This is a genomic window from Microbacterium sp. W1-4-2 (assembly GCF_058349885.2).
Window position 1 is genome coordinate 1 of sequence record NZ_JBYRJC020000002.1, and the last position, 111,105, is coordinate 111,105.

A 111,105-nucleotide genomic window follows, 5' to 3' on the forward strand; every position below is an offset into this window, starting at 1 on the left:
ACCGCCGAGGAGGACCGCGCCGCCGAGCGCGGCACCGCCGCCCGCGGCACCGCCTCCCGCGGCTGCGCCGAGCAGGCCCGATCCCGCGTCGCCACCGGCTCCGGTGCCGCCGCCACCCCACGTGGTGCCGCCCGCGCCCGGGCCGTTCGGCGTCAGCCCCCCACCGTCGTAGCCGCCGCCCGGGTAGGGCGATCCGCCGCCAGGGCCGACCGGATAGCTTCCGGGGCCCCAATCGATGGACGAGCCGCCGGAGCCGATCCCGGCCGAGCTGCCCCCGCTGGAGCCGCCGGCGTCGGGGTAGTACGAGAAGCTCCTCGGCTGCGACGAGCCGGAGGGCGAAGGGTACCCGCTGCCGGGGATGCTGCCGCCGCCGCCCGGCCGCTTGCCGTCGTGCGTGGCGATCTCGGGCGGAAAGCTGATCGCGTCGAGGTCGTCGCTGGCCTTCTCGACGGCCGCCTTCGCGGCGCTCTCCCGGTTCGCCGCGAGCGCCGCTTTGACGTTCGTCAGCGTGTTCGCGTTCTTGATCATGCACATGCCGACTTCTTCGACGGTGACCGCATCGCCGTCGGCGGTGCCGTTGATGCGGTTCGTGGTGGCCGCGCTCAATTCCGCGTCGGGCAGGTCGAGGTACGCCGTCTGCGCGGCATACTGCACTTCTGCCGCCTGTTCGACCTTGGCCTTGACGATCTTCGTGGTCTCTGCGATGGCCTGGGCGCGCGTGGCCGCCGCCTTCAGGTTGTCGGCGGCGGCGTCGCCGGTCCGCCCGGTCGCACCGGGCTCGCGCGCGGCCTTGACCAGCACGTCCCTCAGATCGTCCATCTTCGCGATGAGCCGATCGGCGTTCGGCATGCCGAACGTCAGCCCGTACGCGATGTTGTTGAGTCGGTCCTCCCAGATGCCGGTCACACTGCACCTCCCACGCTCTTGCTCTTCTTCCGATTCGCCATGACCACGACGATCACGATCGCCGCGGCCACGATGAGCACCAGCAGGACGCCGCCGCCCACCAGCAGGGGCGCGAGCGACCCCCCGTCGCTGGACGGCAGCGCACCGGGCGTCGCCGCCCGCGTCGTCTTCGTCGGCGTCGGGGTGGGGGATGCCGCGGCCGCGGTCACCTGCGCCGCCGTCGGACGGCCCGACGACTTGTCCATCAACGGATTCACATCGGGATAGACGGCCGGATCCACGTCCAGCATGTGCCGCAGCGACACCGCACCGTAGCCGGCCGCGCCGTCACGCGACAGCTTGTGATCCTTCACCCCGGTGTTGTGGATCAGCGACTGGATCAACTGGTCGCCGGTTGCCTTCGGGTACTTCTGCGCGGTCACCGCGACGATCCCCGCCGCGAGCGGCGCGGCCAGGCTCGACCCGGAGATCACCCACGACCCGCTCCGCCAGTCGACCGACGGGAAGTCCACGCCCGGCGCGATGACCGTCGTCTCCTTCCAGCCGATCCGCTTGCCCGGAATCTGCTGATCCTCCTGGATCCGCCCGCTCTGATCGAACGCGTTCACCGAGACCACGCCGTTGTACGACCACGCCCACTTCTGATCCGCCTCGTTCGCGGAGTTCGGCGTGGCCACGATGATCACCACGCCGGCCGCGAGGGCCTCGGCAACCGCCTCGTCATCCGCCGGTGTCGCGTAGTCCCATCCCAGAGACGTCGAGATGATCCGCGCCCCACCGGCCACGGCCCGGTGGATCGCCTCGCCCACGGGAGTGCGCCCGTCGAACTCGCCGGCCGGATTGCAGATGCCGCCCGAGATCCCCTCGCCGTAGAAGGTGACGTCCGCGCCCGGAGCGATGCCCCGCACCTGCCCCTTGCCCTTGCCGTTGCCGATCAGCAGCGCGGTGACATCCGATCCGTGGCTGGCGGCATCCGATACGTCCGCGCCCTTGACCTGGACCTTGCCGCCCTTGCAGAGAGCGTCATCGCTCACCGTCAGGTGCGTCCCTTCGAACACGGGAAGATCCGGGTTGATCTGGTTGTCGAGCACCGCGACCTTCACTCCTGCGCCCGTCCAGCCCTGGGCCTGCACCTGCGCGACATGGAAGCCGTCGTACCACCAGTTCGACCCGTCATCCGCCGCCTGCGCCGACAGCGCGGGCACCAGGGCCAACGCCGCCGCTGCAGCGCATGCCGCGGCGATGCGACCGGCGCGGCGCCGCCGTGGCGCCATCACATGTCTCCGGTGTTCGGCTTCACGGCCGTCGTCGTCGACGTGGTCGCCGCCGTGGAGGCCGGCGTGCCCTGCGTCCCCGGCGTCCCCGTGTTCTCGGACTCCACGGTCTTCTCCGCGTCCGTGACGTCCTTCTTCGAGGTGGACGAGGCGACATCTTTGAACATCGTGTCCTGGTTCTTGACCCAGTCGGCGTTGTGGTCGTCGTTGTCCTGCATGGAGCTCGCCGCCTTCTTCATGATCTCGACGTGATCGGCGACGGTGACGCGCACGACGTTCGTGTGGTCGCCGAGCTGGTCCGCGATCTTGGTCAGACGGTTCATGAACGCCGCCGTCGCGTGCTCCTGGGTGGTACCCACGACATCGCTCGCCTCGTCGCGCGTCGGCAAGCCGTCGTGCTCCTTCATCAGCAGCGCGTTGACGTTGATCAGGGTCTCGCCGTCGATGCCGATCATGCCCGGGATCATCGTGATCCGCTCTCCTTCACATGCAGTCGTCGTGGCCCGGGTGTTCCGGGCCACGACATCCGATCACTCGCGTCAGCTGGTGAAACGGCCCGCCGAGGAGTTGTCCTGCGACACGTAGCCCTGCGAGATCTGGTCCGTCTTCACCGAGATCTGCTGCAGCAGCTCGTTCAGCGCCTGCAGCGACTGCGTCCACTTGCGCTGCGCGTCGTCGTACGCCGCCTGCGCGGCACCATCCCACGACGCCCGCAGCTTGCCCACCTCGGACTCCAGCGTGTCCAACTGCGACTTGATGCCCTGGGCACCCGTACGAATCTGACCCGACAGCGCCGTGACCTGCTCCGGCTTCACCGACATCGACTGCATCTCAATACCTCTCTCTCACCCGTGAGCGCTCAAGCGCCCATCATCGAGCCGAGGCCCGAAATCGTCTGCTGGTGCGACTCCTCCGTCGCAGCCTGGTCACGCTCGGTCCCCCGCAGCGCATCCTCCAACGTGACCAGCACGTTGTTCAGCTTGCGGGTCTCCTCGTCCCACCGAGCCATCAGCTGCGCGAACGAACCGGCAGCGGCGCCGGTCCAGAAACCCGAGACCTGCTCGATCTCGCCACGCACGAACTTCACCTGCTGGTCAATACCGGACTTCGCCTCGTTCACCGCCTGAGCGCCCCGCGCAAGCGCACCCTCTTCAGCCGAAATCAGATCAGCCATCACACCCTCCACATCACCGAGATCCGTCGAAGCACTCCCGCAACGACCGCAACCAGGTAACCACATCCTCGTCCGCGGCCCCATGGGGACAATTCCCCATGGGGCCGCCCGAACCCCCCTCGTTAGACTGGCCCGATGAGTCAGACGGTGAGCGCCACGCGCGCGCTGGTGCGCATCTCGGTGCTCGGCGAAGGACGACGGCTGGATGTCGGCATCCCGGCGCAGCTGCCCCTGATCGAACTCATGCCGGGCTTCGCCCGCAATCTCGGCCTGCTCGACGCCACCATGACCCACACCGGCTACGAGCTGCGGCGCGCCGACGGGCAGGTGCTCGATGCGAGCGGCACTGCCGCCGCACAGGGGGTGCAGGACGGTGAGGTGCTGACCCTCGCCCGCGGAGGACTGGTCGCCCAGCCGCGGGTCTACGACGACATCGTCGAAGCCGTCATCGACGCCACCGAAGGACAGCACCGGCCGTGGACGCCGCAGGACGGCGTGCGCACGGCGATCGGCGCGAGCCTGACGCTGCTGGGCGTGTGCGCCGTGGTGCTGCTGGCCGCCGGTCCCGCACTGCGAATCGGCGCCCTCATCGCCGCCCTCGGATCGGTGCTGCTGATCGTCGTGGGCACGGTGATCGCCCGTCTCGGCCAGGCCACGGCGGGTCACGCGATGGGCATCGCGGCCGGCGTGTTCGCCGCCGTCGCCGGCTACCTCGCGATCGGCGGCCCGGCGCCCTGGGGCGCCGGGCTGGCCACGGCGGGCGTCGCCGCGTTCGTGGCGGGCCTGGCGGTCCTGGCCCTCATGCCCGAGCGCCGCGAGATCGCCCTCGGCGTCGTGATCGCCGGCGGCGTGATCGGGGCGACCGGCGGCATCACCGCCCTCGCGCCCGCCCATGCCGTGACCGTGTACGCGCTGATGACCGCTGTCGCGGCCACCGCGTCGAACGCGCTGCCGTGGCTCGTGCTCAGCTCCACCCGGCTGCGGGTGTTCTCGCCGCACAGCGATGCCGAGATGTTCGCCGACCCCGTGCCGATCGACGGCGAGGACGTGAAGCGCCGCACCGCGGCCGCCGCACGGGCCCTGCTCGTCTCGCGCCTCGGGCTGGGCGCCTGCCTGCTGATCGCCACCCCGCTGCTGGCCGCCTCGGGCCCCGCCGGCAGCGCGCTGTGCGCGCTGGCGTTCATCGGCACGATGTTCCCCGCCCGCCAGGTCTACGCCCGCAGCCACGTGTTGGCCATCATGGCGCTCGCGACCGTGGGCCTCGGCCTGACCGGGATCGTGACCGCGATCGCGCAGCCGGGACTGCAGACCCTGCTGCTGACGGTGGCGACTGTGGCCACCGTCGTCACCGTGACCGTGACCGTGACCCTCATCGCACCCGTGGTGCGCATGCGCCTGAGCCGGCTGGCCGACGTCGCCGAGCTGGTCATCCTCGCCACGCTCCTGCCCGTCGGTGTCATCGCGGCGGGGCTGGTCTGACGGCATGGCCACCAAAGGCGACCTGATCCAGGCGCAGAGCTTCTCGCAGCGCCGACTGCTCACCGCGTTCGTCAGCGGAGCACCGGGCGGCAAAGAGCTCGAGCCGGCCAAGCCCATGCGCGCGGTGATCGCCGCGATCGCGCTGTCGGTCGCGCTGATCGGCGTGGGCGTGTTCTGGGGCCTGTTCCAGCCCGGTCTGCCCAACGGGTGGCAGAACGGGCGTCTGGTGCTCGCGAAAGACAGCGGCGCCCGGTACGTCACCGTCGACGGCACGCTGCATCCGGTCGTGAACACCACCAGCGCACGGCTGCTGATCCCCGCCGCCTCGTTCGAGGTGATCGCGACCGGCCAGAGCGAGCTCGACGGCCTGCCGCTCGGGTCGACGCTGGGCATCGTGGGCGCACCGGACGCGCTGCCGGCCCCGTCCGCCCTGATCGACGACGGCTGGACGACGTGCCTCATCGGCGACCAGCAGCTGTCCACGCGCATCGCCGCGACCCCGGACGCCCGGGCCACCGACGCCGCCGAGGTCGTCTCGACCGGCGGCGGCCTGTTCGTCATCGCCGGCGACACGCGCTTTCCGGTCGCTCGCTCCAACAGCGACGCGGTCCTGCGTGCCGCGGGCATCACCTCATCAGCGCCGAATCCCGCACCGGCGTCGTGGACGAACCTGTTCGCGCTGGGGACGACGCTCGCCCCGCTCGACGTGCCGCAGAGCACGCCCGTGGCGGGGTCGAAGCTCGTCACCGGCGAGGTCGTGCACATCGCGCAGACCGCCGAGGACGAGCGCTTCCTCATCACGCCGGACGGCGAGCTGGCGACGCTCAGTCCCCTGGCCTGGCAGCTCTACCAGCTCGGCAACGGCCCGAGCGTGCACGCGCCGACCGAGGTCTCGGCGGCGCAGGTCAGCGGCCTGCCGACCGCGAGCACGCCCGCCGGTGGCGCGGACTGGCCGCGCGAGGGCTTCACGGCACTGCCCGGCGACCAGCGCGCCTGCGCGCTGCTCACCCACACGGGTTCGCAGCCGCGCACCGTGCTGGCCGCGCAGCCGATGTCGACCGAGGCGACCGCCGGCGTGCACATCGCACCCGGGACCGGCGCGCTGGTGCGGGCCGAGGCAGGCAAGGACAGCAGCCGGATGCTGACGCTCATCGACGGCACCGGCACCGCGTTCGCGCTGCCCGGCGCCACGAGCGAGACCGTCGCGCGCCTCGGCTACTCGCCGTCCGACGATGTCGGCGCCGTCGGCGCCGGGTGGACCGCGCTGATCCCCTCGGGCCCCGCGCTGTCGAGCGCAGCCGCCGGAAAGTCTCCGACCGGATGAGATCCCGAGGCCGACGCGCGCTCCCCGCTCGCCTGCTGACCGGTGCGGCAGCGGTGGCGGCGGCGGCGATGATCGCCGCGGCTCCGGCATCCGCCGCCGTCACGATGCCCGCCTCCGCGCATCCGCCCATGCTCGCCCCGATGGCCGATTCGGGCCGGTGCACCGCCGACACGCGGTTCACCGAGACGCCGCCCGCCTTCCAGACGCTGCAGGCGCAGCAGGCATGGGCGCTGTCGCAGGGATCGGGCATCGTCGTGGCCGTCGTGGATTCGGGGGTGGATGCCTCGAACCCGCATCTGCGGGACGCCGTGCTCAAGGGCGTGAATCTCGTGAAGGACAAGGCGGACGCCACCGGCCGCACCGACCTGTACGGCCACGGCACCGCCATCGCGGGCCAGATCGCCGCGCGCCGGATCGACGGTTCCGGGGTCGTGGGGCTCGCGCCGAAGGCGAAGATCCTGCCGGTGCGCGTCTACCGCAGCGTCGACGACCAGGACGTCAAGGCCGGCTTCGGCCCGAACCTCGCGCTGCTGGTGCGCGGCATCCGCTACGCCGTCGACCACGGCGCGCAGATCATCAACGTTTCGATGAGCACCACCACGCCCGATCGCTCCCTGGCCGACGCCGTCGCGTATGCCGCCGGGCGCGGCAGCCTCGTCGTGGCCAGCGCCGGCAACCGCGATCAGACCGTCTCGATCTCTTCCAGCGACCGTGACGGGCCGCGTTACCCCGCCGCCGACACGGGCGCGATCGGCGTCGCAGCCACCGGGGCCGAGGGCACCGTGACGAACGACAGCATCCACGGTCCGCACGTGATGCTCAGCGCTCCCGGGCAGAACGTGCTGTCGGTCAGTCCCGCCGGCGGCGACTGCATCTTCGGGGCCGACAAGCCCTACAGCAGCTACGCCGCGCCGTATGTGTCGGCCGCGGCCGCCCTTCTCGCCGCCGCCCATCGCGGCGAGACCCCGGTGCAGTGGGTGTACCGGCTCGAGGCGACCGCGCGCCGGGCCGACCCCGACGCGCGCGACGACGTGTCGGGATGGGGCGTCGTCCAGCCGTACAGCGCCCTGACCCTGGCGCCCGGGTCGGGCATCCGCGGACCGAAGAGCCCGTTCCCCGGCGCGGGCGACGACCCACCCGCCGAGCAGGCCTCTGCGGCACCGGTGCACGTCGACGACAAGCCGCCGATGAACGCCGAGGCCTGGGCCATCACCTCGGTCGTGGCAGTGATCGCCCTGGCCGCACTCGGCGCGGTCGGCACGGCGAGCATGCTGCGACGGCGGCGCATGCAGGCCGCCGAGGGCCGAGACCTCGTCGGGCGCGGACTCTACGGCGACGATCGGGCTCCCGTGGAGTGACGCGGGGCCCCGGGCTCAGGTTTCACGATCAGGGGATCAGCACGATCTTGCCGTGCACATGACCGGATGCCTGCAGCCGGTACGCATCGCGCACCTCGTCGAGCGGGAAGCGCGCGGCGATCGGCACCTCGAGCCGGCCATCCGCGATCGCATCCGCGAGCTCGGTGAGGACGGCGCCGTTCGCGGCGACCGAGTGCGACACGACCCGGGCTCCCACCCGGCCCGCCCCGAAGTCCGCGATCGTCGAGATCCGTCCGGCGGGCACGCCGAGCTCGAGCCCGAGCTGCACGTAGCCGCCGCCGTGCGTGTCGAGCAGAGCGGTGACGGCTCGGGAGCCCGCCGCCGCGCGCACCCGGTCGGCCAGGCCGTCGCCGGCGTAGTCCACCGGGACGACGTCGTGCCCGCGCAGCCAATCGTGATTGGCCGGCGAAGCCAGCCCGATCACCGTCGCCCCCGCCCGGCGCGCCCACTGCACCGTCAGCGATCCGACCCCTCCGGCCGCCGACGAGACCACGACCACGTCGCGGGAGCCGATGCCGCCCGTCTCGACCAGGGCGTATGCGGTCGTGCCGGCGACGAACAGCGCGCCCCCGGCATCCCACGACACGGCCGCCGGCTTCGGCACGACCTGACTCACCGGCACCCGCACATACTCGGCATGGCTCGCGCGGCCGTTCGTGAAGCCGATCACGTCGGCGCCGGTCGCGAACGCGGTCACGCCGATGCCTGCGGCATCCACCACGCCGGCGAAGTCGCTGCCCTCGCCCTCGGGAAAGGTCGCGGGCCACCGCTCGTGCATCCTGCCCTCGCGGATGCCGATCTCACCGGGGTTGATCCCTGCGGCCCGGACCGCCACCACGACCTCTCCGGCCCGGGGAGCGGGCTTGCCGACCTCCACGACGTCGAGGACGTCCTCGGAGCCGTACGTCTCGAATCGCACTGCGCGCATCATCGGCCTCCACGGCCCATTCTGCGCTCGTGCGGCCGTGCATGCGACCGGATCAATCCCAGACGCTCGGCGCGGGCCTCCTGGTGGACGGCAGACGGGATGCCTCGGCCCAGTCGTGCACCCACGGCTCGACGTCGGGCACCCCGTCGGGGCGCCCCGTCGCCGCGAACAGCTCGTCGTGCGGCAGCAGGTCGCCGGTGCGGCGCAGCACGCGCGCGCGCACGATGGCGCGCGCGTAGATCTCGCCGTCGACCACGGCACGGTGCTCCATGTACAGGGAACGGTCGTCGTGGCCCATGAACCGCGACTCGACGTCGAAGCGCTGCCAGAGCCGCAGCGACTTGCGGAACGTGACGGTCTCGCTGGCCACGACCGCGTACCAGCCGTTCGTCCGCATCGCATCCCACAGTCCGGTGCGCACCAGCAGGTCCCACCGGCCGAGGTCGAACAGCGACAGGTAGCGGCCGTTGTTCATATGCATGAGGATGTCGATGTCGGTCGGCAGTGTCGTGAGCCGGATCGTGCTGACGCCCGTCGCCGGCAGCCCGTTCCCACGTCGTGCGCGCCGCCGCGCTTGCAGGTGCACCAGGAGCGTCCGCCAGATCACGTTCACGACGGGCGATGTTACCCGCTCGCCCGGTCGACTCGGGCCACGGCTCACGGCCCACGGCGCTCCTACGCCGAGGCGCGCAGCGCCCGCAGCAGCCGGGTCTTCGATTTCGTCACGCGTCGCCACCGCCGTTCGCGGTCGAACCACGCGGGCCCTCGGATCTCGGGCACGCCGTCGCGCATCCGGATCTCCCATGGACCGGTATCGACGAATCGATGATGGCCCCAGCACAGAAGCACTCCGTTGTCGATGTTCGTCGGCCCGCCACGCGCATGATCGATCACATGATGGACCTCGCACCATGCGGCCGGGACGCCGCACCCCGGGATGATGCATCCGCCGTCTCTGAGCGTGATCGCCTTGCGCTGGTGCGCGGTGAACGTCCGCTCAGGGCTGCCGAGTTCGACGATCTGGCCGTCGCCGCCGAGGATCACCCGCTGCAGCACACCGGCACACGCGGTGTGCGCCGCCGTGTTGATCGAGACGGGCTGCTCGATGCCTTCGAGGAATGCCCAGCCGGCACCACGTGCGAGGTCTTCGGCGTTCACCGTCACGAGCAGCGTCGGCGCAGCCCCGCCCAGTGTCGGAAGCTCGCCCGATCGGGCGGCGGCGAACAGCGCCGCCGCCAACGCGTCGTACTGCTTCTGTGCGCGTGTGCGCTGATCGATCCAGGCGAGGTCGGCATCGGCATCCTCCGTCCCCGCATCGCCGGCCGCACCCGCGCCGCTCTCGTCCGGTGTTTCAGTGAATCGCACGCCGCTGTTCACGTAGGGCGAGTTGACCGAGTCGAAGATCCGCTGCAGTTGGGCGGCGAGCTCCGGCTCGGCCAGTCCCCGGAACGGCCGCAGATTGTCGGGGCGCGCTCTGCCCATCACGAAGGATCGGCCCTCAGCCGTGTCGCGATCGCGAGGCTCGTCGCCGTCCTGATCGAGGGCGCACGCCCAGACCGTGGCCTGCACCTTCAGCAGTTCGGCGCACGCCGGCGGCGCGTCGTCCGCCCCGCCGCCTCGCGCGAACGCCGCGATCGCCTCGTCTGCCGCCAGCACCTGCGAGCGCTCGGCGCGATCGCCCATGCCCAGCAGCGGCGTGGCCACGGCGACGACACCATCGAGTCCGACCTCGCCGTCACGGAAAGCGTCACGCATGGCAGGCAGCTTCGCCGGCTGCGCCTCGCCGGTCAACGGGTTCCAGTCCACAGCGGTCGCTCGGCCGGCCCTCTCGAGCCGCGACGCTGTCTGCGACGCACACCGGGTGAGCCGCTGCACGAGTTCGTTCACGTTGTGGCAGCCCATCCTCGTCGACAGCCGCTCGCCGCGGTCCATCTGCCGCGACCGCCCGGCGATCTCGGCGACCCCGTCGACCAGGAGCGCCTCGACCAGCCGGTGCAGGTCGCCGACTGCACGCACCGCGTCCAGCAGGTCTGCGTCGCTCGCAACGTGCAGCCCGGTGTTCGTGAACGCGTCGGACGCCAGGGCGGCGAGCTGGTCTCGCACGCTCTCAATGACATGCGACATGACATGCGACGTCTCGTTCATAGTTTCTATTGTCGCACCCACCTCCGACATCGATGTGGGCCATCTGGCTGCGTGACGTTCTGTGGATGACGCGCTGATTGACGGATCCATGAAGGGGCGCATGGTCTATCCGCGTATCTATCTTCTATGCTGAGAGCGAATCACCCAACCCCGCCTCGACGGCTTCTTCGCCGAGACGCACGGGCCGAGGCGGACCGAACGATGCTCAGTACTCGCGAAGCGTCCCTCTGGCTTCAACCGAAACGAACCCGTGCGGAGGATGCGCGGTCCCCCGTTCACCCGCCGATTTCCTCCCAGCGCACCGGCCGCGTAGAGTCTGGCCCATGAATGCCCAACTGCAGACTGACATCGTCGTCCGTCCGGTCCGTGACGTGGATGCCGAAGCCCTCGGCAGAGTGCACGCGGCCTGCTGGCACGAGACCTACGACCACCTGATCAGCAAGGCGGCGCTCGAGAGCGTCTCGCCCAAGCGCCTCGCCGAGCTGTGGACGCACTGGGCCGTGCAGGGCCCCGAGTTCAAGATGAGCGCCGCGCTGGTCGACGGCGAGATCGTCGGCTTCGTCGGCTCCGGCCCCGCCCGCGACAAGGACGCCCCGCGCAACCGCGAGCTGTACTTCATCTATCTGCTGGCCAAGTACCACGGCACCGGCATCGGCAAGCAGCTGTTCGATGCCGCCGTCGACGAAGGCGAACCGCTCTACCTGTGGGTGGCCAGCGTCAATCCCCGCGCGCACCGCTTCTACGAGCGCAACGGATTCGCGCTCGACGGCGCCAGCCACACCGAGCCGTTCCTGGGCGAACAGCTCACCGAGGTCCGATTCGTGCGCTGACCGTGCTGCAGATCTGGCCCTTGGAGGGCATCCCCGAGATCACAGCCGGCGCGGACATCGTCGCGATCGTCGCCGACGCCGCCGCAGGGTCGCTGCGCGACGGCGACATCGTCGTGGTCACGTCCAAGATCGTCTCGAAGGCCGAGGGCCGGGCGGTCGCGGCGGACGACCGCGAAGACGCCATCACCGCCGAGACGGTGCGGGTCGTGGCATCCCGCACCTCCGACACGGGACACACGACCCGCATCGTCGAGAACCGGCTGGGCATCGTGGCGGCCGCCGCCGGGGTCGACGCGTCGAACACGGCCCCGGGCACCGTGCTGCTGCTGCCGAGGGATCCGGATGCCTCGGCTCGCGCGATCGCGGCGGGGCTGCGCGAGCGGCTCGGCGTCGAGGTCGGCGTCATCGTCTCGGACACCCTGGGCCGTGCCTGGCGCGAAGGGCAGACGGACGCGGCGATCGGCGCGGCGGGCCTGCTGGTGTTCGACGACCTGCGAGGGAAGACGGATGCCGTCGGCCGACAGCTCACGGTCACCCAGCCGTGCGTGGCCGATGAGCTGGCTTCGGCCGCAGAGCTCGTCAAGGGAAAGGCCGCGGGTCTGCCCGTCGCGATCGTGCGCGGCCGTGCCGACCTGGTCGGTGAGCTCGACCTGCCCGGAGCCGCCTCGATCATCCGGCCGCCGGAGCGCGACATGTTCCGGCTCGGCACCGACGAGGCGTACGACCAGGGCTACGCCGCCGGCGTCGAGGACGTGTGGGAAGAGCGCGGCCCTAACGGCTGACGAGCTCGCTGCGCAGCTGCTCCAGCCCTTCAGGCGCCACGTCGAACCCCAGCGGCGTGCCGGGGTTGACGACCAGGCCGTCCGAGGCGGGCATCGTCGACAGCAGCTCCTCGCCCGAGAAGGTCACCAGGAAGGGTGCGATCTCGGCGACGGCTTCGGCAGCGGCCGCCGACGTGTACACCGCCAGCATCCGGTTCCCCGCGTTGTCGAAGTAGACCGGGCGCAGCCCCGACCGGTCGGCACCGGGATCGGCGCCGCTGGGCACGTACACGGTGGACGCCGCGAACACCCACAGCACACTCTGCATCGTGAGCGCTCCTGTCCCGGCGCGCCGGACCGCGCGCTCGACCAGTGGCATGTCATTCACCATCGAAAAGACTCCCTAGCTGCTCCTGTGCCTCTTGCCGACTGATCGGACGCATCGTCCGCGCATCCGAACCCCACCACGTCCCGCACACCGCGCACCGGTAGAACAGCGCGTTGCCCGCCGTCGCCGCGACGAAGTGCGGCTCCGGACCGGCGGTGTAGACCCCGGCCCGGCAGACGTCACATCCGGCCTCGGTCACGGATACCTCCGAACGACCACCCACGACCCGTCGACGAGTCTGGTCAGCACCGACCCGGGCGGCATGGCGTTCCCGCCGGGCACCAGGGTCTCCCGCGTCGGATTGACCAGGTACGCCCCCGTCCCGGTGTTCACGGCGGTGTGGCCGTAGACCGGGTCCGCGCTCGTCGGATCGGGGTAGAAGTGCTCCCAGCCGCCGGAGTCCGCCACCGTCGGCCGGCGCAGCTGGCTCGGATCGACGGGGAAGTGCACGGAGTACAGGTCCCCGCCGTGGAGGTACGCGTCCTGGGCCATCGGCGCCATGCCCGTCTGCCGCGCGGCGTCGGCGGGCGTGTGGATCCGGGCGGCGTCCTCGGTCGGCATCGCCCACACGTTGGAGTTCGGCGCCCCCAGGTGAGCGTCGGGGGTGTCGTAGAACGAGATGACCTTGTCGTTGAAGATCGTGCTGTGATAGCCCGCGTCGTGCATGGCGCCGAAGTCGTCCGGCGACAGCGGGTGCCCGGGAGTCGCCGAGACCGGCGAGGGGGAGTGTGTCGCGGCCGCGCCGCCACGCGCGCCGTGCAGCAGCCGGTCGAACAGCGCGGTGGCCTTGTCGATCAGGGGCTTGAGCTGGTCGAGCAGGCCGCGCAGGGACTTGACGGATTCGAGCAGGCGGGTGACGAATCTGCCGACCCGGCCGACCAGCGACGCGACCCGGGTGCTGACCTGCTCGATGATCCACGGGGTGGCAAGGCCCAGGGTGAACACGGCTTCGGCGGCCCACGAGATCGCCGACCCGACCAGTTGCGAGAGCACGTCGCGGACGATGTCGTGCACGGCCTGCACGATGACGGATGCCACGTGCAGACCGGTTGCGAAGCCCCCGGCCCAGTCCCCGGCCGCGCGCAGATGCGCGGCCGTGTCGGACTGGAACCGCCGGTACGCGTCCATCGCCTCGCCGGCCAGGTCCTCGACGTCGCCGAGCACCCGGATCAGCTCATCGCCGGCGCCGCGCAGCTGCGTCTGGATGTTGGTCCAGGTCTGCGCGAACGCCTCGACCTCGGCGGCGTCGCCGGTCAGGTCGTTGAACCAGCCCTTGAGCGGTTCGACGTGGTCGATCAGCCAGCCCAGCCCCGCCGCGATCAGTGTGCCCAGCGGGTCCGAGACGGCGGCTACGGTGTCCACGGCCCCGGAGAACGCCGCCATCCCGCCCGACACCCAGTCGCCGGATCTGATCGCCTGCACCAGCTGGTCGCCGTCATCCAGAAGCAGCGTTCCGGCGAACGGCGACGTGTGATCGACCGCGGTCGCCACCAGCGGGTTGCCGGTCATCCCCGCCCCACCCGTCCTTCCAGGCCGCGCAGATCCTCGACGACGGTCTGCTCGAATGCGGCCATGTCGTCGGCCACGCCCCGGATCTCGGTCGCGCTGCGCTCCACGAGCCGCTCCGCCGCGGCGATCGCCGCCCCGGTGACCTGCGCGACCAGCGACGCGGGCGGCACCAGGAACCCGCACAGCACCCCGAACGCGCCGCCCGACATGTTCGTCGCGGACGCGGCATCCCGCGCCACCGCGACATCCGACGCCACCTGCCTCACGCGCGCCGCGTGCGCCACGATCAGATCCCGGTCGACGGCGATCCGCTCAGCCATGGCCCCCCCGTCGCGCTCCGAATCAGGACGGGTACCACCCTACGCGATGCCCCGGCGACAGGGCAGGGCTCACTGCGCCGGCTGCAGCACGACCTGACCTGCCGACACGTTCACCCGCACGGTGCTCGACGCGCCGGGCTGCGAGCCGATCCGGTTGTCGAACGACCCGGCCGAGGTGTGCGCCGACACGTCGTACGCACCCGCGGGGACCGTGACATCCATCGCCCCGGCGCTGGCCTGCAGGTCCATCCGCGACGGCTGCGCGCCGGTGAAGGTCGCGTTCAGATCCCCCGCGTTCACGCGCAGGTCGGCGGTGTCGACGTCGGCGAGCGACAGGTCGGCGCGTCCGGCGTTCATCTCGGTCGACACGCTGTGCGCCGATCCGGTGGCACGCACGCGTCCGGCCCCGGCGGTGAGCGTCAGCTCGCCGAAGTCGCCGGTCGCCGTCAGGTCGCCGGCCGACAGGTCGAGCGAGGCGTCCAGGCCCTCGAGGGACCGCGGCAGCCGCAGGACGGCGTCGCCGTTCCCGCTGCGGAACCAGGGGGTGCCCCACCACGGGAACAGGCCCGACGGCGACCGCACCTCGAGCTCTGCGCCGTCGCGATCGAAGGTCCACCGGTCGGCGCCGGCGCCCGAGGTCACGGTGAGCTCGGCCTCGGCCACGTCGGCGAACTCGACGCGCAGCGAACCGGCATCCAGCTGCGTCGTCAGCTCGTCGACCCCGGCGACGTCGACCGTGCGCGAGGTGGTGTGCACGGATGCCGAGCCGATCGTCGCGGCGGCGCCCGACACGAGCGTGCCGAGCACGATGAGCGAGCCGAACACGATCGCGAGGACCGCGATCACGCGGGCGTTGCCCGACGACGACGGCGCCGGGGGCGGCGTGGGCGGGACGCCGGCGGTGGTGGGCGTGCTCATCGGAGGTCTCCTGTCTGCGGCGCGTCGCCGCTGTGCGCGATGTGGGCGAGGGCTGCGAGCACCCGCCGGTTGCCCGATTCGTCGGGCTCGAGGTCGAGCTTCGAGAACAGCGAGGTGATGTGCTTCTCGACACTGCCCTCGGTGATGTACAGGGTCTGGGCGATCGCCTGGTTCGACTTGCCCTCGGCGATCAGGGCGAGCACCGTCGACTCGCGATCGGTGAGCCGCTGCATCCGCGCGTCCTGGGTGCGCCGGCTCAGCAGCTGGGCGACGACCTCGGGGTCGAACACGGTGCCTCCGGCCGCGATCTGCTCGACGTCCGCCACGAATTCGGCGACGTCGGCGACGCGGTCCTTCAGCAGATACCCGAGCCCGCCGCCGCGACCGGCGATGAGGTCGGACGCGTAGCGCTCCTCGACGTACTGCGACAGCACCAGGATCGGCAGCGTCGGCCGCTGTGCGCGGATGCGCACAGCGGCACGGATGCCCTCGTCGGTGCGGGTGGGCGGCAGGCGCACGTCGAGCACGCACAGGTCGGGCTCGGACTCGGCGACCGCCTCGTCGACGCCGTCGGCGTCGGGCAGGGCCGCGACGACCTGGTGTCCGGCATCCTCGAGCAGACGGATGAGTCCCTCGCGCAGCAGCACGGAGTCCTCGCAGATCAGAATGCGCACGGCACGCTCACCTCCACACTGGTCGGTCCCCCGCCGGGGCTGTCGAGGCGGAACGTGCCGCCCACCCCCAGCACCCGGTTCGACAGGCCGTCCAGGCCCCCGCCCGGGACGATGGATGCCCCGCCCACGCCGTTGTCCTCGACACGGGCCCACAGCAGCCCGCCGTCGCGCTGGCGCACCACGACCCGGCACTCCGAGGCGCGCGAGTGCTTCGCGGCGTTGGTCAGGGTCTCGGCGATGACGAAGTACACGGCCGCCTCGGCCTGCGGGCTGCACCGCTGCGCGAGCCGCACGTCGAGCACGACGGGCACCGGCGAGCGCGCGGCCAAGGCCGACAGGGCGGCGTCGAGTCCGCGGTCGTCGAGCACGGAGGTGTGGATGCCGCGGGCCAACTGGCGCAGTTCGGTGATCGCCGCCTTGGTCGAGGTGTGGGCCTCGGCGATCAGCGCCTTGGCCGCGTCGGGGTCGGAGTCGATCTTCTGCTGTGCGAGGCCGAGCGTCATCCCGACCGAGACGAGCCGGGGCTGGACGCCGTCGTGCAGATCGCGCTCGATGCGCGTGCGCTCGACGTCGGCGGCGCGGACCGCGCCGACCCGCTGCGCCTGCGACGTGCGGGCCTGCTCGGCCAGCTGCGCTTCGCGCGACGGGACGAGGATCGCCCGCACCAGCACGCCGTGCAGGGCGGCCAGGGCGACCAGTCCCGCGAGGGCGAGGAGTGCGGCGATGATGCCGGCGGCGAGGGCCCACGACGCGGGGACGTCGAGCCCCGTGCCCTGCAGCCGGATGAAGGCACTGTCGCCGCCGAACAGCGGCGTGAACGCCATCGCGGCCCCCGATGCGACAGCCGAGACCAGCGACAGCACCGCCCATCCGAGGATCGTCGAGACCGCGGCGCTGGCGATCGCACGCCACATCGAGCCGTCGATCAGCTGCAGCCACAGCGAGTGCAGCCAGCCGGCGAAGCCGGGCCGCGGGCTCCTGCGCAGCCGGCGCGGCGCGAGGCCGAACCCGTACAGGCCCTCCACGCGGGCCGACTCGGCCCACCCGAAGGCGAACATCGCGTACACCCAGGCGACCAGGATCACCAGTCCCACGCCGACGGCGAAGATCAGTCCGATCCCGGTGAAGAGCATCGCGATGAGCCCACCGATGATCCCGGCCCAGACGACGCCCACGAAGGCGAGCTGGACGATCGCGCCGAGCAGGCGCGACGGGGTGAACAGGCGGACGGCCCGCGGGTCGCGGGGAGCGGGGGCTTGCGTCGAAGGGGATGCCGCAGCCGGCGGGGCTGCGGCGCCTTCGGGCGGAGTCGTGGTCATGCCTCAACGCTAGGGCGAAGCATCCTTCACCACAGCGTGGGGATCCGTCCGGTTCGGGTGGGGATATCCCCCGGTCCGTCGCGGTGCCCGGCCGGGATCAGCGCTCGCTGACCCGGCCGAACAGCCGAGCGATGGGCGCCAGGACCAGCGGGCGCGCGGCGACCCAGCCGATCGCGACGACGACCATGGCTGCGACGAAGAACCAGAAGCCGATCCAGGTGCCGCCGCCGTTCGCGGCGAACATGCTGTTCAGGTTGTGCAGGGCCCCCGTGGTCAGCACCAGGAAGACGTGCCCGATGATGAACAGCACGAAGAAGATCATCGTCGGGAAGTGCACGGCCCGCGCCCACTCGATCGGGTACGCCTTGTTCAGCGCGGCGGCGTTCTTGGGCCACACCCCGCTCATCCGCACGCCGGTGATCGCCGCCAGCGGGGCCGCCAGGAACACGACCGCGAAGTAGGCGAGCTGCTGCAGGCTGTTGTAGTTGACCCAGCCGTCCTCGATCGGCCAGTCCAGCGACACGTACTGCAGCCCCGCCGACAGCGCGTTCGGGAAGACCGACCAGCTCGTCGGCACGAGCCGCATCCACTGCCCCGTCGAGAACAGCAGCACGACGAACACGACGCCGTTGACCAGCCACAGGATGTCGAGCGACTGGTGGAACCAGAGGTTGATGCTGATCTTGCGCTGCGGGTTGCCGCGGGGACTCCAGTACGCGGGCGGACGCTTCTGGTTGCGCACCTGCAGGCCCGTCCGGATGATCAGCACCATGAAGAAGATGTTGAGGAAGTGCTGCCAGTTCAGCCACGCCGGGAACCCGACCGGAGCTGCGGCCGGCAGGTCGTAGACGCCGGGGAACGCGTGCAGGAAGTCCTGCATGAACGCGAGGCTCAGGAACCAGCGCATGAGCAGCACGACCATGCCGGCCGCGAACAGCAGACCGGCGCCGGCGACGATGACCGCCCCGGCCCACTGGACCTTCGTGAACGGTCCGACGCGCGCGGGCTCGACCGGTTCGATGGGCGTGCCGGCCGGGATCGTGCGGGCGCGGTCGGCCTCCCACTGCGCGGCGGCCGCTCGCGTGAACACCTCCTGGTGGAACGGCAGCGGTGCCAGCGGCCGTGCCGGGGCGGATGCCGCGACCTCGGCGGGTGCGGCGGGCGCGGGCGCCGCTGCGCCCGGACGGGGCAGGCCGGTGCGGCGGGCCGTTCCACCGGCCGCCGCGCGAGGAGCGGACCGACCGGTCGAAACGTCCGCCGATACGGGAGTCGTCTCGACTCGCTGCGCTCGCGGGGCGACCGGGGGCTCTGCCTGCTCGGGGACCGGGGGCTGCGCCGGCGGGGCGACCTCGGACGCGACGGAAGCGACGGTGCCGGCGGGCGGCCAGGGCTCTCCGCCGGGAGTGCGAGGCAGGCCGCGGCGCAGGGCGACACCGCCGGTCGCCTCGCGAGGAGCGGAGCGACGAGTCGAGACGACCTGAGCGGCGGGCATCGTTTCGACTCGCTGCGCTCGCGGGGCGACCGGGGGCGGTGCTTGCTCAACGACCGGGGCTTCGGCGGCCGCGGCATCCATCACCGGGTCGTCGTCGATCGCGACCTCGGTTACGACGGCGGGCGGCCAGGCCTCGCCGCCGGCGGTGCGAGGCAGACCTCGGCGGATGGCGCGGAGATACGTCGCCACGGCTACTGCTTCCGCGCCTTGAGCGCGTCGATCAGCTGCGGCACGACCGTGAACAGGTCGCCGACCACGCCGTAGTCGGCGATGTCGAAGATCGGGGCGTCGCCGTCCTTGTTGATCGCGACGATCGTCTTGGCCGTCTGCATGCCCGCCTTGTGCTGGATCGCGCCCGAGATGCCCAGCGCGATGTACAGCTGGGGTGAGACCGACACGCCGGTCTGGCCGACCTGGTACGACTGCGGCACATATCCCGCATCGACCGCGGCGCGCGAGGCGCCCACGGCGGCGCCCAGCACGTCGGCCAGGTCGTCCACGAGCGAGAACTTGTCGCCCGATCCCAGGCCCCGGCCGCCCGAGACGACCTTCGCCGCCCCCCGCAGCTCGGGCCGCGATGAGGTCTCGGTCGCCTCGGTCACCGATTCGACCACCGCGGCCTTGCGGCCCGACGGCGTCACGGCCAGGTCGTCCACGGCCGGCTGCTGCGCCTCGGCGCGCGCGTCGATCGCGCCCTGGCGCACCGTGATGACCGGGGCGCCGAACGTCGCGGCCGAGTCGACGGTGAACATGCCGCCGTACACCGAATGCTGGGCGACCACGCCCTCTTCGTCGCGCGCGACGCCGACCGCGTCGATCGCCAAGGCCGACCGCGACCGCGCGGCGTAGCGGCCCGCGACGTCCCGGCCGTCGACCGAGTGCGAGATGAGGATCGCGTCGGGCTGCACGGCCTCGACCGCGGCGGCCAGCGCGTCGACGATCGGAACGGTCAGCCCCTCGCCGCCGCTCGCCACGAGCACGCGTGACGCACCCGCCGCCGCCGCGGCATCCGCCAGCTTCGCGTCGCCGACCACCAGCGCGACCGGTGTGCCGATCTGCGCGGCGGCCCCCAGCAGGCCCGCCGACGAGCGCGCCAGCTCGCCCGAGGGCGTCACGTCCAGCAGGACCAGGATCGAATCTGCAGCGTATTCAGCCATGTCTCTCCCCCTCAGGCCAGACGGTTCTGGATCAGGAACTCGGCGAGCTTCGTGCCCGCGTCGCCCTCGTCGACGACCTTCACGCCGGCCGTGCGCGGAGGCTTCTCGGCGACCGAGATCATGATCGAACGGGAAGCCGCGGCATCCGCTGCATCGACGCCCAGATCGGCGAGCGTCTTGGTCTCGAACGGCTTCTTCTTGGCCGCCATGATCCCCTTGAAGTTCGGGAAGCGCGCATCGGGCAGGCGCTCGGTGATCGAGATCACGGCGGGCAGGTCGGCGCGCACCTGCGCCGTGCCGCCGTCGATCGCGCGCTCGCCGGCGACCTGCGTGTCGGTCAGCTCGACGGTGTTCAGACTCGTCGCCTGCGGGACGTCGAGCAGCTCCGCGAGCATCGCCGGCATCACGCCGCCGTTGCCGTCGGTGGACTGGTTGCCGGTGATGACCAGGTCGAACCCGATCTCTCGGATCGCCGCGGCGAGCGCCTCGGCGGTCAGGCCCAGGTCGGCGCCCAGCAGCTGCTCGTCGACGATCTGCACGGCGCTGGCGGCGCCCATGGCCAGTCCCTTGCGGATCGTCGCCTGCGCCGACTCGGGCGCCATCGACAGCACGACCACCTCGGTGCCCGCGTTCTTGTCGGCATGGGCGAGCGCGACCTCGAGGGCGCGGCCGCCGATCTCGTCGAGCGCGGGCTCGCTGGCGGCACGATCGGCCAGCCCCGTTTCGAGGTTCAGCTTGCGGTCCCCATAGGTATCCGGGACTTCCTTGACCAGGACGACGATCTTCATGGCTCTCCTCCGTCGTGTTCGAGTCTATTCAGCGTGCCGCGTCGGCACAGTCCGCAGTGGGGAACCGACTACCGTGGAACCCGAGGACCGGAGGTCATTGTGGCTCGCGTGAAACGACTGCCGGTCGACCCGATCGCCGAGGCCAAGCGGCAGTGGCTCGCGCACGGGTGGACCGATGCCGCTCCCGGCATGACGCTGGTGACCTCCATCATGCGCGCCCAGCAGCTGCTGCTGGCCCGCGTCGAGGCGACCCTGAAGCCCTTCCGGCTGACGTTCGCGCGGTACGAGCTGCTGACGCTGCTGCGCTTCACACGCGAGGGACGGATGCCGATGACCTCGGCATCCGCGCGCCTGCAGGTGCACCCGACCAGCGTGACGAACACCGTCGACCGGCTCGAGGCATCCCGTCTCGTGCGGCGCGAGCCGCACCCCGAGGACGGGCGCGCCACGCTCATCGTGCTCACCGACGCGGGGCGCGAGCTCAGCGAGCGGGCCACGGCTGCGCTGAACGCCGAGGTGTTCGAGCAGCCGGGGCTGAGCCGCGACGACACCGAGGCCCTGGTCGGACTCATCGCGCGGATGCGCCACGCCGCCGGCGACTTCGAGGAACCGCGGCCCGCGCCCGACCCGCTCTGAGGCCTGCGGCACATCCTCGCCTGCTCCCCGACGCTCGCCTCCCTCGCCCGAAGCGAGGGGATCTCGCCAAACGAGGGCGAGATGGGCGATTTCGATCCTCGCCCGGTGAGATCTCCTCGCTCCAGGCGAGGAGTGGCCCGCCATCACGGTGAACTCGCAGTATTCAGTGTTGCTATCTACCGGTACTCAGTGTTACTTTATACCGGTAGTCAGCAACACTGAATAGCAGGAAGGGAGGACGCGATGGGCAAGCAGCAGACGGAGATGCTCAAGGGGATCCTCGAGGGCATCGTCCTCGCGATCCTCGCGATGCGCCCCGCCTACGGATACGAGATCACGGCATGGCTGCGCGACCGCGGCTTCGCCGACATCGCCGAGGGCACGGTCTACGCCGTGCTCGTGCGGGTCGAGCAGAAGGGCCTGGTCGACGTCGAGAAGGTGCCGTCCGAGAAGGGTCCGCCGCGCAAGGTGTACACGCTGAACGCCGCGGGCACCGCGTCGCTCGACGAGTTCTGGCAGGGCTGGACGTTTCTGGCCGACCGCGTCGCGCAGCTGCGCGACGACCACGCCGATCACACCACAGACACGAAGGAGAACTGACATGGCCGCGAAGTGGATCGAAGCCCTCACCGGGTCTCTCGAGCAGAAGAAGCAGTACCGGCAGACCAAGGCGCGCATCGAGGCGCTGGATGAGCCGTATCGCACCGGCGCCAACGCGTGCATGCGCTACCTCATGTACTACGGCGGGGTGACCGAGGGCGACACGATGGTCCAGATGTTCTCGGACCTCGCCGACCTCTGGGAGCAGGCCGCCGCAGATGGCAGGCCCGTCCGCGACATCGTGGGCGAGGACCCGGTGGAGTTCGCCGAGTCGTTCGCGCAGGCGTATGGCGGCAAGCACTGGATCGACAAGGAGCGCGCCCGCCTGAACCAGTCGATCGACCGGGCGATCGAAGAGACGGAACGGGGCGAGAGGCAATGACCGACACGGCGATCTCGGTTCGCGGCATCCAGAAGTCCTTCAAGGACCTGCACGTGCTGCAGGGGGTGGACTTCGACGTCGCGCGCGGCAGCATCTTCGCGCTGCTCGGCTCGAACGGCGCCGGCAAGACGACGCTGATCCGCATCCTGTCGACGCTGTCGACGATGGATGCCGGAACCGCCCGCGTGCACGACCTCGATGTCGCGACCGACCCGGGCCGGGTGCGCGAGGCGATCAGCCTGACGGGGCAGTTCGCGGCGGTGGGCGAGATCCTGACCGGGCGCGAGAACCTCGTGCTGGTGGCGCGGCTGCGTCACCTGAAGGACCCCGGCCGCATCGCGGACGACCTGCTCGCGCGCTTCGCACTCACCGAGGCGGGCGGCCGCAAGGCGTCGACGTACTCGGGCGGCATGCGCCGCCGGCTCGACATCGCGATGAGCCTCATCGGCGACCCGCCGGTGGTGTTCCTCGACGAGCCGACCACCGGGCTCGACCCGCAGGCGCGGCTCGAGGTATGGCGGTCGGTGCGCGGGCTCGCCGCCGGCGGCACCACGGTGCTGCTCACCACGCAGTACCTCGACGAGGCCGAGCAGCTGGCCGATCGCATCGCGATCCTGCACCAGGGTCGCATCATCCAGAACGGCACGCTCGAGGAGCTGAAGAAGCTGCTGCCGCCAGTGGAGGTCGAGTACGTCGAGAAGCAGCCGTCGCTCGAGGACGTGTTCCTGGCCTTGGTCGGCGGCACCGGCCGGGACGAGGCATCCACCAGCGCATCCGCCGGCGAAGCGATCACGAGGGAGCAACGATCATGACCACCGCATTCTTCGGCGACACCGCCGTGCTGACGGGGCGGAGCCTGAAGCACATCACGCGCAGCCTGGACACGATCATCACCACCGCGATCATGCCGATCGCGATGATGCTGCTGTTCGTGTACGTGCTGGGCGGCGCGATCCAGACCGGATCGACCTCGGGTTCGTACATCGACTACCTGCTGCCGGGGATCCTGCTGATCACGATCGCGTCGGGCATCGCCTACACGGCGCTGCGGCTGTTCACCGATCTGCAGTCCGGGATCTTCGAGCGGTTCCAGTCCATGCCGATCTCGCGGTCTGCGTCGCTGTGGGCGCACGTGCTCACGTCGCTGGTCGCCAACGCGATCGCGCTGGCGGTCGTCGTCGCCGTCGCGCTGATCATGGGCTTCCGCACGCCCGCGAGCGTGGGTGCGTGGCTGGCTGTGGCCGGGATCCTGCTGCTGGTGACCCTGGCCCTGACCTGGGTCGCGGTCATCGCGGGACTGGCCGCCAAGACGCCGGACGGGGCGGGGGCGTTCTCGTACCCGCTGATCTTCCTGCCGTTCATCAGCTCGGCGTTCGTGCCGACCGCCTCGATGCCGGGGCCCGTGCGCTGGTTCGCCGAGTACCAGCCGATGACCTCGATCGTGAACACGATCCGCGACCTGTTCGCCGGCACCCCCGTGTCGGGCGAGATCTGGATCGCGCTGGCATGGTGCGTCGGCATCCTCGTCGCCGCGTACGTCGTGTCGATGTCGGTGTACCGCCGCCGGCTGGGCTGACGCCGGCGCTAGGCGGTGCGGCGCGTGGGTGGGTCGTCGCTGCGTTCGAGAGTGGATGCCGGGGCCCCGGCATCCACTCTGTCCGCCGTATCGACGCGCACGCCGTGGATCAGGAAGAAGTCCATCTCGGGCGCGTCGACGTCCTCGTTCTCGTCGTACTCGTCGATGATCGCCTGCAGACGGGCGATCATCTCCTTGCGCCGCTCTTTCGACAGACGCATGCGCGTCTGCGAATAGCCCGCCGGCCATGGTCGCTCGGCGGGATCCTTGGGCGGGGGCGCGGCGACGACCTTCGTCAGCGCCGTCATGAGGTGACGCATCATCACCCCGCCGACGAATTCGTCGGGCTGCGCCGTCATGTGCAGCCCGGTGCCGCGCGCCAGCCACGGCCGCTCCCGGCCGTCGTCGGTCTTCGGCGCGCGCTCGACGAGGCCCATCTTGGCGAGCTGCTTCAAGTGGTAGCTCATGGCCGACGGCGTGAGCCCGGTCAGCTCGGCGGCCTGGGTCGCGGTGAGCGGATCGCCGTCGTACAGCGCCATCAGCACCGTCCAGCGCGCCGGGTGCACCAGCGCACGCATCTGCGCGAGGTCGTCCACCTCGATCGGCTCGCGCTCGTCCCCCGCCATGGCCACAGTCTAGTTGCGCGCGCCAGATCTGAAACATATCCTTCATAATTATGAAGCGTTCCTTTCAGAGTTCGGTGTGGGCCGTCCGAGACGCACGGATCGCCCTCGTCGCCCGCACTCTGAGCACCGCGGGCACGTCGGTCACCTCGATCGCGGCGATGCTGCTGCTGTACGACGGCGGCGTCAGGGCGCTCGGCATCGCAGCGTTCCTGGCCGCGCTGGCGATCCCGTCGATCGCGACGATGGGCATCGCCGGGCGCGTGGCCGACACCATGGACTCGCGGCTCGTGCTCGTCGTGACGGCGCTGGTGCAGGCGGCGGCCGTGACGGCGCTCGGACTGTCGCCCACGCCGGCGATGATCTTCGTGACCGGCTTCGCGATCGCCCTCGCACAGGCGTTCGCGCAGCCGACGTGGAGCGCTCTGGTCCCCCGCATCGTCGGCGAGGACCGGATCGGGCCCGCCATCTCGTGGCAGCAGGGCCTGGCAGCGGTGGCCTCGCCGATCGGCGCGGGCCTGGGCGGACTGCTCGTGACCCTCGACGACGTCGCGTGGGGGTTCTGGACGGATGCCGCGACCTACGTGCTGCTCGCCGTCGCGGCGCTGCTCATCCGCACGCGGCGCCACGGCGCCGCCGAGAGCGCGGTCGGCGCCGCCGCGAGCGCGGGGGCGGCCGCGACATCCACCACCGGCGGACGGTGGGCGTGGGCCGACGGATTGCGGGTCGTCGCGCGCGATCGCATCCTGATGCCGCTGTTCGTGGCGATCCTGCTGTTCGTCGTGCTGGTCGAGGGCGTGAATCCGGTCGAGGTGTTCCTCGTGCGCGGGCCCCTGGGCGCGACGGACTGGCAGTACGGGCTGACCGAGTTCTTCGCGGGCGCGGGCGGCATCATCGGCGCCGCGGTCGCCGGGCGGGTCGCGAGCAACCGCCTGCGGGCACGGGTGGCGACGATCGGATTCGGCAGCGCCGCGGCGGTGATGATCGCCGTCGGCGCGGCCCCGGGCTTCTGGGTCTACGCCGTGCTGATCACGGCGCTGATCGCCGCGTTCGGCGCGGGCAACGCCACCTTCGGAGCGCTTCTGACATCCCGCACCCCCGACGCGATGCGCGGGCGGGTCTATGCACCGCTGAACGGGCTCGCGCGCACCGCGTCGTTCATCGCGCTCGGGCTCGGCGGCGTCGCGAACGCCCTCGTGGGGCCGCGCCCGACGTTCATCGTAGCCGGCATCGCGGGCGCGGTCGTGATGGTGTTCGCGGGTCTGGCGGTCATCCGCGCACAGCGGGCCGAGGCATCCATCAGCGGCTGCGAGGCGACGCTCCCGTCTGCACCGCTGCGGCGGCGAGCCGGGTGACATCCTCGATCGGCAGTGCGACGTCGATCACCGTACCCCGCTCGTCGACGCCCAGCGGCTCGAGGTCCGCGAGCTGCGAATCCAGCAGACTGACCGGCATGAAGTGGCCGCTCCGTCCCCGCAGATGGTCCAGCAGGACCTCGCGCGAGCCGTCCAGGTGCAGGAAGAGCGTGTCGGGCGCCGTGTCGCGGATCGCGTCACGGTACGAGCGCTTGAGCGCCGAGCAGGCCACCACGATCCCGGTGCCCTCCGCGTCGCGCAGGGTGCGTCCGACCTCGGCCAGCCACGGCCAGCGATCCTCGTCGGTCAGGGGGATGCCCGCCGACATCTTCTGCACGTTCGCGGCGGGATGCAGGGCGTCGCCGTCGATGAACGGCACGCCGAGGTCGGCCGCCAGCCGTGTGCCGATCGTGCTCTTGCCCGAACCCGACACACCCATGACGACCACCGGCGGCGCCGCGTGACCGGAACCTTCTGCATCCATGCCCTTCTTCTCCCCTTCGATCACCAGTCGTGCATCGACCCGTCGAGGAGCCGATTCACGGGCAGGTAGGCCGGCTCGTAGGGGTGCGCATCGGCCACCGCGTCGTCGTAGTCGACGCCGAGTCCGGGCTGCTCCCCGGGAGCCAACAGCCCGTCCTCGAACGTGTACGACGTGCGGAAGACCTCGAGCGTGCGTGCGCTGTGCTGCATGTACTCCTGGATGCCGAAGTTGGGGATCGCGATGCCCAGATGCACCGCCGCGGCCAGGCCCACCGGCGACACGTCGGTCGGACCGTGCACGCCGGACTTGATCTGATACACCGCCGCATAGTCGAAGATGCGGCGCAGCGCCGAGATGCCGCCCGCGTGGGTGACCGGCGAGCGCACGTAGTCGATGAGCTGCTCCTCGAACAGCACCCGGTAGTCCCAGATCGTGTTGAACACCTCGCCGATCGCCAGCGGGGTGGTCGTGTGCTCGCGCACGCGGCGCAGCGCCGCCTGGTTCTCGGCGGGGGTGACGTCCTCGAGCCAGAACAGATCGTAGGGCTCGAGCTCCTTGCCCAGCCGCGCGGCCTGGATCGGGGTCAGCCGGTGGTGCGCGTCGTGCAGCAGCGGCAGCTCCGGGCCGAACTCGTTGCGAACCGCCTCGAACACGGCCGGGACATGGCGCAGGTACGCCCGGGTGTCCCACGTCTCCTCGACGGGGACGGCGTTGCGGCGGGCCGGCTCGTAGTCGTAGCGCTCGTCGGTGCCGGCCTCGGCGCCGGCGGCGGCGTTCGAGCTGGACGCCACCCCGTACACCGACGGCAGCCCGGGGATCCCCGTCTGCACCCGGATGGCGCGGTACCCCTCGTCGAGGTGCTCACGGATCGAGTCGAACAGTTCGGGGATGCTCGCCCCCGACGCGTGCCCGTACGCGAGCAGGCCCGTGCGGCTGCGGCCGCCGAGCAGCTGATAGAGCGGCAGCCCCGCGACCTTCGCCTTGATGTCCCACAGCGCCGTGTCGACGGCGGCGATCGCCGCCATCGTCACCGGGCCGCGGCGCCAGTACGCCCCGCGGTAGAGGTACTGCCAGGTGTCTTCGATCGCGTGCGCATCGCGCCCGATCAGCAGGGGGACGACGTGCTGCGACAGATAGGCTGCGACGGCCAGTTCGCGACCGTTCAGCGTGGCGTCGCCGAGTCCGGTCACTCCGTCGGCGGTCGTCACGCGCAGGGTGACGAAGTTGCGGCCGGGACTCGTGACCAGGACCTCGGCCTTCTCGATCCTCATGCGTCGTTCCTCCTTGTTCCCGGCGTCCCTGTCTGCGGCATCCCTCAGCCCTTCGTCGCGCCCGCGGTCAGGCCCGACACGATGTACTTCTGCGCGAACAGGGCGATCACGATGATCGGCAGCGTCATGATCGTCGAGGCCGCCATGATCGATCCCCAGTCGATGCTCGCGTACGAGACGAAGTCGAACACGGCCACCGGCAGCGTCTTGGTGTGTGCGCCGGTGAGCACGAGGGCGAACATGAAGTTGTTCCAGGAGAAGATGAACGACAGGATCGCGGCCGTCGCGATGCCGGGCACCGACAACGGGAGCAGGATCCGCCAGAACGCCCCGATGTGCGTCAGTCCGTCGACCAGCGCCGCCTCTTCGAGCTCGGTGGGCATCGAGTCGAAGAACGACATCATGATGTACACGCTGACCGGGATCAGGATGAACATGTGCGACAGGATCATCACCCCGTAGCCGCCGATCCATCCGAGGTTGGCGAACACGTAGTACCACGGGACGAGCAGGCTGATGCCGGGGATGATCCGCGCCAGCAGCACGACCAGTGCCGACTTGCGCATGTTGAAACGGCTCATCGCATACGCGGCGGGCACGCCGAGCGCGAGCGAGATCAGCACCGCCCAGAACGCGATCCAGAAGCTGTTGAACACGAACTGCAGGTAGGTGTCGTTGCCGAAGACGTTCGCATAGTTGTCGAGGATCGGCGCGAACCGGAAGGGATGGCTCGTGTCCTGGATGTCGACATTGCTCTTGAACGATGCCAGCACCATCCACAGCAGCGGCACCAGGAACGTGATGACGATCAGGGCGATCATCACGGCGCGGAACGAGCGGTACCCGTTGCCGCGGCGGCGTCGGGTCGGAGCCGATCCGGCGAGAGCGGAGGCGGTCATGACTTCTCCTTTCGGCGAAGGGTGAGCAGCCACATCGAGATCAGCACCATCAGGAAGAACAGGACGAGCACCGCCGAGGCCAGCCCGAAGCTGTTGTACTGGAAGCTCAGGGTGTACGCGTAGATGTTCAGCGTCTCGGCCTCGTGGAACGATCCACCGCCCTGCCCCTTCACGGCGTAGAGCAGGTCGAACGTCTTCAGAGCATCGATCGCGCGGAGCATGATCGCGACGAGGACCACCGGGCGAAGCAGCGGCAGCGTGACGAACCAGAACCGCTGCCACGCATTCGCCCCGTCGATGCGCGCGGCCTCGTCGGGCTCGTCGGACAGCGACGTGAGTCCTGCCAGCAGCACGATCGCGATCATCGGCGTGAACTCCCACACGTCGACGAAGATCAGCGTCGGCAGCGTGGTCTCGGGACTCGAGAACCAGGGTTGCGGGGGGATGCCGATCCACCCGAGCACTTGATTGGCGAATCCGATGTTGGGGTCGAAGATGAGCCGCCACATCATCGCGATGGCCACGGGCGTCGCCACGAACGGCAGCAGCACGATGACGCGCACGATGGACTGCGCCTTGAAGGGGCGCCAGAGCAGGAGCGCGATGATCATGCCGACGACCAGCTCCAGCGCCAGCGCCCCGACGGTGAACACCACGGTGCGCAGGACGGCCGGCCAGAAGCGGTCGGTGTCGGTCAGGGCCTTCGCGTAGTTCTCGAGCCCGACGAAGTCGAACGGCGCGCGCACCGAGCCGAACGAGTTCGTGAAGCTGAGGTAGACGGTCCAGCCGATCGGGAAGGCGATCAGCAGGACGGTGAAGATGATGGCGGGCGAGGAGAAGAGCCACTTGCGGTGGTCGTTCATCCAGCGCGAGATCCGCTCCCTGGGAGGGAGCGTGCCGGGTGCGGTGACGGTCATGTTGCCCTTCGCAATCGAGCGGCACGACGGCGGGTCTCGTCCGGCGGTGTCGGGGCACCGCCGGACGAGGGTCGCGTATCGGCCTACTTCTCCGAGTCGAGCAGTGACTGGAACTGCTGGTTCGCCTTGTCGGCGGCGGCGTTCGAGTCGCCGCCGGTGATCGCGGCCACGAACGGTGCGCCGACGATCTCGCGAGCCTGTGCGACGGCCACGACCAGCGGACGGTCATAGCCCACGCCGTTCTCGGCGTTGGCGGCGATCGCCTTGGCCAGGTCGGCGGGGAAGCTCGCCGTCGCCTCGGAGTTCGCCCACACGGACGTGCGCGCACTCGGGGTGCCGTCCTTCTGCATCTCGAGGGTCATCTGCGGGCTGGTGGCCCACTTGATGAACTTCCAGGCGTTCGCCTGGTTCTTCGAGTTGGCGTTGATGCCCAGGGCCCACGACGCCACGTTGTACGGCTTGGAACCGGCCGGTCCCGCCGGGAACGCGGCATAGCCCACCTGGTCGGCGACCTTGGACTTGGCCGGGTCGCTGAGGTTCTCGTAGAGGCTCGACGCGTCCGTCTCGAACGCCGCCTTGCCCTGCTGGAAGATCGCCATCGCCTCGGGCCAGCTCATGTCGGTGTTCACCTGTGCGGGACCGTAGTCACGCAGCAGCCCGCCGTAGTAGGCGTAGGCCTGCTTGGCGGCATCGGTAGCGATCGCGGACTTGCCGTCGGCATCCATCCAATCGCCGCCGAAGCTGTACAGGAAGCCGGAGAACTGCGTCACGCCCGCAGAGGCCTGCGTGCGCGAGACGAAGCCGGCCACGCCCGGGTTCTGCTCCGAGATCTTCTTGGCCGCGGCCTTCAGCTCGTCCATGGTCTTGGGCACCTCGAGGCCGGCCTTCTGCAGCAGGTCCTTGCGGTAGTAGAGGATCTCGTTCTCGGTGATCAAGGGCACCCCGACGACCTTCTTCTCGTACGTGGTGACGCTCACCGGTCCGGGCTGGAAGTCGCTCCAGTTCCACTGGGCGTCTTCTTTCACGCGGCTCGTCAGGTCGAGCAGGTAGTGGCTCTTGGCGAAGAGCTTGCCGACCTGCAGCGGCCGGTACATCATGACGTCGACGTCGCTGGAACCGGCGTTCAGCTTCACCTTGTAGCTGTCGGCGAGCTGGTCTTCGCTGAGTTGGGTCAGCGTGACCTTCAGGCCGCTCTGCTTCTCGAACTCGGGGATCTTCTTCTTGATCGCCTCGGTCCAGACGTGGTTTGCCAGCGTGACGTTCAGCGTCTTGGATTCGCTGCCGTTGTCGCCGCCGCCGTTGCTGCTGCACGCGGTGACGGTGCCGGCTGTCAGCAGTGCCGCACTGGCGACCGCCGCGAATCGGATCAGGGTATGGCGCTTCATTGCATGCCTCCTTGGAGTGGCGCGCCGGGCAGCGCACCTGAGAGATGACTCTCGAGTAGAGTATAAGTATTACGTATCAGCGCAGATAACCAAACGGTAACGATCGGAGAAGGCATGCTCATCGATCTGCACGAGAAGGTGGCCGTGGTCACCGGAGCCGGCCGCGGAATCGGCAGGGACATCAGCATCGGCCTCGCCCGCGAGGGGATGATCGTCGTCGCCCTGGACGTCACCGACGCCGCCGTGGCATCCGTCGGCGCCGACCTGCGCGCGATCGATCCCCGGTGCCGCACCTCTGCGTGCGACGTGCGCGACGCGGCCCGCGTCACGCAGGTGATCGAGGACGCCGCAGCCGGCCTCGGCCGGATCGACCTGCTCGTGAACAACGCCGGCGTCGTCGACGACGCCCCGATCGACCAGGTCGACGAGGCGAAGTGGGATCTCGTGAGCGACGTCAACGTCAAGGGGACGTTCCTCATGTGCCGTGCGGTCATCCCGGTGATGAAGGCGCAGCGGTCGGGTCGCATCGTGAACGCCGCCTCGTTCGCGGCGATCGTCCCACGCGTGGGCGGCGTCGCCTATGCGGCATCCAAAGCGGCCGTCGCGCACCTGACCCGCGGACTTGCCGGCGAGCTCGGTCCCTGGGGGATCACCGTCAACTCCTACGCCCCCGGGATGATCCCGACCGACATGAACCACTTCACCGAGCGCCCGCCCGCCGAGCAGGACGCGCTGCTGGACACGCTGACGCTGCGCCGCTGGGGCAGCACGGACGACATCCTGAACCTGATCTGCTTCCTCGCCTCCGATCAGGCCGCGTACATCACGGGTACGCTCATCGATATCAGCGGCGGCAAGCTGGCGACGCAGCTGCCCCACGAAGCCTACGAACTCGCCCGCGACCGGAAGTGACCCGCCACCTGCCCATGACTGACGATCCCCGCTCGCGCGCCCGGAACCGGCCGGCGGCACGAACACACGCGCACGCGGCGGCCCGCGCCGGCATGAGCGGTGGCGTCGACCTGCATTCGCGCGTCGTGGAGGACGTCGGGCAGCGAATCATCAACGGCGAGCTCGCCGAAGGCGAGATCATCTTCGCCGAGCATCTGTGCACGCGGCTGAACATCTCCCGCTCGGTGGTGCGCGAGGGGCTGCGGACGCTGGGCTCGCTGGGGCTGATCCAGTCCCGCCCGCAGCGCGGGACCCGCGTGCTGCCGCGCGACAACTGGGACCTGCTCAGCCCCTACGTCATCCGGTGGCGGGGGCAGGGGCCCGACTATCTGCAGCAGATGCACGAGATGCTCGAGCTGCGCCTCGGGATCGAGCGTGCGGCCGCGTTCCTGGCCGCCGCGCACATGGCGGACGAGGAGGCGGCGGCCATGGCCCGTGCGGCGGCCGCGATGAAGTCGTCGTTCGAGTCCCGCGACACGTACGGCTACTTCCGCGCCGACGCCGAGCTGCACCGGCTGCTCCTGGAGGGGTCCGGCAACGCCGTCCTGGCGCAGTTCGCCGACACCGTCGCGGCCATGCTGCGCCTGCGCGGAGCCACGAGCCCCCTGGTCTACTCGCCGGACGGCATCGAGGCGCCCACCCTCGGTCTGCACATCGCGCTGGCCGACGCGCTCGTGCGACGCGACCGGGGCGCGGCGGCAGACCTGGCGGAGCGGATCATCCTCGACACCCTCCGAGAGGTCGACACGGTCTCGGACGCCCCGCGGGGCGAGGCGGATCAGCGTCCGTAGGAGTGGCTCTCGATCGGCGAGATCACCAGCTCGTTGATCGACACATGGCGGGGCAGTCCGAACACGAACTGCACGGCCCGGGCAACGTCTTCGGGCTGCAGCATCCGGTCGCGCTGTTCGCGCGTGGGCACCGTCGGGCGGTTGTCGATCAGCGGTGTGTCGATGTCGCCCGGGCACAGCAGGCACGCGCTGATCCCGTGCGGCCCCTCCTGGTCGTTCAGCGCCTCGGTCAACGCCTTCAGCGCGGTCTTGCTGGCCGAATAGGCGACGCCGGCACCGCGGCCGTGCGTCCATCCCGCCCATGACGAGATGACGACGATCCGGCCGGCTCCGCGCGCGCGCATGTCCGGCAGCACGCGGGCGATGCCGCGGGCGACGGCCGTGAGGTTCGTGTCGACGACCGCGGCGAACTCCCCCATCTCCAGGTCCGCCCATGACCGGTTCCGCACGTTCAGTCCGGCGGAGTACAGCAGCTCCGACACGGGGCCGTGCTCGGCGGCGATCGACTCGGCCGCAGCGTCGACGGCTGCGGCATCCGTCGCGTCCAGCGCCCGCACGCTCGCCGAGCCGCCGCGCGCGGCCACCTCGTCGGCCAGCGTGCGCAGCAGGCCCTCGCGGCGACCGCTGAGCACGAGATGCCGTTCGGGCCCCGCCAGGGCCAGCGCACTCGCACGGCCGACGCCCGAGGTGGCGCCGATGATCCAGGTGACGGTCGCGTGATCTGTCATCGGATTGCTCACCGGTTCTCGAACTCGGGGGCGCGCTTCTCGCGGAAGGCGGCCATGCCCTCTTTCTGATCGTGCGTGTCGAACAGGCTCGCGAACACGTGGCGCTCCAGGCGCAGGCCTTCGGCGAGCGTGGTCTCCATCGCCGCGTCCAGCGCGGCCTTGGCCGCGAAGACGGCGGGCAGGGACTTCGAGGCGATGGTCTCGGCGGTCTTGGATGCCTCGTCCAGCAGATCCGCGGCCGGAACCACGCGCGACACGAGGCCGGCCCGCTCTGCCTCGGCCGCGTCCATCAGGCGGCCGGTGAGCACGAGCTCGGCGGCCTTGTAGTACCCGACCGCGCGGATGAGCCGCTGCGTGCCGCCCATGCCGGGGATGACGCCGAGGTTGACCTCGGGCTGGCCGAACTTCGCGGTGTCGGCGGCGAGGATGATGTCGCACATCATCGCCAGCTCGCATCCCCCGCCCAGCGCGTACCCCGACACGGCGGCGATCACCGGCGTGCGGACGGCGGCGAAGGCCGCCCAGCCGCCGAAGTGGTCGCCCATGACCATCTCGAGCCCCGTCTTGGACTCCATCTCCTTGATGTCGGCGCCGGCGGCGAACGCGCGCTCCGAGCCCGTGAGGACGATCGCGCCGATGCCGGGGTCGGCGTCGAATCCGGTCGCGGCGTCCACGACGTCGCGCATCACCTGCGAGTTCAGCGCGTTGAGTGCTTCGGGGCGGTTCAGGGTGATCCACCCGACGCGTCCTCGCGTCTCGGTCAGGATCGTGGCGTAGTCGGTCATGCTCCCCATCGTGGCACGGCGAGCCGCGGCATCCGCCCCCGGCGCGTGCCCGTGCATCGCGGCGCGGCGACGTGACAGGATCGACGGGACGACCTTCCCACCGTTCCCGAGGCCCGATGAGTCCGCTCACTCCCCACACGCCCGACGCACCGGCCCACACCCGCGGCGTCCTCGATCTCGCGATCCGACTCGCGACCGTGCAGCTCGGCTCGGGCGCGGGCGCGCAGGATGCCACACTCACGATGTCGGGTGTCGCCCGGGCCTATGGGCTGACCGGGGTCGACCCCGACGTGACGCACACCGAGCTCACCCTGAGCTGGACCAACCCCAGCACCGACGAGTCGCTGTCGCGACGGCACTTCATCAAGCAGCGCGACCTCGACTACCACCGGCTGTCGCAGGCCGCCGCGCTGTACGCACAGATCGACGAGCGCGGCATCGACCTGCCGGACGCGCGTCGCGAGCTGCTGCACATCGTCCGCGGCCGTCCGCTCGTGCCGACCGTGGTGCGGCGGCTCGGATGGGGCATCGTGGGCGCGGGCGCGGCCGTCCTGCTCGGCGGCGGCGCGCTCGTGGCCGCTGTCGCGTTCATCGCCGCCGTGCTGCTGGACGTCGTCACCGGCGCCCTCGGCCGCCGCGGCGTGCCGCTGCTGTTCCAGACCTTCGTGGGCGGAGCCATCGGACCGATCGCCGCCGTGCTCGTGCATCTGGTCAGCCCCGAGGCATCCGCGACCCTCATCGTCGTCGCGACGATCGTCGTGCTGCTGGCCGGAGTGACGACGTTCGGCGGCGTGCAGGACGTGCTGACCGGGTTCTATGTGACCGGGATGGCGCGGCTCGCCGAGGCATTCGTCGCAACGGTCGGCCTTGCCGGCGGCGTGATCGCCACGTCGGTGCTGCTGAACCGCGTGAGCGCCCCGATCGCGATCCGGGTGAGCGAGGCGCAGCTCGAGCGCGACCCGCTGATCGCGGGCATCGCCGCGGTCGTGATGGCCGCCGGCTTCGCCCTGGCCGCGCAGCTGCCCTGGCGGGCGCTGTGGGCGGCATGCGCGCTGGGCGTCATCGCCACGCTGCTGTATCTGGTGTGCACGCAGGGGCTGATCGACCCCGTCTGGTCGTCGGGGCTGGCGGCGATCGGCGTCGGGGTGGCGGGGTCGCTGTGCAGCCGCATCACCCGCACGCCCGTGCTGCCGCTGATCGTGACCGCCGTCGTGCCGCTGCTGCCGGGGCTCCTGCTGTTCAACGGCATGATGCAGGTCGCCTCGAGTCAGGTCGACGGCCTGTTCGACGTGTTCCGGGCGGCCTCGGTGGCCGGAGCGCTGGCGGCCGGCTCGATCTTCGGCCACTACATCGTGCGCTACGTCACCGGCCACACCCGCACGCTGCGGCTCGGCAAGCTCTGAGGCGCTGTGCGTGGCGGCCGCATGCGAGTCGCCGCGCGACCGGTGCCGTGCGGCGTGCGCGGTTGTTCTCAGGAGGGCATTCAACTTCCGGTTCACACCGAGCGCCGTCCGATGCACCGTTCAGAACGCCGTCGGGTAGGCCGTCCAGAACAACGCCGTCCCGAACGCCGTCCGGAAGTGCCGCTTGGCGGCGTTCATGCGACCAGACGGGCCGGCATATGGTCGGCCCTCTGACGAACGCCGTCCCGAACAGCCGCATCACGTCGCCGAGGCGGCAGTTCCGGACGGCGTTCCAGCGCGAGACCGCGTGGCGCGGCACGGCGCCGGCCCCACACGCATCGGGCGACGGTCCGGCAGTCGAGATCGCGCAAACGGCGCACCACGGGCGGTCCGCCGCGCAGTTTGCGCAATGTCGACGCCATGGCGGATGGATGCCGCGGGTCGCGCGAACTGCGCAGCCCCGGCCACGAGCGGCACCCGGCCATGACGTGACCGCGGGCGCCGGCCTCAGAGCCCGAGCGGCACGCCGCAGGCGCCGGCGAGCGCTGCGAGGTCGTCGCGGGTCTTGGCAGGCAGATGGATGCCGCGACCCGCGGCCAGATTGCGATTCTCGAGTTCGCCCGGGTAGAGGATGTCGCCGCTCCCGGGGGCCGGGCGCACCGCCTTCACCTGGTCGATCAGACGACGCATGCGCTCGTCGAACGTCGCACGCGGGCCGAACGCCTCGATGTCGATCGCGATCGCCAGGTGTCCGGCCCCGCTGTGCGCGTCGGGCTGCCAGGGGCCGCCGACGTCGAGGCCGAACGACGAGCCGGTGAGCACGCCCGAGAAGACGTCCATCATGAACGAGATCGCATAACCCTTGTGGCCCGCCATCGGCAGGACCACCCCGCCGCCCAGCGCCGCATGTGGATCGGTCGTCGGGTGGCCCGCGGCATCCAGCGCCCAGCCTTCGGGAATGGGCACGTCCTTCTCGGCGGCGGCGTAGATCTTGCCGCGTGCCACACCGGTGTTGGCGATGTCGAGCACGGCGACGCCTCCGTGGCCGTCGGGGGCGGCGAACGACCACGGGTTGGCGCCGACGGCCTTGTCGATGCCGCCCCACGGCGCCATCGCCGGCGATCCGTTGGTGGTCAGGATCGCCGCGCACCCCGCGGCCGCCGCACGGCGGGTGAAGTAGGCCGCCGTGCCGAAGTGGTTCGAGTTGCGCACGCCGACGGCCCCGATCCCGTGCCGTCGGGCGCGTTCGACGGCGAGGTCCATCGCCCGCGCGGTGACGACCTGGCCCACTCCCGCGTTGCCGTCGATGCTGACGAGGGCCCCGAGGTCGTTCAGCACGGTCAGGCGCGTGACCGGCGTGATCCGCCCGGTGCGCAGGCGCTCGACGTACCAGGGCAGGCGCAGCATGCCGTGCGAGGGATGTCCCCACTGCTCGGCGACCACGAGTGAGTCGGCGACCAGTTCGGCGTCCTCATCCGGCACGCCCAGGCTCGCGAGCACGCGCGCGCCGAACGCCCGCAGGTCGTCGGGGGTGACCGTCGTGTCCATGATCGTCTCCTCAGAGTCCCTTGAGCACCGGTCGGTCGTGCACGACCGTGGGCGGTTCGGCGAAGTACTCCCCCACGAGCGCGCGCCACTGCGCGTAGTCAGCGCTGGAACGGAACCCGTCGACGTGATCGGCGAGACTGTCCCACTCGATGCACAGCACATAGGTCGCGGGTTCTTCGAGGATGCCGCGCAGCTCGAGGCTGCGGCATCCCACCGCCCGCTGGAACACCGGCACGGCCCGGGCGACGGCCGCTTCGAAGTCCTGCTCGGCGCCGGGCCGCACCCGGATGCGCGCGGTCTCGCGGCACGGTGCGGCTTCGGGCGCGGCGACGCCGGCTTCGTCGTCGACTCGGCGCACCTCGCCGGTCGCGGCGAGCCGGCGGGTGGCGTCGACGGAGGCGTAGGTCCACAGGATCGCCATCGGCTCGGTCTCGGACGCGTTCTCGAAGTGGTGCGGGATGTTCGCGGGCACGAACGTCGTGTCGAGCCGCTCCAGCCGCGTGCGCACGCCGTCGATGTCGACGATCGCGGTGCCCTCGACGATCACGACACTCTCGACGCAGTTGTGACTGTGGTGCGCGATCGCCGCCGCCGGCTCGAACCTGGTGATGCCGTTCAGGAACCCGGTGGCGCCGATCTCGCGGGTGACCAGCGGCGTCGTGCGGGCGCCGTTCCCGCGATCGATCGTGGGCAGCTCGCCCGGCCGCAGAATGCGCGGCTGCCAGGTCGGGTCTGTGTTGATCGGGTCTGTGTTCATCGGGTTTGTGTTCATGGGGTCTGCTCCGGTGTGGTGGTTCCTTCGCGCGGGTCACCGGGCACGCCCGTGCCCGCCCATGCGGCGATCAGCAGCATCGCTCCGCTGGCGCCCAGCACGCCGGCCGCCCCCGCCGCGGCGGCGAGGATGCCGAGCCCGGCCGGCAGCAGAGTCTGGCCGAGCCGGTTGGCGGCCAGGCGCATCGACATCGCGAGTCCCCGCGTGCCGGGCGGGGCGATCAGCGAGATCCACGACATCGTGATCGGCTGGCAGATGCCCACGACGAAGCCGTAGCCGCACGCGAATGCGATGAGCACCGGCGCGGGCAGGTCGAACACGAAGCCGGCGAGCATGAGCCCTGACAGCAGGATGCTGCTCACGAGCAGCCATCGGCGCCCCAGCAGACTCGAGAGCACCCCGAGGAACAGCCGCGAGAACATCGAGAACGCTGACCGGGCCACCAGCATCACGCTGATCACGACGGCGGATAGGCCGCGGTCGTGGCCGACCAGCGGCGCGTAGGCGATGAAGATGTCGACCGAGGCCAGCACGAGGCTGCCCGCCACGAGCGCGTTGGGCAGTCCCTTGGTCGACATGACGCCGCGGGCGGCGCTGAGCATCGGCACCCGCGTGGTGATCGCGGCCCGCGGCGGGGTGCGGATCAGGAGCGACACGACCAGCATCAGCAGCGCGCAGCCCAGACTCACTGCGAAGATCAGGGCGACCGGCGGCTGGGCGGCGGTGCCGCCGGGCAGCGCCAGCATCAGGGGCCCGACGGTCTGGCCGAGCGAGGCGGCGAACCCGTACAGCCCGAACGTCGCGTCCGACCGCTGCGCGGTCGAGACCGCCCCGACGTACGACTGCTGACCGAGCACCGTGAACATCTGCCCGCAGCCCAGCAGCACCGCGGCGACCAGGAGGACCGGCAGCGAGCTTGCGCCGATGACGGCGACCGCTGCGGCCACCGAGACCGTGACCGCGCCGATCACCATGCCCCGCCGCTCGCCGATCACGTCGACGATGCGGCCGGCCGGCAGGGCCAGCAGCAGCGCGGGCAGGGCGTAGAACGCCGAGAGGAAGCCGAGGAACGCGGGCGAGCTGCCGAGCCCCAGCGCGGCGTACGACAGCGCCGGGCGCATGCCGAAGACGACGATCTGGATCAGCACCGCGTGTGCCAGCAGCAGCACGAGTCCCCGGCGCCGAGCGTCCATCAGCGTTCGGCGGCGGACCGCCTGCCCTTCTGCGCGGCCCGCAGCCGATGGCGCAGCACGTGCATCATGATGCCGCCGTGGTGGTGCAGCTCGCGCTCGCGGGGCGTGTCCAATCGCACGATCGCCTCGAACTCCACGTCGTCGGCATGCACCGTCACCCGGTCGGCACCGGGGTCGGCGAGCCCCGTGACGTCGATGCGCTCGGTGCCGGTGAGCCCGAGCCGGTCGGCGCTGTCGCCGGGCAGGAACTGCAGCGGCAGGATGCCCATGCCGACGAGGTTCGCGCGGTGGATGCGCTCGAACGACTCGGCGAGCACCGCGCGCACCCCCAGCAGCGCCGGGGCCTTGGCGGCCCAGTCGCGCGACGACCCGGTGCCGTATTCCTTGCCGCCGATGACGACGAGGGGGACACCGGCGGCACGGTAGGCCTGCGCCGCGTCGAAGACGGTCTGCTGCTCACCTCCGGCGAGGAGGTTGCGGGTGTACCCGCCCTCGACGCCGGGGACGAGGCGGTTGCGCAGTCGCACGTTCGCGAAGCAGCCGCGCATCATGACCTCGTGGTTGCCGCGGCGCGAGGCGTACGTGTTGAGGGATGCCGCAGCCACCCCCTGTTCGGCGAGGTAGCGGCCTGCGACCGAGGCGGCGGGGATGGCCCCGGCGGGCGAGATGTGGTCGGTCGTGATCGAGTCGCCCAGCAGCGCCAGCACGCGGGCGCCGACGAGGTCGGCCGCGGGCGTCGCCTCGGCGCTCATCCCCTCGAAGAACGGCGGTCGGCGGATGTAGGTGCTGCCGGGGTCCCAGTCGAAGACGGCCCCGTCCGGCGCGGCCAGCGCCCGCCATCGCTCGTCGCCGGCGAACACGTCGCGGTAGGCCTCGGCGAACATCTCGGGCCGCACCGTCCGGTCGATCACCTCGGCGACCTCGGCCTCGCTCGGCCACAGGTCGGCCAGCCGCACCGGCCGGCCCGCCGCATCCACCCCCAGCGGATCGTTCACGAGGTCGACGTCCATCGTGCCGGCCAGGGCGTAGGCGATCACGAGCGGGGGCGAGGCGAGGTAGTTCATCCGCACGTCGGGGTTGATGCGCCCGTCGAAGTTGCGGTTGCCGCTGAGCACGGCGGCCACGGCCATCCCCTGCTCGCGCACGGCCTCCTGCACGGCGGGGATGAGCGGACCGGACGCTCCGATGCATGTCATGCAGCCGTAGCCGGCGGTCGTGAAGCCGAGCGCGTCCAGCGGGCCGGTGAGCCCGGCCTTCTCGAGGTACTCGGTGACCACGAGCGACCCGGGCGACAGGGTCGTCTTCACCCACGGCTTGCTGCGCAGGCCCGCGGCGACCGCGTTGCGCGCGAACAGCCCGGCGGCGACCATGACGGCGGGGTTGGACGTGTTCGTGCACGAGGTGATCGCGGCGATCGCGACCGTGCCGTGCCCGAGCTCGACAGCGGCGGAGGGCAGGTCGACGGCGAACCGGTCGGCCGGGCCGGCACGGCCCCCGGGCACCGCCGGCAGCAGGTCGGGCAGTGTCCGCCGGTGCGATTCGCGCGCCTGCGTGAGCGGCACGCGGTCCTGTGGGCGGCGGGGGCCGGCGAGCGACGCGGTGACCGTGCCCAGGTCGAGCTCGACGATCTCGGTGTAGTCGGCGACGTGGTCGGGCCGGTGCCACAGGCCCTGCCGCTTGGCGTACGCCTCGACCAGGGCGACGCGCTCGGGCGAGCGCCCCGTGAAACGCAGGTACCGGATCGTCTCGTCGTCGATCGGAAAGTAGATGCAGGTCGCGCCCGACTCGGGGCTCATGTTCGCGATCGTGGCCCGGTCGGCCAGCGACAGGCGCGTCACGCCCTCGCCGAAGAACTCCACGAACGAGCCGACGACGCCGTGCGCGCGCAGCAGCTGGGTGACCGTGAGCACCAGGTCGGTCGCGGTCGTGCCGGCCGGCAGCGCGCCGGTCAGGCGGAACCCGACCACGCGGGGCACCAGCATCCCGAACGTCTCGCCCAGCATGATCGCCTCGGCGTCGATGCCGCCGATGCCCCAGCCGAGCACGCCCAGGCCGTTGACCATCGTCGTGTGCGAGTCGGTGCCCAGGCACACGTCGGGGTATGCCACGCCGTCGTCGTCGATCACCACGCGCGCGAGCCGCTCGAGGTTGACCTGGTGCATGATGCCTGCGCCCGGCGGCACGACCTCGAAGCCGTCCAGGGCCGCCTGCCCCCACTTCAAGAAGCGGTACCGCTCGGCGTTGCGGGCGTACTCGCGCTCGACGTTGCGCTCGCGCGCGTCGGGGGTGCCGAAGAAGTCGGCGATCACGGAGTGGTCGACGACGAGCTCGGCCGGGATCTGCGGCCCGATCTCGGCGGGGTCTCCCCCGAGCTCGGCCATCGCGTCGCGCATCGTCGCGAGGTCGACGAGCGCGGGCACGCCGTTCGTGTCGTGCAGGAACGCCCGCGACGGGGTCAGCTCGATCGGGGTGCGCAGCGAGGCCGGAGACCCCCAGTCCACGAGCGCGTCGACGTGGTCTCGGGTGACCCGGGCGCCGTCCTGGCAGCGCAGCACGTTCTCGAGCAGGATGCGGATCGAGTACGGCAGCCGGTCGGGTGCCGTGCCCTGCAGCGGCGTGATCCGGTACTCGCCGAACGCCGTGGTGAGCATGCCCGGGTCGGGGATGCCCTGGTCAGGCATGCTCGGCCATCTCGTCGGGGTACTCGGGGACGGCGTACGTGTTGCGCCGCCCGCCCGGCGGCACGCACCGCTCGCACAGCGCGACCCAGGCCGGGTAGTGCCGGGCCTCGCGGTGCCCGGTGAAGAACGCGTCCTCGTCGACGTAGAGCTCGTACAGCACGAACCGGTGCGGGTCGTCCTGCACGCGCAGGATGTCGAAGCGCAGGCACCCCGGCTCCGCCCGCGTCGCGATCGCATTGGCGTGCAGGCCCTCGACGAACTCGTCGATCGTCTCGGGCCGCGCGTCGATCGTCACCAGGACCGCGAACACCTCCGTCACTCCCGCACGGTGAGCGTGCGGGCGCCCGCCGCGTCGATGGTGGATGCCACGGCCGCGGCGAACCCGCTGGTCGACGCCGATCCGCCCAGGTCGCCGGTGGCGGTGCCGGCGGCGACGGTCTGGTCGACGGCTGCGCGGATGAGCCCCGCGGCGTGGACGAGGCGGTCGTCGTCGTGTCGGGCGCCGAGCCACTCCAGCAGCATGGCCGCCGAGAGGATCATCGCGATCGGGTTCGCGATGTCGCGTCCGGCGATGTCGGGGGCCGACCCGTGCGCCGCCTGGGCCATCGCCTGGCTGAGCGAGCTGTTCACGCTCGGTGCGATGCCGAGCGATCCGGCGAGCTCCCCGGACAGGTCCGACAGGATGTCGCCGAACATGTTCTCGGTGACGATGACGTCGAACTCGTTCGCGCGACGCACCAGGTGCACGGTCATCGCGTCGATGTGGAAGTCGTCGATCCTCACCTCGGGGTGGCGCGCGCCGACCTCGCGGCAGACGTCGCGGAACAGCCCGGTCGTCAGCTGCAGCACGTTGGCCTTGTGCACGATCGTGACGTGTTTGCGCCGCTGCATCGCCAGTTCGAACGCGGCCTCGGCGATCTTCTCGGTCGCCGCCCTCGTGATGATGCCGTGCGCGATCGCGACGTCGGGGGTGGGCATGAACTCGCCCGTGCCGGCATACGTGTTGCGGTCGGCGTAGAACCCCTCGGTGTTCTCGCGCACGATCACGAGGTCGGTACCGGGCACCACGGCACGCGACCCGGCGAACGACTTCGCCGGCCGGATGTTGGCGAACAGACCGGCGTGCTTGCGGATCGTGCCGCTCGGATTCAGCTGCGAGCGGTGCGGCTCGGGGTACGAGACGCTGTCGTGCGGGCCGAGCAGCCACGCCTCGAGCCCGTCGAGGGCGGCGAGGGTCGAGTCCGGCACGGCGGCGCCGTGCGTGTCGATCGCCGCGCGGCCGAGTGGCAGCTCGACCCACTCGATCGGCGGCAGACCCACCGCGCGGGCCGCGGCATCCACGCACTGCACCGCGGCGGGCACGATCTCGGGTCCGATGCCGTCGCCGGCCAGCAGGCCGATCCTGTGGCTTTCCGTCATCACGCTGCAACCTTCATGAGATCGAGGACCTCGGTGGAGGGCCCGGACGCGCCGGGGAAGACGTGCGCCTCGTCGGGCGCGAACAGCAGACGCACGGCGCCGTCGAGCGAACCGTCGGCGGCGACGACCTGTACGGCGACATCCCCCAGGCGCAGCATGTACTCGTATCGGGAGCCGACATAGGCCTTTGTGACGACCTCGGTGTCGAGGACGTTCACATCACGGCTGCCGGGCTGCTCGGTGACGATCTTCAGCTTCTCGGGCCGCACCGCCACCGTGACCGGGGCGCCGGGCAGCCACTCCTCGTCGCTGGTCACCGATACCACGGCCCCGGTGGCCTGCAGCCGCACGTCGACGTGGTCGCCGCGCACCTGATCGACGGTGCCGAGCAGGAAGTTGCAGCTGCCGACGAACGCGGCCACGGCCGCGGTCGCCGGGTGCTCGTAGATCTCGTGCGGGGTGCCGACCTGGGTCATGACGCCGTCGAACATGACCGCGATCCGATCGCTGAGGGTCAGTGCCTCGTCCTGATCGTGCGTGACATACAGCGTCGTGATGCCGAGGTCGGCCTGCAGCCGCTTCAGCCACGCACGGGCCTGCTCGCGCAGCTTCGCATCGAGGTTCGACAGCGGTTCGTCCAGCAGCAGCACGCTCGGCGAGTAGACCAGGGCGCGAGCGAGCGCGACACGCTGCTGCTGGCCGCCCGACAGCTGGTGCGGATAGCGGTCGCCGAGGTGGGCGAGCCCGACCTTGTCGAGCGCGTCGTGGATCCTCGTGTCACGGTCGGAGCGGCCCGCCTTGCGGATGTTCAGCGGGAACGCGAGGTTCTTCGTGATCGTCATGTGCGGCCACAGCGCGTACGACTGGAAGACCATGCCGAGGTTGCGCTCCTCGGTGGGCACATAGATGCGCTTGGCGCGGTCGACGAGCGCGCGGTCGCCGATCGAGATCGACCCCTCGGTGGGGTCTTCGAGCCCGGCGATGCAGTTCAGCGTGGTCGACTTGCCGCAGCCGCTGGGACCGAGGAGTGTGAAGAACTCCCCGTCCTGCACCTCGAAGTCGATGTCGTTCAAGACCTTGACGTCTCCGAACGTCTTGGCCATGTGGGAGACGCGGATTTCAGGCATCCTTCTTCTCTTTCATCAGGAGATTCGCAAGACCGACGACGACGGCGGTGATGGCGATCTGGATGGTCGCGAGGGCCGCGACCGAGCCGGTGTTGCCCTGGACCCAGAGCTCGAGCATGGTCGTGCCGATCACGTTGGAGTTCGCGGACGACAGGAACAGCGCGGCCGAATACTCCTTGAGCATCGTGACGAACACGAGCAGCATCGCGCCGGCGAAGGCGGGCACCAGGAGTCTGCGCAGGATGCGCAGGAACACGCCGACCCAGTCCGCGCCGACCACCCGGCCGGCGTTGTCGAGCTCGCCGGCGATCTGCATGAGCGCCGGCGAGATCGATCCGAACGCGGTCGGCAGCGCGCGCAGGCCGAACGCGATGATCACGGCGGCGAGCGTGCCCTGGATGACGCTGCCGCCGGGCATGATCGCGAAGGCCCAGAAGAACCCGATGCCGACGATGATCCCGGGGATCGCCTGCGGCGCCAGCGAGAGGTACTCGACAGCCCGCGCGAACCGGAAGGTGGACCGCTTCGCGACCACCACCGCGATCATCGCGAGTGCGCTGACCAGGACGGCGCCGACGACGGCGATGATGACGCTGTTCCAGATCGACTGGATGTACGCCTGGTAGGTGAACACGGTCTGGTAGTTCTGCATCGTCAGGGTCTTCAGCGGGCTCTGCAGCGGCGTGAAGATCAGCGTGAACGAGCGCAGGACCAGGCCCAGGATGGGCAGCGCCGCGCCGAACACGACATAGATCACGATGAGGACCGTGGCGACCCACTTGAGCCAACCGAGGTCGAGACGGCGCGGACGGGTCGCCTTGCCGCGCACCGACACGAACCGCTGCGCATTCTTCAGGACCTTCGCCTGGATGGCCACGGTGGTGATGGTCACCGCGAGGATGATCGTCGAGGCGGCCGCCAGGATGCCGTAGTCGGGCCGGATCGACTGCAGTCCGTGCGTGTACAGGAAGGTGGAGAACACCTCGATCCGCACCGGCGTGCCGTACAGCAGCGGCACGCTCAGCGTCTCGATCGACATGCTGAAGATCAGAATCGACGCGTATACGATCGGCGGCCGCAGCAGCGGCACGATGACCTGGAAGATGATGCGCAGAGGGCCTGAGCCGCAGACCTGCGCTGCGCTTTCGAGCGACGCGTCGGACTTGCGCAGTGCGTTCGCACAGAACACGTAGGCGATCGGGGCGAGGCCCACGGCCTCGGTCAGTGCCATGCCGGGGATCGAGTACAGGTTCCATGGGACGAAGCCGATCCACCGCTGCACCTCGACGCTGATGAAGCCGGCCGGACCGTACAGCGCGATCCAGCCGAAGCCGAGCAGCAGTGACGAGATGAAGAACGGCCACTGCATGGACCCCGCCAGCAGCCGCCCGAAGGGGAGCCTGGTGCGCACGACGAGGATCGCCATGGGGATGGCGAACACGAGCGTGAGGAAGGTCGTGAGGATGGCGAAGATCGCCGTGTTCAGGATCACCTGGCCGAACCCGGCCTCGGTGAACAGCTTGACGTAGGAGTCGACGGTGAAGGCGCCCGTGGAGTCGTACAGCGGCTTGCTGCGGATCGACTGGTACAGGATCGGCACGATCGGTGCGATGACGAACAGCGCGACGACGACGAGCACCGCGTACTGCACGATGCGGTCCCGCCCGACGCCGAAGACCCGCAGGTACTTCGGCGCCGGGAGGGTCTGCGATCGATCCGACGCGGCCTTTTCGGGGGCGCGGGTCAGGATGGTCATAGGTTCATTCCACTCTCGGGTGTCGCAGGCGACCCTTGCGTTTGCGCAAGGTCACTTGCCGAGCAGACCGTTCCACTTGTCGGTGAACGCCTTCACGTCGGAGTCCGACGTGATCTTGTAGGGCACGCGGATGATCGCGTCTTCACCGGCCTGGCTGACGATCTCGCCATACGTGTGCAGTCCGGGAGCCTGCTTCACGCTGTCACGGTAGGCGGTCAGGCCGCCTTCGGCGACGGCGTTCTGGCCCTCTTCCGACAGCACGAAGTCGAGGAACAGCTTCGCGGTGTTGGCCTCGGGGGCCTTCGGCGCGATACCCATGCCGCGGCCGAGCACCACCGTGCCGTCCTTCGGGAAGACGAACTTGTAGATGCCGCTGGCCTTGTCCTGCTGGGGGAAGCCCACTGCGCTGGAGATGAAGAAGCCGGCGAGGTACTCGCCCGACGTGATCTTGTCGTTCTGGGTACCCGACGAGGTCTCGGGGCGTGCGGACGGAAGGATCTTCTCCAGCGAGGTCCACGCGTCCGGATTTCCGTCCACGAAGCCCTTCGACACCGTGAACCCGAACGACCCGCTGACGTCGCGCGTCGTGATCTTCCCCTTGAACTTGCCGGGATCCGCCGACACCGTCTTGGCGAGGTCGGCGATGCTCGTCGGACTACTGCCCAGCAGCTGCTCGTTGTAGGCAAGGCCCACCGGATCCATCGACATCGCGTAGACGTTCGGCATGACCTGCGCATAGTCGGGCAGCTTCGGCAGCTCGGGCGACTGGTACGCCAGCACGCGATCGGGCGCGTCGGCGTACTTCGCCCACGCCTGCACGGCGTTGGTGACGAGGATATCGGCGGGGGCGTTGCCGGTCGCCGTCTCGCTGAGCTGCTTCTGGAAGACCTCGTCGCTGTCGAGGTTGTTGGCCTGGATGTTGGTGACGAACGGGTACTTCTTCTGGAAGTCGCGGAAGATCGGCGCCCAGTTCTCCTGATCGGTGTTCGAGTAGATCGTGAGCTTGCCGCCCTCCTTCTTGGCGGCGTCGACGATCTTGCTGTAGTCGGACGGGTAGTAGCTGGGCCACTGCCCCTGCGCGATCTTGTTCTCCGGCGCCTTCGGCGTCGAGCTGGTCGAGCAGCCGCTGAGGCCGACGACGAGCCCGGCGACCGCCACCGTCGCGACGCCGACGGCGGCCAGGCGCCGTGCGGTCGGACGCGAGGAACGCGATGCACGATTCATAGTTCACTCCCTTGTGATTGCGGGGTCGGGGCGCCTGGGTCGGGCCCCGGATCGCGGATCAGATTACGGTTATAACCGTGACACGTCAATCGGCCGCGACCGTTTCGTTCGTATTCCGCGGGTTTTGTGCGTTTTGCTCACGACCTGCGTCCTCTTCAGGCTCATACGATGGGCTTCGTTATAACGAACGGATCTCCATGTTATAACGGAGAAGCCGTATGTCCCCGACACGATGGACCGCCGATGAGCGCACCGACCCGCACCTATCCCGTCAAGAGCGACCTCGCCTACACGGTCGTGCGCGACCGGATCCTGACCGGCGAGTACCCGCCCGGGTCGTCGTTCAACCAGGCGACGCTGGCCGTCGAGCTCGGCATCAGCACCACACCCCTGCGCGAGGCGCTGCGCAAGCTCGAGTCCGAGGGGCTGGTGCAGCTGGGCGCCCATCGCGACGCCCTCGTGACGGATCTGAGCGCCGAAGAGGCCCGCGACCTGCTCGAGATGCGCCTCGCCCTGGACCCCCTCGCGGCGGGCCTGGCCGCCGAGCGCCGCACACGCGACGACATCGCCGCGATCCGAGCGGCATCCGCGATCCACGCCCTGCCCGAGCATCCCACCCTCGACCAGCTGGTGCGTCACCGCCGCTTCCACCAGGCCGTCTACCGCGCATCGCACAACGAGGTGCTCGTGACGACCCTCGACGCCCTCTGGGACAAGGGCGACCGGTACCGTCTGGCGGGGCTGCGCCGCGACCGGCCCGATGCCGAGCTGGCGCAGAAGGACGCCGAGCACCAGGAGCTCATGGCCTGCGTGATCGCCGGCGATGCGGCCGGCGCCAGTGCCGTCATGCGCCGGCACATCCAGTCGAGCCTGGGCGCGACGGCGACGGCGCTGCTCAGCGACGGGGCCGCCTGACCGACGCGTGGCCGACGCCTGACCGACCCGACCGACGCATGACCGAGAGGAACATCGACATGACCACCGCGACCGCAGACCTGTGGGACGAGATCGGCGACCGGCTGAGCTCGCTGAGCACCCAGTTCCGCGACTTCGGCGCCGAGACGCGCTTCGCCGGCCCGGCACGCACGGTGCGCTGCCTCGAAGACAACGTCGTGCTGGCGGGCCTGCTCGAGACTCCCGGAGAGGGCGCCGTGCTCGTCGTCGACGGCGCCGGTTCGCTCGACTGCGCCCTGATGGGCGACCGCATTGCGGGGCTCGCATCGGCGAACGGGTGGGCCGGGGTCATCATCAACGGCGCCGTGCGCGACAGCGCGGCCCTCGCCGCCTTGCCGATCGGCATCAAGGCGCTGGGCACGAACCCGCGCAAGAGCGGCAAGGGCGGTGCGGGCGAGGTCGACGTCGACGTCGAGATCGGCGGCGCCGTGATCCGGCCCGGCGCGATGGTCCACGCCGACGAGGACGGCGTGGTCGTCGAGCGATGACCGCGCCGCGCATCGCACTGGTGGGGGCGGTGGCCGCGGCCGCTCCCCCGGCGCAGCGCGCGTTCGCCGAGGTGTTCGGCGAGGCCGAGCTGTGGAACCTGCTCGACGACCGGCTGATCGCCGACGCCCTCGCGGCGGGCGAAGTGACCCCGGACCTGGCCGAGAGGATGACCGCGCTGATCGACTACGCGATCGCACACGGGGCCGCGGGCGTCCTGCTGACGTGCTCGATGTACGGCCCGGTGGCGCACGCCGTGGCGGGCCGCGCTCCCGTGCCGGTGCTCGCGTCGGACGACGCCGCGTTCGCCGACGCCGCCGGCGGCGGGTTCGGGCGCATCGCGCTGGTCGCGTCGCTGCCGGTCCCTCTGGCCGACGCCCGGGCGCGGTTCGACGCGTTCCTCGCCGTCCACGACGCCCGCGTCGAGGTCGTCGACGTGCTCGCCGCGCGGGCGGCCGGGGTGACGGGGGATGCCGCGGCCCTGGCCGACGCCCTCGCCGAGGCCCTCACCGACCCGGCCGAGGTCGACGCCGTGCTGCTGGCCCAGTACTCGATCTCTCCCGCGGCCGCAGCGCTCGAACAGCGCCTCGGCATCCCGGTGCTGGCCGGCCCCGCGCGCGCGGCCGCGCGCATGCGCGCCCTGCTGACCTGATCGCGGCCGGCCTGACGCGCTTCGGCCCGTGTCAGCCGTGCAGCAGTCCGCGCCCGATGATCACCCGCATGATCTCGTTCGTGCCCTCGAGGATCTGGTGCACGCGCAGGTCGCGCACGACCTTCTCGATGCCGTAGTCCTGCAGGTACCCGTAGCCGCCGTGCAGCTGCAGCGCCTCATTGGCGACCTCGAAGCCCGCATCGGTGGCGAAGCGCTTGGCCATCGCGCACTGCATCGCGGCGTCGGGGGCATGCTCGTCGAGGGCGGCCGCGGCATCCCGCACCAACGCCCGCCCCGCCTGCAGCTTGGTCGCCATGTCGGCGAGGGCGAACACCACGGCCTGGCGCTCCGACAGCGGCTCGCCGAACGTGAACCGCTCGTGCACATAGCGGATCGCCTTGTCCATCGCCCACTGCGCACCGCCCAGCGAGCACGCGGCGATGTTCAGCCGCCCGCCGTCGAGCGCCTGCATCGCGATCTTGAAGCCCTTGCCGACCTCGCCGAGCACTGCGCTCGCGGGCACCCGCACCTCGTCGAAGATCACCTGACGGGTCGGCTGCGCGTTCCAGCCCATCTTCTTCTCGGGCGCGCCGAACGACAGTCCGGGCAGCCCGTCGGGCACGATGAACGCGGTGACGCCACGGGCTCCGGGCTCGCCGGTGCGGGCCATGACGACATAGACGGCCGCTTCGCCGCCGCCCGAGATGAACTGCTTGACGCCGGTCAGCACGTACTCGTCGCCCGACCGGATCGCACTCGTGGTCAGGGCCGCGGCATCCGACCCCACCCCCGGCTCGGTCAGGCAGTAGGCGCCCAGCTCGTGCATGCCCACCAGGCGCGGCAGCCACTCGGAGCGCTGCGCGTCGTCGCCGAACGTGTCGATCATCCACGCGACCATGTTGTGGATGCTGATGTAGGCCGAGACGGCAGGGTCGCCCTTGGCGAGCTCTTCGAAGATCGCGACGGCCTCGGTGCGGCCCAGGCCCGCCCCGCCGGACTCCTCGCGGACGTAGATGCCGCCCAGGCCCAGCTCGCCGGCGCGCTCCACGACGTCGCGCGGGAAGTGCTTGTGCTGATCCCACTCCAGCGCATGCGGGGCCAGTTCGGCTTCGGCGAAGTCGCGCACCGCCTCGAGGATCGCCTGCCGCTCTTCGGTCGTCGTCATGCTCATGGTGGAACCGCCCATCGATCGTCTCCGCCTTGTGCCATTGTGTGGCCGCGAAGCGATGCCCGCGTTGGCATCACCGATCATTTTACATGGACGTCCGACTAATTGCTCGGGCGTCCATGCGCCTTGACAGCGGGGGCCGCGCCGCGCTACAAGCGCTCGATGATCGTCGCGTTCGCCATGCCGCCGCCCTCGCACATCGTCTGCAGCCCGAAGCGGCCGCCGGTGTCTTCGAGGTGGGCGAGCAGCGTGCCCAGCAGCCGCGTGCCCGACGAGCCGAGGGCGTGGCCGAGCGCGATCGCGCCGCCCCACGGGTTGAGCTTGGCCGGGTCTGCGTGCAGGTCGTGCGCCCAGGCGAGCGGCACCGAGGCGAACGCCTCGTTGACCTCGTACGCGTCGAGGTCGTTGATCGACAGCCCGCTGCGCTCGAGGATCCGCCGGGTGGCGGGGATCGGCCCGGTGAGCATCATCATCGGGTCGTCGCCGACGACGGCGAACGAGTGGAAGCGCGCCCGCGGGGTCAGCCCCAGCGCGCTCGCACGCTCTTCGCTCATGATGAGCACGGCCGATGCGCCGTCGGTCAGCGGCGACGAGTTGCCGGGCGTGATCTTCCAGTCCAGCTCGGGAAAGCGGGCGGCCAGCGCGTCGGTGCGGAATGCGGGATTCAGCCCGGCGAGTCCCTCGGTCGTCGTGGCGGGACGCACGGTCTCGTCGGGGATGTCGCCGGCCGCCGCACGCCCGGGCACGTCGACGATCTGGCTGTCGAACCGGCCGTGGGTCCAGGCATCCGTCGCCCGGTGATGGGACTCGGCGGCGAAGGTGTCCAATTCCGCCCGGGTGAAGCCCCAGCGCTGCGCGATGAGCTCGGCCGACACGCCCTGGTTCACGAGCCCGTCGGGGTAGCGTGCGCGCAGATCCTCGCTGGGCGCACCGCCCGACGACGATGAGCACTGCGCCGACGAGCCGAGCGGCACGCGGCTCATCGACTCGACCCCGCCGGCGATCACGACGTCGTAGGCGCCGGCGATGACGCCCTGCGCGGCGAAGTGCGCGGCCTGCTGGCTCGAGCCGCACTGCCGGTCGATCGTGGTCGCAGGCACCGTCTCGGCGAAGCCGGCGGCGAGCACGGACTGGCGGGCGATGTTCAGGCTCTGGTCGCCGACCTGGCTGACGCATCCCCAGATCACGTCGTCGATCTGCGTGGATTCCATGCCGTTGCGCTCGAGCAGGGCGCGCAGCATCACGGTGGACAGGTCGACGGGGTGCACTCCGCTGAGAGATCCGCCGGGCTTGCCGCGCCCGACGGGAGTGCGGATGACATCGACGATGACGGCGTGTGACATGGAAGACCTCCTGCTTCCGAGCCTACGGCGCAGTGGGATGCCGCGGCCCGCCGGCCTGCGCCGTACAGTCTCAGTCTGCGCCGGTCTGCGCCGTTTTCTGCGACCGGCTCAGCCGGCGGCCTCTTCGGGGCGGGACGAGACATCGATCGCCGCGGTGTCGGGCGTGTAGCCGGCGACGTGTCGCTCGTCGGCGCCGTTGTAGGCCGACAACGGACGGATCAGCGCGTTGGATGCCTGCTGCTCCATGATGTGCGCGGTCCAGCCGGTGACCCGGGCCGCCACGAACAGCGGGGTGAAGGTCAGCGTGTCGAAGCCGATCAGGTTGTAGGCGGGACCCGACGGGTAGTCGAGATTCGGGTAGATGCCCTTGCGCTCGACGAACTCGTTCTCGAGGGTGGTGTACAGATCCAGCACCTCGGGACGGTCGAAGTGGCCGGCCAGGGTGTCGAGCGCCGCCTTCATGGTCGGCACCCGCGAGTCGCCGCGCTTGTAGACCCGGTGCCCGAAGCCCATGATCTTGCGCTTGGCGGCGAGCGCCTCGTCGAGCCAGGCCGAGACGTTGTCGGCCGAGCCGATCTCGTCGAAGATGTGCAGCACGGCCTCGTTGGCCCCGCCGTGCAGCGGGCCCTTGAGTGCGCCGATCGCACCCACCACCGCCGAGTACAGGTCGCTGAGGGTCGACGCGATCACCCGCGCGGTGAAGGTCGACGCGTTGAACGAGTGCTCGGCGTACAGGATCATCGAGCGGTTGAACGCGTCCACGACGACGTCGTCCGCCTCTTCGCCGAACGTCATCCAGAGGAAGTTCGCCGCGTAGTCGAGATCGTCGCGCGGGGCCACGGCGTCCTGCCCCCGGCGCCGCCGCTGGCCGTACGCCACGATCGCCGGCAGCGCCGCGAACAGGCGCACGCTGCGCTCGAGGTTCTGCTCGGGGGTGCCCACCGCGTCCATGACGTTGGCGATGCCGGCGAGATCGGCCGCGCCGATGACCGACGCGGCGGTGCGGATCTCGTCCATCGGGTGCGCGTCGACCGGGGTCAGGTCGATCGCCTGCCGCACCTCGTCCGTCAGCGCGCGGTGCGCCCGCTCGGTGGCGCGCAGCTCGGCCAGCTGCTCGTCGGTGGGCAGCTCGCCGTGCCACAGCAGGTAGGCGACGGCCTCGAACGGCTGGGTCGCCGCGAGTTCCTGCACGGGGTACCCGCGATACAGCAGCGAGTTCGTGTCGGGGTTGACCTTGCTGATCGCGGTCGCGTCGACGACGACGCCGGCGAGGCCCTTCTTGATGTCCGTGTCGGCCATGGGATCTCCTATCGGGCGATCTGGAAGTTGAAGACGCCGGTGTCGAAGTGGTTGTACGCCTCGTAGTCGACGAGGTCGTACAGGTCGGCGCGATGCTGCATCTCGCCGAGCCTAGTGGTGAGGGCACCCTCGTCGATCAGGGTGTCCAGGGCGCGGCCGGCCGCGCCCATCGCGATGCGCAGCAGCGAGACCGGCCAGATCACGATGTTCACCCCGACGTCCCGCAGCTGGTCGACGGTGAACAGGTCGGACTTGCCGAACTCGGTCATGTTGGCCAGGATCGGCACGTCCACGGCGGCCCGGACGGCGGCGAACTCGTCGAGGGTGCGCATGGCCTCGGGGAAGATCGCGTCGGCTCCGGCATCCACCAGCGCCTTCGCGCGGTCGGTCGCCGACTGCAGGCCCTCGACGGCACGGATGTCGGTGCGCGCCATGATCAGGAAGTTCGGGTCTCTGCGGGCGTCGGCGGCGGCGCGGATCCGCTTGACCGCCGTGTCTTCGTCGACGACGGCCTTGCCGTCGAGGTGGCCGCAGCGTTTGGGGTTGACCTGGTCCTCGATGTGCGTGCCGGCCAGGCCCGCGTCTTCGAGCGTCTGGATCGTGCGCGCCACGTTCATCGGCTCGCCGAACCCGGTGTCGGCGTCGATGATCGCGGGCAGGTCGGTCATCCGGGCGATCTGCTGCCCGCGCCCGGCGACCTCGGTCAGCGTGGTCAGGCCGATGTCGGGCAGGCCCAGGTCGGCACTGAGCACCGCCCCCGAGACGTAGACGCCCTCGAAGCCCTTCTGCTCGATGAGCCGCGCGCTGAGCGGATTGAACGCGCCGGGGAACCGCAGCAGCTCCCCCGACGCGAGCCGCTCCCGGAGCAGCCGCCGCTTCTGGGCGGGCGCGATCTTGCTGTACAGCATCAGAACAGCCCCTTCGGGGCGGGGGCAGCGGCCAGCACGCCGACCTTCGCGACGATCGACAGCTGCTTGACCTCGTCCGCCGACAGCTCCGTCAGGCGCTGCACGAGCTCGAGGAAGCGCTCGATCTCTTCGGGTTCGAGCACGGGCTCGGCCAGCATCCGGAACTTGCGGATGTAGTCCGAGCGGGCGAACGGCCGGGCGCCGAGCGGGTGGGCGTCGGCGACGGCGATCTCTTCGACGATCGTGCCGCCGTCGGCGAACGTGATCTCGACACGGCCGCCGAACGCCTTCTCGTTCGGGTCCTCGGAGTGATAGCGGCGCGTCCACTCCTCGTCCTCGGCGGTCGTGACCTTCTGCCACAGCGCGACGGTGTCGGGGCGCTGCGCGCGCTCGGGCAGGTACGAGTCGACGTGATGCCACGCGCCGTCCTGCAGTGCCACCGTGAAGATGTACGGGATCGAGTGGTCCAGCGTCTCGCGCGACGCGTGCGGGTCGTACTTCTGCGGGTCGTTCGCGCCCGAGCCGATGACGTAATGCGTGTGGTGGCTCGTGTGCAGCACGATCGAGGCGACGTTGTCGGGCGCGAACGCGTCGGGGTGCTCGTTGTGGAGCTTGCGGGCCAGGTCGATCCACGCCTGCGCCTGGTACTCGGCCGAGTGCTCCTTCGTGAACGAGTCGAGGATCGCGCGCTTGGACTCGCCCGCGTCCGGCAGCGGCACGTCGTACGAGGCGTCGGGGCCGTCGAGCATCCAGGCGATCACGCCGTCCTCACCCTCGTAGATGGGGCTCGGGCTGGTCTCGCCGCGCATCGCGCGGTCGACGGCCTCGATCGCCATCTTGCCGGCGAACGCGGGCGCGTGCGCCTTCCAGGTCGAGATCTCGCCTTTGCGCGACTGCCGGGTCGCGGTGGTGGTGTGCAGCGCCTGGCCGACGGCCTGGTAGATCGTCTCGACCGGCAGGTCGAGCAGGGTGCCGATGCCGGCGGCCGCCGACGGGCCGAGGTGGGCGACGTGGTCGATCTTGTGCTTGTGCAGACTGATCGCGCGTACGAGGTCGATCTGGATCTCATAACCGGTCGCGATCGCGCGGGCCACGGCCGCGCCGTCCTTGCCCGCATGCTGGGCGACGGCCAGGATCGGCGGGATGTTGTCGCCGGGGTGCGAGTACTCGGCGGCGAGGAACGTGTCGTGGTAGTCGAGTTCGCGCACCGCGACCCCGTTGGCCCAGGCGGCCCACTCCGGGCTCGTGCGCCGCTCGAGCGGGCAGCCGAAGACCGTGGAGCCGTCGCCCGAGATCGACACGGCGTGGTCGAGGGCCTGCTGGCGCGCAGCGCTCACGGGCGCGCGGGTGAGGGATGCCGCGGCCACGGCCGCGTTGTCGATGATCCGGTTGACGATCATCTCGACGACGTCATCGTCGACGGGGATCGGATCGGCCGCGACCTCGGCGATCTTCCACGCGAGCTGGTCCTCGCGGGGCAGGTCCTCGTCGCTGCGGTGGACGCGGACGTGATGTGTGACGGTCATGCTGCTCCTTGGTGGGAATCGACGGAGTCGAGGATGCTCTCGAGGGCGTTGTACAGATGCAGATGTGTGGCGTGGGCGGCGCGCTCGGCGTCCCGGTCGGCGATCGCACGCGCGATGGCGCGATGCTCGGCGACCGCGGCGGCGAGGCGTTCGGGGTTCTCACGTGCCAGGCGCCGCACCCGCACGAGGTGCGCGCGGACGGTCCGCAGGGCCGAGGTGAGGTAGTCGTTGGATGCCGAGGCGTCGAGTTCGGCGTCGAACCGAGCGAACAGGTCATCGTGCGTGGGGATCGCGTCGACCTCGTCGAGCCGCAGACGGTCGAAGCCGTCCGCCAGGGCCGCGAAGGCCGCGGCATCCCCCCGCTGCGCGGCCAGGCGCGCGGCGGTCTCTTCCAGCGCGCGGCGCACTTCGAACAGCTCGCGGATGTCGTCGGCGTCGATCTCGCTGACCGTGGTCACGCGCGGGGACTGCTGCACGACCAGGCCGTCGGCGGCGAGGCGGCCGAGGGCCTCGCGCAGCGGCGTGCGGCTCACGCCCAGCCGGGACGCCTGCTCGACCTCGCCGAGCACGGCGCCCGGAGCCAGCGCCCCCGACTGGATCTCGTCGAGCAGCGTCCGGTAGGCCCGATCGCTCGCGCGCATGGGCACCTCCGTTCCGCGGGTCCGTGCTCAGTGTATACATACCGGGCACGGCTCGTGCAAAACGGGTCGGCAAGAGGATGCGTCGGTATACATTCCCCCGAGGGCGCGACATCCCGTAGACGCAGGAATCGGCATCCTGCCCCACAGGAGGTGAGGCAGGATGCCGATTCCCGGCGGATCGGGTCAGGCCGGCGTGGGCTGACGCTCCGCGTCGGACGCGAGCGCTTCGGGCGCCTCGTCCTCGTCGCTGTCGTCGTGGAAGGGCAGGCCCTCGCGCGGCGCGTTGTAGAGGTCGAGGTCCAGGATGCCCTCGCGCTTGGCGACCAGCGTCGGCACGAGCGCCTGGCCGGCGACGTTGATCGCCGTGCGGCCCATGTCGAGGATCGGGTCGATCGCCAGCAGCAGTCCGACGCCCTCGAGCGGCAGGCCCAGCGTCGACAGGGTGAGCGTGAGCATCACGGTCGCGCCGGTGGTGCCGGCCGTCGCGGCCGATCCGAACACGGCGACCACGACGATCAGGATGTACTGGATCGGCGAGAGCGCGATGCCGAAGAACTGCGCGACGAAGATCGCCGCGATGGCGGGGTAGATGGCCGCGCAGCCGTCCATCTTCGTGGTGGCCCCGAACGGCACGGCGAACGAGGCGTACGACCGCGGCACGCCGAGGTTGCGCTCGGCGACGCGCTCGGTGACCGGCAGCGTGCCGATCGACGAGCGGCTCACGAAGCCCAGCTGCACGGCGGGCCACACGCCCGAGTAGTACTGCTTGACCGACAGGCCGTGCGCCTTGACCAGGATCGGGTACACGACGAACAGCACGAGCAGCAGGCCCGCGTACACCGCGACGACGAACCAGATGAGCGAGGCGAGCTTGTCGGTGCCGTACTGGATCACGGCGTTCGCGATCAGGCCCAGGGTGCCGATCGGCGCGATGCGGATGATCCACCACAGCACGCGCTGGATCACCTTCAGGAACGACTCCACGAACGCCAGGAACGGCTCGGCCTTGCGCCCGGCCTTGAGCGCGGCGATGCCGATGACGGCCGAGACGACGATGACCTGCAGGATGTTGAATCCGACCGCCGAGCTCACGCTGTCGCCGGCGACCTGGCTCGAGACCTGCAGCCCGAGCACGTTCTGCGGGATGAGCCCGATGAGGAAGTTCCACCACGTGCCCACGGTGTGCGGGGCGCTGGTCTGCAATCCGTCGCCGGCGCGGGCGCCGGGCTGGATCACGAGGCCCAGCACGATGCCGATCGAGACGGCGATGAATGCGGTGATGGCGAACCACAGCAGGGTCTGGCCCGCCAGCCGCGCGGCATTGCGCACACGGCGCAGGTTCGAGATGCTCGCGACGATCGCCGCGAAGATCAGGGGTACGACGGCCGCCTTCAGCAGCGTGACGTACGACGAGCCGATCACGCCGACCGTGGCGGCGAGCCCGTTCGGGTTGCCCGCGCTGTCGGGGCCGATCGACAGCGCCCACAGGCCGAGCGCGATGCCGAGGACGAGGGCGACGAGGATCTGGAAGCCGAAGTTCGTCAGCAGCCGGCGTACGGGGCCGCGCTGCGCGCGCTCGGCGTCGCGCGATGCTGTCTGGGTGGTCATGGGGTTCCGTTTCTGGGAGTCCGCTGGGATGACACGATGCTAGGGATGATCGGATGCCTCGTGCCCGGCTGTGACGATTCGTGTCGTCATCGGGGGTAACAGTGGAGTCCGCAAATTCATGGTTTTCTTTGTTCACAAGTTTGTGAAACCGGCGTATTCTCGCGTCTCATGAGCACAGTGATCGACACCCGCGACCTGCACAAGCACTACGGTCGCGTCCATGCGCTCGACGGCCTCGACCTGCGCGTCGAGTCCGGCCAGGTGCACGGCTTCCTCGGCCCGAACGGCGCGGGCAAGACCACGACGATCCGCACCCTGCTGGGCCTTGCACGCAAGACCGCCGGCGAGGCATCCGTGTTCGGCATGGACCCGTGGAAGCGCACCGTCGCCATCCACCGTCGCACCGCCTATGTGCCCGGCGACGTGAGCGTCTGGCCGAACCTCTCCGGTGGTGAGGCGATCGATCTGCTCGCGCGCCTGCGCGGGGCGGCGCGGACCGATCGCGGCTACCGCGCCGAACGCGACCGGCTCACCGAGGCGTTCCAGTTCGACCCGCGCAAGAAGGGCCGCAGCTATTCGAAGGGCAACCGGCAGAAGGTCGCGCTCATCGCGGCGTTCGCCGTGCCCGCCGACCTCTACATCCTCGACGAGCCGACCAGCGGCCTGGACCCTCTGATGTCGGTGATCTTCCACCGCGAAGTGGAACGGCTGAAGGATGCCGGGGCCACCGTCCTGCTGTCGAGCCACATCCTCTCGGAGGTCGAGCAGCTGTGCGACCGCATCTCGATCATCCGCGCGGGCAAGGTCGTCGAGTCCGGGACCCTGTCCGAACTGCGCCACCTCACCCGCACCGAGGTGTCGTTCGTCGCCGACGGTCTCACTCCCGAGCGACTCGCCGCCATCCCCGGTGCCCACGATGCGGCCGTGCAGGCAGGGCGCGCCCGGTTCACGGTCGACAGCGATCAGATCGCGCTGGCCCTTCCCGCGGTCGCCGCGATCGGCGCCGAGGGGCTGCGCGTGGCGCCGCCCTCGCTCGAAGAGCTGTTCCTGCGGCACTACGGCGACGACCTCGCCGAGCTCGAGACGGCAGAGGCGGGGCAGAGCCGATGAGGAGGTTCGCCGCGCTCCTGCGCCAGCGCGTGCGGCGCGACTGGTTCCAGCTGCTGCTGTGGATCGTCGGCACCGCCCTGATGGCATACGCCGGGTATGCCGGGGTGACCCAGTCGTACAGCACGCCGACGGACCGGCACAACATCCTGGTGGCCGCACTGGCGAACCCGGTCATCCTGATGTTCCGGGGACTGCCGTCGGGCACGAGCGAGGGCGCTTTCCTCGCGTTCGAGGTGCTGCCGTGGCTCGCGATCCTCGCCGCACTCATGACGACGTTCCTCGCCGTGCGGCACACGCGCACCGACGAAGAGTCGGGCCGCGCCGAGCTGCTGTCGGCGACGCCGGCGGGCCGCACGATGCCGACGGTGGCGACGATCGCGCACGGCGTGCTGGCCAATGTCGTGCTGGCCGTGCTGTCGGCGCTCGCGCTCGTGTCGACCGGCCTGGATCCGGTGGGGTGCTGGGTGGCGGGGGCTGCGGCCGGGGCGACCGGCATCGCCTTCTTGGGCATCGGCCTGGTCGCCGCGCAGCTCATGCGCACGTCGCGGGCCGCGAACTCGCTCACGATCTGGGTGCTGGTGGCCACGTTCCTGGTGCGCGGCATCGGGAACGCGGCCGGCACGCCCAGCGACGACCTGACCAGCATGGACAGCATGGGCCTGGCTTGGGTCTCGCCGTTCGCCTGGGCCGAGCAGTCCCGTCCCTTCGACACGAACGACTGGTGGCCGATCGTGCTGAGCCTGGCCGTCGGGCTCGTGCTGGCGATCGGGGCGACCTGGCTGCAGTCGGTGCGCGACATGGGCGCGGGATTCTTCGCCGGGCGGGCGGGACGCGCGCACGCGCGACCCGCGCTCTCGTCGTCGCACGCGCTCGTGTGGCGCCTGGCCTCGGGCTCGATCGTCGGCTGGGCCGTGGGCGGGGCGATCGTGGGGATCCTCGCGACGACGCTCGGCAGCCTCGTCGACCAGATCTCCGGCGACAACCCGGCGGTGGCGCAGATCCTCGAAAAACTCGCCCAGGGCGGGTCGCTCGAGGAGTCAGTGGTCACGATCTTCTTCACGATGCTCGGCATCGTCGCCGCCTGCTGTGCGGTGCAGACAGTGGCCCGTGCCCGCCAGGAAGAGGCGCACGGTACGGCCGAGCCGGTGCTGGCCGCCGCCGTGGGCAGGGTGCGCTGGCTCGTGGACTACATCCTGGTGGCGACGTTCGCGGTGCTCATCGTCGTGGTCGCCGCGGTGCTGGCCGCGTTCGTGGGCATCGCCTCGCAGAACGGCGCGGCGCAGCTGTACCGGGCATCGCTGGTCACCGGCGCCGGCGAGTTCGTCGCAGCATCCGTGTTCACCGTCATCACCGCGCTCGTGTTCGTGCTGCTGCCCCGTGCGACGATCGGCATCGGCTGGGCCTTGCTGCTGGTGGCGACCATGCTCGGCATGTTCGGACCGCTGTTCGGCATGCCCGAGTGGACCACCCGGCTCTCACCGTTCGGCGTGACGCCGATCATCTCGGGCGGCGACGTCGACGCGCGCGGGCTGTGGTGGCTCGTCGCGATCGTCGTCGTCGGGGCCGCGGCATCCCTCGTCCTGCAGCGGCGCCGCCAGCTCGCGGCCGACGGATAGCCCGGCCGGATAGATTCAGAGCGATGACCGAGCACCGCGCGATCGAAGCCGCCGAGCAGGCCGCTGCCGTCATGAGCATGGCGGGCATGCCCCGCATGCCCGCGCGCGTGCTGATGGCGCTGCTCGCCGCGCCCGCCGAAGGGTACACGGCCGCCGACCTGCGCGAACGTCTCGGGGTCAGTGCTGCGGCCGTGTCGGGCGCGGTGCGGTACCTGCAGACGCTGCATTTCATCCGCCGGCGCTCGCTGCCGGGGCACCGGCGGGAACGGTTCGAGATGGTCTCGGACTCGTGGTTCGGGGTGATGACGGCGAACGCGCCGGTCTACCTGCGGCTCGCGGAGCTGATCGACACGATCCGCACGGAGCAGGAGGAGCGGGATGCCGGGGTGCACGCGGCCGAGATGTCGGCGTTCCTGCGCTTCATGGCGCGGCGGATGCCGGAGCTCGTGCAGGAGTGGGAGTCCGAGCGCGCCGCGCTCGAGGAGTGAGCGTTCTGGAACGGCCGCGGCCGCTGGACTTCAACCTGTAACAACAGGTACACTCACCTGTAATTACAGGCCGTGCGTTGACGCGCTCGACGACAGGACACCGATGCCCGAGTTCCACACTCCGCCGATCTCGCCCATGGCGATCGCATTCGACGCCGACGCGCTCACCCTCTCGCCCGAGGGCCCCACGCTGACCCGCCGCATGTCGGACCTCGAAGGCCTGTTCCGCGACGGCGACGCGTGGGCCGCGGCAGCCGCCGGCGACGACCCGGTGGTCTACACGGTCACCAGCTCTCCGGTGCCCGAGATCGACCGCGAGCTGCCCCAGTCGATCACGACGATCATGCCCGGCGACACCTCGGGCGAGCTGTGGATGACCAAGGGGCACCAGCACCCGAACCACCAGGGCGAGATCTACCTCGCACTGAGCGGTCGGGGTGGGCTGCTGATGTTCGACGGCGAGCGCACCGAGTGGCTCGACATGCTCCCCGGCACGATCGGCTACATCCCGCCGGGGTGGGCCCACCGCTCGGTGAACACCGGCGATGAGCCGTACGCGTTCCTCGCCGTCTACCCGGGCGGCGCCGGCCACGACTACGGCTGGGTCCTCGAGCACGGCATGGGCTCGAGGGCGCTGCGCACCGCCGACGGCGGCTTCGAGCTGCGCCCGTACTCCGACTGAATCGACGCCGGCCATGATCATCGCGCACGACCTCGGCACGACCGGCAACAAGGCGTCGCTGCATCACGACGACGGCCGGATCGTGGCATCCGTCACCGTGCCGTACCCGGCGCGCTTCGCCGCCGGCGGCGTCGCCGAGCAGGACCCGCACGACTGGTGGGCCGCGGTCGTCACGGCGACCCGTGACCTGATGGCGCGCACAGCCACGACGCCCGGCGAGGTCGCGGGCCTGGTCGTCAGCGGCCAGATGATGGGTGCCGTGCTCCTCGACGCCGATGGCCAGCCGGCACGGCCCGCCATCATCTGGGCCGACACGCGCTCGGGCGCCCAGCAGCGCGAGCTCGAGCAGGCGCTCGGCGCCGAACACGCCTACCGCGTGCTCGGCCATCGGCTGAACCCCACGTACTCGGTCGAGAAGATCATGTGGGTGCGCGACAATGAGCCCGGCGTGTGGGAGCGCGTGCGGCGGATCTGCGTCGCCAAGGACTACATCGTGCTGCGCCTGACCGGTCGGCTCGCGACCGACCCCTCCGACGCCTCGGGAACGAACGCCTATGACCAGCGGACGGGAGACTGGTCGGACGAGGTGCTCGCCGCGGCACGACTGGACCGGTCGCTGTTCCCCGAGATCCTCGCGTCCACCGCGATCGCGGGCACCTTGACGGATGCCGCCGCCACCGCACTCGGATTGCACAAGGGCGTGCGGGTCGTGATGGGGGGCGGCGACGGACCGCTCGCCGCCGTCGGCTCCGGGATCGTGGCGCCCGAGGACGGCGCCTACGTGTCGCTCGGCACGAGCTCGTGGATCTCGTTCGCGAGCCTCGCGCCGCTGCACGACCCGGCGATGCGCACGTTCACGTTCGACAACGTCGTCCCCGACGCGTTCGTGCCGACCGCGACGATGCAGGCCGGCGGCGCGTCGTTGCAGTGGATCGCCGAGGCGCTCGCCTCGGATCCCGCGCATCCCGAGACGGCGCGGCTGACCGCCGAGGCCGCAAGCGCGCTCGACACCGAGGACCTGTACTTCCTGCCGTATCTGCTCGGCGAACGCTCGCCGATGTGGGATCCCGACGCGCGGGGCGCCTTCGTCGGCATCGGCCGGCACCACACCCGGGCCCATCTCGTGCGGGCGGTGCTCGAGGGCGTCGCATTCAACCTGCTCACCTGCATCCACGCGTTCCGCGAGTCAGGCGCAGTCATCGACCGCATCGACGCCGTCGGCGGCGGCGCGCAGAGCGACGCGCTATTGGACATCCTCGCCGACGTCTGGGGGGTGCCGGTGCGTCGCCGGACGATCGTCGAGGAGGCGAACAGTCTGGGCGCGGCGGTCACCGGCGCCGTCGGCCTCGGGCTCGCCGACTTCTCGGCCGCGCGCGCACTCAGCGAGGTGACGGCGGAGTTCGCCCCCGACGCCGCGCGCCACGCCGTCTACGCGCAGCGGCACGCCCGGTTCAGCGAGGCGTACACGGCACTCGCGCCGTGGTTCGCGGGGAGGCCGCGCTGATGGGCACGATCCTCGTCACGAGCCGCTCCTTCTCGGGCGGCGACCTCGATCTCGTCGACCGTGCCGAGCGGGCCGGGCATCGCATCCTCCGCGGTCCCGCGCACCACGACCTGCACGAGCTGAGCGCACTGCTGCCCGACGCCGACGCGTGGATCGCGGGGACCGGGCCGATCACCGACGAGCACCTCGGCGCCGCGCCGAACCTCAAGGTCATCGCACGCTACGGCGTCGGCGTCGAAGCGGTCGACCTCGATGCCGCGCAGCGCCGCGGCATCCCCGTCACCAACACCCCGGGGGCGAACGCCCACGCGGTCGCCGACCACGCGGTCGGGCTCATGCTCGCCGCACTCCGGTACATCCCCGACGGCGATCGCCGCGTGCGGGAGGGCGACTGGACCGTGCGCCGGGGGCGGGAACTGGGCGCCGCGACCGTCGGCATCGTGGGGTTCGGTCGCATCGGCCAGGGTGTCGCGAAGCGACTGAGCGGCTTCGGGGCGCGCATCCTCGCCGCCGACCCCTTCCTGCCGCGTGACGCGGTCATCGCGGCCGGCGCCGAGCCGGTCGGGCTGGACGACCTCTTCCGGTCGACCGACGTGATCACGCTGCACGCCCCGGGCGGGCAGCTGCTCGTCGACGAGGAGCGCCTGGCGGCCGTCCGCCCCGGCACCGTCCTGGTGAACACCGCACGCCCCGACCTGATCGACGAGTTCGCCGTCGCACGCGCCCTGCGCGACCACGTGCTCGCCGCCTACGCCGCCGACACGCTCGACGGCGACACCGCCGCAGGCAGCAGCCCCCTGCTGGCCCGCCAGCTCGCCGACCGGGTGACGGTCACGCCGCACCTGGGCGCGCAGACCACCCAGGCCGTCGACAACATGGGACGTCAGTCGCTCGACGACGTCATCGCCGTGCTCAGGGGCGACGCGCCCGCCCACCCCGTCATCCGCGAGGAGAGATCATGACCGCGACCCCGTCCGCCGACTACATGGGCTTCGTGGGCGTGACCACCGGATCGTCGTCGATCATGAAGGTGTTCCCGCTGTGGGCCGACATCCTGAACCTGCCGACCCGCACCCTCGTCGGCCACGACCTGCCGATGGACGCCGATCCGGCCCGGTACCGGGCGATGGTGGAGCAGATCCGCGACGACCCGCACCACCGTGGCGCGCTGGTCACGACGCACAAGATGAACGTCTATGCCGCGGCATCCGACCTCTTCGACGAGCTCGACCCGTTCGCGGTGTCGTGCTCGGAGATCTCGAGCATCTCGCAGCGCGGCGCACGCATGATCGGGCGCGCGAAGGACCCGATCACGGTCGATCTCGCCCTGAACGACTTCCTGCCCGCCGATCACTTCGCGCGCACCGGCGCGCAGGTCGTGATCCTCGGCGCCGGCGGCTCGGGCACGGCGCTCAGCTGGGCTCTGGCCGAGCGCGACGACGTGCCGTCGAAGGTGGTCGTGACCGCGCGCAGCGAGGCGAAGCTCGAGCACCTGCGGCGGGTCCACCGCGAGCACGGCACGCCCGAAGGGCTCATCGACTACGTGCGCACGCCGACGCCGGCCGACGCCGACGCGCTCGTGGCCGCCGCTGCGCCCGGCTCGGTCGTCGCCAACGCGACGGGCCTGGGCAAGGACCGCCCGGGCTCGCCCCTCACCGACGCCGTCGTCTTTCCCGAGGGCGGGTACGCCTGGGAGTTCAACTACCGCGGTTCGCTCGAGTTCCTGCACCAGGCCCGCGCGCAGCAGGCGTCGCGGTCGCTGCACGTCGTCGACGGCTGGCGGTATTTCATCCACGGGTGGTCGCAGGTGGTCGCCGACGTCTTCGAACTGGACCTGACGCCCGACGTCGTCGAGCGCCTCGCCGAAGCCGCGGAATCGGTGCGCTGATGCCCGTCGTCCGCACGGTCCTCGGCGACGTCGACCCGGCGACGCTGGGCCGAGTGGACTACCACGAACACCTCTTCCAGGTCACACCGCTGCTGCCCGGCGACGAGCTCGACGACGAGCACGCATCCGGCCGCGAGGCCGCGCTGCTGCAGCAGAGCGGCTTCGAGGCGATGGTGGATGCCACGCCCTTCGGCCTCGGGCGCGACCCGGCCGCGACCGCCCGGATCAGCCGGACGAGCCGTCTGCACGTCGTGGCCACCACGGGCCGCCATCGGGAGGCGCACTACGACGCGTCGCACCCGACGCGGTCGCACGACGCCGATGCGCTCGCGGCGATGTTCACCCGCGACATCGGTGAAGGGATGCCGCGACACGACGACGATCCGACCGGACCCCGCGCGGCTGCACCCGATGGCGCACCTGTACGTGCCGGCATGCTCAAGGGCGGCGTCGACTACTGGCGCATCGGCGCTTTCGAGCGGACGACCCTGCGCGCACTGGCTGTCGCCCACCGCAGCACGGGCGCCCCGATCATGGTGCACCTCGAGTTCTGCACGGCCGCGCACGAGGTTCTGGACCTGCTCGCAGCAGAGGGCGTGGCATCCGACCGCGTCGTCCTGGCGCACGCGGACCGCGATCCCGACCCGGGGCTGCACGCCTCGCTCGCGCAGCGCGGAGCGTACCTCGGGTACGACGGGTTCGCCCGTCCGCGCACGCGATCGGATGCCGAGCTGCTCGCCCTGACCGCGGCCGTGCTGGATCAGGGCGCCGGCCAGAGGATCGTTCTCGGCGGGGACGTCGCCCGGCGCACGAGGTACATCGCCTACGGGGGGATGCCCGGCCTCGCCTATCTCGGCCAGCGGTACATCCCGCGCCTTCGCCGGCTCGTCGGCGACGACGCCGTCGACCGGATGCTGGTCGACAACCCCGCGCGGCTGCTCACGCTCTCGGCCTGACGGCAGAAGGGGCTCTGCGCCACCGGCGCAGAGCCCCCTTCTGTCAGCGGGTCACTGGTAGAGGACCGCGGCGATCTTCGGGTCGTCGATGTTGGTCTTGTCGTACCAGTACGAGCCGGTGTCGTAGAACTTGTCGATCTTCTCGCCCTTGGCGGCGGCCACGGCCGACTGCACCGTGCGCTTGCCGATGCCGATCGGGTCCTGCGTGATGGCGCCGGCCATCGTGCCGTCCTTGATCGCGTTGATCTGCGCCTCACCGGAGTCGAAGCCGACGATCGTGATCTTGCCCTTGGGCAGGTTCAGCTCCTTGACCGCGTCGACGACGCCGATGGCCGAGCCCTCGTTGGTGCCGTAGATCCCCTTGAGGTTCGGGTGGGCGGCGATCATGGCCTTGGCGATGTCGGCCGACTTCAGGTGGTCGCCGTCGCCGTACTGGATGTCGACGATCTTGATGTCGGGGAAGTCCGCCTTGATCTTGTCGACGAAGCCGTCACGGCGCTCGACACCCGTCGAGTTGATCTGCGAGTGGCCGACGATCGCGACCTCGCCCTTGCCGCCGATGAGGTCGGCCATGTGCTCGGCGGCGAGCCCGCCGGCGACCTTGCTGTCGGTCGCGGCCAGGCTCAGCCCCACGTCGCCGTTGCAGGGCGCGTCGAAGTACACCACGGGGATGTTCTTCGCCTTGGCCTGACCCAGCGGTGCCACACAGGCCTCGGGGTCGAGGGCCGCGTAGCCGATCGCGGCCGGGCTCTTGTCGATGGCGGTGGTGAGCATCTCGAGCTGCTGGGCGACCTGCGTCTCGTCGGCCGGGCCGTCGAACGACACCGTCACGCCGAGCTCTTTGGCCTCCTGCTCAGCACCCTTCTTGACGGCCTGCCAGAACTGGTGCTGGAAGCCCTTCGAGACGAGGGCGATGTACATCCCGTCGCCGCCGCCGTTGCCTGCGTCGTTGCCGGTGCCGCTCGCGCACCCGGCCATGGCCAGCGCCGCCGCGGCGACAACGGCCGCGAATGCGGTCTTCTTGCCGAATCTCATGGAAACTCCGTTGTTCTGTGTGTGCAGGTCAACAGCCTGCGATGTGGACATTCCGGTGTGGTGTGCCGATGCGGATCGCTCCGCGGGTTCGGCGCGCTCAGCGCGCGTCGATCGGGCGGCGGCAGGCACGGGTTCGGCCGCCGCCCGAGAACTCAGGACCGCTGGCGGTTGCGCAGCGAGTCGAAGAACACGGCGACCAGCACGACGATGCCGACGACGATGTTCTGCCATTCGGTCTGGATCGACATGATCCGCAGGCCGTTGACGAGCACGCTCATGATGAGCGCGCCGATCACGGTGCCGAGGATCGTGCCCCGGCCGCCGAGCAGCGACGTGCCGCCGATGATCACCGCGGCGATCGCCTGCAGCTCGTATCCCATGCCGATCTGGGGCTGGGCCGAGCCCAGCCGGGACGCGATGACGACACCGGCGACGCCGGTGAAGGCTCCGGCGAACATGTAGACGAAGATCGTCCAGCGCTTCGTGTTGACACCCGACAGGCGCGTCGCCTCCTCGTTCGAGCCGATCGCGAACGTGTAGCGGCCGAGCAGGGTCTTCGACAGCACGAGGGCTGCGATGACGGCCAGCACGCCGGTGATCAGCACGGCGTTGGGCAGACCCGGGATCAGCGTCCCGAGGGCGATCTGCTGGAAGCCGGTGTCGGCGGAGAAGTAGATCGGGGCCACGCCTGAGATCACGAGGGCGAGGCCGCCCGCGATCATCATCATCGCGAGCGTCGCGATGAACGGCGGCAGCCGGAGGATCGTGATGTTCAGGCCGTTGATCAGCCCCATCGCCACACCGGTGGCGATGCCCCCGATCACGCCCATCCACGTCGGCATCCCGAGTTTCGTCACGAACACCGCCGTCATGACCGCGCACAGCGCCATCCCGGTGCCGATCGACAGATCGATGCCCGCGGTGATGATCACGAAGGTCGTGCCGAGGGCCAGGATGCCGATGACCGCCGTCGCCAGCAGCACGGTCGAGATGTTGCTCCAGGTGAAGAAGCTGCGGCTGGCGATCGAGAAGAACACGACCAGCACCAGCAGCGTGCCGAACGCGAGCGACTGCTGGAACTGTCGCCTCAGGAACGCGCCGATGTCGCGCTTGTCGGTGTTCTCGGCGATCGCCTGCTGGACGACCGTCGTGGTCGATCCGGACTGCTTCGTCGTGCTCATTCGTCTTCCTCCCCGTGGGCTGCGAGGTGCATGATCTTCTCCTGGCTGGCTTCCTCGTTGCGGAGCACCCCGGCGATCCGTCCGTTCGCGAACACGGCGATGCGGTTCGCGACACGCAGGATCTCGGGCAGCTCCGACGAGATGACGATGATGGACTTGCCCGCGTCCGCGAGCTGCTGCATCAGGCGGTAGATCTCTTCTTTCGCGCCGATGTCGATGCCGCGGGTCGGCTCGTCGAAGATGAGGACGTCGCAGTCGCGCATCAGCCAGCGCGCGATCACGACCTTCTGCTGGTTGCCGCCGGACAGGAGCTTGACGACCTGGTTGACCGAGGGGGTCTTCACGCGCAGCTGCTGCACGTAATCCTTGGTGCGGTTCTTCGCCTTGCCGTCGCCCATCCAGCCCAACGCGTTGGCGTACGAACCGAGCGAGGCGAGAACGGTGTTGAAGGTCACGTCCTGCTCGAGCATCAGCCCGAGCAGCTTGCGGTCTTCGGAGAGGTAGCCGATGCCGCGCTTGACCGCGTCCTCGGGCTGGCGGATGCGCACTTCGCGCCCCGCGACCGAGATCCTGCCGCCGTCGCGCGGGTCGGCGCCGATCACCGCACGGGCCGTCTCGGTCCGCCCCGCGCCCATCAGGCCGGCGAATCCGAGGATCTCACCCTTGTACAGCTGGAACGACACGTCCTTCAGAAGGGTCTTGGTCGACAGGCCGTCCACCTCGAGCACGACCGGCACATCGACGTATTCGCGCGCCGTGGGGCGGGCGCCCTCTTCGATCTGGCGGCCGACCATCATCTCGATGATCTGCGAGACGTTGATCTCGCTCTTCTCGAGCGATCCGATGTATGTGCCGTCGCGCAGCACGGTCACCCGGTCGGCCAGTCGGCGCAGCTCGTCCATCCGGTGCGAGATGTAGACGATCCCGGTGCCCCGCGCGCGCAGCTGCTCGATGAGCGTGAACAGCGTCTCGACCTCGCTGTCGGTGAGCGCCGAGGTGGGCTCGTCCATGATCAGGACCTTGGCGTCGAACGACAGAGCCTTGGCGATCTCGACCATCTGCTGCTTGGCGACGGTGAGCTCTCCGACCTTCTGGCGCGGGTCGAGTCCGATCTCGAGCCGCTCGAGCAGCTCGGCGGTCTGCTTGTTCAGCCGGCGCTCGGACAGAAGACCGCCGGACAGAGGCTCGCGTCCGATGAAGATGTTCTGCGCGACCGTGAGGTCGGGCATGAGATTCATCTCCTGGTGGATGATCGTGATCCCCAGCTGCTGCGCCTGCAGCGGCCCGGTCAGCTCGACCTCTTCGCCAGCGAAGACGATGCGGCCCTCGTCCTTCGTGTAGATGCCCGAAAGGATCTTCATGAGCGTCGACTTGCCGGCGCCGTTCTCGCCGACGAGCACCAGCACCTCGCCGGAGCGCACCTCGAGATGCACGTCCTTGAGTGCCTGCACGCCGGGAAAGCCCTTGCTGATGCCCTCCACTGTGAGGATCGGGTCGCTCACTCTCTCACCTGCTTCCTTGGAGGTCGGGATGATTCCACTTTTTGGAATCCATTTCAAACATCGGACCAATTGTGCCGTCACATCGACCGCGACGCAAGTTGTATCTAAATGTATCTAATGACCCGAAGGATCGCGATGCCTGTAATAACATCTTGATCACGAATGCGCGCGAACCTCGCGCGCGGGAAGGCGGATCATGCTCGTCGGCGCACACGCCCTGGTGTTCAGCGGGACCTTCGACGAGGCGGGCCTGCTCCGCTCGATCGCCGGCGTCAAGAACGCGGGGTTCGACCTCATCGAGATCCCCCTGATGGACGTGGACGGTTTCGACTCCGCCATGGCGGCCCGGATGCTGCGCGACCACGACCTCGCCGTGACGTCGTCGCTGGGCCTGACCGCCGACACCGATCTGACCAGCGAGGATCCGGCCGTGGTGGCAGCCGGAGAGGCGATGCTGGAGCGCTGCCTCGACCATGTCGCGACCATGGGAGGCGAGGTCCTGTGCGGCGTCATCCACTCGGCGATGCGCAAGTACGCGGCGCCCACGACGACGCGTGGCATCGCCAACAGTCAGGCTGCCATCGCACGGCTCGCCGAGAAGGCGGCGGCCCGCGGCATCCGGCTCTCGCTCGAAGTCGTCAACCGCTATGAGTCCAATGTCTTCAACACGGGCCGCGGTGCGCTGGACTTCGTCTCGGGCATCGGTCGCGACGACGTCTCGGTGCACCTGGACACGTACCACATGAACATCGAGGAGTCGGACATGTTCCAGCCCGTCCACGACGTGGCCGGGGCGGGCCGACTCGGCTACGTGCACATCGGCGAGAGCCATCGCGGCTATCTCGGCACCGGCAGTGTCGACTTCGGCTCGTTCTTCCGCGCGCTGCACGACGTGGCCTACGACGGCCCCGTCGTCTTCGAGTCGTTCTCTTCGGCGGTGGTCAGCGCGGAACTGAGCAACACCCTCGGAATCTGGCGCAACCTCTGGCAGGACTCCGACGACCTCGCCGCGCACGCCAACCGCTTCATCCGGGACGGGCTGCACGCCGTGAAGACGATCGACCTCCACTGAGGATCGAACGGGCTGCGCCGTGCACATCCTCGTCTTCACCATGGCGCGGTGGGTCAGGAGGGGGTGAGTCCCGCGTCGGCGAGCTCGCGCCAGAGCTCGTCGGGGATGGGCAGGGCGGCATACTCCGAGTTCTGCCGCAGCTGGTCCGGTCGGCTGCCGCCGACGACCACGGAGTGCACCGCGTGTGCCTGCAGCGGGTACTGGATCGCCGCGGCCGGCAGCGGGACGTCGTGGGCGCGGCAGACCTCGGCGATGCGCACGAGACGCTCCCACAACTCGTCGGGAAGGTGACCGTATTCGTACCGGCCGTCTCGGCGCGGCTCGCTCTGGGCGAGCAGGCCGGAGTTGAACACGGATGCCGCGACCACGCCGGTGCCGCGCTCGTCGCACGCCGGCAGCACGTCCACGGCCGCGGGCTGCTCGAGCAGCGTGTAGCGCCCGGCCACCATGACGAGGTCCAGGTCGGCCTGCCGTACCGAGACGGCGAGCGCATCCGACACCATCGACCCGATGCCCACCGCACGCACCTCCCCGGCGGCGCGCAGCGCCTCGAGCGCGGGAAAGGCCTCGGCGAGCGCAAGCTGAAGGTCGTGGCGCTCCGGATCGTGCAGGTAGAGGATGTCGATCCGCTCGATGCCGAGCCGCTCGCGCGATTCGTCCAGACTCGCCCGAATGCCGGCATCCGAGAAGTCCCACACGCGCTGCAGCTCGTCGGGGACGTGGAAGTCATTGGCCGTGTCCAGGCCGCCCGCAAAGTCCGGATTCGGGCGCAGCAGCCGCCCGACCTTGGTCGAGAGCACGTAGTCGTCGCGCGGCTTGGTCCGCAGGAATGCGCCCAGCCGTCGCTCCGACAGGCCCAGTCCGTAGTGCGGCGCCGTGTCGTAGTACCTCACGCCCGAGTCCCACGCGGCCTCCAGCACCGCCCACGCCGCGTCGTCGTCGAGCGGACGGAACAGATTGCCGACGTTGGCCGCGCCGTATCCGAGGGCCGGCAGCTCAGGCGACGGCATGCGCGCCCGTCCAGGTGTAGTCCGCGATGCTCTCGGCCTTCATCTCCATGCCCGTCCCGGGTGCGATCGGCGGCATGTACGATCCGCTGCGGATGACGGTGGGGACGACGAAGTGCTCGTGCAGGTGGTCGACGTACTCGATCATTCGCCCCTCGACGGATCCGCTGACCGCGACGAAGTCGAACATCGACAGGTGCTGCACCGCTTCGCACAGCCCGACACCGCCGGCGTGCGGGCAGACGGGCACGCCGAACTTGGCTGCCAGCAGGAGATTGGCGATGTTCTCGTTCACGCCCGCAACGCGCGAGGCGTCGATCTGCATCACCTGGATCGCACCGGCCTGCAGCAGCTGCTTGAAGATCACCCGGTTCTGGGCGTGCTCGCCCGTGGCGACCCGGACGGGGGCGACGCCGCGGGCGATCTCGGCGTGGCCGAGCACATCGTCGGGGCTCGTCGGCTCTTCGATCCAGGCCGGCCGGAACTCGGCGAGCGCGTTGACCCAGTCGATCGCCTGGTCGACCTCCCAGCGCTGGTTCGCGTCGATCGCGATGGGGAAGTCGGGTCCGCACACCTCCCGCGCCTTGCGGAAACGTCGGATGTCGTCCTGCAGATCGGCGCCGACCTTGAGCTTGATCTGCGTGAAGCCGTCGGCCATCGCCTCGCGGGCCAGGCGCTCCAGCTTCGCGTCCGAGTAGCCGAGCCAGCCGGGGCTCGTCGTGTACGCCGGGTACCCGGCATCCAGCAGCAGGCGCTCGCGGTCCGCGCGGGAGTCGGCGGCGGCGCGCAGGATCTGAAGCGCGTCGTCGGGCGTGAGCGCATTGGTCAGGTAGCGGAAGTCGACGAGATCGACGATCTGCTCTGGCGTCATCCGCGACAGCAGCCGCCACAGCGGCAGGCCCGCGCGCTTGGCCTTGATGTCCCAGAGGGCGTTGATCACGGCACCGATCGCCATGTGCATCACCCCCTTCTCGGGGCCGAGCCAGCGCAGCTGCGAATCGCCGATGAGCTCGCGGAACGTGGCGCCCATGTCGTCCAGCAGCGGCTCGAGCTCACGGTTGACCAGGTGCCCGGCCAGAGCCTCGATGCCCGCGACCTGCACGTCGTTGCCACGCCCGATGGTGAACACGAACGCGTGCCCGTCGATGCCGTCCGCGGCATCCGTGCGCACGATGACATACGCGGCCGAGTAATCGGGGTCCGGGTTCATGGCATCCGAGCCGTCGAGGCTCAGCGACGTGGGAAATCGGATGTCGCTGGTCTCCAGCGCAACGATACGGCTCACGGCGTTCCTTCCTCATCGCCCCCAAGCCGGCGACACACTTGGAGTGTAAACATCGGATGTCTATACTGTCAAAAGGTGCGGGCCCCCTTGTGAGAGGCCTCGCCATCCCGTCGAGGAGGAAGCAGGAGAAGCATGAAGTTCGCGCGTCTCGGAGAGCAGGGAAGCGAGATCCCCGTCGTCGTCGACGGGGGTCGCATCTACGACCTGCGCACGCTCACACCGGATGTCGACGGCGCTTTCGTCGCGGACGACCCGGTCGGGCGCACTCGCTCCGCGATCGAGGCCGGCGCACTCCCCGAGCTCGAAGACGCGGCCTCCCTGCGGATCGGCTCGCCGATCGCTCGCCCGAGCGCGGTCGTGTGCATCGGCCAGAACTACGCCGCGCACGCGCGCGAGTCCGGAGCAGAGCCGCCCACCGTGCCCATCATGTTCCTGAAGACGCCCAACACCGTGGTCGGTCCCGACGACGCCGTCACGATCCCCCGCGGCAGCCACAAGACCGATTGGGAGGTCGAGCTCGGCGTCGTGATCGGCGCGCGCGCCTCGTACCTCGACTCCCCCGAACAGGCTGCCGCCCATATCGCGGGCTACGTCGTCGCCAACGACGTCTCGGAGCGGGCCTTCCAGATGGAGGTCTCGGGCGGACAGTGGTCGAAGGGCAAGATCGCGTTCGGCTTCAACCCGACCGGACCGTGGCTGGTCACGGCCGACGAGGTCGACCCACGGAACCTGCGCCTGCGCAGCTGGGTCAACGGAGAGCCCCGGCAGGACTCCACGACCGACGACATGATCTTCGATGTCCCCACGATCGTGCATCACCTGTCGCAGTACATGACGTTGGAGCCCGGGGACCTAATCCTCACCGGCACGCCGCAGGGCGTGGCGTTCGGCGGAAGGTTCCCCTATCTGAAGGCGGGTGACATCGTCGAGATCGAGATCGACGGGCTCGGGCGCCAGCGCCAGGAGTTCGTGGCATGGGAGGCGGGGCGGTGAGCGGACAGATCGAAGGACTCGTGGCGATCGTGACCGGCGGAGCGTCGGGCATCGGGGCGTCCATCGCCGCGGTGCTGCACGAGGCCGGCGCGCACGTGGCCGTGCTCGACCGTGATCCGTCGGGGGCGGATGATCGTCTCGCCGCGTTCACCGCGGACGTCTCCGACCGGGCGAGCGTGGACGCCGCGGTCGCCGCCGTGGCCGAGCGCTTCGGGCGCATCGACATCGTCGTCAACAATGCCGGCATCGGCGCGGCCGGCGACGTCACGGCGAATGACGACGACGAGTGGGCCCGCGTGCTCTCCATCAACGTGACCGGGATCGCCCGGGTGACCAGCGCCGCACTCCCCTGGCTGCGCCGATCCCCATCCGCCGCGGTGTGCAACACCGCCTCGATCGCATCCACCACCGGGCTGCCGCAGCGCGCCCTGTACTCCGCCTCCAAGGGAGCCGTGTCGGCGCTGACCCGTGCGATGGCGGCCGATCACCTGCGCGAGGGCATCCGCGTCAACGCGGTCAACCCCGGCACCGCCGACACGCCGTGGGTGGGACGGCTGCTGGACGCGGCCGCCGATCCCGCAGCCGAGCGCGCGGCGCTCGAGGCGCGTCAGCCGCACGGACGCCTGGTCACGCCCGACGAAGTCGCCGGCGCCGTGCTGTACCTGGTGAGCCCGGCGTCCGGCTCGACGACGGGCACGTTCATCGAGGTCGACGGCGGCATGGCGCAGCTGCGCCTGCGCGCGGAGTGACCGGCGCCGCATCGGCTGCGCGGCGCGCAGGTCGCCGAGAGCGGGTTCAGCCGCCCAGGCGCACCATCGCGGCATCGAACTCGGCGGCGGACGAGTCGCTGATCGGATGCCGCAGCAGCTCGTCGACCACATCGGGGCCGGCGGTGAAGTAGGCGATCCCGGTCTCGCGCAGCCCGACGATGTCGTCGGCGGATCGCAGGCTCGCAGCGAGCACGTTCGTGACGCTGCCCTCGCAGACCTGCTGCATGCGCGCGAGCAGCCGGTCGCCGTCCAGCCCGGCATCACGGGACCGCCCGAGGTAGCCCGCGATGTACTGCACGCCGATGCTCGCGCAGGCCAGGGCCTGGGCGACGGAGTACACCGCCGTCACGAGCACGTTCGCGCCCGCTCGCACGAGTTCAGCCGCGGCGGCGAAGCCGTCGGGGGTCGCCGGCACCTTGACGGCCACGCGATCGCCGAGGCCGAGGATGCCTTCGGCGTTGCGCACGTACGAGGCGGCGTCGCCTCCCCAGGTCTGGAAGAAGACCTCATGCGCCCCCTCCGACACCCACCGCGCATAGAGGTCCGGGATCTGGGCGGCGGTGCACCCGCCGCGTTCGAGGATCGTCGGGTTGGTCGTCACGCCGTGGACGACGCCGGCCGCCAGCAGTGCGCCGACGCGCTCGACGTCGGCACTGTCCACGTACAGGCGGGGCGCGATCATGCGGAGATCTCCTCTCGCAAACCTGTCGTTACAGGTTTGAATGCCGCTAATGTAATGACAGCAGACCGCCGGTGTCAAAGACGATCGAGGAGTTCCATGCCCACCACACAGAGCGACCGGTCCGGCGTCGTCATCGTCGGCAGCGTCACGGCTGATGTGACGACCTTCTCACAGCGGCTCCCGGCACGCGGCGAGACGATCCTCGGGGATCAGTTCACCCTCCTGCTCGGCGGCAAGGGTGCGAACCAGGCTGTGGCGGCGGGCCTGGCCGGCGCCCGGACAAGCTTCGTCGGCTGTGTCGGCGACGACCTCTTCCACGATCTCATCATCGAAGGGCTCGAGGCCGCGGGTGTCGATCTGGCCCATCTGCGCACGGTGCCCGGGCCGACCGGCATCGCGCACATCCGCGTCGATGCCTCCGCCCAGAACGACATCGTGGTGGTCCCCCTGGCGAACGCGGCACTGAGCACCGAGCAGATCGATGCGGCACTCGACGCTCTGGCGCCGACCAGCGGCGTCCTGCTCACCCAGCTCGAGACGCCGTCCGCCCTCACCCGTCACATCACCGCGCGCGGTCGCCAGCACGGCATGACCGTCATCCTCGATCCGGCTCCCGCCGCCCCCCTGGACGCGGACGTGTGGCGCAACATCGACATCGTGACGCCGAACGAGACCGAGGCCGCCATCCTCAGCGGCATCGAGGTCACCGACGCCGCATCCGCCGAGCAGGCCGGTCGGTGGTTCCTCGCCCAGGGGGTGGGCGCCGCGGTGATCACCCTCGCCGAGCGCGGATCGTGCGTCGTGACGCCCGAGGGCACCACCATCATCGAGCCGATCCCCGTCGAGCCCGTGGATACGACCGCCGCCGGGGACGCATACGCGGGATACCTCGGCGCCGCCCTCGCGGACGGGTGGAGCCTGGCCGATGCGACGCGACTCGCGAGCGCCGCCGGCGCCGTGACGGTCACCCGCCGAGGCGCCTCGCCGAGCCTTCCCCACCGCGACGAGATCGACGCCCTGCTGGCGTCCCGGGTCTGACAGGAGCATCCCGATGCGAAAGACATCCACGACGATCAACCCGGCGCTCTCCCGCGTGATCAGCGAGACCGGCCACACCGATCTCATCGTCGTCACCGATGCGGGCCTGCCTATTCCGCCCGGTTCGGAGCGGATCGATCTGGCCTACCGTCCCGGCGCCCCGGCCTTCTTCGACGTGCTCGACACCGTGCTGGCCGAACTGGTCGTGGAGGGCGCGACCGTCTCGGCCGAGGTCGCCGAGGCGAGTCCGGAGGTGCTCGCGCAACTGCGGCGCCGTCTGCCCGGCATCGACATCGAGCTCATCCCGCACACGGAGTTCAAGAAGCTCACCCATGGCGCCCGCGCCTTCGTGCGCTCGGGCGAGTTCACCCCGTATGCGAACGTCATCCTCCATGCTGGGGTGGCGTATTGAGATGACCGGATTCATCGACGCGATCGACCGCCGTTCCGCGGCGCCGATGTACGACCAGCTGCGCCAGCTGATCATCGACGCCATTGCGCGCGACGGCCTGCAGCCCGGCGACGCGCTGCCGGGCGAGCTGCGGATGTGCGAACAGTACGGCATCTCGCGCACGGTCGTGCGGCAGGCCCTCGCCCAGCTCGAACACGAGGGACTGGTCGAGCGGGTGAAGGGCAAGGGCACGTTCGTCGCACGCCCGCGCACGAGCGAGTCGCTCGTGCACACGCTCGTCGGTCTGTACGACGAGGTCGACCGCCGCGGCGGGCATGTGCACAGCGATGTGATGCGACACGAGCGCGACGAGGCCGACGAGATCGTCGCGGAGGCGCTGGAGCTGCCGATCGGCGCGCCCGTTGTCGCTTTGGAGCGGCTGCGGTACGTGGACGGCGACGCCTGGTCGCTGTCGACGACCTGGATGCCGGACTGGGTCGGCGCCATCACCTTCGGGGCGGACCTGAGCGAGGGATCGCTGTACCGGCTGCTCGCCGAACACGGCATCCGCGCCACCCACGGCATCCGATCGGCCGAGGCCACGGTCGCGACCCACGAGCAGGCGCGACAGCTCGGCGTGACCGCCGGGGCCGCGCTCCTGCGGCTGCGCAGCGTGAGCCGCGATGCGAGCGGCCGCCCGATCGAGTTCTTCATCGCATACCACCGAGGCGATCGATCGAGGTTCGAGTTCCAGCTGCACGAAGAGCATTCCCGGGCGTCCTTGCTCCTGATCGACGCAGCCGGTGCCCCCTCGCCGGCGGGCAGCGTGCGACTCTGAGCCCCGAACGGCGCCCGGCCGCGGTGTCCGGCGACGACATCCTGTAGTTACAGGTTGCCGGAATGCGCCACAATGGAGGGGCCGTCGCCCGAGAAGGAGTACTCATGTCCGATCGCCTCGCCCGTACCCGCGCCGCTGGAGTGCTCGCCGTCCTGCGAGCACCGTCCCCCGACCTCGCCCTCGACGCGTCGGAGGCGATCATCCGCGGCGGCGTGACCGGCATCGAGGTGACCTATTCGACCCCCGATGCGCCGGCAGTGATCCGCGAGCTGGTCTCCCGACACGGCGACGCCGTGTGCATCGGCGCGGGGACCGTCACAACCGTGAGCGAGGCGCTGGAGGCGTCGGATGCCGGTGCCGAGTTCTTGGTGAGCCCCGGGACGCTCCCCGACCTGACCCGCGCGATGATCGGCACGGGCCGCGTCGTGATGACCGGTGCGCTGACCCCCACCGAGGTCATGGCCGCACTGAGCCTGGGCGTCGACGTGGTGAAGGTGTTCCCGGCGTCGCTGGGCGGGCCTTCGTACCTCGGCGCACTGCGGGGCCCGTTCCCCGATGCCCCGCTCATGCCGACCGGCGGCGTCAGCCCCGACAACCTGGCCGCCTGGTTCGCCGCGGGCGCAGTCGCGGTCGGCGCGGGCAGCGACCTGGCGAACACGGCGTCCATCAAGGCCGGAGCCTGGGCCGACCTCGAGAAGCGCGCGGGACGGTTCGCGGCCGCGCTGGCGGCCGTGCGCGGCTGAGTCGCGGGCCGACCGACGACTCGAGGAGTGAGTCGGGCCGTGTCCAGCACCACCAGCACCGCCGGAAGGCGCGATGCGGTGTGAACCGGACGTTGAATGCCGTCTTCGAGGCAACCGCTGCCGAGAAGAAGGGGCTGGTCAGGCCGTGGCGTCCTCCTCGGCGGCGACCGGCACGGTCGCGGTGGCGGTCGTGACCGTCTCTTCGAGATCGAGGTCGGCGGCGGCCTGCTCGAACTGCGACTGGTACAGCCGCCAGTAGGCACCCTCGGCCGCGATCAGCTCGTCGTGCGTGCCCTTCTCGACGATGTCGCCGTGCTCCATCACGAGGATGAGGTCGGCGTCGCGGATCGTCGACAGACGGTGCGCGATCACGAACGACGTGCGGCCCTGCCGCAGCGCGGCCATCGCGTGCTGCAGCAGCAGCTCGGTACGGGTGTCGACCGAGCTGGTCGCCTCGTCGAGGATCAGCACCTGCGGCTGCGCCACGAATGCCCGGGCGATCGTGATCAGCTGCTTCTCGCCGGCCGACACGTTCGATGCGTCCTCGTCGAGCACGGTGTCGTACCCGTCGGGCAGCGAATGGACGAAGCGGTCCACGCGCGTGGCGGTCGCGGCATCCACGATCTCGTCGTCGGTGGCGGACTGCCGCCCGTACCGGATGTTCTCGCGGATCGTGCCGGCGAACAGCCACGGGTCCTGCAGCACCATCCCCGTGCGCGCACGCACGTCGTCGCGGGTGAGCTGCGCGGTGTCCTGCCCGTCGAGCAGGATACGGCCGTCGTCCAGCTCGTAGAACCGCATGAGCAGGTTCACGAGCGTCGTCTTGCCGGCACCCGTCGGACCCACGATCGCGACCGTCTGCCCCGGATCCACCCGGAACGACAGATCGCGGATCAGCGGCTGCTCCGGGTCGTACGAGAACCTGACGTTCTGGAACTCGATGACCCCGCGCCCGGGCGTGAGCTCCGGCGCGTCGTGGGCGTCGGGCTGCTGCTCGTCGGCGTCGAGCAGGTCGAACACCCGCTCGGCCGACGCGGTGCCCGACTGCACGACCGCGGCCATGCCGCCGAGCTCGGACAGGGGCTGCGTGAACTGCTGCGAGTACTGGATGAACGCCTGCACATCGCCGAGCCGCAGGTTGCCCGAGGCGACCATGAGCCCGCCGAGCACCGCGATGCCGACGTAGGTCAGGCTGCCGATGAACATCATGCCGGGCATGATGATGCCCGACAGGAACTGCGCTTTGAAGGATGCCTCGAACAGGTCGTCGTTGTCTTTGGCGAACTGTGCGCGCGAGTCCTGCTCACGGCCGAAGACCTGCACGAGCGCGTGACCCGAGAACGACTCCTCGACCCGGGCGTTCAGGCGCCCGACCTTGCGCCACTGGATGCTGAACGCCTTCTGCGACTTCGGGCCGATGATGCCGAAGATCACGGCCATCAGCGGCAGCGACACGAGGGCGACCAGCGCCAGCTGCCACGAGATCGAGAACATCATCACGAGCACACCGATCACGGTGAGCACCGAGGTGAGCGCCCCCGACAGCGACTGCTGCATCGTCTGGGTGATGTTGTCGATGTCGTTCGTGACCCGCGAGATCAGCTCGCCGCGCTGCACCTTGTCGAAGTACGACAGCGGCAGCCGGTTCAGCTTCGCCTCGACGTCTTCGCGCAGGCGCCACATCGTGCGGACCATGATCACGTTGATCACATAGCCCTGCACCCAGCTCAGCAGCGCCGAGATCACGTAGATCACCAGCACGCCGACGATGACCCAGCGCAGGCGGTCGAAGTCGACGCCCGCGCCCACGCGGAAGTCCTCCATCGCCGAGACCATGTTGGCGATGTCGCCCTTGCCGCCCTGACGCAGCCCCGCGACGACCTGCGCCTGGGTGGCGCCGGCCGGGAAGAACGGCGCCAGCGACAGCGAGAGGACGCCCCCGAAGATGATGTTCGTGGCCTGGCCGAGCACCTTCGGTGCGATCACCGCCAGCACGACGCCGATCGCGCCGGCCAGCGACACCAGCGAGAAGCCGACCCAATGGGGCTTCAGCAGCCCCACCATCCGGCCGAAGCTCTTGCCGAAGTTCGCGGCCTTGCCCGGCGCGACGCCGCCGCTCCAGTCGTCGGCGTTCAGGCGGGCCTGTTCGGCGAGCTCCTGTTCGAGGCGCTCTTCCTCGGTCAGCATGTCGGGCGCGCTCATGCCTGCACCCCCAGTTGCGAGTCGACGATCTCCCGATAGGTGTCGCACGTGACCAGCAGGTCGTCGTGCGTGCCGACGCCGACCACCCGCCCGTCGTCGAGCACCACGATGCGGTCGGCATCGGTGATGGTCGACACCCGCTGGGCGACGACGATCTTGGTCACTCCCGGCATCCTCTTCCACAGCGCCTGTCTCAGCCGCGCGTCGGTGGACAGGTCCAACGCCGAGAACGAGTCGTCGAAGACGAGGACCTCCGGCTGGTGCACGATCGCCCGCGCGATCGCGAGCCGCTGGCGCTGCCCGCCCGACACGTTCGTGCCGCCCTGCGCGATGCGCGAGGCCAGGCCGCCCTCTTTCTCGGCGACGAAGTCGCGGGCCTGGGCGATCTCGAGAGCCTCCCACAGCTCGGCGTCGGTGGCCTCTTCGCGCCCGAACCGCAGGTTCGAGGCGATCGTGCCGGTGAACAGGAACGGCCGCTGCGGCACCAGGCCGATGCCCTTCCACATCACGTCGAGATCGGCCTCGCGCACGTCGACCCCGGCCACGCGCACAGCGCCCTCGGTCACGTCGAACAGGCGCGGGATGAGCGAGACGAGCGTCGTCTTGCCCGCGCCCGTCGAGCCGACGATCGCAACCGTCTCACCGGGCTCGGCACGGAACGACACGTTCTGCAGCACCGGCGCCTCGGCCCCGGGGTATGCGAACGTGACGTCGTCGAACTCGATCGCGCCGGGGCGGGCGAACTCGCGCACCGGATTCGCGGGACGGGCCAGCGACGTGTCGGCGTCGAGCACCTCGCCGATGCGCTCGGCCGAGACGGCCGCCCGCGGGATCATCATCGTCATGAAGCTGGCCATCAGCACGCCCATGAGGATCTGGCCGACGTACTGCATGAACGCGAACAGCGTGCCGATCTGCACCGACCCGTCGTTGACGGCGATGCCGCCGAACCAGATCACGCCGACCACCGTCACGTTCAGCACGAGCATCGCCAGCGGGAACAGCAGCACGAACAGCGAACCGACGTTGCGTCCGACGATCATGATGTCGGTGTTCGCCCCGCGGAACCGCTCTTCTTCGATACGCTCGCGCACGAACGCGCGCACGACGCGCACGCCGGTCAGCTGCTCGCGCATGATGCGGTTGACCGCGTCGAGCTTGGACTGATAGCGGCGGAACAGCGGCACCATGCGGCTGATGACGATGATCGCCAGGATCAGCAGCGCGGGCACCGAGACGGCGATCAGCCAGCTCAGGCCGACGTTCTGCTGCAGCGCCATGATGATGCCGCCGATCGCCAGCAGCGGGGCCGTGACGAGCATCGTCGCGCCCATCATCGCGAGCATCTGCACCTGCTGCACGTCGTTCGTGTTGCGGGTGATCAGCGACCCCGGCCCGAAGGCCGAGATCTCGCGCTCCGAGAAGTCGCTGACGCGCTCGTACACGTCGCGGCGGATGTCGCGGCCGACGGCCATCGCCGCGCGCGCGGCGAAGAAGGTCGCGATGATGGACGCCACGATCTGGCCGAGCGAGATCACCAGCATGAAGGCGCCGTGCGACCAGATGTAGCCGGTGTCGCCCTTGGCGACGCCGAGGTCGATGATGTCGGCGTTCAGCCGGGGAAGGTACAGCTGCGCCATCGCCGACGCGAACTGAAACACGAGGACGCCCAGCAGCAGCCAGCGGTAGGTTTTGAGATAGCGGGACAGGATCTTCGCAAGCACAAGCGACTCCAAGAGGGGATCGCGCCGAGGCGCGGACCTTTTAGCTTGCCATGTACCGCCGACATCGTGCTACACGCGGTTCGCCAGCGCGTCGAGTGCGGGACGCTGGCCCTTCACGAGACGCGGGCGCGCGGCATCCACCGCCATCCATTCGGCGCGGTCGACCTCGGGGAACGCCGCCCTCCGGCCCGAGCGCGGCGGCCACTCCATCTCGAACGTGCCGTACGAGAAGACGGATGCCGCGAACCCGGCGCCGTCGGCGGTGAACACCGTGACCCGCTTGCCCGACGAGTACGCCCACGTCCCCAGCTCCGTGTAGGGGCCGGCGGGCGGGTCGACGCCGAGCTCTTCGCGGAACTCGCGGGCTGCGGCATCCACCGCGTGCTCGGTCATGGGATCGAACTCGCCCTTGGGGATCGACCAGGCCGCCTCGTCCTTGCGCGTCCAGAACGGGCCGCCCATGTGCGCGATCAGCACCTCGAGTCCGCCGTCCACGGCGCGGCGGTGCAGCAGCAGGCCCGCGCTCGTGATCATCGTGGGTCAGGCCGGACGCGAGGCCGGCGAGACCTCGTACGTCTTCGCCGGGTCGCGCTCGACGACGTCGCCCAGGGCCGCGTCGATCGCGGCCATCACGTCGTCGCCGAGCTTCACGCCGGAGGCCGCGACGTTCGACGCGATCTGCTCGGGGCGCGAGGCGCCGACCAGGGCCGCCGCCACGTTCGGGTTCTGCAGCACCCACGCGATGGCCAGCTGCGGCATCGTCAGGCCGAGGTCCGCAGCGATCGGCCTCAGGTTCTGCACGGCGGCGAGCACGTCGTCGCGCAGGAAGCGCTTGATGAACTGGGCGCCGCTCTTCTCGTCGGTCGCACGGGAGCCGGCCGGCACCGCCTGCCCGGGCAGGTACTTTCCGCTGAGCACGCCCTGCGCCATCGGCGACCAGACGATCTGCGACAGCCCGAGCTCAACGCTTGTGGGCACGACGTTGTCTTCGATCACGCGCCACAGCATCGAGTACTGCGGCTGGTTCGACACGAACGGCACGTGCAGCTCCTTGGCCAGTGCGGCGGCGTCGCGCAGCTGCTCGGCGGTCCACTCGCTCACCCCGATGTAGAGGGCCTTGCCCTGCCGGACGACGTCGGCGAAGGCCTGCATCGTCTCCTCCAGCGGCGTCTCGTAGTCGTAGCGGTGCGCCTGGTACAGGTCGACGTAGTCCACGCCGAGCCGGCGCAGCGACCCGTTGATGCCCTCGAGGATGTGCTTGCGGCTCAGACCCGTGTCGTTCGGCCCCTTCGGCCCGACCGGCCAGTAGACCTTCGTGAAGATCTCGAGGCTCTCGCGGCGCCGGCCGGCCAGCGCCTTGCCGAGCACGACCTCTGCGGCGGTGTTCGCATAGGTGTCGGCGGTGTCGAACGTGGAGATGCCGGCATCCAGCGCCGCGTGCACGGTGGCGATCGCGGCGGAATCGCCCACCTGCGACGCGTGCGTCACCCAGTTGCCGTACGTGATCTCCGAGACCTTGAGTCCGCTGTTGCCGAGGTAGCGATATTCGACCATGCCTTCACGCTACTCGCGCCGAGAGGCCTCCGATGACGGCGATGACCTAGATGCCGCCCCCGCCGGCGATCGCGGCCCGCTCGTGCCACGTGGTGCTGGTGACCCGGTCGAGGGCGACCTGGCGGCGCATCGCATCGGCCTGCTCGTACAGCGACGGGTCGCCGTAACTGGTCATCACCTTCACGAGCACCGGCAGCAGCTCGATCATGAAGAACAGCGCCGCGATGAGCCAGTGCGCCCAGGCGAGGGTCGGCTCCTTCTGTGAGAGCCGGTCGAGGCCGCTGATCTGGCTGAGCAGGCCGACCGCGTCGGCGTTGCCGCTCGCGACCGACGAGGCCCGGGCATCGTAGGCGGCCAGCGCCGTCTGGTACGTCTGGCGCGCGGCGGGCAGCTGGTCCTGCGCCTGCTTCTTGTTCTGCGCCTCGGATGCCGTGACCGCGGCGGTGCCGGACGCGTCGGCCGCCGCGAGCGAGGCGTTCGCGTCGCGCAGCTTCGCGGCCAGCGCGTCGTAGGAGCTCTGCGCGGCGGCGAGCTGGTCCTTCGCCGCTCCCGAGCTCGCGCCCTTGCCGGCGACGCCGGTGCAGCCGGGCACGCTGCCCTGGCCCTTGCCGGTCAGTTCGCACTGGTAGAGCGCGCGGGCCCGGTCGATCACCTTCTGCTGCGCGTCGAGCTTCTTGTTGAGGTCGTCGACGGTCTGCTGCGCGGCGACCGACGCCGCGGACTTGTCGGACGTGCCGGCGACGATGCCGGTGGCCGCCTGGTTCTCGAGTTCGCCGACGCGCTTGGTCGCGGCATCCAGCGCCTTCTTCTCCGGACCGTCGGTCACGCCCTTCTGGTCCGCCAGCGCGTGCGAGATGTTCGTCGAGGTGACCTCGCGGGCGATGTCGTTGTGGAACACCTGCAGCACGAGCGGCTCGGCGACCACGATGCCGATGATCGCCGCCATGACCACCCGCGGCAGCGCGAGTCCCAGCAGTTTGAACACGTTGCGCGTCGAGTGCATCGTCGAGGTGAGGAACCGGTCGAGGTTGAAGATGATGAGCGCCCACACCAGCGCCAGCGGCACCGCGATCCAGGCGGCGATCCGCACGCCGGTGACGAGGGCGAAGAACATCGACAGCGCCGAGACGAGCGCGGTGCCGGCGAGCACGAAGAACATCTGCACGAACCGCGGCGTCTCGATCGGCACCTCGGCGAGCACGTCGGCCTGGGCGCCGCCGAGCACCGCGAGCTTGCGGCTCCACGGCATACGCGGGCGTTCGCGGCGCGATCGCCGAGCCGGTCGGGGGTGGGATGCCGCGGCTGCGGCGTCTTCGACCGGGGGCAGCGGCGCGGTCAGCGCTTCGGGGGTGGCCGCGGCATCCTTCTGCGTCGTGGCGGTGGCCGAGGGGTCGGCCGGAACGATCACGGTCGGCTGGGTCGGCGGCGGCGAGAAGAACTCGTCGAGGTCGGCGAAGGGGTCGTCGACGGGCTCGGCCTCGCCGGCCTGCGCGGCGCGGACGTCACTCAGGTAGAGGGGTTCGGTCTCGTCCTGCTCGTCGGTCCCGTCGAGTTCGATGCGGCCGTCGGAGCCGAAACGGCCAGGCCGATGGGCGGAATACGACATCGTGCCAGGCTAGACGGACACGCCTGGGCGCCAGGTGGGCGCAGCCGGTGAGCGCGGTGAGCGGCGTACGGCCGGCGTGCGGCTCAGACCTCGACCGGGGTCGCCGCGGCCGCCTCCTGGTCGGCCTCGGTCGCCACGAGCTGGCCGCAGGCGCCGTCGATGTCCTTGCCGCGGGTGTCGCGGATCGTCGTCGGGATGCCGGCGGCCTCGAGCCGGCGCACGAACTCGTCCTGCACGGGCTTCTCGGACGCGGTCCACACCGAGCCGGGTGTCGGGTTCAGCGGGATCGGGTTGACGTGCACCCAGCCGCGGCCGCGGGCGTTGAGCTTCTGCGCGAGCAGGTCGGCGCGCCAGCCGTGGTCGTTCATGTCCTTGATCAAGGCGTACTCGATCGAGACACGGCGGCCGGTCTTCTCGAAGTACTCGCGGGCGGCGTCAAGGGCCTCGTCGACCTTCCACCGCGAGTTGATCGGGATCATCTCGTCGCGCAGGTCGTCATCGGGCGCGTGCAGCGACAGGGCGAACGTGACCGGGATGTCTTCGTTCGACAGCTTGCGGATCGCCGGCACCAGGCCCACCGTCGACACCGTGATGCCGCGGGCGCTCATGCCGATGCCGTGCTTCTTGTCGGTCATCACGCGCACCGCGTGCATGACGCGGGCGTAGTTGGCCAGCGGCTCGCCCATGCCCATGAACACGATGTTCGACACGCGCTCGCCCTCGTGTCCGACACGCTTGGGGTCGCCGAGACCGCCGTCGGCGATGAGCCGATTGGCGCGCACGACCTGCGCGACGATCTCGGCCGCCGACATGTTGCGGGTCAGGCCCGCCTGGCCGGTGGCGCAGAACGGGCAGTTCATGCCGCAGCCGGCCTGGCTCGACACGCACAGGGTGATGCGGCCGGGGTAGCGCATGAGCACGGACTCGACGAGGGCGCCGTCGTGCAGCTTCCACAGGAACTTGATCGTGTCGCCGCCGTCGGTCTGCAGGCGCCGCACCTCGGTCAGAAGCGGCGGCAGCAGGCCGTGGACGAGCTGCTCGCGCCCCTCGGCGGGCAGGTCGGTCATGGCGGCGGGGTCGTGCGTGAAGTGCGTGAAGAAGTGCTTCTCGAGCTGCGCGGCGCGGAAGGCCGGCAGCCCGAGTTCCTTCACCTTCTCGATGCGCTGCTCGTGCGTGAGGTCGGCGAGGTGCACCGGAGGCTTGCCGCGCTTGGGGCTGGCGAACTGCAGGAGCGGCCGGCCCTCGGCATCCTTCTTCTGCGTCCAGCCCTCGGTGCGGGGGCGCACCTGCGGCGCGCGCGTGCGCGAGGTCTCGGAAGTCATGTCTCCCAGCGTATTCCGTGCGCCTGCACAGAAGCCGAGGCATCCCTCGATCCCGCGAGGCATCCCGCCTGCTGGAACAATGGTCCGGTGAGACTTCTCGTCGCGGCACTCGATGCCGAACTCGTCGCGTTCCCCGACGACCTGCCCGGCTTCGACCGGCTCGTGACCGGACCCGGCAAGCTGCAGGCCGCCCACGCGCTGACCCGCGCGCTCGACGCGAAGGCGTACGACGAGATCCTCGTCGTCGGGACGGCCGGCGCGATCGACACGCTCCTGGACCCGGCCGTGTACGACGTCGATGCGGCGATCCAGCACGACGTCACCGACATCGACGGCGTGGTCGGCCAGCACGTGTCACTGCCGTCCCGCGTGGTCGTGCCCGGCGACGCGCGCCCCGGCGCGGTCACGATCGCGACCGGCGACCACTTCGTCGACGACGCCGAGGCGGTGCAGGCGATCCTGCCGCTGGGCGCCCGCCTGGTCGACATGGAGACGTACGCGTACATCTGGGTCGCCGAGCGGTTCGGCGTGCCGATCCGGGTGCTGAAGGCGGTCTCGGACCGCGCGCAGGACGGCGCGATCACCGATTGGCGGGCCACCGTGGCCGCCTGCAGCGCGCAGCTGCGCGAGGTCGTCCGCGCCGAGTACGGGGTCTGATCCCGGGCGCGGAAGACGAGAGCAGGCGGCAGTGGGATGCCGCGTCGGCGGCGCGCCGTAGACTCCGGCCATGAGCTCGCCGCGCATCGTGTTCCTCGACATCGACGGAACACTGGTCGACCACGCGCAGCACCTGCCCGATTCGGCGGTGGCCGCGGTGCGCGGGGCGCGGGCGGCGGGGCACCGCGTGTACGTGTGCACGGGACGCGCGCGGGCCGGCATCCTCCCCCACGTGCTGGAGGTCGGCTTCGACGGCGTGATCTCGGCCGGCGGCGGATTCGTCGAGTCCGACGGCACGCTGCTGCTCGCCCGCACGATGGCACCCGCCGACGTCGCCGAGCTCGTCGCGTTCTTCACCGCGAACGACCTGGAGTACACGCTGCAGGCGTACGACGACGCCTACCCGAGCGCGGGCCTGCTCGAACGCATGGGCCCCACCTTCGCGCGCATGCGATCCGATCCGCGGGCGGCCACGGCGCCCGACGACCGCGTCGCCCGGCTGACGAAGGCCTTCGCGTACCGCGGCGCCGCGCCCGTGGAGAACATCGCCAAGGCGACGTTCCTCGGGATGGATGCCGACGCCTACCGCATCGCGCGCGACGGGCTGGGCGAGCGGTTCCACGTGATCACCGGATCGATCCCGTACCTCGATTCCTCCGGCGGCGAGGTGAGCCTGCGCGGGATGAACAAGGGCACCTCGATCGCGATGCTGCTCGAACATCTCGGCCTGCCGGTGTCGTCGTCGATCGCGATCGGCGACAGCATGAACGACATCGAGATGCTGCAGACGGTGGGGGTCGGCATCGCGATGGGGGATGCCACGGCCGACGTGCGCGCCGTCGCCGACGAGATCACCGGCACGGTCGCCGAAGACGGCCTGTGGGCGGCGTTCGCCCGGCACGGCCTGGTGTGACGGACCTGTGGCCGGACATCCCTCGCATCAGACCAGCAGGTACAGCGACCCGACGATCGTCAGCGCGATGATGATGCGGTCGAACAGCTTCTGACTGATGCGGCCCGCCAGCCTCCGCCCACCGAAAGCGGCTGCGACCACGACCGGGATCAGGATGAGATCGAGCATCAGGCTCATCGGCGTGATCAGGCCGAGTCCGACCGAGAACGGCAGCTTCGACACGTTCACGATCGCGAAGAACCAGGCCGAGGTGCCCAGGAAGGCCTGCACCGGAAACCGCGACGCCAGGAAGTACATCGACATCACGGGTCCTGCGGCGTTGGCGACCATGGTCGTGAAGCCGCCCAACGATCCGTAGACCGCCGCCGCCACCCGGTGCGAACGAGCCGACTGCGCGGCGCGGTCCTGTCCCGACGACTCCGCGACGCGGGCGCGGTGCGTGCTGCGCCGGCGGCGCCACAGCGTGACGCCCACCACCACGAGCAGGATGACCGCGATCATACGGCGCACCCCGGCATCCGACGCGAATGCCAAGAAGACCGCGCCGCCCACCAACCCCGCCACGACGGCCGGCGCGAGCCGGATGAGGGTGCGCACGTCGGCGTGACGCCGATAGGCCCACAGCGCGAAGGCATCCCCGACGATCAGCAGAATGAGGATGGCGCCCGTCGACTGCTTCGCGGGCATCACGGCGGCGAACAGCGCGACCGCGAGCGTGGCGGCACCCGGCAGCGCGGCCTTCGACAGTCCGATGATCGCCGCCCCGGCGACCAGGGCCACCCATGCGAGCGCGGTCAGGTCGGGGAGGATCACCCGCCTACGCTACCCGGCCCCAGGACCCGCCCACGCCACCCGCCTGCGCGCACTCAGCCTCCGGGTGCGACGGCTCAGTCCAGGAAGATGTCGGGGAACAGCGCCTCGTCGGGGGTGCCCGGCACGGCGGCGTAGCCGGAGAAGTCCGTCACCCCGGCCGCGGCCAGCACGTCCTCGACGATGAGCATCTGCCCGGTGTACTCGCGGGCCGGGCGGGTGATGACCTCGTACGCCGCGTCGGCGTAGATCTCGGGGGTGCGGCTCACCCTCATCATCCGGTCGCCGCCGAGCGCGTACTGCACGGCCGCCGTGGCGATCGTGGTGCGCGGCCACAGCGTGTTGGCGGCGATGCCGTCGGGGGCGAATTCGGTGGCAAGGCCCAGGGTGGCCATCGTCATGCCGTACTTCGCGAGCGTGTACCCGGTATGCGCGCCCAGCCAGCGCGGCGTGATGTTCAGCGGCGGCGACAGCGACAGGATGTGCGGGTTCGCGGCATCCTTCAACACCGGCACGGCCGCGCGCGAGAGCATGAACGTTCCCCGCACGTTGACGTCCTGCATCAGGTCGTACTTCTTGGCGGTGAGCTCGAGCGAGCCCGAAAGGTCGATGACGCTCGCGTTGTTGATCACGATGTCGATGCCGCCGAACTCGCCCCGGGTCTTCAGCACCGCGCCCGACACGTCGTCGTCGCTGCGCACGTCGCCGACGATCGGCAGGGCATTGCCGCCGGCGGCCCGGATCTGCTCAGCCGCGGTGTGCACTGTGCCCTCGAGCTTGGGGTGCGGCGTGTCGGTCTTGGCCAGCAGCGCGATGTTCGCGCCGTCGCGCGCGGCGCGCAGGGCGATCGCCAGGCCGATTCCGCGGCTGCCGCCGGACATCAGGATGGTCTTGCCGGCGAGGGCTCTGTCGGTCATGGTCATTCCTCCGGGGTGGGGGCGGTGCGCCGCTCAGCGCTTCTGGGTGAACGCCCGGATGCGCGCCTGCGCCTCGGGGGTGTCGAACGCGGCCCCGATCGAACGGGCCTCTTCGCTCAGCTGCTCGGCGAACGTGCGGCTGCGCTGCGAGCGCACCAGCCGCTTGGCCTGCCCGTATGCGCGGTGCGCTCCGGCGAGCCAGAAGCGCGCGATCTCCTCCGCGCGCAGGCCGACGGCGTCGGGGGCGGTGACCTCGGCGACCAGGCCCCACTCCAGGGCCTCGCCGGCCGAGAGCATGCGATCCTGCAGCACGAGCTGCAGCGCACGCCGTTCACCGACCGCGCGCGCGAGCTGGGCGGTCACCGACAGGTCGGGCGTCAGGCCGACGTTCGCATACAGGCTGCCGATCTGCGAGTCCTCGCCGACGACGGCGTAGTCGCTGGCCATCAGGATGCCGAGACCTCCGCCCGCGGTCGTGCCGTGGGCCGCGGCGACCACCGGGATCGGCGACTCGACGAGTGCCCGGATGCCGGTGTTGATCACCTCGGCCAGCGAGGCGATGTCGGCGCCCGAGCCCATCTTCTCGGCCATGTCGCGCACATCGCCGCCCGCGCAGAACGCGCGGCCCGCGGCATCCAGCACGATCGCCCCCACGTCGTCACGGCTCGTCGCCTCGCGCGCGATCTCGGCCCAGGCCCGCGCGCCTTCGGCGTTGAACGCGTTGAGGCGCTCCGGACGGTTGAGCGTGATGCGGGCGAGGCCCCCGTCGACGCGGAAGAGGATGGGATCGCTCACTTCGGGGCCATCCGGATCGCGCCGTCGAGGCGGATCGTCTCGCCGTTGAGGTAGCCGTTGTCGATGATCGCGCGCACCAGCCGCGCGTACTCGTCGGGCCGGCCCAGCCGCTGCGGATAGGGCACCTGCTCGCCGAGCGAGGCCTGCGCCGCCTCGGGGAGCCCGGCCAGCATCGGCGTCTCCATGATGCCCGGCGCGATCGTGCACACCCGGATGCCGTACCGCGCGAGCTCTCGCGCGATCGGCAGCGTCATGGAGTGGATGCCACCCTTGCTCGCCGAGTACGCCGGCTGGCCGATCTGCCCGTCGAACGCGGCGACGCTGGCGGTGTTGACGATGACTCCGCGGTCGCCGGAGTCGGTGGCGGAGGTCTTGGCGATGGATGCCGCGGCCTGCGCGATCACGTTGTACGTGCCGATCAGGTTGACCTGGATGATCTTGGCGAACCCGGCCAGCGGCGACGGATTGCCCTCGCGGTCGAGCACCTTGGCCGGCGGCGCGATGCCCGCGCAGTTGACCACGACGCGGAGAGGACCGGCGGCCGCGGCGAACTCGACGGCGGCGGCGACCTGCTCGGCGTCGGTGACGTCGGCGGCGGCGAACGTGCCGCCCAGCTCGGCGGCGATCTCGGCGCCCGCCGAGGTCGGCAGGTCGACGATCGTGACCTTCGCGCCGTCGGCGGCGAGGCTGCGGGCGGTGGCCAGACCCAGACCGCTCGCTCCCCCCGTGACGAGGGCGGATGCTCCGGTGATGTCCATCTGTTCTCCTTCGAACGGCTCTCGGTCGGCATTGCGTGCCAGCTTACGCGAGACTGCGTCTCACGCTCGCCGCGTCAGTCCCAGGGTAGTGCCCGCGGGTGTTGACTGTGCATATGCAGATCCTCACCAAGCGCGTCTACGACGAGCCCGCGGCATCCGACGGCTTCCGGGTGCTGGTGGACCGGCTCTGGCCGCGCGGACTCTCGAAGGAGAAGGCGGACGTCGACCTCTGGGACAAGGACGTCGCCCCCAGCGCCGAGCTGCGAAAGGCGTTCCACCACGACGGCATGCCGTACGACGACTTCGTCCGGGCGTACAAGGCGGAGCTCGCCGCCAACCGGGCCGCCGTCGACGCGCTGCGCGAGAAGATCGCCGGGCACGACGTGGTCACGCTGCTGTACGCGATGCACGACACCGAGCACAACCACGCCCCGCTCGTGCGCGACGCGCTGCTGACCTGACCGCCGCCCGCCGGCGCGACGCCGCCCGCGCACTCACAGAGTTCGGAGGATCGCGCGAAGTTCGGACGATTCCGCCAGATCCGTCCGAACTTCATCCCATTCTCCGAAGACTGTGAACCCGCACGGCCAGGTCGGGCCCGGCCAATCGCTGTCCTCGGCGCACGAGAGAGCAGCGTCAGGCGCTGCGCCAGCGCGCGCGGGTATCGCCGGACTTCAGGGTGCATCTCATCGGCGTGCCCTTGACGGTCACCCCGGTCGCGCCCACCGGTGCGCAGAACGACCCCGGGTGCACGACCTTCGGCTGAGCCGGCGCCGTGGACGCGGTCGGGGCCGGAGCGACACTGCGCGGCGCCGTGGTGGACACGGCGTTCGGCATCAGGGCGATGGTGCCGGCGGTGGCGACCTTCTGCTGCGGGCACGTGTTCAGGATGCGCGCCATGGCGTCGCGCTCGGCCGCGGTCACCCAGAGCCGGTACTTCGCCTTGACCGTGATCTGGCGTGCGACATAGGCGCAGCGATAGCCCTTGACGGGCGGCAGCCAGGTCGCGGCATCCCCCGCGCCCTTGCGCTCGTTGGTCGGCCCGTCGACCGCGAGCAGGTTCAGCGGGTCGTTGGCCAGCGCCTCGCGCTGGGCCTGACTCAGCTGCTGCGCGCCCTTCTGCCAGGCGTCCATGAGGGCGACGACGTGATCGATCTGCACCGCGTTCGAGGTGCCCTGCCCGCGCCGGAACGCGATCGTCGTGCCCGTGTACGGGTCGCGCAGCGTGCCGGTCAGGACGAGGCATCCATGCGTGCCGGCCTTGATCGTGACGTGCGTGAGGTCCCGGCGCAGGATGTCGTTGCGGGTGTCGCACCCGTTGCGGTCGACGTCCTTCCACGCCGGCCCGAACACGACCGGGCGGTCATAGCCGGTCTTGGGCGCACGCCCCTTCACCGGCAGAGTCCGCAGCAGCGCGAGCGCGGTACCCTTGGCCGCCGGCGCGTTCGACGCGGTGGGCGACGGCTGCGCCGCGGTGGCCGTGGGTGTGGGTGTCGGCGTGGGCGAGGGGGTGGATGCCACCGGTGCGGCCGTGGCGGTCGGACTCACCGTCTGCGCACTCGAACTCGAATCCGCCGGCGTCATCGTCGTCGCCGTCAGCCCCGACCCCGCTTCGCCGGCGGCGATCGCCAGCGTCACGGCGAACACACCGATACCCACCCAGACGACCGGACGCCGCCAGAACCGCTTCTTCACGCTCACCCCGAGGCGCCGAGACGCCGACTGATCCCTTGGGCCCGGATCCCAGTACCCGAGCCGCCTGCCACATTCTCGCACGCCGGCCCGCCGACAGGCAGGATGGAGCCGTGTCGATCCCCCTCGATCCCGCGCCGGTACCCGACGCCGTGCGCGCTCTCGCGCACGGCACGGGGCTTGAGGCGGTGTGGCGCAACGACCTCGGCGGCGTAACGTTCCGCACCGACGACGGCCGCTACATCAAATGGGCGCCGCGGCACCCCGAGCTCGATGTCGCCGCAGAGGCGGAGCGGCTCGCCTGGGCGGGACGCTTCACCCCGGTGCCGCGCGTGCTCGAGACCGGCGGCGACGACGAACACACGTGGCTCGTGACCGCGGCCATCGACGGCCGGTCGGCGGTCGACCCGCGCTGGATCGCCGATCCCGCAACCGCCGTGCGCGCGGTCGGGCGGGGACTTCGGGCTCTGCACGATGCGCTGCCGGTCGACGGATGCCCGTTCGGGTGGGGCGTCGACCAGCGGATTCAGGATGCCGCGAGCCGCGGCATCCGTGTTCCCGATGCCCTGCGCACTCCCGCACCGGCCGACCTGCTCGTCGTCTGTCACGGCGACGCGTGCTGCCCAAACACCCTGCTCGACGACGCCGGCCGCCCGATCGCGCATGTCGACCTGGGGTCACTGGGCGTCGCCGACCGCTGGGCCGACATCGCGGTGGCGTCCATGAGCACCGAGTGGAACTACGGGCCGGGATGGGAGGACGCGCTCATCGAGGCCTATGGCGTCGCCCCCGACCGGAAGCGGATCACGTACTACCGCGAACTGTGGAACGCGACCTGATTCGCCCCGGTCTGCTCAGGCCTGCATCGAGGGCTGAGACGGCTGCGACGGATCCTTTCGGTTGACCGGACCCTCGAACAGGCGCACGATCTCTTCGACCGAGTGCCCCTTCGTCTCGGGCAGGAAGAAGTAGACGAAGAAGACGCCGATCACGCACAGCGCGGCGAAGATGATCATCACCCAGCCGAGGCCGAGACCCACCTGCATGATCGGGAAGGCAAGCACGAGCCCGTAGTTGGCCAGCCAGTCCACCGCCGCACCGATGCCCGATGCGCGGCCGCGCACCGACGTCGGGAACACCTCGCCCTGCAGCAGCCAGCCGGTGCCGCCGATGCCGATCGCGAAGCACGCGATGAACAGCGCGAACCCGACCATGACGACGATCAGCTGCGGCACGCCCGACATGAACGACGCGCCGTACGACCCGACCAGCAGGAACACCGCCATGCCGATGTACGCGCCGATCGCCAGCCGCCGCCGGCCCACGCTGTCGATGAAGCGGAACGCGAAGTACGTGGCGATGACGTTGACGACCGCGAGGATGCCCGCGGCGATGACGCCGAAGATCTCGGCCTGCACCGCCGGGGTGCCCGGGTGCACGAAGTACGGCTCGAGCAGATGCGGTCCGTAGTAGAACGCCACGTTGATGCCGGTGATCTGCTGCAGGATGAAGAAGACGCACACGATCACCAGGGCGCGTTTGACCGGCTTGGTCCAGTTCGTGCGCGCGTCCACGCGCTCCTTCTCACTGACCACGACCTTCGACTCGGCATGCACCTGCTCGGGCGTCGCATCGATCCCGAGCGTGTGGAAGGCCTTGAGCGCCTTCTCCTCCTTGCCGCGTTCGAGCAGCCAGCGCGGGGATTCCGGCATCCGCGCCCGCATCGCCAGCGACACGATCGCCGGGATGAAGCCGATCCCCAGCATGATCCGCCAGTCGACGGTGGATGCCGCGCCCGGCGCGATGGCCAGCACGATCACCGCGATCACATAGGCCGCGAGGATGCCGATCGTGATCATCCACTGCTGGATGATGGCCAGTGACCCGCGCCGTCGCTTGGGCGCGAACTCGGAGATGTAAGCGGTCGCGATCGCGGAGTCCGCGCCGATTGCGATGCCGATGATCAGGCGCCCGACGGTCAGCGTGACCGGTTCGAAAGCGAACGCCGAGATGAGCGAGCCGATCGCGAACAGGGCCGAGTCCGCCAGCAGCAGCGACTTGCGGCCGAATCTGTCGGTGAGCGGCCCCGCCGCGAGTGCCCCGACGAACGAGCCCAGCGACGCGCCGGCGACGATGAGACCGATCGCCACGGGTCCGAGCTTGAACGGGAGGAAGACCAGGGCCGAGCCGATGTTCGAGGAGTCGAACCCGAACAGGAACCCGCCGATGGTCGCCAGGATGGCCAGATAGATGTAGAACCGGCCGATGTCGCGTGTGTCGAGCGTCTGCAGGAGCCCGGCCTTCGTGTTCTCCATGGTCCGGACGGTACGCCGCAGTCGCCTCGCCCGACAAGGGGGTTGCGGACGAGGCGACCCCGTGCCAGCAGGGGCATGCCGGACGGGCGGCGCAATCGTGCGGTCAGAGGGCCCAGACGAAGGTCCAGGTGCCGGCGGCGACGGCGGCGATGACGGATGCCGCGGCCACCGCGAACGCGATCGCCAGCAGCACCCCGTCCCGGGGGCGCAGCGCCGACGGCCGCGCCCACGTGCGTGCGCCGGGGGCGCCGAACCCGCGGGCCTCCATCGCGGTCGCGAGCTTCGTGCCGCGCCGGATCGCGAGCACGAACAGGGCGAAGGCCTGCCCGAAGAACCGGCGCATGCGTCCCGCGTCGGCCACTCCCCGGGCTCGGCGGGCCAGCGACAGCTCGCGCCAATCCTCGATGAGCAGCCCGACCAGCCGCAGCCCCGCCAGCGCCCCGACCACGAACCGCGCGGGCAGGTGCACGAGCTGCGACAGCCCGTCGGCGAGGTCGGTGGGGTCGGTGGTCGACAGCAGCACGATCGCCGGCAGCGAGATCGCCAGCACCCGCAGCAGGATCGCCAGGGCCAGCTGCAGCGACCCGTCGCTGACGTGCACGAGCCCCCACTGCAGGTACGTGTCGCCGGCCGCACGGCCGTACAGCACGGTCGCCGCACCCGCGAGCACGGCGGCCATCAGCAGGGGCCAGGCGCGCAGCCACAGCATCCGGGCCGACAGCCCCGACGACGGGATCAGCACGAGCACCAGCGCCAGAGTCACGCCGGCCGAGACGGGGTCGATCGACAGCAGCAGCGTGACGGTCGGCACCAGGGTGGCTGCGAGCTTGGCGACCGCGTTGAACGACGCGACGCGGGCCCGCGGGTCCACGGCGAAGACGCTCATCGGGCCGCTCCCGGCACCGCGACGCCGCCCAGACGCAGCTCGTCGTCGGCGAGCGCGTCGACGAGGTCCCGGTCGTGCGTGACGAACACCACCGAGGTGCCGGCATCCCGCACCTCGTCGATGAGATCGGCGAGCTCGCGCCAGGTGCGGGCGTCCTGCCCATAGGTCGGCTCGTCCAGCACGAGCACGCGCGGCCGGGTGGCGAGGGATGCCGCGACCGTCAGTCGCCGCTTCTCGCCGCCCGAGAGCGTGAACGGGTTCACGGCGGCCAGGCGTGTGAGGCGCAGCCGCTCGAGCAGCGGGTCGACCCGCGCGGTGACCTCGGCGTCGCCCATTCCGAGCGCGCGCGGGCCGACGGCGAGCTCGTCGCGCACGCGCCCGGTCAGCAGCTGATGCTCGGGCTCCTGGAAGACCATGCCGATGCGGGTCAGCAGCTGCCGCGACTTCCAGCGCACGGGCTCGGGCACGAGCCCTCCCCGCAGGTCGTCCGTCGCGGCGAGGATTCCGCCGGCCGGGTCCAGGAGTCCTGCGAGCGTCATCGCGAGGGTGGACTTGCCGGCGCCGTTCGGGCCGGTCACCGCGAGCGCGCGGCCGGATGCGACCGACAGCGAGATGCCGGATGCCGCGACCTGCGGCATCCGGTTCCCGAACGCACGGCGGCCCACCGCGAGGTCCGTCGCGTCGAGCAGGGCGAGTCCGGGGCCGCCGGGCCGCTCGCGCGACGAGCGCCACGGCTCGGCGCCCGGGACCCATACCCCGGCCGCGGAGAGGTCGCGGCCGTACCGGTCGAACACGTCGGCGGGTGCGCCGTCGGCCAGCAGCCCCGCCTCGCCGAGCACGATGACCCGGTCGACGTGGTCGACCCACAGGCCCACCCGGTGCTCGACGACCACGAGCGTCGCCCCGCTGGTCGCGCGCAGCACGGCGTCGCGCACCTCGATGGCCCCCGCGGGGTCGAGGTTCGCGGTGGGCTCGTCGAGCAGCACGAGTCCTGGCCGCATCGCGAGGACTCCGGCCAGGGCGAGGCGCTGCTTCTGTCCGCCCGACAGCTTCGCGGTCGGATGGTCGCGCCCGAGGCCGAGGCCCACCGCGGCGAGGGCCGCGTCCACTCGGCGCCAGATCTCGTCGCGGGGCACGGCGAGGTTCTCGCACGCGAACGCCACGTCGTCGCCGACGCGGGCGAGCACCACCTGCGCATCGGGGTCCTGCAGCACCAGGCCGCTTCTGCCGCGCGCAGCCTGCGGCGGCACGCCGTCGATGAGCAGCTCTCCGGTGCGTTCGCCGTCCTCTTCGTCGCCGAGCACGCCGGCAAGGCCCTGCATGAGCGTGGACTTGCCGGCGCCGCTCGCGCCCAGCAGCAGCACGCGCTGCCCCGCCGGGATGTCGAGGTCGAGCCCGGCCACCGCCCAGCGGCGGCGGCCGGCGTGGCGCCAGCCCCAGCCGCGGGCCGCGACCGCGGCGGGGCGAAGGGTCTCGGTCACGCCGCGCCTCAGGCGGCGTCGGGGTCGTCCGCCTCGTGCGCGCGGGCCTCGCGGCCGGCGCCGAAGCGGTCGAGCGCACCGGTGGCGGCGAGGGCCCGCACGATGAGCCACGACACGAGCCCGGCCACCACGACGCCCGACACGATCGCGGCGACGAAGTAGATGGACCGGTACTCGAACGACTGCGCGGCGATCGACGAGAAGTTGGTGTCGAGGATCGCGGTCGACAGCCCGGCGATCGCGCCCGAGACCAGCGCTCCCACGAGACGCCAGTTCGTGTAGAGCAGGATCGCGAAGCCGATCTCGGCGCCCAGGCCCTCGAACACGCCCCAGATGAACGTCTCGGGGCCCCACTGGGTGCCGACGGCCATCGAGACCACGGCGGCGACGACCTCGGTGTAGAACGCGGCGCCGGGCTTGCGGATGATGAGGCCGCCGAGCACGCCGGCGAACAGCCAGCCGCCGGCGAGCAGTCCGTCCAGGCCCGGCAGGAACGACAGCGCGGTCGACAGCGGGGTCCAGGCCTGCCCCCACAGCCAGAAGACGACGCCTGCGGCGACGCCGACGACGCTCGCCACGACGATGTCGACGACGCGCCACTGGAAGCGGCGGGCGGATGTCCTCGAGGCGGACACGGATGCGTGCATGATCTCTCCTTCCTGCGCTGGCATGACCCAGATCAGGTTCGACGGTCGAAGCGTGTTCGCTCCCTCTCAGCCCGGCACACCGGACTCCCGTGGTTGTACGGCTCATTATAAGCGCGGTCCGGTACCGTGGCGTGGTGACCTCCGCCGATACGACGCCCGGCCCTGCGGCCGATCCCGGCGTCGTCGACGGCACCGTCCTGACCGGCGACGGATCGCGCACGGTCGGCGCTCTGAACTGGTGGGACGGCTCGAGCCCGACCGCCACTGCGGCCGTGGCCGTGGCATCCAGCGACGTCACCTCGACCGCGACGCCGCTGCTGTCCGAGCGGCCGCGCCGGTCGGCGCTGCGCCCGGGCGTGCTGGTACCGCTCGGCATGGTCGTGCTGCTGTTCGTCGCGTACGGCGTGACCATGGGGGTCTGGCCGCTGACGGCCCTGCCTCCGACGGTCACGGCGACGTCGGTGACCGCACCCGCGGCAGCCGCGGCATCCCTCACCTGGCCCAGGGCCGGATCGGCGGCGGTCGCCGTCGACGGGGTCGGCACGACGATGGCCTCGGCCGGCGACCAGGTCACGATGGCGAGCATCACCAAGGTCGTCACGGCCTTGGTCGTGCTGGACCGGATGCCGCTGCAGGTCGGCCAGAGCGGGCCGGAGTTCCGGTTCACGTACGGCGACCGGGCCGAATACTGGCAGTTCCTGCGACGCAACGAGTCAGCGCTCGACGTGCCGGCCGGCGGCACGCTCACGCAGTACCAGCTGCTCGAGGGCATGCTGCTGGGCTCGGCGGGCAACTACGCCACCCGGCTCGCCTACAACCTGTGGCCGAGCCCGCGTGCATTCTCGGCGGCCGCCGAGGACTGGCTGAGCGCGCACGGGATCTCGGGGATCTCGATCACGGATCCGACCGGCATCGACCCCGGCAACACCGCGACACCCGCCGCTCTGGTGCGTCTGGCCGGGCTCGCCATGGACGATCCGGTGATCGCCGAGATCGTCGCGAAGAAGTCGGTGAAGCTGCCCGGCGCGGGGCTCGTGAAGAACACCAACAGCCTGATCGGCGACAAGGGCGTCGTGGGGCTGAAGACCGGCACCCTCGACGGCTACAACCTGCTGGTGAGCAAGGACGTCACGGTCGGCGGCACGACCGTGCGCATCGACGCCGTGACCCTCCACCAGCCCGACGAGAAGACCCGGACGGCGGCCACGCGGGCGCTGCTCGCGCAGGTCGAGAAGCAACTGGCGGCCACCCCGGGCCTTGCCGCCGGGACGAGGGTCGGCACCGTGCACACGTCGTGGGGCGAGTGGGTGCCGGTGGTGACCGCGGGCGACGCGACGGTCGCACTGTGGAACGGGGCGACCGCCACCGCGAAGGCGACGCTGAAGCTCGGCGACCATCGCGCGAAGGGCGACGTCGTCGGGTCGCTGACGGCGAAAGGGCCGGTGGATGCCGCGACCGTCGATGTGACCCTCACCCGCGACATCGACGGACCCGGCCTGTGGTGGCGGCTGACCCACCCGGTCGAGCTGCTCGGCATCGGCTGAGGCGCGCGGCCGCTCATGCGGCTCAGGCGAAGCGCAGCGTCTGGTTCAGGCGGGTGCGCACGTCGAAGATCTCGTTGCCGCCGATCTCGGGGGCGCCGGCGACGCCGCGGCGCAGCACGTTGGCGAGGGCGCCGCGAGCGGCCAGCACCGTGCGCACGCCGCGGACCTTGCCGAGCTCGTCGATCGCCTGCACGACGTCGTCGTCGGGCAGCACCACGATCGCGCCGCCGAACCGCACGTGCGCGCCGCGCGAGATCGAGCGGATGCCGGCGATCAGGTCCGCGATCGGCGCGCCGGCCACGGCATCCCCCACCAGCTCCCCACGCCGGACGCGCACGGGTCCTCCGAGGTCTTCGGAGAGGATGCCGTACAGCCCGCTCGGTGCGAGCACGACGTGGTCGACCTTCTGGTCGACGTGGCGGCCGGCGGCCACGTCGTGCCACACCGTGTAGCCCATGCCCAGCTCGCCGACGATGCGGGCGGTCGCCTCTTCGGCCAGTGCGTCCGCCAGCAGCCGCCGGATCTCGACGGGCGCCCGGCGCACGAGGGCGGGGTCGTACGGGTCGGCCAGGTCGACGCCCCGGCCGGCCCACTCGCGGATCAGTGCCAGGAACTGCTCGCGCCGTCGTCCGCCGGGCTGGCCGTAGGAGCGGGCACGCGGCCGGGTATCGGCGCGGGACGTGGGAGCGCGCCATCCGCTCCATTCGGGCGGCTGCGTCTCTCCGAATCCGTGCCCGCGGTCGTATGCGGCGCGGGCGTCGGCGGTGCCGACCAGGGTCCATGCCTGCTGCACCTGGATGAACACGGCCGCGTCTCCCCCGGTGTCGGGGTGCGTCTGGCGCAGCCGCAGGCGGTACGCCCTGCGGAGCGCCTCGTCGTCGGCCGCCGGGTCGACCCCGAGCACTTCGTACGCCGACGCCGACAGGGGACTGTCGAACACCGCGCCTCCTCCCGCACCGGACCGGAACCAGGGTAGCCGGTCCGGTGCGCAGGAGCTCTCAGCGGGTCACTGGATGTGGACGGGCTCGCCCCCTGCCGTGACGGTGATGTCGTTGTACGACAGGATCGGTGCGTCCGGCCCCTGTGCCCAGATGCCGTAGAACTCGTTCGAGATCGTGTTGCGGGTCACGACCGTGTTCACGTTCATCTGACCGAGGTTCTCGGGGATCAGCCGCGAGTCGACGACGATGCCCATGGTCGCCGGCGCGGTCAGCCAGCCGTCGCCCGAGAGCACATTGCGCTCGACGGTGACGTTCTTCGTCATCGAGCCGGGCGCCGCGGCGTGCACGATGACGCCGCCCTCACCCGAGTCCGTGACGGAGTTGCGGCTGATCATGATGTTGCTGACGACGCTGCCCGCGCCGTTGCTCTGCGCCACGATGCCGCCCACGTCCGGACCGGTGGGTCCGAACGGGCTCGCACCCTCCCGGATCGTGTTCTGCGTGACCGTGACGTGGTCGACCGTGTTGCCGGTGTTGAACGCCGAGACGACGATCGCGCAGCCCGCGAAGTTCGACCACAGCGTGTTCTGCTTCACCGTGACGTCGGTGACCGGGATGTTCTCCGGGTACGTCGGCAGCCCGACGACGCGACCCGGGTCGAACGGCCCGTTGTCCATGATGCCGATGCCGCCGCGCCCGTTGTTCCACACGGTGTTCTGGCTGACGGTGGAGTGCGAGACCCCGAACAGGCTGATCGCGAACGCCTGATCCAGTTGCCCGGCCGACGGAGGCGTCCCCGGAGGGTTGGGTGCGGCGGGGGCGTGGAAGCCGTTGTCGGTGACCTTCGACCGGCTGACCGTGACGTTCCACGTGTTCTCGGCGAGGATGCCGGCGGCGTTCGCGCCGGTCACCGTGACCCGGTCGATCGTGACGTCCGGCACGTCCACATAGATGCCGACGTCGCATCCGGCCGCGTCGACGGTCCGTTGCGTGATGGTCTGCCCTGCGGTGGCGACGATCGCGGCGGTGAAGCCGGAGTCGCCCGCCGTCTGACAGTCGCCGGTGCCGTCGGCGACCGCCGCCCCGGCACCCATGATGCCCAGGGCGCCGACGGTCGCCGCGGCGGCGACCCCGCAGATCGCCCGCATGCCCCAGCTGGATGACATCTTCATCAGTCCCTCTTTCGTTGTTTCCCCAATGAGTCGACACCGGCTCGGCCGTGCGACGTAGGCGATCAACGTGGGCGTCGGAGGGCGACCGTGCGCCAAGCGCAGTCGTCGATGTCCTGCTGCGCGTGAACGACGCGAAGTTCCAGGAACGGATCCCCCAGAGCGCGCACCCCAGAGCGCAGATACCTGGAGTGTAGACCCGGCTCCGGACCGGACGATAGTGAAAGATTCCCGCGCTCAGCCCCAGAGCGGCACGGGCGGCGTGTGGTCGAACGCGGCGGCGACCGTCTCGGGCGCCACCTGGTCGATCGCGGCGGGTGACCATTGCGGGTTGCGGTCCTTGTCGACCAGCTGCGCGCGGATGCCCTCGACCAGGTCGGGCTGGGTCTGCCCGAACCACATCACCAGGCGGTACTCCTGCTCGAGCGCGGCCCGCAGGTCGGGCAGCGTGCGCGCGCGGCGCACGGCCTCGAGCGTCACGGCCATGCCGGTCGGCGACAGCTCGCCCATCAGATCGGCGGTGGTGGATGCCTCGGGCTCGGGTCGTGCGCGCAGCCGGCGCACGACCTCGTCGATCGTGTCGGCGCTGAACGCGTCGTCGATCCACGGGCGGGCGGCCTCGAGCCTGGAGGTCACGGGCGTCTCGTCGAACAGCAGCACGATGTCGGTGGGTCCGGGCGGGTCGGCGCGCGTCTCGAGCGCGTCGCGCAGTCCGTCGAGGCGGTCGCTGGGGACGAAGTGGTCGGCGAAGCCGGCATAGATCGCGTCCGAGGCATCCATCACCGTCCCGGTGACCCCGAGGTACTCGCCGATGCGCCCGGGCGCCCGGCCCAGCAGCCACGTGCCGCCCACATCGGGAGTGAAGCCAATGCGGGTCTCGGGCATGGCGAGCTTGGACCGCTCGGTGACCACGCGGATCGCGGCGTGTCCGGCCAGGCCGATACCACCGCCCATCGTGATGCCGTCGGCGAGCGCGACGATCGTCTTCGGGTACTCGGCGATGCGGTCGTTCATCGCGTACTCGGCGCGGAAGAACGCGGTGGTGTCTTCGGCGTGCCCCGCGGTGATCTGGTCATACAGGCTGCGCACGTCGCCGCCGGCGCACAGACCGCGGTCCCCGGCGCCGTCGATCACGACGTTCTCGACGTCGGGGTCCTGCTCCCAGGCGTCCAGCGCCGCGGCGACCCGTTCGATCATGTCGAGGTCGATCGCGTTGATCGCCCGCGGACGGTTCAGGGTGATGCGCCCGAGGCTGCCGTGCGTGCGGGCGATGACGGTGGGTTCGGGCGTTGCGGGCGACTCGGTCACCCTGGCAACGTTACCCGGGCGCCGTCCGCGGCGCCGAACGCGCGACCCGGGGGCGGAAGGCCTGAAGGATCGGCTGGATATCCCGGACGTACGGCCCATTTTCCGCCAAGATAGGGGAGACACGGCCCGCGATGAGGAGAGGTTCGGCATGCCAGAAGGACAGGTGCTCGAGTTCGCGGGACTCTCGAAGCAGTTCGGCTCCGTTCTCGCCGTCGACGACTTCACCGCTCGCGTCGAGCCCGGCTCGGTCACGGGCTTCCTCGGCCCGAACGGCGCCGGCAAGACCACGACGCTGCGCATGCTCCTCGGCCTCGTCCGGCCCTCCGGCGGGACGGCCACGATCGGCGGGGTGCCGTACGCCCGGCTCGCGCACCCGCTGCAGACCGTCGGCGCCGTGCTCGAGGCATCCAGCTTCCATCCCGGGCGCACCGCCGCCGCGCACCTGACGGTGTATGCCCGCGCGGCGGGCCTGCCCACGTCGCGGGTCGACGAAGCGCTGGGCCTGGTGGGTCTGGCCGATGTCGCCGGCCGCCGGGTGGGTGGCTTCTCGCTCGGCATGCGGCAGCGGCTGGGCCTGGCCGGCGCACTGCTGGGCGACCCCGGGGTGCTCGTGCTCGACGAGCCGGTGAACGGACTGGACCCCGAGGGCATCACATGGATGCGGGGACTGCTGCGCGAGCTCGCCCGGCAGGGCCGCACGATCCTCATGTCGTCGCACCTGCTCGCCGAAGTGCAGCAGACCGTCGATCAGCTGCTGATCATCTCGCAGGGCCGGCTCGTCTACGCCGGCGCCCTCGAGGACCTGGCCGACGCGTCGGAGTACGCGACGGTGGTGGATGCCCCGGATCGCGCCGCCCTGCAGGCCGCGCTGGATTCGGCCGGCGTGAAGTACGAGGTGCTGCGGTCGGGGCTGACGATCCGCGGGGCGGAGCCGCTGACGATCGGGCGCACCGCCGCCGACGCCGGCGTGGCGCTGTCGATGCTGCAGCGCCGCGGGCCGGCCCTCGAGGAGGTCTTCTTCGAGCTGGTGAGCGGGATGCGCGTGCATCCGTCGGGCCAGAACATGCCGGCCGCGGAGGGTGCCGGGCCCGAGCCGGCTGTGGAACCGGACGCGGCCGAGACTTCGCCAGAGGCCGAGGGTGCGCCGGGGACGCGGGCGCAGGCGGACACCGGGCCGGAGGCCGACGCCGTCGCGGACGGGCAGGTGCCGGCTCTGACGGCCACGGCGGCCACCGGCGTCGTCGCGCTCGTCGATCGCGCGCCGGACGCGGGCCGCGCCCCCGCGCCCGCGCCGGCCGAGACCCGGCCCGCGAGCGGCGGATTCGCGGTCGCGGCGACCGGGGTCATCGACATCATCCCCGCCGAAGAGCCCGCGACGCCCGACACCGCCGACGTCGTCCCGCCGCCCGACAGCGCCGATTCCGTGGCCGAGAGCGCGCCAGAGCCCGAGGACGTCCCCGACGTCGAGCCCGAGGCCGACGACGAATCCGCAGAACCGCCGCGGCCGGCGCACACCGGGCCGCGGGAGTGGAAGCCGCCCGCCGACTGGTGGGCGCCGTCCACCCCCGCCATCAAGCCCGAGATATTCTCGTCGCCGGCGCCGGACACGCACGCCGACGCCGCGCCCACGATCGCCGACGACGAGATCGACGACATCGCCGGTGAGCCCGCCCACCTCGACGACGACGGCCCGCACGAGCAGAAGACCGAATCCGACATCGCGGCGGACGCGTTCTTCCAGTCGTTCGACCACGGCGACGCCGCCGGAGCCGACGAGCCGGCGGACGAGGCATCCCCCGGCGACGTCTCATCCGACGGCGGCGAGGGCGACGAGGTGCCCGCCGACGAAGCATCCGCCCACGACGGAGAGGACTCGCGATGAGCCTGACCGCCGCCACCCGGTCCGAATCGACGAAGCTGTTCACCACCGCGATGTGGTGGATCATCGGGCTCATCCTGGTGGTCTACATCGGCATGACCGCGGCGGGCCTCGGCTTCGTGTTCGCCGCCACGACCGCCGGCGCGCTGCCCACACAGACCGCCCATGGCGAGATCCCGTCGACGGGTCTTGCGCCCATCCTCTACAGCGTGGCATCGACGATCGGCTACGTCTTCCCGCTGCTGATCGGCACGCTCATGGTCACCGCAGAGTTCCGCCATCAGACGCTGACGCCCACGTTCCTGGCCACGCCGCGGCGCGGGCTGGTGTTGAGCGCCAAGGCCCTCGTCGGCATCGGCATCGGGGTGCTGTACGCCGTCGTCGCCCTGATCGCGACGGTGGGGCCGGCCGCCGGGTTCCTGGCCGGCTTCGGGCAGGATGCCGAGCTCGACGCCCCGGACACGTGGGCCATGTTCGGCCGGATCGTGATCGGGTTCGTGCTCTGGGTGCTCGTCGGCATCGGCGTGGGGGCGCTGCTGCGCAACCAGGTCGCCGCGGTGGTCGTGGTGCTCGCCTTCACCCAGTTCGTCGAGCCGATCGGACGGGTCGCGGCCGCGTTCGTGAAGAACCTCGACAAGATCATGCAGTTCATGCCGGGCGCCGCCGGCGACGCGCTGGTCGGCCACAGCATCTACGCGGCGGTGGGCGCGGGGTCGGGTGCCGGATCGGCGCAGCTGGAGTGGTGGGAGGGCGGACTCGTCCTGCTCGGCTATGCGGTGGTGCTGCTGATCCTCGGCTACGTCGCCAGCTGGCGCCGCGACGTCGAGTAGCGCCGGCGTCAGGCCGTCGCCGGGCGCGGCTTGGCCGGCCGGGGCTTGGGCGGCCGGTGCGCCACGATGTCGCTGACCTCTTCGGGCAGGTCGCCCGCGTCCATGCGCAGCGCCTTCACCAGGGCGATGCCGTGCCGCGTGGTCAGGACGACGCGCTGGAACTCGTCGTGCCCCTCGAGGTCGATCACGACGCTCGGCCGGCGACGCCGGATCACGGCGAAGTCGCGGCCGCCGGCCGACTTCCACGTGCCCATTGCCACGGCGGACGGGATGTACGTGCCGGGGTCGGGCACACCGCGCAGCCACGTCCAGGCATCGTCGGTCAACTGCACCTTGACGATGTGCGACCGCTCGATCTGCAGATTGTGCCGGCGGAACGCGAGCGCATGCTCGGTGACCGACAGCACGACCTCGAGGGCCGTGGAGTCGAGCAGCAGCGTCACCATGTCTCCAGTGTGCCAGCGTCGGGCCGTGGCATCCCGACCATTTTGCTCACAGTGCCGCAACGATCGACGCGATGGAGAACGGCCCTCGTGCGGATGCAAGACTGGGACGGTGACGCTGATCGACACCGACCTGCACACGACCGCCGGCGCCCTCGCGGCGGCAGCCGAGGGCGGACGCCTGGATGCGGCGCAGGCCGAGACGCTGCTGCGGGCGTTCGGCCGGACCGAGGGCGCGGAGCTCGACGGGATGCTGCGGGTCGCGGCATCCCTTCGCGACACGGGCCTTGCCCGCGCGGGGCGCCCCGGCGTCATCACCTACTCGCGCAAGGCGTTCCTGCCGCTGACGACGCTGTGCCGCGACCGCTGCCATTACTGCGTGTTCGTCGACACGCCGGGGCAGCTGGCGAAGCTGCACAAGCCGATGTACATGTCGGCCGAGCAGGTGCTGACCGTCGCCCGGCAGGCGCAGGCGCTCGGGTGCAAAGAGGCGCTGCTGACCCTGGGCGACCGGCCCGAGGACCGCTGGCCGGCCGCCCGCGCCTGGCTCGACGAGCACGGCTACGCGTCGACGCTCGACTACGTCGCCGACATGGCGCGGCTGATCACCCGCGAGACCGGCATGCTCGCCCACGCCAATCCGGGGGTCATGAGCCGTGCCGAGCTCGACGCGATGCGCCCGGTCGCCCCGTCGATGGGAATGATGCTCGAGACCACCTCGCGGCGGCTGTTCGAAGAGCCGGGCCAGGTGCACTACGGATCGCCCGACAAGGATCCGGCGGTGCGCCTGAAGGTGATCGAGGATGCCGGGGCCGCCCGCATTCCGTTCACCACCGGCATCCTCGTCGGAATCGGCGAGACCCTGCGCGACCGCGCCGAATCGCTCGTCGCGATCCGCGACCTGCACGAGCGCCACGGCCACGTGCAGGAGGTGATCGTGCAGAACTTCCGGGCCAAGCCCGGCACGGCCATGCGCGCGGCGCCCGACGCCGACCTGCGCGAGTACGTCGCGGCGGTCGCCGTCGCACGGCTGGTTCTCGGGCCCGACATGCGCATCCAGGTGCCGCCGAACCTGTCGGACGCCGCCGAGCTCGAACTGCTCGTGCGCGCCGGCATCGACGACTGGGGCGGGGTGTCTCCGCTGACCGCCGACCACGTCAACCCCGAGCGACCGTGGCCGCAGATCGACGAGCTCGCCGCGCACACCGCCGCAGCGGGCTTCGCGCTGCGCGAGCGGCTCACCGCCCACCCTCATTTCGTGCGGGATGCCGCGACCTGGATCGACCCGGGCCTCCAGCCCGCCGTCGCGGCGCTGGCCGACCCCGAGACGGGACTGGCCCGCGTCGACACCCGGTCGTTGAGCGAGGACGCGCGCAGCGCGACCGAGTCGAAACGTCACCCCGAGGAACGTCGTTTCGACTCGCTGCGCTCACTCGAGGACCGGGGTGCGATCTCTGCCCTCGCCGAGGCCGCCGCGGCCGACCCGCTCGGACTCGACGACGCCGACTGGGAGCGGCTGCTGCGCGCGACCGGCGCCGACCTCGACGCCCTCGCCCAGGCCGCCGACGACGTGCGCCGATACACGGTGGGCGAGGCCGTGAGCATCGTCGTGAATCGCAATCTCACGACGACCGGGCTGCGACCGGCCCGCGAGGCCGATCCCACCACGTTCACGCTCGACGATGTCGCGGCGATCGCGGCCGACGCGTGGGAGCTCGGCGCCACCGAACTGTGCATCCAGGGCCGGGTTCCGGATGCCGCGGACCCGGCCGCGTATCTCGACGTCGTGCGCGCCGCGAAGCGCGCCGCCCCCGGCATCCATCTGCACGCGTATCGCCCGCAGGACGTGTGGGACCTCGCCGACCGCGCCGGGGTCGGCCTCGTGCGCGCGCTCGAAGACCTGCACGACGCCGGGGTCGGCACCGTGCCGGGCACCGGCGTGAAGGTGCTCAGCGACCGGGTGCGCGCGCTGATCGCCCCCGGCGACCTCGAGATCGACCGCTGGATCGAAGGGATCACGGCCGCGCACCGGGCCGGGTTCCGCTCGACGAGCGTGCTGTTCTACGGCCACGTCGAGACCGCGGCCGAGCGCATCGCGCACCTGCGCGCGCTGCGCGCGATCCAGGACGAGACGGGCGGGTTCACCGAGTTCGTGCCGATCCCGCTGCCGGGGGCTGCCGGCGGCGTGCCCCTCGTGCCGGGCCGATCGCCGCGGGACGAGAACCGGGCGATGGTCGCGGTATCGCGGCTGCTGCTGAACGGCAGCATCCGGCACATCCAGATCCCGTGGACCCGGGTGGGGCGCGAGGGCGCCGCCGCGCTGCTGCAGGCCGGCGGCGACGACCTGGGCGGCACGCTGCTCGACGGCCGGGTGCGCCCGCAGGCCGGGATCGAGCACGGTCAGCAGCTGCCGGTGCGCGATGCCGGGGCCCTGGCCGCGCACCTGTTCCGACCGTTCCGCGTCCGCACGACCGATTACCGCGAGGCGGGCGGGCATGCCTGAGGTCGTGGTCGTCGGCGCCGGGTTCGCGGGGCTTTCCGCCACCATGGCCCTGCGCCGGGCCGGGATCGACGATGTCGTCGTGCTCGAGCGCGCCCCGTCGCTCGGCGGCACCTGGCGCGACAACACGTATCCCGGTGTCGCGTGCGACATCCCGAGTCACCTGTACGGCTTCGCCGATCACCCGAACCCCGGCTGGTCGAGCGTGTTCGGGCGGGGGGCCGAGATCCGCGCCTACCTCGAGCACGTGGCCGCGGCCGAGCGCATCGAGCCGTGGCTGAACACCCCGATGCTGGGGGCGGTGTGGGATGCCGCGGCCGACCGCTGGCGCATCCGCACGGGCGGCGCGCAGCGCGGCGCGATCGCGGCCGATGCCCTCGTGCTCGCCTGCGGGCGGCTCACCGAGCCGCGCATCCCCGACATCCCGGGGCTGGAGTCGTTCCCGGGCCCGCTTTTCCATTCCGCGCGCTGGGATCACACGGCCGATCTCGACGGCGCCCGCGTCGCGGTGATCGGCACGGGCGCGTCGGCCGTTCAGCTCGTCCCCGAGCTTGCGAAGACGTCCCGCGTCACGCTGTTCCAACGCACGCCCGCGTGGATTGTGCCCCGCGACGACCGCGCGTACTCCCCCGCCGAGCGTGCGGCCTTCGCCGCCGATCCGGCCACCATGCAGCGCCTGCGCGACGAGCTGTATCTCGACGGCGAGTCGCGGTTCGCGTCGCGGTCGGGAGACGTGGATGCCGCAGCCGCCGCGCGCGAGATCGCGCTCACGCATCTGCACGCGCAGGTGCCCGACCCGGCGCTGCGCCGCGCGCTCACGCCCGACTATGCGTTCGGGTGCAAGCGCGTGCTGCTCTCGGACACGTTCTACCCGACTGTCGCCTCGGGCGCCGCGCACCTCGTGCCGTCGCCGCTGGCCGCCGTGCACGGGTCGACGCTGATCGCGGGCGACGGCACCCGGCATGAGGCCGACGCGGTCGTGCTCGCAACCGGGTTCCAGTCGACGCAGCAGCCCTACGCCGACCTCGTGCGCGGCGAGACCGAGACCCTCGCCGAGCACTGGGCAGACGGGATGACCGCGTTCGCGTCGACCGTGGTCGCGGGCTTCCCGAACCTGTTCGTGCTCGACGGGCCCAACGCGTCGCTCGGCCACAACTCCTCGGTGCTCATGATGGAGGAGCAGGCTGCCTACGCCGCCCGCGCCCTCGCGGCCGGCCGCGGCACGCTGCGGGTCGACCCCGCCGCCGAGGCGGCGTACACCGCCGAGATCGATCGGGCTGCGGCATCCACTCCCTGGATCACGGGCGGCTGCGACAACTGGTACGTCGACGAGCGGTCGGGCCGGCTCACGCTGCTGTGGCCGGGCACGGTCGGGGCGTTCCGCGCGCGGCTGGCCGCGGCATCCGGCGACGAATTCCTGCCCGCGACGACGAGACGAGGAACACGATGACCCTGCGGTTCGGCTACAAGGCCTCCAGCGAGCAGTTCGGACCCGACGAGCTGCTGCGCTTCGGCGTGCTCGCCGAACAGATGGGATTCGACTCGGTGTTCCTGTCGGACCATTTCCAGCCGTGG

The 111,105-nt window shown here is 70.7% G+C and carries 107 protein-coding genes, 1 pseudogene and 1 riboswitch (1 of these 109 only partly in view); of the genes and pseudogenes, 42 read left to right on the forward strand and 66 right to left on the reverse strand.

Features of this window, described 5'->3' with window-relative positions:
• The 5 genes and pseudogenes from AC3RX0_RS07790 to AC3RX0_RS07810 form a co-directional block, all read right to left on the reverse strand.
• Positions 1–906: pseudogene (locus tag AC3RX0_RS07790) on the reverse strand (hypothetical protein); the annotation flags it as partial.
• Entirely contained in the window at positions 903–2,180 is a 1,278-nt protein-coding gene (locus AC3RX0_RS07795; RefSeq protein ID WP_491505408.1) for a S8 family peptidase, read from the reverse strand. The gene AC3RX0_RS07795 and the pseudogene AC3RX0_RS07790, both read right to left, overlap by 4 nt.
• The gene (locus AC3RX0_RS07800) at positions 2,180–2,635 is read right to left on the reverse strand and encodes a hypothetical protein (protein WP_491505409.1); all 456 of its coding nucleotides are present in this window, start codon (positions 2,633–2,635) and stop codon (positions 2,180–2,182) included. The genes AC3RX0_RS07795 and AC3RX0_RS07800 overlap by 1 nt, the downstream gene beginning before the upstream one ends.
• Positions 2,636–2,719: 84 nt before the next feature.
• Positions 2,720–3,001 carry a WXG100 family type VII secretion target gene (locus AC3RX0_RS07805; protein WP_491505410.1) on the reverse strand — a complete coding sequence of 94 codons (282 nt, stop codon included), beginning with the start codon at positions 2,999–3,001 and terminating at the stop codon, positions 2,720–2,722.
• 38 nt (positions 3,002–3,039) lie between these two features.
• Positions 3,040–3,354 (reverse strand): WXG100 family type VII secretion target, encoded by a 315-nt coding sequence (locus AC3RX0_RS07810; RefSeq protein ID WP_491505411.1) that lies wholly within the window; start codon positions 3,352–3,354, stop codon positions 3,040–3,042.
• A gap of 135 nt (positions 3,355–3,489) precedes the next feature.
• Here AC3RX0_RS07810 and AC3RX0_RS07815 point away from each other — a divergent pair, with 135 nt between their 5' ends.
• The 3 genes from AC3RX0_RS07815 to AC3RX0_RS07825 are packed head-to-tail and all read left to right on the forward strand — an operon-like array spanning position 3,490 to position 7,515.
• Positions 3,490–4,833 (forward strand): EsaB/YukD family protein, encoded by a 1,344-nt coding sequence (locus AC3RX0_RS07815; RefSeq protein ID WP_491505412.1) that lies wholly within the window; start codon positions 3,490–3,492, stop codon positions 4,831–4,833.
• 4 nt (positions 4,834–4,837) lie between these two features.
• The gene (gene eccB, locus AC3RX0_RS07820) at positions 4,838–6,157 is read left to right on the forward strand and encodes a type VII secretion protein EccB (protein WP_491505413.1); all 1,320 of its coding nucleotides are present in this window, start codon (positions 4,838–4,840) and stop codon (positions 6,155–6,157) included.
• The gene (locus tag AC3RX0_RS07825) at positions 6,154–7,515 is read left to right on the forward strand and encodes a S8 family serine peptidase (RefSeq protein ID WP_491505414.1); all 1,362 of its coding nucleotides are present in this window, start codon (positions 6,154–6,156) and stop codon (positions 7,513–7,515) included. Before eccB ends, AC3RX0_RS07825 begins: the two co-directional genes overlap by 4 nt.
• A gap of 28 nt (positions 7,516–7,543) precedes the next feature.
• Here the strand turns inward: AC3RX0_RS07825 and AC3RX0_RS07830 are convergent, their stop codons facing one another.
• The 3 genes from AC3RX0_RS07830 to AC3RX0_RS07840 all read right to left on the reverse strand — a co-directional run bounded on the left by AC3RX0_RS07830 (position 7,544) and on the right by AC3RX0_RS07840 (position 10,588).
• Positions 7,544–8,455, reverse strand: coding sequence for an NADP-dependent oxidoreductase (locus AC3RX0_RS07830; protein WP_491505415.1), 912 nt, complete (start codon positions 8,453–8,455; stop codon positions 7,544–7,546).
• 61 nt (positions 8,456–8,516) lie between these two features.
• Complete coding sequence (locus AC3RX0_RS07835; protein WP_491505416.1) at positions 8,517–9,077, reverse strand: acyl-CoA thioesterase; 561 nt, start codon at positions 9,075–9,077, stop codon at positions 8,517–8,519.
• Positions 9,078–9,139: 62 nt separating this feature from the next.
• A complete protein-coding gene (locus tag AC3RX0_RS07840; protein ID WP_491505417.1) occupies positions 9,140–10,588 on the reverse strand; it encodes an HNH endonuclease signature motif containing protein in 1,449 nt (482 codons plus the stop codon).
• Between the two features lie 344 nt (positions 10,589–10,932).
• On the opposite strand from AC3RX0_RS07840, the gene AC3RX0_RS07845 reads away from it, so the two are divergent.
• Both AC3RX0_RS07845 and AC3RX0_RS07850 read left to right on the forward strand, forming a co-directional pair.
• Positions 10,933–11,439: a GNAT family N-acetyltransferase gene (locus tag AC3RX0_RS07845; protein WP_491505418.1), complete on the forward strand. Its 507-nt coding sequence runs from the start codon at positions 10,933–10,935 to the stop codon at positions 11,437–11,439.
• A gap of 2 nt (positions 11,440–11,441) precedes the next feature.
• Positions 11,442–12,221, forward strand: coding sequence for a coenzyme F420-0:L-glutamate ligase (locus tag AC3RX0_RS07850; RefSeq protein WP_491505419.1), 780 nt, complete (start codon positions 11,442–11,444; stop codon positions 12,219–12,221).
• Here the strand turns inward: AC3RX0_RS07850 and AC3RX0_RS07855 are convergent.
• The 9 genes from AC3RX0_RS07855 to AC3RX0_RS07895 form a co-directional block, all read right to left on the reverse strand.
• Positions 12,211–12,579 (reverse strand): SseB family protein, encoded by a 369-nt coding sequence (locus AC3RX0_RS07855; RefSeq protein ID WP_491505420.1) that lies wholly within the window; start codon positions 12,577–12,579, stop codon positions 12,211–12,213. The genes AC3RX0_RS07850 and AC3RX0_RS07855 overlap by 11 nt on opposite strands.
• A 204-nt stretch (positions 12,580–12,783) precedes the next feature.
• On the reverse strand, positions 12,784–14,097 hold the full coding sequence (locus tag AC3RX0_RS07860) for a hypothetical protein (RefSeq protein ID WP_491505421.1): 1,314 nt from the start codon (positions 14,095–14,097) through the stop codon (positions 12,784–12,786).
• Positions 14,094–14,417, reverse strand: coding sequence for a hypothetical protein (locus tag AC3RX0_RS07865; protein ID WP_491505422.1), 324 nt, complete (start codon positions 14,415–14,417; stop codon positions 14,094–14,096). The genes AC3RX0_RS07860 and AC3RX0_RS07865 overlap by 4 nt, the downstream gene beginning before the upstream one ends.
• Positions 14,418–14,486: 69 nt before the next feature.
• A complete protein-coding gene (locus AC3RX0_RS07870) occupies positions 14,487–15,335 on the reverse strand; it encodes a DUF4097 family beta strand repeat-containing protein (RefSeq protein ID WP_491505423.1) in 849 nt (282 codons plus the stop codon).
• Positions 15,332–16,009 (reverse strand): response regulator, encoded by a 678-nt coding sequence (locus tag AC3RX0_RS07875; protein ID WP_491505424.1) that lies wholly within the window; start codon positions 16,007–16,009, stop codon positions 15,332–15,334. Before AC3RX0_RS07875 ends, AC3RX0_RS07870 begins: the two co-directional genes overlap by 4 nt.
• The gene (locus AC3RX0_RS07880) at positions 15,997–17,328 is read right to left on the reverse strand and encodes a sensor histidine kinase (protein ID WP_491505425.1); all 1,332 of its coding nucleotides are present in this window, start codon (positions 17,326–17,328) and stop codon (positions 15,997–15,999) included. The genes AC3RX0_RS07875 and AC3RX0_RS07880 overlap by 13 nt, the downstream gene beginning before the upstream one ends.
• A 97-nt stretch (positions 17,329–17,425) precedes the next feature.
• Positions 17,426–19,009, reverse strand: coding sequence for a cytochrome b/b6 domain-containing protein (locus AC3RX0_RS07885; RefSeq protein WP_491505426.1), 1,584 nt, complete (start codon positions 19,007–19,009; stop codon positions 17,426–17,428).
• A gap of 2 nt (positions 19,010–19,011) precedes the next feature.
• Positions 19,012–19,977 (reverse strand): electron transfer flavoprotein subunit alpha/FixB family protein, encoded by a 966-nt coding sequence (locus AC3RX0_RS07890; protein WP_491505427.1) that lies wholly within the window; start codon positions 19,975–19,977, stop codon positions 19,012–19,014.
• An 11-nt stretch (positions 19,978–19,988) separates the two neighbouring features.
• Positions 19,989–20,765 carry an electron transfer flavoprotein subunit beta/FixA family protein gene (locus AC3RX0_RS07895; RefSeq protein WP_491505428.1) on the reverse strand — a complete coding sequence of 259 codons (777 nt, stop codon included), beginning with the start codon at positions 20,763–20,765 and terminating at the stop codon, positions 19,989–19,991.
• Positions 20,766–20,864: 99 nt separating this feature from the next.
• Between AC3RX0_RS07895 and AC3RX0_RS07900 the strand changes: the two genes are divergently transcribed.
• The 5 genes from AC3RX0_RS07900 to AC3RX0_RS07920 all read left to right on the forward strand — a co-directional run bounded on the left by AC3RX0_RS07900 (position 20,865) and on the right by AC3RX0_RS07920 (position 23,959).
• Positions 20,865–21,401 (forward strand): MarR family winged helix-turn-helix transcriptional regulator, encoded by a 537-nt coding sequence (locus tag AC3RX0_RS07900; RefSeq protein ID WP_491505429.1) that lies wholly within the window; start codon positions 20,865–20,867, stop codon positions 21,399–21,401.
• A 243-nt stretch (positions 21,402–21,644) separates the two neighbouring features.
• The gene (locus AC3RX0_RS07905; protein ID WP_491505430.1) at positions 21,645–22,001 is read left to right on the forward strand and encodes a PadR family transcriptional regulator; all 357 of its coding nucleotides are present in this window, start codon (positions 21,645–21,647) and stop codon (positions 21,999–22,001) included.
• Position 22,002: 1 nt separating this feature from the next.
• Positions 22,003–22,383: a DUF1048 domain-containing protein gene (locus AC3RX0_RS07910; protein WP_491505431.1), complete on the forward strand. Its 381-nt coding sequence runs from the start codon at positions 22,003–22,005 to the stop codon at positions 22,381–22,383.
• Entirely contained in the window at positions 22,380–23,195 is an 816-nt protein-coding gene (locus AC3RX0_RS07915) for an ABC transporter ATP-binding protein (RefSeq protein WP_491505432.1), read from the forward strand. The genes AC3RX0_RS07910 and AC3RX0_RS07915 overlap by 4 nt, the downstream gene beginning before the upstream one ends.
• Entirely contained in the window at positions 23,192–23,959 is a 768-nt protein-coding gene (locus AC3RX0_RS07920) for an ABC transporter permease (RefSeq protein WP_491505433.1), read from the forward strand. The genes AC3RX0_RS07915 and AC3RX0_RS07920 overlap by 4 nt, the downstream gene beginning before the upstream one ends.
• A gap of 8 nt (positions 23,960–23,967) precedes the next feature.
• Here AC3RX0_RS07920 and AC3RX0_RS07925 read toward each other — a convergent pair whose 3' ends face one another.
• The gene (locus tag AC3RX0_RS07925) at positions 23,968–24,585 is read right to left on the reverse strand and encodes a MarR family transcriptional regulator (protein ID WP_491505434.1); all 618 of its coding nucleotides are present in this window, start codon (positions 24,583–24,585) and stop codon (positions 23,968–23,970) included.
• A gap of 50 nt (positions 24,586–24,635) precedes the next feature.
• Between AC3RX0_RS07925 and AC3RX0_RS07930 the strand changes: the two genes are divergently transcribed.
• Positions 24,636–25,937 carry an MFS transporter gene (locus tag AC3RX0_RS07930; protein ID WP_491505435.1) on the forward strand — a complete coding sequence of 434 codons (1,302 nt, stop codon included), beginning with the start codon at positions 24,636–24,638 and terminating at the stop codon, positions 25,935–25,937.
• Here AC3RX0_RS07930 and AC3RX0_RS07935 read toward each other — a convergent pair.
• From AC3RX0_RS07935 to AC3RX0_RS07955, 5 genes are all read right to left on the reverse strand, one after another.
• Positions 25,882–26,421 carry a gluconokinase gene (locus AC3RX0_RS07935; RefSeq protein ID WP_491505436.1) on the reverse strand — a complete coding sequence of 180 codons (540 nt, stop codon included), beginning with the start codon at positions 26,419–26,421 and terminating at the stop codon, positions 25,882–25,884. The two genes, AC3RX0_RS07930 and AC3RX0_RS07935, sit on opposite strands and share 56 nt — an antisense overlap.
• 20 nt (positions 26,422–26,441) lie before the next feature.
• Positions 26,442–27,692, reverse strand: coding sequence for a D-mannonate dehydratase ManD (gene manD / locus AC3RX0_RS07940; RefSeq protein WP_491505437.1), 1,251 nt, complete (start codon positions 27,690–27,692; stop codon positions 26,442–26,444).
• A gap of 44 nt (positions 27,693–27,736) precedes the next feature.
• The gene (locus AC3RX0_RS07945) at positions 27,737–28,591 is read right to left on the reverse strand and encodes a carbohydrate ABC transporter permease (RefSeq protein WP_491505438.1); all 855 of its coding nucleotides are present in this window, start codon (positions 28,589–28,591) and stop codon (positions 27,737–27,739) included.
• Complete coding sequence (locus tag AC3RX0_RS07950; RefSeq protein WP_491505439.1) at positions 28,588–29,508, reverse strand: carbohydrate ABC transporter permease; 921 nt, start codon at positions 29,506–29,508, stop codon at positions 28,588–28,590. Before AC3RX0_RS07950 ends, AC3RX0_RS07945 begins: the two co-directional genes overlap by 4 nt.
• Before the next feature lie 83 nt (positions 29,509–29,591).
• Positions 29,592–30,893: an ABC transporter substrate-binding protein gene (locus AC3RX0_RS07955; RefSeq protein ID WP_491505440.1), complete on the reverse strand. Its 1,302-nt coding sequence runs from the start codon at positions 30,891–30,893 to the stop codon at positions 29,592–29,594.
• A 114-nt stretch (positions 30,894–31,007) separates the two neighbouring features.
• On the opposite strand from AC3RX0_RS07955, the gene AC3RX0_RS07960 reads away from it, so the two are divergent.
• Positions 31,008–31,805 carry an SDR family NAD(P)-dependent oxidoreductase gene (locus AC3RX0_RS07960; RefSeq protein ID WP_491505441.1) on the forward strand — a complete coding sequence of 266 codons (798 nt, stop codon included), beginning with the start codon at positions 31,008–31,010 and terminating at the stop codon, positions 31,803–31,805.
• A 14-nt stretch (positions 31,806–31,819) separates the two neighbouring features.
• A complete protein-coding gene (locus AC3RX0_RS07965; protein WP_491505442.1) occupies positions 31,820–32,635 on the forward strand; it encodes a FadR/GntR family transcriptional regulator in 816 nt (271 codons plus the stop codon).
• Here AC3RX0_RS07965 and AC3RX0_RS07970 read toward each other — a convergent pair.
• Together AC3RX0_RS07970 and AC3RX0_RS07975 are read right to left on the reverse strand one after the other, a co-directional pair.
• Positions 32,623–33,363, reverse strand: a complete 741-nt coding sequence (locus tag AC3RX0_RS07970; RefSeq protein WP_491505443.1) for an SDR family oxidoreductase — start codon at positions 33,361–33,363, stop codon at positions 32,623–32,625. The two genes, AC3RX0_RS07965 and AC3RX0_RS07970, sit on opposite strands and share 13 nt — an antisense overlap.
• 8 nt (positions 33,364–33,371) lie before the next feature.
• Entirely contained in the window at positions 33,372–34,148 is a 777-nt protein-coding gene (locus tag AC3RX0_RS07975) for an enoyl-CoA hydratase (protein ID WP_491505444.1), read from the reverse strand.
• A gap of 116 nt (positions 34,149–34,264) precedes the next feature.
• Between AC3RX0_RS07975 and AC3RX0_RS07980 the strand changes: the two genes are divergently transcribed.
• Complete coding sequence (locus tag AC3RX0_RS07980) at positions 34,265–35,551, forward strand: threonine/serine exporter family protein (RefSeq protein ID WP_491505445.1); 1,287 nt, start codon at positions 34,265–34,267, stop codon at positions 35,549–35,551.
• Positions 35,552–36,058: 507 nt separating this feature from the next.
• Here the strand turns inward: AC3RX0_RS07980 and AC3RX0_RS07985 are convergent.
• Genes AC3RX0_RS07985 through AC3RX0_RS08025 form a run of 9 tightly spaced genes read right to left on the reverse strand, consistent with a single transcriptional unit; the run spans position 36,059 to position 47,271 of the window.
• Entirely contained in the window at positions 36,059–37,099 is a 1,041-nt protein-coding gene (locus tag AC3RX0_RS07985) for an Ldh family oxidoreductase (protein WP_491505446.1), read from the reverse strand.
• 10 nt (positions 37,100–37,109) lie between these two features.
• Complete coding sequence (locus AC3RX0_RS07990; RefSeq protein WP_491505447.1) at positions 37,110–37,856, reverse strand: cupin domain-containing protein; 747 nt, start codon at positions 37,854–37,856, stop codon at positions 37,110–37,112.
• Positions 37,857–37,867: 11 nt separating this feature from the next.
• A complete protein-coding gene (locus AC3RX0_RS07995) occupies positions 37,868–39,064 on the reverse strand; it encodes an MFS transporter (RefSeq protein WP_491505448.1) in 1,197 nt (398 codons plus the stop codon).
• The gene (gene acnA / locus AC3RX0_RS08000) at positions 39,064–41,745 is read right to left on the reverse strand and encodes an aconitate hydratase AcnA (RefSeq protein ID WP_491505449.1); all 2,682 of its coding nucleotides are present in this window, start codon (positions 41,743–41,745) and stop codon (positions 39,064–39,066) included. The genes AC3RX0_RS07995 and acnA overlap by 1 nt, the downstream gene beginning before the upstream one ends.
• On the reverse strand, positions 41,738–42,064 hold the full coding sequence (locus tag AC3RX0_RS08005; RefSeq protein WP_491505450.1) for a putative quinol monooxygenase: 327 nt from the start codon (positions 42,062–42,064) through the stop codon (positions 41,738–41,740). Before AC3RX0_RS08005 ends, acnA begins: the two co-directional genes overlap by 8 nt.
• Entirely contained in the window at positions 42,061–43,164 is a 1,104-nt protein-coding gene (locus AC3RX0_RS08010) for an isocitrate/isopropylmalate dehydrogenase family protein (RefSeq protein WP_491505451.1), read from the reverse strand. The genes AC3RX0_RS08005 and AC3RX0_RS08010 overlap by 4 nt, the downstream gene beginning before the upstream one ends.
• Positions 43,164–44,291, reverse strand: a complete 1,128-nt coding sequence (locus AC3RX0_RS08015) for an ABC transporter ATP-binding protein (protein ID WP_491505452.1) — start codon at positions 44,289–44,291, stop codon at positions 43,164–43,166. The genes AC3RX0_RS08010 and AC3RX0_RS08015 overlap by 1 nt, the downstream gene beginning before the upstream one ends.
• A complete protein-coding gene (locus AC3RX0_RS08020) occupies positions 44,284–46,047 on the reverse strand; it encodes an ABC transporter permease (protein WP_491505453.1) in 1,764 nt (587 codons plus the stop codon). Before AC3RX0_RS08020 ends, AC3RX0_RS08015 begins: the two co-directional genes overlap by 8 nt.
• 51 nt (positions 46,048–46,098) lie before the next feature.
• On the reverse strand, positions 46,099–47,271 hold the full coding sequence (locus AC3RX0_RS08025) for an ABC transporter substrate-binding protein (RefSeq protein ID WP_491505454.1): 1,173 nt from the start codon (positions 47,269–47,271) through the stop codon (positions 46,099–46,101).
• A 243-nt stretch (positions 47,272–47,514) separates the two neighbouring features.
• Between AC3RX0_RS08025 and AC3RX0_RS08030 the strand changes: the two genes are divergently transcribed.
• The 3 genes from AC3RX0_RS08030 to AC3RX0_RS08040 are packed head-to-tail and all read left to right on the forward strand — an operon-like array spanning position 47,515 to position 49,363.
• Entirely contained in the window at positions 47,515–48,186 is a 672-nt protein-coding gene (locus tag AC3RX0_RS08030) for a GntR family transcriptional regulator (protein WP_491505455.1), read from the forward strand.
• A gap of 59 nt (positions 48,187–48,245) precedes the next feature.
• The gene (gene rraA / locus AC3RX0_RS08035) at positions 48,246–48,713 is read left to right on the forward strand and encodes a ribonuclease E activity regulator RraA (protein ID WP_491505456.1); all 468 of its coding nucleotides are present in this window, start codon (positions 48,246–48,248) and stop codon (positions 48,711–48,713) included.
• Positions 48,710–49,363 (forward strand): aspartate/glutamate racemase family protein, encoded by a 654-nt coding sequence (locus AC3RX0_RS08040; protein ID WP_491505457.1) that lies wholly within the window; start codon positions 48,710–48,712, stop codon positions 49,361–49,363. Before rraA ends, AC3RX0_RS08040 begins: the two co-directional genes overlap by 4 nt.
• Positions 49,364–49,394: 31 nt before the next feature.
• Here the strand turns inward: AC3RX0_RS08040 and AC3RX0_RS08045 are convergent, their stop codons facing one another.
• The 7 genes from AC3RX0_RS08045 to AC3RX0_RS08075 all read right to left on the reverse strand — a co-directional run bounded on the left by AC3RX0_RS08045 (position 49,395) and on the right by AC3RX0_RS08075 (position 57,856).
• Positions 49,395–50,534 (reverse strand): acyl-CoA dehydrogenase family protein, encoded by a 1,140-nt coding sequence (locus AC3RX0_RS08045; RefSeq protein ID WP_491506326.1) that lies wholly within the window; start codon positions 50,532–50,534, stop codon positions 49,395–49,397.
• A 146-nt stretch (positions 50,535–50,680) separates the two neighbouring features.
• The gene (locus AC3RX0_RS08050) at positions 50,681–51,874 is read right to left on the reverse strand and encodes a thiolase family protein (RefSeq protein ID WP_491505458.1); all 1,194 of its coding nucleotides are present in this window, start codon (positions 51,872–51,874) and stop codon (positions 50,681–50,683) included.
• Between the two features lie 108 nt (positions 51,875–51,982).
• The gene (locus tag AC3RX0_RS08055; RefSeq protein WP_491505459.1) at positions 51,983–53,173 is read right to left on the reverse strand and encodes a bifunctional 2-methylcitrate synthase/citrate synthase; all 1,191 of its coding nucleotides are present in this window, start codon (positions 53,171–53,173) and stop codon (positions 51,983–51,985) included.
• Between the two features lie 8 nt (positions 53,174–53,181).
• Positions 53,182–54,081: a methylisocitrate lyase gene (gene prpB, locus AC3RX0_RS08060; RefSeq protein ID WP_491505460.1), complete on the reverse strand. Its 900-nt coding sequence runs from the start codon at positions 54,079–54,081 to the stop codon at positions 53,182–53,184.
• Positions 54,081–55,607 carry an MmgE/PrpD family protein gene (locus tag AC3RX0_RS08065; protein ID WP_491505461.1) on the reverse strand — a complete coding sequence of 509 codons (1,527 nt, stop codon included), beginning with the start codon at positions 55,605–55,607 and terminating at the stop codon, positions 54,081–54,083. The genes prpB and AC3RX0_RS08065 overlap by 1 nt, the downstream gene beginning before the upstream one ends.
• On the reverse strand, positions 55,604–56,248 hold the full coding sequence (locus AC3RX0_RS08070; RefSeq protein ID WP_491505462.1) for a GntR family transcriptional regulator: 645 nt from the start codon (positions 56,246–56,248) through the stop codon (positions 55,604–55,606). Before AC3RX0_RS08070 ends, AC3RX0_RS08065 begins: the two co-directional genes overlap by 4 nt.
• A gap of 183 nt (positions 56,249–56,431) precedes the next feature.
• Positions 56,432–57,856: a dicarboxylate/amino acid:cation symporter gene (locus tag AC3RX0_RS08075; protein ID WP_491505463.1), complete on the reverse strand. Its 1,425-nt coding sequence runs from the start codon at positions 57,854–57,856 to the stop codon at positions 56,432–56,434.
• A gap of 168 nt (positions 57,857–58,024) precedes the next feature.
• On the opposite strand from AC3RX0_RS08075, the gene AC3RX0_RS08080 reads away from it, so the two are divergent.
• From AC3RX0_RS08080 to AC3RX0_RS08115, 8 genes are all read left to right on the forward strand, one after another.
• Entirely contained in the window at positions 58,025–58,966 is a 942-nt protein-coding gene (locus AC3RX0_RS08080; RefSeq protein ID WP_491505464.1) for an ABC transporter ATP-binding protein, read from the forward strand.
• Positions 58,963–60,582, forward strand: a complete 1,620-nt coding sequence (locus AC3RX0_RS08085; RefSeq protein WP_491505465.1) for an ABC transporter permease — start codon at positions 58,963–58,965, stop codon at positions 60,580–60,582. Before AC3RX0_RS08080 ends, AC3RX0_RS08085 begins: the two co-directional genes overlap by 4 nt.
• A 23-nt stretch (positions 60,583–60,605) precedes the next feature.
• On the forward strand, positions 60,606–61,070 hold the full coding sequence (locus tag AC3RX0_RS08090; protein ID WP_491505466.1) for a GbsR/MarR family transcriptional regulator: 465 nt from the start codon (positions 60,606–60,608) through the stop codon (positions 61,068–61,070).
• A gap of 103 nt (positions 61,071–61,173) precedes the next feature.
• Positions 61,174–61,752, forward strand: coding sequence for a glucose-6-phosphate isomerase family protein (locus tag AC3RX0_RS08095; protein WP_498165938.1), 579 nt, complete (start codon positions 61,174–61,176; stop codon positions 61,750–61,752).
• A gap of 13 nt (positions 61,753–61,765) precedes the next feature.
• The gene (xylB, locus tag AC3RX0_RS08100) at positions 61,766–63,256 is read left to right on the forward strand and encodes a xylulokinase (protein ID WP_491505468.1); all 1,491 of its coding nucleotides are present in this window, start codon (positions 61,766–61,768) and stop codon (positions 63,254–63,256) included.
• A complete protein-coding gene (locus AC3RX0_RS08105) occupies positions 63,256–64,218 on the forward strand; it encodes a phosphoglycerate dehydrogenase (protein ID WP_491505469.1) in 963 nt (320 codons plus the stop codon). Before xylB ends, AC3RX0_RS08105 begins: the two co-directional genes overlap by 1 nt.
• The gene (locus AC3RX0_RS08110) at positions 64,215–65,144 is read left to right on the forward strand and encodes a shikimate dehydrogenase family protein (protein WP_491505470.1); all 930 of its coding nucleotides are present in this window, start codon (positions 64,215–64,217) and stop codon (positions 65,142–65,144) included. Before AC3RX0_RS08105 ends, AC3RX0_RS08110 begins: the two co-directional genes overlap by 4 nt.
• Positions 65,144–66,100, forward strand: coding sequence for a phosphotriesterase family protein (locus AC3RX0_RS08115; RefSeq protein ID WP_491505471.1), 957 nt, complete (start codon positions 65,144–65,146; stop codon positions 66,098–66,100). Before AC3RX0_RS08110 ends, AC3RX0_RS08115 begins: the two co-directional genes overlap by 1 nt.
• 51 nt (positions 66,101–66,151) lie before the next feature.
• Here AC3RX0_RS08115 and AC3RX0_RS08120 read toward each other — a convergent pair whose 3' ends face one another.
• The 3 genes from AC3RX0_RS08120 to AC3RX0_RS08130 form a co-directional block, all read right to left on the reverse strand.
• Positions 66,152–67,135 carry an ABC transporter substrate-binding protein gene (locus AC3RX0_RS08120; RefSeq protein ID WP_491505472.1) on the reverse strand — a complete coding sequence of 328 codons (984 nt, stop codon included), beginning with the start codon at positions 67,133–67,135 and terminating at the stop codon, positions 66,152–66,154.
• Positions 67,136–67,287: 152 nt separating this feature from the next.
• A complete protein-coding gene (locus AC3RX0_RS08125; protein WP_491505473.1) occupies positions 67,288–68,316 on the reverse strand; it encodes an ABC transporter permease in 1,029 nt (342 codons plus the stop codon).
• On the reverse strand, positions 68,313–69,818 hold the full coding sequence (locus AC3RX0_RS08130) for a sugar ABC transporter ATP-binding protein (RefSeq protein ID WP_491505474.1): 1,506 nt from the start codon (positions 69,816–69,818) through the stop codon (positions 68,313–68,315). Before AC3RX0_RS08130 ends, AC3RX0_RS08125 begins: the two co-directional genes overlap by 4 nt.
• 196 nt (positions 69,819–70,014) lie before the next feature.
• On the opposite strand from AC3RX0_RS08130, the gene AC3RX0_RS08135 reads away from it, so the two are divergent.
• On the forward strand, positions 70,015–70,890 hold the full coding sequence (locus tag AC3RX0_RS08135; protein WP_491505475.1) for a sugar phosphate isomerase/epimerase family protein: 876 nt from the start codon (positions 70,015–70,017) through the stop codon (positions 70,888–70,890).
• 53 nt (positions 70,891–70,943) lie between these two features.
• Here AC3RX0_RS08135 and AC3RX0_RS08140 read toward each other — a convergent pair whose 3' ends face one another.
• Positions 70,944–71,900, reverse strand: coding sequence for an aldo/keto reductase (locus tag AC3RX0_RS08140; protein WP_491505476.1), 957 nt, complete (start codon positions 71,898–71,900; stop codon positions 70,944–70,946).
• Positions 71,887–73,182, reverse strand: a complete 1,296-nt coding sequence (locus AC3RX0_RS08145; protein ID WP_491505477.1) for an L-fuconate dehydratase — start codon at positions 73,180–73,182, stop codon at positions 71,887–71,889. The genes AC3RX0_RS08140 and AC3RX0_RS08145 overlap by 14 nt, the downstream gene beginning before the upstream one ends.
• A gap of 132 nt (positions 73,183–73,314) precedes the next feature.
• Here AC3RX0_RS08145 and AC3RX0_RS08150 point away from each other — a divergent pair, with 132 nt between their 5' ends.
• The gene (locus AC3RX0_RS08150) at positions 73,315–74,175 is read left to right on the forward strand and encodes a fumarylacetoacetate hydrolase family protein (RefSeq protein WP_491505478.1); all 861 of its coding nucleotides are present in this window, start codon (positions 73,315–73,317) and stop codon (positions 74,173–74,175) included.
• The gene (locus AC3RX0_RS08155) at positions 74,157–74,924 is read left to right on the forward strand and encodes an SDR family NAD(P)-dependent oxidoreductase (RefSeq protein WP_491505479.1); all 768 of its coding nucleotides are present in this window, start codon (positions 74,157–74,159) and stop codon (positions 74,922–74,924) included. Before AC3RX0_RS08150 ends, AC3RX0_RS08155 begins: the two co-directional genes overlap by 19 nt.
• Before the next feature lie 46 nt (positions 74,925–74,970).
• Here the strand turns inward: AC3RX0_RS08155 and AC3RX0_RS08160 are convergent, their stop codons facing one another.
• Entirely contained in the window at positions 74,971–75,627 is a 657-nt protein-coding gene (locus AC3RX0_RS08160) for a transaldolase family protein (protein WP_491505480.1), read from the reverse strand.
• Positions 75,628–75,723: 96 nt separating this feature from the next.
• On the opposite strand from AC3RX0_RS08160, the gene AC3RX0_RS08165 reads away from it, so the two are divergent.
• The 4 genes from AC3RX0_RS08165 to AC3RX0_RS08180 all read left to right on the forward strand — a co-directional run bounded on the left by AC3RX0_RS08165 (position 75,724) and on the right by AC3RX0_RS08180 (position 78,637).
• A complete protein-coding gene (locus tag AC3RX0_RS08165) occupies positions 75,724–76,665 on the forward strand; it encodes a ribokinase (RefSeq protein WP_491505481.1) in 942 nt (313 codons plus the stop codon).
• Between the two features lie 13 nt (positions 76,666–76,678).
• Positions 76,679–77,077 (forward strand): D-ribose pyranase, encoded by a 399-nt coding sequence (gene rbsD / locus AC3RX0_RS08170; RefSeq protein ID WP_491505482.1) that lies wholly within the window; start codon positions 76,679–76,681, stop codon positions 77,075–77,077.
• Position 77,078: 1 nt separating this feature from the next.
• A complete protein-coding gene (locus tag AC3RX0_RS08175; protein ID WP_491505483.1) occupies positions 77,079–77,894 on the forward strand; it encodes a GntR family transcriptional regulator in 816 nt (271 codons plus the stop codon).
• Positions 77,895–77,998: 104 nt separating this feature from the next.
• A complete protein-coding gene (locus AC3RX0_RS08180) occupies positions 77,999–78,637 on the forward strand; it encodes a bifunctional 4-hydroxy-2-oxoglutarate aldolase/2-dehydro-3-deoxy-phosphogluconate aldolase (protein WP_491505484.1) in 639 nt (212 codons plus the stop codon).
• 138 nt (positions 78,638–78,775) lie between these two features.
• Here the strand turns inward: AC3RX0_RS08180 and AC3RX0_RS08185 are convergent, their stop codons facing one another.
• From AC3RX0_RS08185 to rlmN, 6 genes are all read right to left on the reverse strand, one after another.
• Positions 78,776–80,839, reverse strand: a complete 2,064-nt coding sequence (locus AC3RX0_RS08185; protein WP_491505485.1) for an ABC transporter ATP-binding protein — start codon at positions 80,837–80,839, stop codon at positions 78,776–78,778.
• Positions 80,836–82,563, reverse strand: a complete 1,728-nt coding sequence (locus AC3RX0_RS08190) for an ABC transporter ATP-binding protein (protein WP_491505486.1) — start codon at positions 82,561–82,563, stop codon at positions 80,836–80,838. Before AC3RX0_RS08190 ends, AC3RX0_RS08185 begins: the two co-directional genes overlap by 4 nt.
• Before the next feature lie 69 nt (positions 82,564–82,632).
• A complete protein-coding gene (locus AC3RX0_RS08195; protein WP_491505487.1) occupies positions 82,633–83,097 on the reverse strand; it encodes an NUDIX hydrolase in 465 nt (154 codons plus the stop codon).
• A 6-nt stretch (positions 83,098–83,103) separates the two neighbouring features.
• On the reverse strand, positions 83,104–84,117 hold the full coding sequence (locus AC3RX0_RS08200; protein WP_491505488.1) for an aldo/keto reductase family protein: 1,014 nt from the start codon (positions 84,115–84,117) through the stop codon (positions 83,104–83,106).
• Between the two features lie 46 nt (positions 84,118–84,163).
• On the reverse strand, positions 84,164–85,723 hold the full coding sequence (locus tag AC3RX0_RS08205; protein WP_491505489.1) for a DUF4407 domain-containing protein: 1,560 nt from the start codon (positions 85,721–85,723) through the stop codon (positions 84,164–84,166).
• Between the two features lie 83 nt (positions 85,724–85,806).
• Positions 85,807–87,045: a dual-specificity RNA methyltransferase RlmN gene (rlmN, locus tag AC3RX0_RS08210; RefSeq protein ID WP_491505490.1), complete on the reverse strand. Its 1,239-nt coding sequence runs from the start codon at positions 87,043–87,045 to the stop codon at positions 85,807–85,809.
• A gap of 87 nt (positions 87,046–87,132) precedes the next feature.
• On the opposite strand from rlmN, the gene AC3RX0_RS08215 reads away from it, so the two are divergent.
• Both AC3RX0_RS08215 and AC3RX0_RS08220 read left to right on the forward strand, forming a co-directional pair.
• Positions 87,133–87,702: a phosphorylase family protein gene (locus AC3RX0_RS08215; protein WP_491505491.1), complete on the forward strand. Its 570-nt coding sequence runs from the start codon at positions 87,133–87,135 to the stop codon at positions 87,700–87,702.
• 70 nt (positions 87,703–87,772) lie between these two features.
• The gene (locus AC3RX0_RS08220) at positions 87,773–88,615 is read left to right on the forward strand and encodes a Cof-type HAD-IIB family hydrolase (protein ID WP_491505492.1); all 843 of its coding nucleotides are present in this window, start codon (positions 87,773–87,775) and stop codon (positions 88,613–88,615) included.
• Positions 88,616–88,642: 27 nt separating this feature from the next.
• Here AC3RX0_RS08220 and AC3RX0_RS08225 read toward each other — a convergent pair whose 3' ends face one another.
• The 4 genes from AC3RX0_RS08225 to AC3RX0_RS08240 form a co-directional block, all read right to left on the reverse strand.
• Positions 88,643–89,425 (reverse strand): sulfite exporter TauE/SafE family protein, encoded by a 783-nt coding sequence (locus AC3RX0_RS08225; RefSeq protein WP_491506327.1) that lies wholly within the window; start codon positions 89,423–89,425, stop codon positions 88,643–88,645.
• A 77-nt stretch (positions 89,426–89,502) separates the two neighbouring features.
• Positions 89,503–90,342, reverse strand: a complete 840-nt coding sequence (locus AC3RX0_RS08230) for an SDR family oxidoreductase (protein WP_491505493.1) — start codon at positions 90,340–90,342, stop codon at positions 89,503–89,505.
• Positions 90,343–90,375: 33 nt separating this feature from the next.
• A complete protein-coding gene (locus tag AC3RX0_RS08235) occupies positions 90,376–91,137 on the reverse strand; it encodes an enoyl-CoA hydratase/isomerase family protein (RefSeq protein ID WP_491505494.1) in 762 nt (253 codons plus the stop codon).
• Positions 91,134–91,895 carry an SDR family NAD(P)-dependent oxidoreductase gene (locus AC3RX0_RS08240; RefSeq protein WP_491505495.1) on the reverse strand — a complete coding sequence of 254 codons (762 nt, stop codon included), beginning with the start codon at positions 91,893–91,895 and terminating at the stop codon, positions 91,134–91,136. The genes AC3RX0_RS08235 and AC3RX0_RS08240 overlap by 4 nt, the downstream gene beginning before the upstream one ends.
• A gap of 113 nt (positions 91,896–92,008) precedes the next feature.
• On the opposite strand from AC3RX0_RS08240, the gene AC3RX0_RS08245 reads away from it, so the two are divergent.
• Complete coding sequence (locus tag AC3RX0_RS08245; protein WP_491505496.1) at positions 92,009–92,356, forward strand: DUF488 domain-containing protein; 348 nt, start codon at positions 92,009–92,011, stop codon at positions 92,354–92,356.
• 175 nt (positions 92,357–92,531) lie between these two features.
• Here the strand turns inward: AC3RX0_RS08245 and AC3RX0_RS08250 are convergent, their stop codons facing one another.
• Positions 92,532–93,596: an HNH endonuclease family protein gene (locus AC3RX0_RS08250; RefSeq protein ID WP_491505497.1), complete on the reverse strand. Its 1,065-nt coding sequence runs from the start codon at positions 93,594–93,596 to the stop codon at positions 92,532–92,534.
• Between the two features lie 104 nt (positions 93,597–93,700).
• Here AC3RX0_RS08250 and AC3RX0_RS08255 point away from each other — a divergent pair, with 104 nt between their 5' ends.
• The gene (locus tag AC3RX0_RS08255; RefSeq protein WP_491505498.1) at positions 93,701–94,426 is read left to right on the forward strand and encodes a phosphotransferase; all 726 of its coding nucleotides are present in this window, start codon (positions 93,701–93,703) and stop codon (positions 94,424–94,426) included.
• Positions 94,427–94,441: 15 nt separating this feature from the next.
• On the opposite strand, the gene AC3RX0_RS08260 is transcribed toward AC3RX0_RS08255, so the two are convergent.
• The 4 genes from AC3RX0_RS08260 to AC3RX0_RS08275 all read right to left on the reverse strand — a co-directional run bounded on the left by AC3RX0_RS08260 (position 94,442) and on the right by AC3RX0_RS08275 (position 98,916).
• Positions 94,442–95,902 (reverse strand): sugar porter family MFS transporter, encoded by a 1,461-nt coding sequence (locus AC3RX0_RS08260; protein ID WP_491505499.1) that lies wholly within the window; start codon positions 95,900–95,902, stop codon positions 94,442–94,444.
• Between the two features lie 103 nt (positions 95,903–96,005).
• Positions 96,006–96,788, reverse strand: a complete 783-nt coding sequence (locus tag AC3RX0_RS08265) for an energy-coupling factor transporter transmembrane component T family protein (RefSeq protein WP_491505500.1) — start codon at positions 96,786–96,788, stop codon at positions 96,006–96,008.
• Positions 96,785–98,269 (reverse strand): ABC transporter ATP-binding protein, encoded by a 1,485-nt coding sequence (locus tag AC3RX0_RS08270; RefSeq protein ID WP_491505501.1) that lies wholly within the window; start codon positions 98,267–98,269, stop codon positions 96,785–96,787. The genes AC3RX0_RS08265 and AC3RX0_RS08270 overlap by 4 nt, the downstream gene beginning before the upstream one ends.
• Before the next feature lie 8 nt (positions 98,270–98,277).
• Entirely contained in the window at positions 98,278–98,916 is a 639-nt protein-coding gene (locus tag AC3RX0_RS08275; RefSeq protein WP_491505502.1) for an ECF transporter S component, read from the reverse strand.
• Positions 98,909–99,017, reverse strand: a riboswitch (TPP riboswitch). It overlaps the preceding gene by 8 nt.
• 33 nt (positions 99,018–99,050) lie before the next feature.
• On the opposite strand from AC3RX0_RS08275, the gene AC3RX0_RS08280 reads away from it, so the two are divergent.
• A complete protein-coding gene (locus tag AC3RX0_RS08280) occupies positions 99,051–100,460 on the forward strand; it encodes a D-alanyl-D-alanine carboxypeptidase family protein (RefSeq protein WP_491505503.1) in 1,410 nt (469 codons plus the stop codon).
• Positions 100,461–100,482: 22 nt separating this feature from the next.
• Here AC3RX0_RS08280 and AC3RX0_RS08285 read toward each other — a convergent pair whose 3' ends face one another.
• The 3 genes from AC3RX0_RS08285 to AC3RX0_RS08295 all read right to left on the reverse strand — a co-directional run bounded on the left by AC3RX0_RS08285 (position 100,483) and on the right by AC3RX0_RS08295 (position 103,878).
• On the reverse strand, positions 100,483–101,400 hold the full coding sequence (locus tag AC3RX0_RS08285) for a DnaJ domain-containing protein (protein WP_491505504.1): 918 nt from the start codon (positions 101,398–101,400) through the stop codon (positions 100,483–100,485).
• Between the two features lie 66 nt (positions 101,401–101,466).
• Positions 101,467–102,573, reverse strand: a complete 1,107-nt coding sequence (locus AC3RX0_RS08290) for a right-handed parallel beta-helix repeat-containing protein (protein WP_491505505.1) — start codon at positions 102,571–102,573, stop codon at positions 101,467–101,469.
• Between the two features lie 234 nt (positions 102,574–102,807).
• Complete coding sequence (locus tag AC3RX0_RS08295) at positions 102,808–103,878, reverse strand: enoyl-CoA hydratase/isomerase family protein (protein ID WP_491505506.1); 1,071 nt, start codon at positions 103,876–103,878, stop codon at positions 102,808–102,810.
• Positions 103,879–104,026: 148 nt separating this feature from the next.
• On the opposite strand from AC3RX0_RS08295, the gene AC3RX0_RS08300 reads away from it, so the two are divergent.
• Positions 104,027–105,760 (forward strand): ABC transporter ATP-binding protein, encoded by a 1,734-nt coding sequence (locus tag AC3RX0_RS08300; RefSeq protein ID WP_491505507.1) that lies wholly within the window; start codon positions 104,027–104,029, stop codon positions 105,758–105,760.
• Positions 105,757–106,587, forward strand: a complete 831-nt coding sequence (locus AC3RX0_RS08305) for an ABC-2 transporter permease (RefSeq protein WP_491505508.1) — start codon at positions 105,757–105,759, stop codon at positions 106,585–106,587. The genes AC3RX0_RS08300 and AC3RX0_RS08305 overlap by 4 nt, the downstream gene beginning before the upstream one ends.
• A gap of 8 nt (positions 106,588–106,595) precedes the next feature.
• Here AC3RX0_RS08305 and AC3RX0_RS08310 read toward each other — a convergent pair whose 3' ends face one another.
• Positions 106,596–107,033, reverse strand: a complete 438-nt coding sequence (locus tag AC3RX0_RS08310) for a hypothetical protein (RefSeq protein WP_491505509.1) — start codon at positions 107,031–107,033, stop codon at positions 106,596–106,598.
• A gap of 109 nt (positions 107,034–107,142) precedes the next feature.
• Between AC3RX0_RS08310 and cofG the strand changes: the two genes are divergently transcribed.
• The 3 genes in view from cofG to fgd are tightly spaced (each overlapping or abutting the next) and all read left to right on the forward strand, a layout consistent with a single transcriptional unit that may run on beyond the window.
• A complete protein-coding gene (gene cofG / locus AC3RX0_RS08315) occupies positions 107,143–109,533 on the forward strand; it encodes a 7,8-didemethyl-8-hydroxy-5-deazariboflavin synthase CofG (RefSeq protein ID WP_491505510.1) in 2,391 nt (796 codons plus the stop codon).
• Positions 109,526–110,980, forward strand: coding sequence for a flavin-containing monooxygenase (locus AC3RX0_RS08320; protein ID WP_491505511.1), 1,455 nt, complete (start codon positions 109,526–109,528; stop codon positions 110,978–110,980). Before cofG ends, AC3RX0_RS08320 begins: the two co-directional genes overlap by 8 nt.
• A protein-coding gene (gene fgd / locus AC3RX0_RS08325) for a glucose-6-phosphate dehydrogenase (coenzyme-F420) (protein WP_491505512.1) crosses the window boundary here: on the forward strand, positions 110,977–111,105 show its start. It continues 879 nt past the right edge of the window; only the first 129 of its 1,008 coding nucleotides appear in the window; its start codon is at positions 110,977–110,979; the stop codon falls past the right edge of the window. The genes AC3RX0_RS08320 and fgd overlap by 4 nt, the downstream gene beginning before the upstream one ends.

Bases quoted from the DNA above. Each gene is read 5' to 3' on its own strand.
- rlmN (WP_491505490.1), bottom strand. From the start codon at position 87,045: ATGACTTCCGAGACCTCGCGCACGCGCGCGCCGCAGGTGCGCCCCCGC.
- AC3RX0_RS08230 (WP_491505493.1), bottom strand. From the start codon at position 90,342: ATGACCGACAGAGCCCTCGCCGGCAAGACCATCCTGATGTCCGGCGGC.
- AC3RX0_RS08275 (WP_491505502.1), bottom strand. From the start codon at position 98,916: ATGCACGCATCCGTGTCCGCCTCGAGGACATCCGCCCGCCGCTTCCAG.
- AC3RX0_RS07955 (WP_491505440.1), bottom strand. From the start codon at position 30,893: ATGAAGCGCCATACCCTGATCCGATTCGCGGCGGTCGCCAGTGCGGCA.
- AC3RX0_RS08180 (WP_491505484.1), top strand. From the start codon at position 77,999: ATGTCCGATCGCCTCGCCCGTACCCGCGCCGCTGGAGTGCTCGCCGTC.
- AC3RX0_RS08245 (WP_491505496.1), top strand. From the start codon at position 92,009: ATGCAGATCCTCACCAAGCGCGTCTACGACGAGCCCGCGGCATCCGAC.
- AC3RX0_RS07840 (WP_491505417.1), bottom strand. From the start codon at position 10,588: ATGTCGCATGTCATTGAGAGCGTGCGAGACCAGCTCGCCGCCCTGGCG.
- AC3RX0_RS08065 (WP_491505461.1), bottom strand. From the start codon at position 55,607: ATGACCGTCACACATCACGTCCGCGTCCACCGCAGCGACGAGGACCTG.
- AC3RX0_RS07890 (WP_491505427.1), bottom strand. From the start codon at position 19,977: ATGGCTGAATACGCTGCAGATTCGATCCTGGTCCTGCTGGACGTGACG.
- AC3RX0_RS08320 (WP_491505511.1), top strand. From the start codon at position 109,526: ATGCCTGAGGTCGTGGTCGTCGGCGCCGGGTTCGCGGGGCTTTCCGCC.
- AC3RX0_RS08055 (WP_491505459.1), bottom strand. From the start codon at position 53,173: ATGGCCGACACGGACATCAAGAAGGGCCTCGCCGGCGTCGTCGTCGAC.
- AC3RX0_RS07815 (WP_491505412.1), top strand. From the start codon at position 3,490: ATGAGTCAGACGGTGAGCGCCACGCGCGCGCTGGTGCGCATCTCGGTG.
- AC3RX0_RS07930 (WP_491505435.1), top strand. From the start codon at position 24,636: ATGAAGCGTTCCTTTCAGAGTTCGGTGTGGGCCGTCCGAGACGCACGG.
- AC3RX0_RS08140 (WP_491505476.1), bottom strand. From the start codon at position 71,900: ATGCCGTCGCCTGAGCTGCCGGCCCTCGGATACGGCGCGGCCAACGTC.
- AC3RX0_RS07860 (WP_491505421.1), bottom strand. From the start codon at position 14,097: ATGACCGGCAACCCGCTGGTGGCGACCGCGGTCGATCACACGTCGCCG.
- AC3RX0_RS08015 (WP_491505452.1), bottom strand. From the start codon at position 44,291: ATGCCTGAAATCCGCGTCTCCCACATGGCCAAGACGTTCGGAGACGTC.
- AC3RX0_RS08195 (WP_491505487.1), bottom strand. From the start codon at position 83,097: ATGATCACGAGCGCGGGCCTGCTGCTGCACCGCCGCGCCGTGGACGGC.
- AC3RX0_RS08165 (WP_491505481.1), top strand. From the start codon at position 75,724: ATGCCCACCACACAGAGCGACCGGTCCGGCGTCGTCATCGTCGGCAGC.
- AC3RX0_RS07910 (WP_491505431.1), top strand. From the start codon at position 22,003: ATGGCCGCGAAGTGGATCGAAGCCCTCACCGGGTCTCTCGAGCAGAAG.
- AC3RX0_RS07845 (WP_491505418.1), top strand. From the start codon at position 10,933: ATGAATGCCCAACTGCAGACTGACATCGTCGTCCGTCCGGTCCGTGAC.
- AC3RX0_RS07960 (WP_491505441.1), top strand. From the start codon at position 31,008: ATGCTCATCGATCTGCACGAGAAGGTGGCCGTGGTCACCGGAGCCGGC.
- AC3RX0_RS07985 (WP_491505446.1), bottom strand. From the start codon at position 37,099: ATGGACACGACGGTCACCCCCGACGACCTGCGGGCGTTCGGCGCGCGC.
- AC3RX0_RS08290 (WP_491505505.1), bottom strand. From the start codon at position 102,573: ATGAAGATGTCATCCAGCTGGGGCATGCGGGCGATCTGCGGGGTCGCC.
- AC3RX0_RS08160 (WP_491505480.1), bottom strand. From the start codon at position 75,627: ATGATCGCGCCCCGCCTGTACGTGGACAGTGCCGACGTCGAGCGCGTC.
- acnA (WP_491505449.1), bottom strand. From the start codon at position 41,745: ATGCCTGACCAGGGCATCCCCGACCCGGGCATGCTCACCACGGCGTTC.
- AC3RX0_RS07970 (WP_491505443.1), bottom strand. From the start codon at position 33,363: ATGACAGATCACGCGACCGTCACCTGGATCATCGGCGCCACCTCGGGC.
- AC3RX0_RS08110 (WP_491505470.1), top strand. From the start codon at position 64,215: ATGACCGCGACCCCGTCCGCCGACTACATGGGCTTCGTGGGCGTGACC.
- AC3RX0_RS07825 (WP_491505414.1), top strand. From the start codon at position 6,154: ATGAGATCCCGAGGCCGACGCGCGCTCCCCGCTCGCCTGCTGACCGGT.
- AC3RX0_RS08025 (WP_491505454.1), bottom strand. From the start codon at position 47,271: ATGAATCGTGCATCGCGTTCCTCGCGTCCGACCGCACGGCGCCTGGCC.
- AC3RX0_RS08150 (WP_491505478.1), top strand. From the start codon at position 73,315: ATGAAGTTCGCGCGTCTCGGAGAGCAGGGAAGCGAGATCCCCGTCGTC.
- AC3RX0_RS07935 (WP_491505436.1), bottom strand. From the start codon at position 26,421: ATGGATGCAGAAGGTTCCGGTCACGCGGCGCCGCCGGTGGTCGTCATG.
- AC3RX0_RS08020 (WP_491505453.1), bottom strand. From the start codon at position 46,047: ATGACCATCCTGACCCGCGCCCCCGAAAAGGCCGCGTCGGATCGATCG.
- AC3RX0_RS08090 (WP_491505466.1), top strand. From the start codon at position 60,606: ATGACCGAGCACCGCGCGATCGAAGCCGCCGAGCAGGCCGCTGCCGTC.
- AC3RX0_RS08300 (WP_491505507.1), top strand. From the start codon at position 104,027: ATGCCAGAAGGACAGGTGCTCGAGTTCGCGGGACTCTCGAAGCAGTTC.
- rraA (WP_491505456.1), top strand. From the start codon at position 48,246: ATGACCACCGCGACCGCAGACCTGTGGGACGAGATCGGCGACCGGCTG.
- AC3RX0_RS07855 (WP_491505420.1), bottom strand. From the start codon at position 12,579: ATGCCACTGGTCGAGCGCGCGGTCCGGCGCGCCGGGACAGGAGCGCTC.
- AC3RX0_RS08305 (WP_491505508.1), top strand. From the start codon at position 105,757: ATGAGCCTGACCGCCGCCACCCGGTCCGAATCGACGAAGCTGTTCACC.
- AC3RX0_RS08010 (WP_491505451.1), bottom strand. From the start codon at position 43,164: ATGACGGAAAGCCACAGGATCGGCCTGCTGGCCGGCGACGGCATCGGA.
- AC3RX0_RS08045 (WP_491506326.1), bottom strand. From the start codon at position 50,534: ATGAGCATGACGACGACCGAAGAGCGGCAGGCGATCCTCGAGGCGGTG.
- AC3RX0_RS07925 (WP_491505434.1), bottom strand. From the start codon at position 24,585: ATGGCGGGGGACGAGCGCGAGCCGATCGAGGTGGACGACCTCGCGCAG.
- AC3RX0_RS07880 (WP_491505425.1), bottom strand. From the start codon at position 17,328: ATGACCACGACTCCGCCCGAAGGCGCCGCAGCCCCGCCGGCTGCGGCA.
- AC3RX0_RS07920 (WP_491505433.1), top strand. From the start codon at position 23,192: ATGACCACCGCATTCTTCGGCGACACCGCCGTGCTGACGGGGCGGAGC.
- AC3RX0_RS08265 (WP_491505500.1), bottom strand. From the start codon at position 96,788: ATGAGCGTCTTCGCCGTGGACCCGCGGGCCCGCGTCGCGTCGTTCAAC.
- prpB (WP_491505460.1), bottom strand. From the start codon at position 54,081: ATGCTGTACAGCAAGATCGCGCCCGCCCAGAAGCGGCGGCTGCTCCGG.
- AC3RX0_RS08105 (WP_491505469.1), top strand. From the start codon at position 63,256: ATGGGCACGATCCTCGTCACGAGCCGCTCCTTCTCGGGCGGCGACCTC.
- AC3RX0_RS08085 (WP_491505465.1), top strand. From the start codon at position 58,963: ATGAGGAGGTTCGCCGCGCTCCTGCGCCAGCGCGTGCGGCGCGACTGG.
- AC3RX0_RS07895 (WP_491505428.1), bottom strand. From the start codon at position 20,765: ATGAAGATCGTCGTCCTGGTCAAGGAAGTCCCGGATACCTATGGGGAC.
- AC3RX0_RS08205 (WP_491505489.1), bottom strand. From the start codon at position 85,723: ATGTCGTATTCCGCCCATCGGCCTGGCCGTTTCGGCTCCGACGGCCGC.
- AC3RX0_RS08040 (WP_491505457.1), top strand. From the start codon at position 48,710: ATGACCGCGCCGCGCATCGCACTGGTGGGGGCGGTGGCCGCGGCCGCT.
- AC3RX0_RS07870 (WP_491505423.1), bottom strand. From the start codon at position 15,335: ATGAGCACGCCCACCACCGCCGGCGTCCCGCCCACGCCGCCCCCGGCG.
- xylB (WP_491505468.1), top strand. From the start codon at position 61,766: ATGATCATCGCGCACGACCTCGGCACGACCGGCAACAAGGCGTCGCTG.
- AC3RX0_RS08070 (WP_491505462.1), bottom strand. From the start codon at position 56,248: ATGCGCGCGAGCGATCGGGCCTACCGGACGCTGCTCGACGAGATCCAG.
- AC3RX0_RS07805 (WP_491505410.1), bottom strand. From the start codon at position 3,001: ATGTCGGTGAAGCCGGAGCAGGTCACGGCGCTGTCGGGTCAGATTCGT.
- rbsD (WP_491505482.1), top strand. From the start codon at position 76,679: ATGCGAAAGACATCCACGACGATCAACCCGGCGCTCTCCCGCGTGATC.
- AC3RX0_RS07905 (WP_491505430.1), top strand. From the start codon at position 21,645: ATGGGCAAGCAGCAGACGGAGATGCTCAAGGGGATCCTCGAGGGCATC.
- AC3RX0_RS07915 (WP_491505432.1), top strand. From the start codon at position 22,380: ATGACCGACACGGCGATCTCGGTTCGCGGCATCCAGAAGTCCTTCAAG.
- AC3RX0_RS07995 (WP_491505448.1), bottom strand. From the start codon at position 39,064: ATGGACGCTCGGCGCCGGGGACTCGTGCTGCTGCTGGCACACGCGGTG.
- AC3RX0_RS08075 (WP_491505463.1), bottom strand. From the start codon at position 57,856: ATGACCACCCAGACAGCATCGCGCGACGCCGAGCGCGCGCAGCGCGGC.
- AC3RX0_RS08185 (WP_491505485.1), bottom strand. From the start codon at position 80,839: ATGAGCGCGCCCGACATGCTGACCGAGGAAGAGCGCCTCGAACAGGAG.
- AC3RX0_RS08310 (WP_491505509.1), bottom strand. From the start codon at position 107,033: ATGGTGACGCTGCTGCTCGACTCCACGGCCCTCGAGGTCGTGCTGTCG.
- eccB (WP_491505413.1), top strand. From the start codon at position 4,838: ATGGCCACCAAAGGCGACCTGATCCAGGCGCAGAGCTTCTCGCAGCGC.
- AC3RX0_RS07810 (WP_491505411.1), bottom strand. From the start codon at position 3,354: ATGGCTGATCTGATTTCGGCTGAAGAGGGTGCGCTTGCGCGGGGCGCT.
- AC3RX0_RS08030 (WP_491505455.1), top strand. From the start codon at position 47,515: ATGAGCGCACCGACCCGCACCTATCCCGTCAAGAGCGACCTCGCCTAC.
- AC3RX0_RS07975 (WP_491505444.1), bottom strand. From the start codon at position 34,148: ATGACCGACTACGCCACGATCCTGACCGAGACGCGAGGACGCGTCGGG.
- AC3RX0_RS07865 (WP_491505422.1), bottom strand. From the start codon at position 14,417: ATGGCTGAGCGGATCGCCGTCGACCGGGATCTGATCGTGGCGCACGCG.
- AC3RX0_RS08135 (WP_491505475.1), top strand. From the start codon at position 70,015: ATGCTCGTCGGCGCACACGCCCTGGTGTTCAGCGGGACCTTCGACGAG.
- AC3RX0_RS07990 (WP_491505447.1), bottom strand. From the start codon at position 37,856: ATGAACACAGACCCGATCAACACAGACCCGACCTGGCAGCCGCGCATT.
- AC3RX0_RS08115 (WP_491505471.1), top strand. From the start codon at position 65,144: ATGCCCGTCGTCCGCACGGTCCTCGGCGACGTCGACCCGGCGACGCTG.
- AC3RX0_RS08120 (WP_491505472.1), bottom strand. From the start codon at position 67,135: ATGAGATTCGGCAAGAAGACCGCATTCGCGGCCGTTGTCGCCGCGGCG.
- AC3RX0_RS07965 (WP_491505442.1), top strand. From the start codon at position 31,820: ATGACTGACGATCCCCGCTCGCGCGCCCGGAACCGGCCGGCGGCACGA.
- AC3RX0_RS08080 (WP_491505464.1), top strand. From the start codon at position 58,025: ATGAGCACAGTGATCGACACCCGCGACCTGCACAAGCACTACGGTCGC.
- AC3RX0_RS07945 (WP_491505438.1), bottom strand. From the start codon at position 28,591: ATGACCGCCTCCGCTCTCGCCGGATCGGCTCCGACCCGACGCCGCCGC.
- AC3RX0_RS08260 (WP_491505499.1), bottom strand. From the start codon at position 95,902: ATGGAGAACACGAAGGCCGGGCTCCTGCAGACGCTCGACACACGCGAC.
- AC3RX0_RS08200 (WP_491505488.1), bottom strand. From the start codon at position 84,117: ATGGTCGAATATCGCTACCTCGGCAACAGCGGACTCAAGGTCTCGGAG.
- manD (WP_491505437.1), bottom strand. From the start codon at position 27,692: ATGAGGATCGAGAAGGCCGAGGTCCTGGTCACGAGTCCCGGCCGCAAC.
- AC3RX0_RS07950 (WP_491505439.1), bottom strand. From the start codon at position 29,508: ATGACCGTCACCGCACCCGGCACGCTCCCTCCCAGGGAGCGGATCTCG.
- AC3RX0_RS08125 (WP_491505473.1), bottom strand. From the start codon at position 68,316: ATGAGCACGACGAAGCAGTCCGGATCGACCACGACGGTCGTCCAGCAG.
- AC3RX0_RS07795 (WP_491505408.1), bottom strand. From the start codon at position 2,180: ATGGCGCCACGGCGGCGCCGCGCCGGTCGCATCGCCGCGGCATGCGCT.
- AC3RX0_RS08155 (WP_491505479.1), top strand. From the start codon at position 74,157: ATGGGAGGCGGGGCGGTGAGCGGACAGATCGAAGGACTCGTGGCGATC.
- AC3RX0_RS08220 (WP_491505492.1), top strand. From the start codon at position 87,773: ATGAGCTCGCCGCGCATCGTGTTCCTCGACATCGACGGAACACTGGTC.
- AC3RX0_RS08240 (WP_491505495.1), bottom strand. From the start codon at position 91,895: ATGGACATCACCGGAGCATCCGCCCTCGTCACGGGGGGAGCGAGCGGT.
- AC3RX0_RS08095 (WP_498165938.1), top strand. From the start codon at position 61,174: ATGCCCGAGTTCCACACTCCGCCGATCTCGCCCATGGCGATCGCATTC.
- AC3RX0_RS07980 (WP_491505445.1), top strand. From the start codon at position 34,265: ATGAGTCCGCTCACTCCCCACACGCCCGACGCACCGGCCCACACCCGC.
- AC3RX0_RS08175 (WP_491505483.1), top strand. From the start codon at position 77,079: ATGACCGGATTCATCGACGCGATCGACCGCCGTTCCGCGGCGCCGATG.
- AC3RX0_RS08050 (WP_491505458.1), bottom strand. From the start codon at position 51,874: ATGTCACACGCCGTCATCGTCGATGTCATCCGCACTCCCGTCGGGCGC.
- AC3RX0_RS07800 (WP_491505409.1), bottom strand. From the start codon at position 2,635: ATGATCGGCATCGACGGCGAGACCCTGATCAACGTCAACGCGCTGCTG.